Raw genomic sequence first — 113,392 nt, 5'->3', positions numbered from 1 at the left:
AGGTCGTCACGATGGGCGCACGCCGGCTGCTGCTGGTGCTGATCACCAGCAACGGCCGGGTCGAGCAGCGTATCGTCGAGCACCCGCACGACGTCGACGAGCAGCTGATCGCCGACCTCCGCTCGCGGCTCAACTCGGTCCTCGCCGGGCAGCGTCTGACCGACGCGACGACCTCGCTGGGCGGCGTACCGGAGCTGTTCGCGCCGGGCGACCGGGCGCTGGTCGCGTCGATCGTCACCACGCTGCTCGAAGCATTCACCGACGAGGTCGGCGAGCAGCGGATCGCGGTCGGCGGCGCGGCCAACCTGACCCGGTACGGCGACGACTTCGAGCGGAACGTCAAGCCGGTGCTGGAGGCGCTCGAGGAGCACGTGATCCTGCTCCGGCTGCTCGGCGAGGCGACGAACCCGCAGACGCTGACGGTCCGCATCGGCCACGAGAACCCGTTCGAGGAGCTGGCCACCACGTCGGTGGTCGCGACCGGATACGGGTCCAAGTCGGAGGCGCTGGCCACGCTCGGCATCGTCGGCCCGACCCATATGGACTACCCGAGCACAATGGGCGCGGTGCGAGCCGTCGCCCGCTACGTCAGCCAGATCCTGGCCGACTCCTAAATGATGACAACCCCCTGGTCTGGAGTATGAGCACCGATTACTACGCCGTCCTAGGTGTCAGCCGTGACGCTTCACCGGACGAGATCAAGAAGGCGTACCGCAAGCTGGCACGCCAGTACCACCCGGACGTGAACGACTCCGAGGACGCGCACCAGAAGTTCCAGGAGATCGGGCGCGCCTTCCAGGTGCTCAGCGACCCGCAGAAGCGGCAGATGCACGACCTCGGCGGTGACCCGTTCGCGACCGCGGGCGCCGGGCCGGGCGGTGCCGGCTTCGGGCAGGCGTTCACGTTCACCGACATCATGGACGCGTTCTTCGGCCAGACCGGCGGCGCGACCCGTGGGCCTCGGCCGCGGACGAGGCGTGGTCAGGATGCGCTGATCCCGCTGCGGATCGACCTGGCCGAGGCAGCCTTCGGTACGACGCGGGAGCTGAAGGTCGACACCGCCGTACTGTGTCCGACCTGTAGCGGGTCCGGCGCGGCGGCCGGGTCCGAGCCGGTCACGTGCGAGATCTGCCACGGGCGGGGCGAGGTGACGCACACGCAGCGGTCGTTCCTCGGCGAGGTGCGGACGATGCGCCCGTGCCCGAACTGCCGCGGCTACGGCACCACTATCCCGAGCCCGTGCGTCGAGTGCGCCGGCGACGGGCGGGTGCGCTCGCGGCGTACCGTCACGGTGAAGATCCCGGGCGGGGTCGACAGCGGGACCCGGGTGCAGCTGTCCGGTCAGGGCGAGGTCGGGCCTGGCGGCGGGCCGGCCGGCGATCTGTACGTCGAGATCGAGGTCGAGCCGCACGACATCTTCACCCGCAACGGCGACGATCTGCACTGCACGGTCACGCTGCCGATGACGGCGGCGGCGCTGGGCACGACGATCGATCTGCCGACGCTCGAGGGCGAGACGACGCCGCTGGAGATCCGGCCCGGCACGCAGTCCGGGACCGGGCTGACGTTGACGGCTCGCGGCGTACCGCGGCTGCGGCACGCGGGACGTGGTGACCTGATCGTCCAGGTCATCGTCGAGACCCCGACGAAGCTCGACGACGACCAGGCCGAGCTGCTCCGCCAACTCGCCGTCGCCCGCGACGAGGAACGCCCCCAGGGCCAGGTCCAAGCCACCCACAAAGGCGTCTTCGGCCGCCTCCGCGACGCCTTCGGCGCCCACTAGATGGGTGTCGCGGTCTTCCACCTGGAGGACCTGTCCGGTGCCGAGCTGATCCTCGGTGGTGATGAGGGTCGGCATGCGGCGGTCGTACGGCGGATCGGGCCGGACGAGCGGATCCGGCTGACGGACGGGCGCGGGATGTGGGCCGAAGGCCCGGTGGTTGCCGCCACGAAGAGCGGTGTGACCGTGGCTGTTGATGAGCGTGGGAGTGTGGCGGCGGCTGAGCCGCGGGTGGTTGTGGTGCAGGCTGTGCCCAAGGGGGAGCGGGCTGAGCTTGCGGTGGAGATGCTGACCGAGGTCGGCGCGGATGTGATCGTGCCGTGGAATGCGGAGCGGAGTCAGTTCCGGGCGAATCCGGAGCGGGTGGAGAAGACGCTCGCGAAGTGGCGGGCGTGGGCGTTCGAGGCGAGTAAGCAGTCGCGGCGTACGTGGTTCGCGGAGGTCGCGCCGATCGCATCCACCGCCGAGGTCGCGGACCGGCTCGCCCACGCGGCGCTTCCCGTCGTACTGCATGAAGAAGCGACCACCCCGCTGGCATCGCTCCAGGTCCCCGCGTCCGGCGACATCGTGCTCGTCATCGGCCCCGAAGGCGGCATCGCCCCGACCGAGCTGAAGACCTTCGACGTCGACCCGGTCCGCCTCGGCGACACCGTACTGCGGACCTCAACCGCAGGCGTCGCCGCCGCGGCCGCCCTCCTCGCCCGCTCCCGCTGGACCTAGCTAGACTGTTAGACAGGAACCGAACAACAAGGATCGAGCACGATGGCCGTCGAGACCGCGAGAGCACGCACGCTGAGCCACGTCGACCCGGCCGAGGTACCACTCCAGACGGCCCTCGACGCGCTCGCCGACCCGGTCCGCCGCTCGATCCTGCGCGACCTCGCCACCCACGCCGACTGGTCCCGCGCCTGCGGCACCTTCGACCTCCCGGTCAAGAAGGCGACCGCCAGCCACCACTTCGCCGTACTCCGCTCCGCCGGCCTGATCGAGCAACGCGACGAAGGCGCCCGCCGCCTCAACCGCCTCCGCCGGACCGAGTTCGAGAAGTCCTTCCCGGGCCTCCTGTCAGCGACGATCGACCGCGCGGACTGACAACTCTTACAAACCCCGAACACGGTCCCGAAGCTCCTCGAACGCCGGCCGGGCAGAGTCGTTCTCGTCAGCACAAAGGCACGAGAACGAGGAGCAGAACATGCGCAGGTCTGTGCGCGGTGCGATCGCGGCCGGTACGTCGGCGGTCGTCCTGGTCGGCGGACTCGTCGGGAGTACGACGATCGCCGCGGCCGATCCGACCCCGGCGCCGTCGCCGAGTACGTCGTACAAGCAGGTCACGCTGAGCCCGGAGGATTCGCAGAAACTCTGCGCCGACCGGCTGCCGAAGATGCTCGAGCGGCGCGACAAGCTGGCCCAGCGGATCGGCGGCGGCGCCGACGTGAAGGGCTCGGTCGCCTGGCTGAAGGCGCGGGCCGCCGAGCAGAAGACGAAGGGGCACACCAAGGTCGCGGACCGGTTGGAGAAGCGTGCCGAACGCCGCTCCGGGCGGCTCCAGGACCTCGGTGCGGCCAAGACGAAGCTCGAGGCGTTCAAGGCGAAGTACTGCCAGGCGGCCAAGTGATGCGCAAGGTCCTGGCCGTCGTGCTCGGTACGGCGTGTCTCGGACTCGGACTGACCGCCTGCGGCAGCTCCGGCAACGAGCCCGGTGGGCAGGGCACCGGTCCTGCTCCGGCGACCCGACAGGTGGGGTCGCCGGAGCAGGAGCTCGATCAGATCGGGTCTACCCTGGACGCGATCGATCGCGAGCTGGCCGGGGACGAGACACCCTGACCGAGGATTCCCGGGAGCACAGGATGGCCGACGCCGGTCGCGGGCTGGTCCTGGTGGTGGAGGACGAGGCGGCGATCGCCGAGGTGATCGAGCTGTACCTGCGCCGCGACGGATTCGCCGTCCGGATCGAGTCGGACGGCGAATCGGCGCTGGCTGCCTGGCGGCGGCTGCACCCGGTCGCGGTGATCCTCGACATCGGTCTGCCGGGCCGTGACGGCGCCGACGTCTGCCGGACGATGCGGGCCGCGGGCGACTGGACGCCGGTCCTGTTCGTCACCGCTCGCGACGACGAGCTCGATCGCCTGCTGGGACTCGAGCTCGGCGCGGACGACTACGTGACCAAGCCGTTCAGTCCGCGGGAGCTTGCCGCCCGCGTCCGGACCGTCCTCCGGCGCGCGTCCGGCGGCGTTCCGGCCGGAGCCTCGCCGGCCGGCGAAATACTCTCGGTCGGCCTGGTGCGGGTCGATGCCGGTCGCCGACGGGCCTGGGCGGGTGAGGCCGAGGTGAACCTGACGTCGACGGAGTTCGAGCTGCTGGCGCAGTTGCTGCGGCGCCCCGGCCGCGTGTTCGAGCGTGACGAGCTGCTCAGCTCGGTCTGGGGGTACCAGTCCGCCGCCGGCACGCGCACGGTCGACGTACACATCGCCCAGTTGCGTGCCAAGCTCGGCGCGGCCAGCCCGATCCGCACCGTCCGCGGCGTCGGCTACGCGGCCGAACACGACTGATGGCGGCCGAGGTCCGAACGCCGGACGAGGTGGGTCGCGGCTCGTTGGCCACCCGGATCGTGCTGACCTGTGTGGCTGTCGCCGGAGTCGCCGTACTGGTGGCCGGTCTGGTGATGGCGGGCCTGGCCAGACGTTCGGCGCAGAACGTGCTGCAGCAGTCGTTGGCCGCGCAGGCGGACGTGATCGCCGGGCAGGTGGACCAGCGCGGCCTGAGTTCACGTGCGGCCGGGCTCGGCCGGGTTGCGCAGGTCGTCCGCGGGCAGGGCATCGTCGTCGTACTGCTCCTGCCGCGGCGCGGCGTCCAGTCGACCGACGGATCCTCCACCCAGGCAGCGATCACGGCCGGGCTCGGCGAGATCGGCAGTACGCAACAGATCTCCACCGAGGTGCGGGTCGGCGGCACCGACTACCTGGTGGAGGCCCGCGGCCTCGGCGACAGCTCGGGATTCGCGTTGGTCGAGCCGGTCCGGTTGGCTGCCGACACCCGGCGAACCCTGGTTCGCAACATCTTGTTCGCACTCGGCGCCGGTCTGCTGGTCGCGGCCCTGGCCGGGACCCTGCTCGGGCGTCTGCTCGGGCGTCCGTTGCGCCGTACCGCGGATGTCGCCGCGGCGATGCGTCAGGGCCGGCGCGACCTCCGGGCACCGGTGGAAGGACCGACCGAGGTGGCCGAGGTGGCTGCCGCGGTCAACGAGCTCTCGATCGCGTTGCAGCACAGCGAGGCGCGGCAGCGCGAGTTCCTGCTCTCGGTCTCGCACGAGCTGCGTACGCCGCTGACCGCCGTGCACGGGTTCGCCGAGTCGCTCGCGGACGGGGTCGCGACCGATCCGCGGCATGCCGGTCACGTGATCCAGCAGGAGTCGCAGCGCCTCGAGCGGCTGGTCAGTGACCTGCTCGACCTGGCCCGGATCGGAGCGGATCAGTTCCAGCTCGACCTCGCCGAGGTGGATCTGCGGGAGACGCTGGTCGCGTGCGCCGAGGTCTGGCGCGTTCGTTGCGAGCGGCAAGGTGTTCGGTTCCGGCTCGACCTGCCGCCGGTGCCGGCGGTCACGACGACTGATCCGCGCCGGATCCGGCAGGTCCTGGACGGCCTGGCCGAGAACGCTCTGCGTGTCACTCCGCCGCAGGCACAGCTCACGATGTCGCTCGGCCACGCGCCCGGTGCCGTCACGATCCAGGTCCGCGACGGCGGTCCGGGGCTGGCTGTGGAGGACTACGCGGTCGCGTTCGAGCCCGGCGTACTCAATCAGAAGTACCGCGGCCGGCGGCCGGTCGGCTCCGGAATCGGCCTCGCACTGGCCCACGGGCTGGTCACGCGGCTCGGTGGCACGCTCACCGCAGGTCCTGCACCGGAAGGCGGCGCGGCGTTCACGCTCGTGCTGCCGGCTACTTGACGACGATCGTCTTCGAGTCCGTGTTCGTGATGCTGCCGTCGGCGTCGGAGATCAGGTAGGCGTCGATCTGCCACGGGCCCGGACTGAGCGAGACCGAGAACGTGAACGGCGAGAACTTCTGGCCTTCCTCGGTGGTGGTGAAGCTCTTCTTCGTCTCGCGGGTCTTCAGATTGGTCAGCTGGTAGTTCACGGTCGCTTCGAACGCGTTCGCGGTGCCCTGCACCGTGACCTTGCTGCCGGTCACCGCGCCCTCGCTCGGCGAGGTGATCCAGACCAGCGCCTGGACGTCCGCCGCCTGCGCCCGGCCGAGCGGCGCACTGGTGTCGACCTGGCCGAACAGCTTCTGACCGGCCCGGCCCTGCTGGGTGATCTGGACCGCGGACGTGTCGTCCGCCAGCGCGCCCTGCACCGTGTAGATCAGCTGCTGCGTCGCGACGTTCGCGAGGTCGGGGGCCAGGGTGGTCTTCGGCAGCTGCTTGAAGTCGACCGTCACGACCCCGTCCGAGCGGGTCACGGAGTTGACCGCGGCGCCGCGCCAGACCGAGTAGTAGTCCGGGTCCTCCGGCTGCTTGGTGGTCATGATCCGGACGGCTTCCTCGGCGGGATGACCGCTGACCTTGGACCAGGTGCGGTACAGGCGAGCCGTCGACTTCGCCTGCGCACCGACGTTCGCCCCGAGCCAATAGACCGGTACGACGGCACTCGACACGGACTGCTCCGGCTTCCCGCGGTCCGTCGGCTGCGATGTCTTCACGGCAGGTGACGTCGCCCGCGGCACCGTCGCCGGGGCAGGAGACGGCGTAACCCTCGTGGGCGTCTGACTGTGCGGTACTTCGGAAGCGCTGGTCGTCGTACCCGGGCCGGCCACCGCGTCGCCGTCGTTCGCGAGGTTGTTGTTCCCGTTGAACACTGTGAACGCGCCGATCGCCGCCGCGGTGCCGACCGTGGCCACGCCCGCGGTCAGGAGCCAGGGGCGGCGGGCGGGTCGGCGCTGGGCGTGCGCGCGGGCGCGGATCTCCGGCAGCGCGTCGGTCGGCTCGATCCGGTCGGCCTCGTCGTGCAGGGCCCGGCGCATCAGCTCGTCGAACGGCTCGTTCGGGTTCTGGTCGTTCATACGTTCTGCTCCAGGAGCTGGCGCAGCGACTTGGTCGCGCGCGCGGCGTGGCTCTTCACGGAGCCCCGGCTGATGCCCATCGTGTCGGCGATCTCGGCCTCCGACAGGTCGCCGTAGTACCGCAGCACCATCACGGTGCGCTGCTTCTCCGGCAGGGTCCGCATCGCCTCTATCACCCGGTCCGTCTCGGCGGTCCGCAGTACCGCCTGCTCGGCGCTGGGCTCGTCGGGGAGTGACTTCGGGGTGTGCTTGTCCACGACGACCAGGTGGCGCTGGCGGGACCGGCAGCGGTTCACCACCGCGGTCCGCAGGTACGCGAGCGCCTTGTGCGGGTCGCGCAGCCGGTGCCAGCGACCGTGCATCGCGACGAACGCGTCCTGCACGATCTCTTCGGCCGCACCGGTGTCGCGCAGTAGCAGCGAACCGAGGCGGACGAGCGAGGTGTAATGAGCGGTGTAGACAGCCGTCAGCGCCTCGTCGGCATCCCACGAGGACTCATGTGTCACGCACTCTTCGTACACCACGGCCGGTTGAGCCACGAAAAGACGACGCCAAGACCCTGTCCCAGGTTGACAACAGAGCTGACACCAAATGGCCCGATCTGATGGGAACCTGAGGAGATGAAGCAGCGCGGTGACGGCCGGTGGTCGGGCCATCACGACATCACGTACGCCGCGGTCACGCGGCTCTACCAGCACCTGGCCGAGCCGGACGCGACGATCCACGGCCTGCGACAGGACGACTACGCGGCGGCGCTCGACAAGGCCCAGGCGTACCAGGACCGCCCGCTCGGCGCCGGCCGGATCGACAACTACGCCGGCACCGGGATGTCCTTCCCGTATGCCGGTCCCGGCCCGACCACGCACTCGGCGTACGCGAATCCGAACGTGCAGCGCGAGCACTTCATGGCGGACCCGTTCCGCAAGGGCTGGGACAACTTCGCGACAAACACCGAGTACCTGTTCGAGCAGCTCGCGACCGCCCACGCGTCCGGTGATGCCGAGTTCAGGTACCTCGGCGCGGCCGCCCACGCCTTGCAGGACAGCTACTCCGGCGCACACGCCTGGCGCGACGACTCCGTGTACGACGGTGATCCGACCGCGCGGGTGGAGTCGCTGCACGTGTTCACGCCCGTCCATTCGGTGGGGATCGACGACGGGAAGAACACGCACTCCGACGAGTTCGACCGGCCGCCCGCGAGCTCCGGGTCGACGCGGGCCGCGGTCGAGGCGACGTACCGGATGCTGCGCAGCTACGAGCGCAACCGGAACAAGTCGCCGGACGTGGCCGACCGGTACCGCCGCCAGGACCTGGGCGAGATGCTGCGCCCGTCCCCGGGCGGGGTCACCGTCAACCTGCACCCGTCCCGCGAATGGGCCGCCGAACGGGACCGCCGGATGGGACTGGAACGGGCGCAGACCGAGCTGGACCGGCTGAGCGCCGTACTCGCCCCGAACGCCGCACCGGGCCGTGCGGCCAAGCCGCCGCCGGCCCCCGAGAAGCGCCCGGGGAGCGTGTCCCGGGGAATTACGAGTGAGGGTGTCGGACGGGGCGGCTAGCATGGGAGATCACACACCCAGTACTCAGGAGGAAGAGCCTGTCCAGGCCACGCAGTATCGAACCGGAGGCGCGCGCGAACGGCGCCGCCGCCAGCGCGCAGGCGTCGCACAAGATCGTCGTGCCGAACAGCATCGACATGGTGGCCCTGCTCGGAGCCCGGGACGAGTTCCTCCGCGTCGTCGAGAAGGAGTTCGCCGCCGACATCATGGTCCGCGGCAACGAGATCACGCTGAACGGTGAGCCGGCCGAACTGGCCCTGGCCGAGCGGCTGATCGACGAGCTGATCGCGGTGATCCGGACCGGGCACGGGCTGACCGCCGACTCGGTCGAGCGGAGTATCGCGATGATCAAGCAGGCCACCGCCGAGAGCCCGGCCGACGTGCTGACACAGAACATCCTGTCCAGCCGCGGCCGCACGATCCGCCCGAAGACGCTGAACCAGAAGCGGTACGTCGACGCGATCGACAAGAACACGATCGTCTTCGGCATCGGCCCGGCCGGTACCGGCAAGACCTATCTGGCCGTCGCCAAGGCGGTCCAGGCGCTGCAGGCCAAGGAGGTCAACCGGATCATCCTGACCCGGCCGGCCGTCGAGGCCGGTGAGCGGCTCGGGTTCCTGCCCGGCACGCTGTCGGAGAAGATCGACCCGTACCTGCGCCCGCTGTACGACGCCCTGCACGACATGCTCGACCCGGAGTCGATCCCACGGCTGATGACCGCCGGCACGATCGAGATCGCGCCGCTGGCCTACATGCGCGGCCGGACGCTGAACGACGCCTACATCATCCTGGACGAGGCGCAGAACACCTCGCCGGAGCAGATGAAGATGTTCCTCACCCGGCTCGGTTTCGGCTCGAAGATGGTCGTCACCGGCGACGTCACCCAGGTCGACCTGCCGACCGGGACGAATTCGGGGCTGCGTGTGGTCCAGGACATCCTCGAGGGTGTGCAGGACCTGACCTTCTGCCGGCTGACCTCGCACGACGTGGTCCGGCACAAGCTGGTCGGCCGGATCGTCTCGGCGTACGAAAACTATGAAGGTAGTGCTGACAACCACCGATGAACGTCGAGGTCAACAACGAGTCCGGGGTGGAGATCGACGCCCACGGACTGATGCGGCTCAGCCGGTTCGTGATGTCGTCCCTGCGGCTGCACCCGGAGTGTGAACTGTCGATCAAGCTGGTCGACGAGGACACCATGGCGCGGTATCACGTCGAGTTCCTGGACCTGCCGGGTCCGACCGACGTGATGTCGTGGCCGATGGACGAGCTGCGGCCCGGTCCGTCCGACGATGACGACGGCGACCTGCCGCTCGGTCATCTCGGCGACATCGCGCTCTGCCCGACCGTCGCGGCCGCGCAGGGCGCGAAGGCCGGCCACGGCACCTGGGCCGAGCTGGAACTGCTGACGGTGCACGGCATCCTGCACCTGCTCGGGTACGACCACGCGGAACCCGCCGAGAAAGCGGAGATGTGGGACATCCAGGGCCGCCTGCTGGAAGCATGGCGGGCACCTGGAAACCGGCTCGAGAGTGTCTGAGGCAGGAGTGACGTTGCGGTGACCTCCCACGACCTCGTTCTCCTGGTTGTGGCTGCGGTGCTCGTCCTGCTCGCCGGTCTGTTCGCCGGCGCCGAGGCAGCGCTGTCGTCGTACTCGAAGGTGCGCGCGAACGAGCAGGTCGAGCTGGGCAACCTGCGCGCCGTCCGGCTGCGGGACCTGCTGTCCGACGCCCCGCGCTACCTGAACTCGCTGCTGCTGCTCCGGCTGATCTGCGAGATCACCGCGATCGTGCTGGTCACCCAGGCGCTGTCCGGCGTCCTGTCGGTGACCTGGGAACACATCCTGATCACCGCTGTGGTGATGGTGCTGGTGTCGTACGTGATCATCGGGGTCGCGCCGCGGACGCTGGGCCGGCAGCACTCGGACCGGTTCGCGATCATCTCGGCCGGTCCGGTGATGGCGCTGACGAAGATCCTCGGTCCGCTGCCGAAGTTCCTGATCCTGATCGGCAACGCGCTGACCCCGGGCAAGGGGTTCGCCGAAGGCCCGTTCGCGACCGAGGCCGAGCTGCGCGCGCTGGTCGACTACGCGGAGAAGTCCGCGGTGATCGAGTCCGGCGAGCGGCAGATGATCCACTCGGTCTTCGAGCTCGGCGACACGATCGTCCGCGAGGTGATGGTGCCGCGGACCGACATGGTCTACATCGAGAAGCACAAGAAGCTCCGCCAGCTCACCTCGCTGGCGCTGCGGTCCGGCTACTCGCGGATCCCGGTCATCGGCGAGTCGCTCGACGACATCCTCGGCGTGGTCTACCTCAAGGACGTGATGCGCCGCGTCTACGACAATGCGCAGGCCGAGTCGACCGAGCGGGTCGAGTCGGTGATGCGGCCGTGCATGTACGTCCCGGACTCCAAGCCGGTCGACGAGCTGCTCCGCGAGATGCAGGCGGCCCGGATGCACCTGGCGATCGTCGTCGACGAGTACGGCGGTACGGCGGGACTCGTCGCGATCGAGGACATCCTCGAGGAGATCGTCGGCGAGATCACCGACGAGTACGACGAGGACCCGGACTCGGTGCAGGAGCTGTCCGACGGCTCGTACCGGGTGTCGAGCCGGTTGCCGATCGACGAGCTCGGCGAGCTGTTCGGCGTACCGCTGGACGACGACGATGTGGACACGGTCGGCGGTCTGATGGCCAAGCTGCTCGGCAAGGTGCCGATCCCCGGCGCCGAGGTCGCGATCGAGGGCCTGTCGCTGACGGCGGAGCGGCCGTCCGGTCGCCGCAACCAGGTAGGTACGGTTCTGGTACGACGCGAGGAGCCCACTCCCGCGCCCCAGGACCAGAACCACCAGCACGCCTGACCCAGGAGCCCACCCGCTCCTCATCATCGTCTTTGGAGTTTTGTTGTCAGATCTCTCGGCCGAGGACGCCAAACTCGTCACGCTCGCCCGCGCTGCCCGGGCCCGGACCCGGGCCGCTGAAGGAGCCGCCGTCCGCGACTCCGACGGACGCACGTACGCCGCCTGCACCGTCGCGCTCGACACCGTCGAGCTGACCGCACTGCAGCTGGCCGTGGCGATGGCGCTCGCGTCCGGGGTGAAGGGTCTGGAGGCGGCCGCGGTCGTCACCGACGCCGAGTCCGTCGATGTCGGGGTCGTCCGTCATTTCGCCGGCGCCAACATTCCCGTAGTACATGCCAATGGCACCGGAGAGGCCCGCGATGTCGTCCACACCTGAGGAATTCAAGGCAGGGTTCGCCTGCTTCGTGGGTCGGCCCAACGCCGGCAAGTCCACGCTGACCAACGCGCTGGTGGGTCAGAAGATCGTCATCACCTCGTCGAAGCCGCAGACCACGCGGCACGCCGTCCGCGGGATCGTGCACCGGCCGGACGCGCAGCTGATCCTGGTCGACACCCCCGGGCTGCACAAGCCGCGCACGCTGCTGGGTGAGCGGCTGAACGACCTGGTGAAGACCACCTGGGCCGAGGTCGACGTGATCGCGGTCTGCCTGCCGGCCAGCGACAAGATCGGCCCCGGCGACCGGTTCCTGGTCAGCGAGGCGGCGAAGGTCGCGAAGACGCCGAAGGTTGCCCTGGCCACCAAGGCCGACCTGGTCGAGCCGGACCGGATGGTCGAGCACCTGGCCGAGATCCAGGCCCTGGGGGAGTCCGCCGGGATCGAGTGGGCCGCGATCGTGCCGGTGTCCGCGACGTCCGGCTACCAGGTCGACGTGGTCGCCGACGAGCTCGTGAAGCTGCTGCCGAACGGATTCCCGTTGTACCCGGACGGCGACATCACCGACGAACCCGAGGAGACGCTCGTCGCCGAGCTGATCCGCGAGGCCGCGCTGGAAGGTGTCCGGGACGAGCTGCCGCACTCGATCGCGGTCACGATCGACGAGATGAACCTGCGCGAGGACCGTCCCGAGGACAAGCCGCTGCTGGACATCTACGCGAACATCTTCCTCGAGCGCGAGAGCCAGAAGGGCATCGTGATCGGCCACAAGGGCGCCCGGCTGCGTGAGGTCGGCGCGGCGGCCCGGAAGCAGATCGAGGCGTTGCTCGGTACGCCGGTGTACCTCGACCTGCACGTGAAGATCGCCAAAAACTGGCAGACAGACGCGAAGAACCTGCGCAAACTGGGATTCTGATGAATCTGCAGAATCCCGTGTACGCCGCCCTCACCGGCCGGCACGCCAACCTCGCCGAGGTCCGCGGCAACACCCGCCGCTACCCGTCGGCCGTCGCGCCGTTCCTCGCCCTGCCCGACGAGCCGACCGAGCAGGACTGGGCCGACGCGGCCGCGCTGCTCGGCCCGGGGACGACGGGAGCCCTGATGCGGCCGGGCCTGCCGATCCCCGACGTACTGAAGGTGGACCTGGCGATCCCGCTGGTCCAGTTCGTCGCTCCCGCGTCGCTTCCTGCCCCTGATCCCGAGACGGTGGTCCTCGGCGTCGACGACGTACCCGAGATGCTCAGCCTGGTAGCCCTCACCGACCCCGGCCCGTTCCGCAGCCGCACGATCGAGCTGGGCACCTACCTGGGCATCCGCCGCAACGGCGAGCTGATCGCCATGGCCGGCACCCGCTTCGCGCTACCGGACCACACCGAGATCAGCGCCGTCTGCACCCACCCGGATTACCAGGGCCAAGGCCTGGCCACCCGCCTCATCCGTGCGGTCGCCGACCACATCACGGCGACCGGCCGCACCCCGTTTCTGCACACCGGCGGCACCAACACCAACGCCATCCGCCTGTACAAATCGTTGGGTTTCACGCTCTCCAACGAGATGAAGGTCACAGTGGTCCAGGCGGTCTAGCCTGGAACCGTTGCAACAACGTGCAATCGCGGCGCGTTCGTCCCCCGCGCAGGTTATGCTCGCGCTCGATCTCGAGGCCCATCGAGGTTGTTCATGTCCTGAGGGGGACTCCCAGTATGAAATTGCAGCGCTTCGCGCTTGCCCTGGCCGGGGTCGGCATACTCGCCGGCACGGCTGCCGCTGTCCCTGCCACCGCGGCCGTCCGGTCAGAGCCGACGCCCGCGATCGCCCACGCAGCCAAGGGCAACCTGAAGACCACGCCGAACACCAAGCTCGCCTCCGGGGGATGCCTGCAGGATGTCGGCTTCAACACCCCGACGCCGGGGATCAACGACGCACTCGTCACGCCGGGCAAGCCGCCGCGTGGTGAGTTCTTCGCGGAGTTCCCGTTCGTCGGCACGCGGCTCAACACGACGTGGTACGGCGTGCAGACCGACACGCACTTCTACTACCACAGCCTGCTCGTGCAGAACGGCACGCTGTACCGCGGTGTCACGTACTTCGACACCGACAACGCACGGCCGACGTACGCGCGGATCGGCTCCGGCTGGACCAGCTTCACCCAGCTCGTGACCTCGAACTACGCGATCACGGCGCCGAACCGCTCGTACCTGTACGGGCTGAGCACCAACGGCAGCCTCTACCGCTACGCGGCGTCGGGCGCCACCTTCCGGGCACTCGGCCACTTCGCCGGCTTCAAGGGCTTCAAGGCGATGACCGTGATCTCCGAGACCCCGACCTACGACACGCTGCTGATGACCACCAAGGCGGGCGCGCTGTGGACGGTCCGGATCCCGGCCGCGGCCTCGACCAAGCCGGTCCTGAAGCTGGTCCGGAGCACGGGCTTCGCGGCGTACGAGTCGCTGGCCGCCAGGGAGTGCGGGGTCAAGGGCGGCACGCTGGTGACCGGCTTCGACAACGAGACCGACTCGGCGTACCAGTACGCGATGAGCAAGTTCAACGGCTCGGCGACGGCGGTCACGTCCTACGGCCGGGTCACCGGCGGCACCATCGCGGGTACCGGCATCTTCTCGATCACCGGCCACTGGAACCAGCTCGTCGGCGAGTGATCTGTTAGCAATAGAAGCCGGGGGCGCCGCTGGTTGCGGCGCCCCCGGTCTGTTGTCAGATCTTCTTCTGGTACGCGAGGATGCGCGCCACGATCTTGTAGTTGAGCTGCTCGTTGATGCTGATCATGTGGTTGTTGGACTCCGCGTTCCAGGTGTCCACCTGGGTCAGCGCGGGCTCGGCCTCGCGGAGCCAGAGCAGCATCGCGGACTTGACCAGGGCGCCGAGGCGGTGGCCGCGGTGGGCCCGGTCCACGGCGGTGTCGTGCTGTTCGCCGAGGTGGGGACGCTCGCGCTCGACGGAGATGACCGTGTGGCCGGCGAGGGCGCCGGTGGACTTCTCCCGGGCGATCACGCGGTACACGGTGTGCTCGCTCTTGGACTGCGCCTCTTCGTACGCGCGCAGCCGCCCGGGGCTGTAGACGTCGTCCTCCATGTCGAGGTCGTCCTTCGGGGCGTCGTTGATGGAGGCGGTCAGCGTGACCATGTCCTCCAGCAACTCCTCCGGCAGCGGCCCGGTCAGCTTGGTCAGCTCGTACGACGTGGACGCGGCGACCGCGTCGTCGTACAGCCGCTGCACCACATCCCAGTCCAGCCCGGTCAGGTCCTGCCGACGGTTCACCTCGATCGCCTTCTGGACGAACCCGTGCCGGCGGGCGAACGCATCCGCCTTCGGCAGGTCGATGCAGCCGTAGCCGACCGTGTCCCGTCCGAGCTCGCGGGCGAATCCCTCGGCGTACTCGACCAACGCCGACCCGACACCACGTCCACGATGATCGGGATGGACGTCCACGTCGATCCAGATCTGGTTCGTGTTGTCGTACGTGTTGACGCCCACGGCCAGCAGCCCGACCGCGGTCCCGTCGGCCTCCCGTGCGAGATAGGCGTATTCGGGCTCCATGTCCCACCCGTAGCGGAGCATGTTGGCATACCCACGCACCGTCGGCTCCACCATCTCCGGGCAGTCGAGCTTGAGGCCCGCGCTCTTGATGGCAACGGCTTCGGCGCACCCGGCTTCGTCGTCGGGGGACAGTTTTGTGATCTCCACAGGCACAGCGTCCACCGAGCGACCGGTTTACCGCGACTGGTTTATCCGCGGTCGAGAAGTTCCTCGCTGAGCTTCCACAGCCGCCGCGCGTTCTCCGGGTCGATCGCATACGGCAATACGCCGAACGCGCCCGGCGTCACCGCCAGCACGTCGGTGTCCGGTGCGTCGGACCGATGAACCGTCGCGATATCGACGTCCTCGCAGTACACCCCGCCGTACCCGTCGAGCTGGGGGCTGACCGCGCACCACACCTGTGTCGCCGCACCTTGCTCGGCCGTCTTCAGCCCGCGCTCCGGATCGATGATCGGCTCGTAGTTCTCGTCCAGGAACCCGCCCTCGCGCAACGTCTCGCGGTTCGAGTACCGGGTCAGATGCGTGATGATGCTGCCCGGATGTACGGCGAACGCGCGGATCCCGTTGGCCCGCTCCCGCGCGTCCAGTTCGACGGCGAACAACACGTTCGCGGTCTTCGACTGCCCGTACGCCGGGTAGGGCGTGTACTCGCGATGCTCGAAGTTCGGGTCGTCGAAATCGACGCCGCTGTACCGATGCCCGCGCGACGACACCGCCACCACCCGCGCACCACCGGCCTGTCGCAAAGCCGGAAGCAGTCGTGTCGTCAGCTGGAAATGCCCGAGATGATTCGTCGCGAACTGCGACTCGTACCCGCGGGCGTCCCGGGTCAGCGGGTTCGCCATGATGCCCGCACTGTTCACCAGGATGTGCAGCGCCCGTCCACTCGCCAGAAAACGATCGGCGAACGCATCGATGCTCGCCGGATCGAGCAGGTCCAGTTCCTCGACGACAACCCCGTCGATATCGGCCAACTCACCGGCCGCCCGGGCGACATCGCGCGCGGGCACAATCACGTCGGCACCGGCGGACCGGAAGGCGCGGACAGTCTCCTTGCCCAAACCGGAGTATCCGCCGGTGACGATCGCGACCTTGCCGTGCAGGTCGATGCCTTCCATCACGTCGTACGTCGTCGACGCGGCGGTGAATCCAGATCCCATTGGTGTTTGCATGCTTCAACGCTAGGGTCCGGGGGCCGGACGCAGAATGCTTGAGAGTGCCGATAACTTGCGCGATAGTACGGATATGGCTGACCCGCTCACCGACACCCTCGCTCTCACCGAGGCGCATTGCCACGTCTCGCGCGGCTTCGAGGCGATGGGCGAGTGGGCGCTGCGTTACCCGGCGACGAACCGGCTCAAGTTCACCGCGGCCGTCGAGGGCAGGTGCTGGATCGACTTCGACGACGAGCTGGCGACGGGTCGGATCGAGCTGGAGCCGGGAGACGTCGTGCTGTTCGACGGCCGGCACGAGTTCGTGAAGGGCAACTCCGACGCCGTACCGGTCGAGGACGCCGTCGCCGCGTTCGGCGCCACCGACGGCCCGATCGCCCGCTTCGGCAACGGCACGCTCACCGGCGTCGGTCCGCGGGTCGTCGGCGTCGGCGGCCATGTCAGCCTGAATCGCACCGGCGACGAACTGCTGATGCGCGCCCTTCCGCCGGTGATCCATCTCCGGGCCATCGACGAGCGGTCGGCGACCTTCCACTGGCTGCTGAACCGGTTGTTGCACGAGGCAACGACCTCCGAGCTCGGCGCGGGTCTGGCCGCCGACGACGTCGCGCACCTGCTCTTCCTCGAGGCCCTCCGTGCCTGCCTCGCGCAAGCAGACGATCTCCCGGTCGGTTGGCTGCGCGCGATCGCCGACGAGCGCATCGCGCCGGCCCTGCGCCTGATGCATGACCAGCCCGGCCGGGCGTGGCAGCTCGACGAGCTCGCCCGGGCCGCGGCGATGTCCCGTACGACGTTCGCCGAGCGCTTCCGCTCCGTGGCCGGCGTACCGCCGCTCACCTACCTGCTCAACTGGCGGATGCGCCTCGCCGAGCGAGCGCTGCGCGACGACGATCAGTCGCTGTCCGCTCTCGCGCATTCGCTCGGCTACACGTCCGACAGTGCGTTCAGCAACGCCTTCAAACGCGTCAACGGCGTCGCACCCCGGCGCTACCGCGAGGCCGCCCGCGCGACCCGGGTGGCGCCCGAGGCAGAGGAAGCTACGGCTTAGGCATCCCGTACGCGTGGTCGACCGTCATCGAGAACATCAGCCGCTTGTCCTCGACCATCACCGCGCGGTACTCGTCCCAGTCCGGGTGCTCGCCGGACGCGGTCCGGTAGTAGTCGACCAGGTCCTCGACGACCGCGTCGTACGGATCGGCGGCGACCGGGCTGAGCTCGGCCTTCCCTTCCAGTACGACGTACGTCCGCCCGCGCGGCCCGTCGACGTACAGGCTGGCGCGCGGGTCGCGGCGCAGGTTCTTGGTCTTCGCGCGGCCGTCGGTGAGTGAGACGCGCACCCGGGTGCCGTCGAAGACGTAGGTGACGTTGGACAGCTGTGGCCGCCCGTCGCGCTTGATGGTGACCAGGACGCCGAGCCCATGCGTGCCGATCCGGTCGAGGAGGGATTCCGTCATACCAACAGCTTAAAATTTCAAGCGCCCTTGAAGGCAAGGGCGGCCTCTAGAACGCGGGACCTGTGGATCGGCTGAGGAAAGGCTCCGGATCCTGGTCCGCCGGCCGCGACCTGGAAACCATCGGGGCATGACCGAGATCAGCGAGCGGGCCGTCGTACGGAGGCTGAACGACCGGTTCGGGTTCGGGCCGGCGCCGGGTGACCTGGACGCCGGCGTCGACGCGACCGTACGGCGACTGCTGGGTCCGGCGAAGGATGCCGCGGCCGCGGCGGTCGTGGTGCCGACCGGTCTGGAGCCGCCCGAGAGTGTGAAGAAGAAGGACCAGGACAAGGACGCGAAGAAGGCCGCCAACAAGCAGCGGGCCGCGCAGGAGCGGAAGCTGACGATCTGGTGGCTGGACCGGATGGTGGTCAGCCGGACCGCAGGGGAGCGGCTGACCTGGTTCTGGCACGGGCACTTCGCGACCAGCAACCAGAAGGTCCGCAACACGGCCTGGATGCTGGCGCAGAACCAGACCCAGCGCACCCTCGCCCTCGGCCGGTTCGGCGACCTCGCGCAGGCGATGATCGTGGACACCGCGATGATCCGCTGGCTCGACGGGCAGAAGAACCGCAAGGGTTCGCCGAACGAGAACCTGGCCCGCGAGTTCATGGAACTGTTCACGCTCGGCCTCGGTCACTACCAAGAGGCTGACGTCGCGCAAGGCGCTCGCTGCCTGACCGGTTGGGTGTTGCGCAAGGACGCTGCGACCTTCCAGCGCAGGCGGTTCGACACCGGCAGCAAGACGGTGCTCGGCAAGACCGGCGACTTCGATGCGAAGGGATTCGCGCGGCTCGCGCTTGCCCAGCCCGCGTCGGCCGGGTTCGTGATCGGGCGGCTGTGGTTCCGGCTGGTGTCGGCGACGCCGCCCGATGCGGCCACGGTCGCCCGGCTGACCACGGCGTACGGCGTCAACCGTGACATCAGGTCGTTGCTGACGGCAATGGTTGGCGAGGCGGCGTTCAAGGACCCGGCGTCGAGTCTGGTGAAGGAGCCGGTGGAGTGGGCGGTCGGACTGCTCCGCGCGCTGAAGCTCCGGCCGAGCAAGCTGGAGGAGAAGGAGCAGACCAAGCTGCTCGCCGGTCTGCGTGGCATGGGCCAGTTGCCGTACCGCCCGCCGAGCGTCGGCGGTTGGCCGGCCGGCGCGAGTTGGCTGACGACCTCGGCCGGTGTCACCCGGCTGCAACTCGCCCAGCAACTGGCGAAGAAGGCCGATCTCTCGGCCGTCAAGGACGCACAGGACGTCGCCGCACTGCTCGGCGTCGACGGCTGGTCCGAGCGGACGAAGACCGCGTTGGCCGGTGTGAAGGACCCTGCGCAGCTGACCGCGGTCGCGGCCTGCGCCCCCGAGTACGTCGTGAGCGGATAGGCGGAGGACATGGACAACCTGACGAGACGGCGCTTCCTGACGCTCAGTGGCGTGACTGCGGCCGGTGCGTTGGCCGCCGGAGCGACGCAGGTGAACTGGTCCGACCTGATGGCCGCGGCCGTCGACGATCCGTTGCCGAGCGACCAGTCGGTGCTCGTCGTCATCACGTTGTACGGCGGGAACGACGGATTGAACACGGTCGTGCCGGCGGCGGACCCGGCGTACCAGAAGGCTCGGCCGGATCTGGCGTACCAGACCAACGAGGTGCTCGATCTCGGCGACGGGCTCGGACTGAATCCGGGGATGAAGGGCCTGAAAGGCTTGTGGGACGACAAGCGGCTCGCGATCGTGCGCGGCGTCGGGTACCCGGACCCGGATCGCAGCCACTTCCGGTCGATGGCGATCTGGCAGACGGCATCGCCCAAGTCGCCGATCCCGACCGGCTGGCTCGGCCGCTGGCTCGACGCAACCGGCGCCGACCCGCTGCGGGCCGTCTCCGTCGAACCCACCCTGCCGCCACTCCTGGCCGGCGAGACCACGGCCGCCGCGTCCCTCCCGTTGCGCGGGCTGTCCTTGCCAGGTGGTGCATTAGGTACGGCGTACGCCGCACTGGGCAAGCCGAGTCCGGGCGACGGCCACTGGCAGGCGCGGGCGGCCAAGTCCGTGCTCGACCTGCAGAACGCGACGCAGGTGCTGGGCAAGGCGGTCAAGAGCGGCCACGTGCAGGAAGACGATGACGACGAGGAGCGTACGAAGGGCGCGTCCGCCGGCGGTACGTCGCAGCTGGGCGCGCAGCTCGAACTGATCGCCGGGCTGATCGAGGCCGGCGTACCGACCCGGGCGTACTCCGCCTCGCTGGGCGGATTCGACACGCACGCGGACGAGCGCGGTACGCAGCAGCGGCTGCTGACCGAGCTGGACGGCGCGCTGACGCCGTTCGTGCAGCGGCTGCAGAAGACGGACCGCGGGAAGAACGCGGTCGTGCTGGTGTACTCCGAGTTCGGCCGCCGGGTCCAGGCCAACGGCAGCGACGGCACCGACCACGGCACCGCCGGCCCGGTCTTCGTCCTCGGCGAGAAGGTCTCCGGCGGCTTCTTCGGCAACCAGCCCAGCCTGACCGACCTCGCCAACGGCGACCTCAAAGCCGGCACCGACTTCCGCGACGTCTACGCCACGATGTTGCAGCACGTCCTCGGCGAAGACCCCGGCAAGATCCTGGCCAACCACACCACCACCATCGACGGCCTATTGAGGGTGTGACAGTCGCAAGTAGAAGGCCGCGCCCGGTTTGCCATCGGCGCGGTCTCCTACGGTGAGGTCGCCGCCGTGGGCTCGGGCTACTCCACGGGCGATGGCCAGGCCGAGACCGGCGCCCTTGCTCTGCGGGCCGTGGACCAAGCGGTCGAAGATTCGGTCCCGGACCTCAGGAGGTACGCCGGGACCGTCGTCCTCGACCATGACGCCGGCCGGGGTGACGCTGATGTGGATCGCCTGGGCGCCGGCCTGGCGGGCGTTGTCGACGAGGTTGGCCAGGACCTGGGTCAACCGCTCCGGGTCGGCGGTGACGATGGCGATGCCGTCGACCTCGACGTCCAGGTCGGGCGCGACCAAGCGGAGGCGAGCGGCTTGCGACTCGGCCAGGTGATGGAGGTCGACCTGCGTGAGCTGCAGTTGCAGGCCGGCATCGATCCGGCTCAGCTCCAGCAGGTCGGAGACGAGCGTGCCTGCGCGCCGGGATTCCCGCACCAGCAGGAGTTCGAGCTGTCCCCGCTCGCTCGACGCCGCCCGCGGACCAAGCTGGATCAGCGTCTCCGCAGCGGTCTGCAAACCGGCGATCGGAGTACGCAACTCATGCGCCGCATCCGCGACGAACTCACGCATCCGGTCCTCCGACCGTCGCGCAGCACCCTCGGCGCCCTCGAGCGCATCGAGCATCTCGTCGAACGCGGCCGCCGTGCGACCGAGCTCGGTGTCCGCGCGCTCCGGCTGCAACCGCCCGCCCCGCCGCCCGGCCGCGATCGACCGCGCCAACCCGGTCATCGCATCGAGCGGCGCCAGCGCGAACCGCATGCCGATCACCAACGCGAGCGCCGTGATCAGGATCGCCGCAGCACCGGAGAGCAACAGCACCGTCCGAAGCCGCGAGCTGGCGTCGGCGAGCAGACTCGTGTCGGCGGACAGCATCAACGTCGCACCCTTCGTCTGCACGCCCGCCTGCAACGTCGCCTTCACCTGCCGCACGTTCCCGCCGGCCTCGATCGGCGGCGCACCCAGCTGCCGCCCGTTCCGCAGGATCAGCGTGACCCGCACGCCGTCCGCGTCCACCCGCCGCACCAAGTTGCCCGGAGCAACGTTCTGTCGCGCGAGCTGCTGGACCAGCTGCGCCCGCCCGGTCAGCAGCGAGTCGAGACTGCGCTCGGCCTGCGAATCGAACACCGCCTTCACGACCAGCCCGGTGATCGGCAGCACGATCAGCAGCACGGCGATAGCCGTCACCGTCACGCGAACCCGCAGCGACCCGCTCATGGGCGCAGCACGTACCCGGACCCGCGGACGGTATGCAGCAACCGCGGACCGTGCGCCTCCAGCTTCCGCCGGAGCCCGCTGACGTACACCTCGACCAGGTTGTCCGCGTAGTCGTCGTACCCCCAGACCGCGGTCAGCAGCTGCGTCTTGCCGACCACCTTCCCGTCGCGGCCGGCCAGGAACGTGAGCAGCTTGAACTCCGTCGCCGTCAACTCGATCGGCGTTCCGCCCCGCCGTACCGATCGCGCCTCGACATCTACTTCCAGATCGCCGACCTCGAGAACAGTCCGCAGCCGTCCCATCCGCCGCAGTACCGCCTCCGCCCGCGCGATCAACTCCGCCAGCACGAACGGCTTCACCACATAGTCGTCGGCGCCGGTCCGTAGCCCGTGCAGCCGATCGCCGACGGCGTCGCGCGCGGTCAACAGGATCACTCCGGCGTTCGACGTCTCCCGTGTGACCGTGAGCAGCTCGAACCCGTCCCGGCCGGGCAGCATCACATCGAGCAGCACGAGATCCGGCCGGTACTCCGCGAGGTCCCGTTCGAGGCCATCGCCGTCCGGCCGGGTGCGCACGGTGTGGCCGGCTTCGGTCAGCGCGATACCGACGGCGGTCCGGATCGGCTCCGCGTCCTCCACCACCAGCACCCGCGCAGTCATCGCGCCATCCTCGCACCGTCAACGGACCGCCAGCTGAACCCCGGAGGCAATCTTCAGCACATCCTCAGCGAGCCCGCCGTTACTCTTCGTGTCTCGTCCGTCGAGACCCCCGGTTCGACGGGCCGGGGGAGTTGTGCATAAAGTAGCTGTCATCATGCGGCACCAGCTTCTCCTCCTTCGCTGCCGCGGCGAGGCCTGTTAAGGCCGGTTCCCTCGCCGCGGAGTTCTGTCGTTCGCCGGTCGTCCTAGCGACCCCGCAGTAGACAGCTTCCCGAGGAGAACCCCCGTGGCACCGAAGAACCAGCCCAAGCCCGTCCAGCAGCCGTCCGGTATGCCGACCCACCGCTACCGCGCGTTCCCGCCGATCGAGCTGCCCGACCGCACCTGGCCGGCCAAGTCCGTCGACCGCACGCCGCGCTGGCTGTCGACCGATCTCCGCGACGGCAACCAGGCCCTGGTCGAGCCGATGTCGCCGGCCCGCAAGCGGCGGATGTTCGACCTGCTGGTGAAGATGGGCTACAAGGAGATCGAGGTCGGCTTCCCGAGCGCCAGCCAGTACGACTTCGACTTCGTCCGCAGCCTGATCGAGTCCGACGCGATCCCGGACGACGTGACGATCTCGGTGCTGACCCAGGCCCGTGAGGAGCTGATCGAGCGGACCGTGCAGTCGCTGCAGGGCTCGCCGAAGGCCACCATCCACCTGTACAACGCGACCGCGCCGCTGTTCCGCCGGGTCGTCTTCAACGTCGACAAGGCCGAGTGCCGCAACATCGCCGTCCGCGGCACCGAGACCGTGATGAAGTACGCCGACGAGATCCTCGGCGACTGCGAGTTCGGGTACCAGTACAGCCCGGAGATCTTCACCGGCACCGAGCTGGAGTTCGCGCTCGAGGTGTGCGAGGCGGTCAGCGACGTCTGGCAGCCCGCCGAGGGCCGCGAGATCATCCTGAACCTGCCGGCCACCGTCGAGATGTGCACCCCGAACGTCTACGCCGACCAGATCGAGTGGTTCGGCCGGCACCTGACCCGGCGCGAGCACAGCGCGATCAGCCTGCACCCGCACAACGACCGCGGTACGGCGGTGGCCGCGACCGAGCTCGCGCTGATGGCCGGCGCCGACCGGGTCGAGGGCTGCCTGTTCGGCCACGGTGAGCGCACCGGCAACGTCGACCTGGTCACGCTGGGGATGAACCTGTTCAGCCAGGGCATCGACCCGCAGATCGACTTCTCCGACATCGACGAGATCCGCCGTACGGTCGAGTACTGCACGCAGATGCGCGTTCCCGAGCGTCAGCCGTACTCCGGTGACCTGGTCTACACCGCTTTCTCCGGCTCGCACCAGGACGCGATCAAGAAGGGCCTGGAGGCGCTGGACAAGCAGGCCGCGGCCGAGGGCAAGCCGGTCGGCGACATCGCCTGGGAGGCGCCGTACCTGCCGATCGACCCGAAGGACGTCGGCCGCAGCTACGAGGCCGTGATCCGGGTCAACTCGCAGTCCGGCAAGGGCGGCGTCGCGTACATGATGAAGTCCGAGCACCGGCTCGACCTGCCGCGCCGGCTGCAGATCGAGTTCAGCCGGGTGATCCAGCAGCACACCGACAACGAGGGCGGCGAGGTCGGCCCGCAGCAGATGTGGGACATCTTCGCGGCCGAGTACCTCGCACCGGGCAAGCTGTCGCTGCTGAGCGTCAACTCGACGTCCGGCGAGGGCCAGGGCGACCAGCTCCGGGTTCAGGTCTATTCCAATGGCGTGCCGCACGAGCTGGTTGGCGAAGGCAACGGTCCGGTCTCGGCCTTCGTCGACGCGATCAAGCCGCTGAAGTACGACGTCCGCGTGCTCGACTACCACGAGCACGCGCTCTCGGCCGGCGGTGACGCGCTGGCCGCGGCGTACGTCGAATGCGAGGTCGGCGACGAGGTTTTCTGGGGTGTCGGGCGGGATGCGAACATTCTCACTGCCTCGCTGAAGGCCGTCGTCTCGGCTGTCAATCGCGCCACGCGCTGACTCCGTCACATTCTTCCGGCGAATCGCCCGTCTCTGTTTCAGAGGCGGGCGATTCCAGTACGCCCCGGTACCGTTGCGTCACGGACCGCAACGTTGTCTCAACGTTGCCTCAAGACGTTGACTCGATGACTGAGGTTGCGCACACTGTCGTCACTATGCGCAGATCCTTGCAAGACAGCGTTACTAAGTCGTGCTGTTGAGTGGTCTGCGCCACCGACTTTCCCTGGCAGTCGCGTGGAGGTGAGCAGTGAGCGGTGCGGTCGAGACACCCGCGTCGGAGCTGATCGAAGGGCCGGTTGTCGAACCGAAACCCTCGGCAGTTCGGCGCTTCTTCAGCGCCTGGCTTGTCCGAAGACTCTTCAAAGCCGTGCTGACCGTCTTCATCGTCACCACCGGCACGTTCTTCCTGGTCCGGCTGCTGCCGGGTAACCCGGTCGACACCTACATCCAGACCCAGATCGCGCAGACCGGTATCTCCTACGAGGCCGCCGCCGCGCAGGCGAAGAACCTCTTCTCCCTGGACCCGAACGCGCCGCTGATCCAGCAGTACCTGACGTACATGGGGAACCTGCTGCACGGCGACTTCGGCAACTCGGCGCTCTCGCCGGGCACGACGGTTGCCTCGGTGATCAAGACCTACCTGCCGTGGACGCTGTTCTCCGTCGGCGTGGCCACGGTGATCGCGTTCATCATCGGCATCGCGGCAGGCATGACCATGGCGTACCGCCGCGAGACCTGGCTGGATCATCTGCTCACCTCGGTCGGCGCGCTGCTGCACGCGATCCCGAACTACATCCTGGCGATCCTGATCGTGGTCTTCCTCGGGGTGAAACTGCAATGGTTCAACCTGACCGAAGCGCGCGGTTCGTACACGCCAGGCGTGCATCCGTCGTTCAGCCTCGCTTTTCTGAACGACATCTTCTACCACGCGACGCTGCCGATCCTGGCCTACACACTGACCACGGTCGGCTCCTGGGCGCTGGTGATGAAGTCGTCCACGGTGGAGACCCTCGGTGAGGACTACGTGACGGTGGCCCGGGCCCGCGGCCTGTCCGACTCCCGGATCAGGAACGGGTACGTCGGCCGCAACGCCGTCCTGCCGCTGTTCAGCCAGCTCGCGGTCTCGCTCGGATTCGTGGTCGGCGGATCGATCTTCGTGGAGAAGATCTTCGGCTACCAAGGCATCGGGTTCAGCCTCTTCAACGCGGTCAACGGCCGCGACTACGCCGTACTGCAGGGAATCTTCCTGGTGGTCACGATCTCGGTGGTCGCGGCCAACCTGCTCGCGGACATTCTCTACAGCCGGCTCGATCCGCGGATCCGCGTCCAGGGCAAGGGGTGACGAGATGACCGAAGCAACGATCCCCGTCTCCTCGATCGGAACCACCGGCGTCTCCCGCTTCGCCGGCATCATCAGGTCGTTGCGCCGCAGTCCGGCCGGGTTCATCGGTTTCGTGATCGTGGTCCTGCTGATCCTGATCAGCGCGATCGGGCCGTTCTTCACGCCGGAGGTCGCGCCGAACGTCAAGGAGATCCTGCTCCCGGCCGGCTCGCCCGGCCACCTGCTCGGCACCGACAACGAGGGCAAGGACGTCCTGGTCCAGATGATCGCCGGCGGCCGGACGGTGATCTTCGTCGGCTTCGTCGCCGCGGCGATCTCCACCGTGCTGGCGATCGTGCTCGGCTCGCTGGCCGCCTACCTCGGCGGCTGGGTCGACTCGGTCGTCGTCACGCTGGCCGACGTCTTCCTGACCGTCCCGCAGATCGTCCTGCTCGCGGTCCTCGGAGCGTTCTTCAAGCTCGACTCGCCGGTCCTGCTGGCGCTGCTGGTCGGCGGCCTGTCCTGGCCGGTGCTGACCCGGGCGGTCCGGGCCCAGGTGTTCTCGCTGAAGGAACGCGAGTTCGTCGAAGCCGCGCGACTCCTGGATCTCGGCACGCCCCGGGTGGTGTTCGTCGAGATCCTGCCGAACATGGCCAGCTTCATCCTGATGAACTTCATGATCGGCGTGACCAACGCGATCTACCAGTTGGTCGGCCTGTACCTGCTCGGTCTCGCGCCACTGACCGGGTCCAACTGGGGCATCATGCTCAACCGCGCCTGGATCGCCGGCGCGATCTTCAACGACAACAGTCTGGCCTGGATCCTCAGCCCGATTGTCGCGATCATCCTGCTGCTGCTCGGATTGGTGATGATGACTCGATCCCTCGAAGAGATCCTCAACCCGCGCCTCCGGGACCGGTGACGATGGTGACGACGACGACCTCGGGAGCCGCCCGCGCGGTGCGCGGCGGCGAAGGCAAGCCACTGCTGTCGATCCGCGACTTCAAGGTCGAGTACCGGACCGGCTCGGGCGCCACGGTCCAAGCGGTGCGCGGCGTCGACCTCGACCTCTACCCGGGCGAGAGCCTCGCCCTGGTGGGGGAGAGCGGCTGCGGCAAGACGACGTTTGGGCTCGGGCTGCTCCGGCTGCTGCCGCGGCTCGGCCACGCCAGCGGCAAGGTGATCTTCAACCGCGGCGACGGCACCGAGATCGACGTACTCGGGCTGGACGGTCGCGATCTGCGCCAGTTCCGCTGGCGGGACGCGGCGATGGTCTTCCAGGGTGCGATGAACGCGTTCAACCCGGTGCTGAAGATCCGCGCGCACATGCACGACACGATGCGTGCGCACACCAAGGCGACCCGGCAGGAGATCGAGGACCGGGCCGGTGATCTGCTCCGGCTGGTGCGGCTGGAGCCGGAGCGGGTGATGGACTGCTACCCGCACGAGCTGTCCGGCGGCATGCGGCAGCGCGTGCTGATCGCGATGAGCTTGCTGCTCGAGCCCGAGGTCCTGATCCTGGACGAGCCGACCACGGCGCTCGACATCCTTACGCAGCGGTCGATCGTCGACGTACTGCACGAGGTGCGGGAGCGGCTCGGCTTCTCGATGATCTTCATCTCGCACGACCTGTCGCTGGCCGCGGAGCTCGCCGACCGGGTCGCGACGATGTACGCCGGACGCCTGGTCGAGACCGGCGGCGTCCGCGACCTGTTCTACCGTCCGCGGCACCCGTACACGCTCGGCCTGATCAAGGCCGTGCCGCCGATTGTCGGCGACCTGCCCGACCTGGAGTCGATCCCCGGCGGTCCGCCGAGCTTGGCCGCACTGCCACCGGGCTGCACTTTCAACCCGCGGTGCAAGTTCGCCACCGACGAGTGCAGAGAAGCCGAGCCGGATCTGGTCCCTGTGACCGACCAGGACGGCAGCGCGCACGACGTCGCCTGCATCCACTGGAAGGACGTGCACCTCGACCGCGAGGCGCGCAACCAAGACCTCGGGACCGCATCATGAGCGCGCTGGAGCAGACCCCGGAGACCGTGAGCCGGACGCCGCTGATGACGCTGAGCGGCGTCAGCCAGGTGTTCGACACCAAGGCGGGGCCGATCCGCGCGGTCGACAACATCGATCTGTCGGTCAACCCCGGCGAGGTGCTCTGCCTGGTCGGTGAGAGCGGCTCGGGCAAGACCACCGCCGCCCGGATGGCGGCCGGTCTGGCCCGGCCGACCGACGGCCAGGTCCAGTTCGACGGCAACGACATCTGGTCGATGAACCGGCACGACTTCGGCGCCTTCCGGCGCAGTGTGCAGTACGTCCACCAGGACCCGTACGCATCGCTGAACCCGACCCGGACGATCCAGCAGACGATCACCGCGCCGTTGCTCAAGCACGGTGTTGTCAAGGGCAACAAAGCGGCCGCCGACAAGGCCGCGGAGCTGCTCCGCAAGGTCGACCTGACCCCGCCGGAGAACTACCTGCCGAAGTTCCCGCACCAGCTGTCCGGCGGTCAGCGGCAACGGGTCTCGGTCGCGCGGGCGCTGACCCTGGACCCGAAGCTGATCATCGCGGACGAGTCGACCTCGATGCTGGACGTGTCGATCCGGATCAGCGTGCTGGCGATGCTCGGCCGGCTGCGCGACGACCTCGGCGTGGGGTTCCTGTTCATCACCCACGACCTCGCGATCGCGAAGTACTTCGGCTGGCACGGTAAGACCGCGGTGATGTACCTCGGCCGGATCGTCGAGTTCGGTCCGACGCCGAAGATCATCAACGCGCCGACGCATCCCTACACCCGGGCGCTGATCGACGCGATCCCCGAGCCGGATCCGGACCTGACCAAGACCAAGGGCCGCGAATCCCTGCGCAGCCTGGAGATCCCGAGTCTGGCCCACCTGCCGAGCGGCTGCTCGTTCCACCCGCGCTGCCCGATGTTCGAGGACGGGCTGTGCGACGGCGAGGTTCCGCAGTTGGTCGAGATCCGGTCCGGTCAGTCCGCGGCCTGCCACGTGGTGGCCCGCGACGGCGCCGGGGAGGTCCGGCCCGATGAGCCGGTGGCCTGATGTCACCGCAGATCGGCCGGTTGGCGCTCGGCTGGGCGGCGTTCCTGATCCTGGCCAGCGGGGCGTTGCTGCTCACGCTGTCGCCGGGTACTCCGGAGTTCGTCGTCACCCTGTTCACCTTGTGTTTGGGCCTGCTACTGGGCCTGATCGTTGTCGTCGGGGTCGTGTGGACCCGGCGGCGGGAAAAACGCGAGGGCGGTTCGCAGTAACTCAAACCAGTAGTGGCTGACGCACACAGTCGTGCGCCAGATCAGAAAGGACGAAGGAATGAGTCCCACCGGCACCAACGATTCCGGCACCAACTCTCCGGGGCCGAGCCCCCGGACGAACGCGATCTCGCGCCGGCACGTGCTCCAGCTGTTCGGCATCGCCGGTGTCGGCGTGGCCGGCATCGGGTCGCTGGAGGCCTGCTCGCCGAGCTCTCCGAGCAGCAGCACCGACAGCAGCAAGTCGGCGAACAAGGAGTTCCACGGCGCGTACCCGTACCAGCTGCCGCCGAAGGGCCACTTCAACCTGGCCGCCGGCGTCACCGACGGCATCCAGCAGTCGAGCCCGTACCTCGACCTCGTCTACCCCAGCGGCGGCCTCTACTACTGGGCCGACAAGAAGTGGGAATGGATGATGGCCGAGTCCGGCACGCTGGACGAGGTAAACAAGACGTACACGATGAAGCTCCGGTCCGGGCTGACCTGGAGCGACGGCAAGCCGGTCACGGCGAAGGACGTCGTGTCGACGTTCAACCTGCAGTGGCTGATGCGCCAGCCACCGTGGACCTTCTTGTCCGACGTCACGGCGAAGGACGACACCACCGCCGTGTTCACCATCGGTACGCCGTCCACCGTGCTCGAGCGCTACATCCTCCGTGCCCCGATCCTGCCGGACTCGGTGTACGGCGAGTGGGCCACCAAGGCCGAGACGATGCGCAAGGCCAAGACCAGCCTGGACAGCGCCGAGGGCAAGCAGCTCAACGGCGACTTCCAGAAGTTCCGTCCGGAGAACCCGGTCGTGTCCGGTCCGTTCAACTTCGACGCGAAGAACATGACCAACGCGCAGATGAACCTGGTCAAGAACGACAAGGGCCTGTTCGCCGACAAGATCGGCTTCAGCAAGGTTCTCCTGTACAACGGTGAGACCTCCGACATCACCCCCGTCGTCCTCAACAAGGACGTCGACTACGCGACCCACGGCTTCGCGGTCGCGACCGAGAAGACGCTGGAAGGCAGCGGCTTCCGGATCCTCCGGCCGCCGGTGTACTCCGGCCCGGCGCTGGTGTTCAACTTCACCGCGCACCCGGAGCTGTCCGACCCGAAGGTACGGCAGGCGATCGCCTACGTGCTCGACCGCCAGGAGAACGGCACCGTCGCGCTCGGCGACTCGGGCAAGCCCTGCAAGTTCATGGCCGGCTTCTCCGACATCCTCGTGCCGGACTGGGTCTCCGACGCCGACCAGAAGAAGCTGCAGGCGTACGAGAAGGACGAGGCCAAGGCCACCCAGCTGCTGCAGTCGGCCGGGTGGAAGAAGACCGGCGGAAAGTGGACGCTGCCGAACGGCAAGCCGGCGGCGTACGACATCAAGTTCCCGACCGAGTTCGCCGACTGGAACCCGGCCGCCACCAACGCGGCCGACCAGCTGAACAAGTTCGGCTTCAACATCACCAAGCGGGGTATCACCTTCACCCAGCTGAACCCCGACGTGCTGGCCGGCAAGTTCGACATCGCCATCCAGAGCTGGGGTGCATCGAGCCACCCGCACCCGTACTTCTCGTTCGTCCAGGACCTGTACACGTTCAACTACGTGATCGCGGCGAACACGGGCGGCAAGGGCATGAACTTCCCGCTGAAGCAGACCACCTCGGCCGGTCCGATCGACCTGCAGTCCGTGGTGGACAAGTCCGCACAGGGCCTGAACATCGACGAGCAGAAGAAGAACGTCACCGCCGCGGCGATGGCCTTCAACGAACTGCTGCCGATCATCCCGCTCTGGGAGCGCTACGGTAACAACCCCGCGCTCGAGGGCACCCGGGTGGCGAAGTTCCCGGCCGACGACGACCCGATCCTGAAGAACGCGCCGTACGCGGACAACTTCGTGATCATGTACATGTACCAGGGCAAGGTCGCGCCGGTTTAACCTCTGGCTTTTTGACCTGTTTGTCTGATTGGGTCGGCCGGGTGATCCTCGTTCGCGAGATCGACCCGGCCGACCTGGCCTTGTTCGACGAGTGGTACGACGCCTTCCGGGCCGGTGCGGTCGCCGGCCGGGAGGCCGCGTTGATGACCGGCCGCGAGACGCTCGGCTACTCGCTGCGCAACCCCAGCCCGCTGAAGCAGCGGATCGCCGTGGGCGCGTTCGAGGACGACCGCGTGCTCGGCGGCATGCTGTTCGAGTACCGGCTGACCGACAACCTCGACACGGTCGAGGTCGAGATCGACGTACCGGCTGAGCATCGGCGGCGCGGGATCGGTACGGCGCTGTGGCAATGGGCGGTCACGCGGTCCGCGCAGCTCGAGCGGACCATCGTCCAGACCGAGCTCGCCGTGCCTTGTGAGCCTTGGCCGGGAGCCGCCTTCGCGGAACGGCTCGGCTTCGAGGTGGAGCACGTCGAGGAGCATCTCGTCGTACCGCTGCCGTACGACGACCTGCGGCTGGACGAGCTGCGGGAGTCGGCAGGGCGGCCGAACGGCTACCAGCTCACCTCGTGGGCGGGCGTGTGCCCGCCGGAACACCAGCAGGCGTACGCCGATCTGCACACCGCGATGGATCTGGACGTACCGACCGGCGGCATGACCCGCGAGCTCGTGCCGTGGACGGTCGACAAACTCGAGGCGAGCGAGGCGCGGATCGACCGCAACTACCTCGCCCTGGTGACGATGGCGCACACCGACGCGGGCGAGCCGGCCGGGTACACGCTGCTCTACCTGCCGCGGGCCGACGCCGAACACGCCCAGCAGGACGACACGCTCGTACTGCGGGAGCACCGCGGTCACCACCTCGGCACGTTCTTGAAGCTGGCGAACCTCGAGCAGCTGGCCAAGCACCGCACGACCCAACGCTTCCTGCACACCTGGACGGCGCTGTCGAACGCGCCGATGCGCAAGGTGAACGCCCGCTTCGGCTTCCGCGCGGTCGAGCAACATCGTGAGCTCGAGCTGCGCCTTCCTCGGCTGCGCCCCGCGGCGCGGGCGGTGATCGTGGACGAGGAGGAGCGCATCCTGCTGGTCCGCTTCGAGTTCTCCAGCGGCCCGGTGTGGGCGACACCCGGCGGTGGCGTCGAGGCCGGCGAGACCTTGATCGAAGGGCTCCGTCGTGAACTCGTCGAGGAAGTCGGGCTGAGCGACTTCCCCGACCCGCCGCATATCTGGCACCAGGAAGTCGTTGCCGAAGGCCACGCAACTGGCTACGACGGCGTCCTCAACGACTACTTCCTGATCCGTACGGCGGCCTTCGATCCCGCCGGCACCATGAATGAGGCCGAGCTCCGCGCGGAGAACGTGCACGGCATGAAGTGGTGGACGTTGTCGGAGTTGGCTGCTCATGACGGCCGCTTCGCGCCGCGCGACCTCCCGACCCTGGTCGACCGGTTGCTGCGGAACGGCCCACCGGTGGTGCCCACGCAGCTCGGCCTGTGAGAAACCCGTTCGAACTCTGCAAGAAAAAGAGTCCGGGGAAATCGGAACGTTAGCGTTGAAGTGTGAGCACTCGACATACCGTTGATTGGTTCGTCCCCGTTCGATCGGCCGGCGATATCGCCACCCTGCAGACCGGCCGGCTGCCCGACGGACTCCGCGTCGGCATCGCCTTCACCACCCTGGACCGGCTCCGCGCGGCAGCGGGCGTCCAGGAGTTCATGCGGGTCTCGGAAGACGCCCTGCACGACATGCTGACGCCGATCGGGATCGCGCGGATCCAGCTCGACCCGACGATGGTCGCCGTACCGGTCAGAGGCGCCGTAGCCAGCTGAGGTGGCCCTCGTCCATCACGGCGTGGCCGTCGGCGCTGTCCGCGACGTTGGGGTCGTGGGTGGCGATCACGACGGCTGCGCCGCGGCGGGCCTCCTCGTGCAGCAGGTCGAGGACGCGTTCGCGGTTGGTGCTGTCGAGCTCGCTGGTCGACTCGTCCGCAAGGATCACCCGGCCCTGCTGGGCGATCCCGCGAGCGACCGCGACCCGCTGCTGTTCGCCACCGGACAGCTCCTCGACCAGGTGGTCGCTGCTCTCCTCGAGCCCGACTCCCGCGAGCGCCTGCTCGATCGTCCGCTCCACCTCGGCACCCGGCTTTCGCTCGGCCAGCAAGGGGATCGACAGGTTCTCACGGGCGGTCAGCACCCGCGCGAGTCCGTTGCCCTGCGGGATCAGTACGACGCCGTGCGCGGCCGCCGTCGGCCGGTCGGTGATCACCAGCCCGTCGATCTCGACCTGGCCCTTGGCCACTGGCGCCGCGCCGGCGATTGCCCACAGCAACGAGCTCTTGCCGGCGCCGGACGGTCCGCTGACCGCGAGCACGAAGCCCGGCGGGACCGTGAAGGACACGTCGGACACCGCGGTCAACTCGCCGTACCGCACGGTCACCTGGCTGACGTTGATCACTGGTTCCCCTCCTGCTCCACGGGGGTGAGCCGGATGACGCCGTCGTCGGTGGTGACCTGGACGAGCGTTCCGGCCGGTAGGAGTTCGGCCACATGCGGTGGCAGCGGCAACGATCCGTCGACGGCGACCACGGCATACTCCTCGCCGGACCGGCCCTCGGAGGCGATCCGGCCGTCGCGGATGGTGATGGTGCGGGGGAGCGTCGCGGCGACTTCCGGGTCGTGGGTGACGAGCAGGACGGTCATCCCGGTTTCCGTGTTGATCGTGCGCAGCGCCGCGAGGACCTCGTCGCGGGCGTGGTGGTCGAGCTGGCTGGTCGGCTCGTCGGCCAGGAGCAGGCCGGGGAGCGTTGCGATGCCGACGGCAACGGCGCACAGCTGGACCTGCCCGGGTGTCAACTGGGACAGGGGTGTTGTCCCATGGTTGCCCAGGCCAACGAGTTCGAGGATCGTCTCCGGGGTGGGCAGGTCGCGGTCGTCAGGTGCGGCCTGCTGGGCGTAGCGGATGTTGTCGGCCGGCGTCAGGTACGGGATGAGGTTGCGTCCGGCACCTTGGAGGACGATGCCGACATCACCGGACCGCATCCGGTCCAGCTCGGCATCCGTCATCGTGGCGACGTTGTGCTCACCGACCTGCAGCCGGCCCGCGCTGGGCGTGAGCAGACCGCCGCACAGTTGCAGCAGCGTCGACTTCCCAGCACCCGATGGGCCGAGCAGCCCGACCAGTTCGCCAGGCCGGACGGTGATCCCGATACCGGACAGCGCCGCGACGTCGTGGCCGTGAGCACGGTAGATGTGCACGAGTCCCGTCGTACTGATGGCCAATCCGCTCACGTCAGCTCCTCCCGGATGCGGTTGTAGGTGGAGCGTCTGTTGACGCCGCTGCCGAGGAACAGCGTTGCGGCCGCGAGGATCGCCGTACCTCCGGCCCAGAGGATCAGTGCGACCGGCCAGCTGATGCCGAGGTCGAGCGGCACCGGCCCGCCGCTCGTTGCGAACAGCGGTATGAGCGGCAGCGCGACGTGCGCACCGACCAGCCCACAGATCGTCCCGAGCAGGACGGCCAGCGCGACCGGACCGGTCTGCTCCCAGCGCGCGGCCCGTCCGGTCGCGCTCGCCGGTACGCCGGTGATCTTCAGGCTCGCGTAGTCCTGCGCCCGCGACCGCCACGACGTGACGACGGTCAGCAGCAGTACGACGATCGCGAGCACCCACGCCGCGATTCCGACCACCGGTGTCAGCTGCAACGCGAGCGCGCTCGCCGACCGCCCGTACGCCGCGATCCGGTCGTCCCGGCGATCGATCAGCTCGGCGTTGTACCCGGCCTTGGTGAGCTTGTCGGTGATCGCGTCGACGTTCGCCAGACCGTCCTTGTTCAGCCAGAGCTCGAAATCGGTGCCTTCCTCGTCGACCACACCGCCGAGCCGCCGTACCGTCTCGAGATCGACCACGGCGGTGCGATCGCTGTACCGGTTGACCGGTCCGCGCAGCCGGTCGATCCGGCCGAGGGTCATCGGGCTGGCGTCGGCCGCCGGGCTCGTGGTGGCGTTGTCGACCCAGTGGTACTCCGGCGTGACCAGTGCGGGTACGACGGGCGGCACGGTCGCGTACTGCAGGAACAGGTCGGCACCGAAGCTCTTCATCGCGATCGTCAGCGCACCGCCGGGCGCGGCAGAGATCGAGCTCTGGTCGGAGCCCAGTTGCGGAACGGTCTGCCAGGCGTCCGCCTTGCCCAGGGCAATCGTCGGGTGGTCGTCACTGGAGATGTTGCTGATCACAACGTTGCCTTGGACACCGGCCGGGTCGAGCGGCTCGCGGCCGATGCCGAGACGCAGCAGGTCGCAGCCGCCGAGGCAGTCCACCGGCGCTCGCAGTACGACCGGCTTGGTCGACGGGAACCGGATCGGCGGGAACGAGACGAGGAAGCGGGACCCGTCGCGGTGGCTGACCACGTTCGCCCGCAGTACGACGGACTTCGGCGCACCGCCGTCGATCGCGTCACCATTCGCGGCGCGGCTGATGATCGGCTTGATCCCGTTCACCGAGACCGTGGCCGTCAGCTGCGAACTGCGGAACGCGAGCGGGGCGAGGTCGCTCGGCGCCTGCAACGCCTGCCAGCCCTGCGCGTCGGTGAGCTGGTCGCCCTGGAACGCGACCCGGCGGAAGCTGTCCGGCTCGATCATCTCGGTCTGCAGCGTGTCGGGGGAGGGCGGCCGGGAGATCACGACCGGGGTCAGCCAGTGCCGGTCCGGGTCGATCTGGTTGACCGTTTGCATGAATGCGCCTAGATACAGGGAATTCATCCGCAGTACACCCTCGGCGCCGGTCTCGTAGCCGGAGCGGGTCTCGCGGTTGGTGGCGGCGATCGACGAGGCCTGGCCGGCGAACGTGAGGAGCGCGGCGGCGACCGCGACGGCCGCGACGATCCGGGTCACGGCCGGGCGGCGCGAGATCTGCAGTGCGCCGAGCGCGAGGCCGAGTCGTCCGTTGCGCAGCGCTCGCCGGCTGATGAGCCCGGCGGTCGGCAGCAGCAGGTGCGCGAAGATCAGGCCGGCCGCGAGCCCGAGCAGCGCGGGCGTGAGTACCGGAAGCGGGCCGCGGCCGTCACCGGTCAGCGCCGCGATCAGACCGGCCACGGCGAACACGATGATGCACAGGTCGGCGACGCCGATCGTCCGGCCTCGGCGGAGCGGGAGGACGCGTCGTAGCAGGCTGGAGATCGACTGGCGGACGGTGCCTCGGACCTGGAGCACGACCACGATCAGCGCGAGTACGACGGCTACTGCCAGCGCGACCGGGACCGTCCAGGGCAGTTCGATCGGTGCGCCGTACCGCAGCCAGGTCGCGCGGACGACGAGCAGCAACGCGAAGCCGGCGAGACCGCCGAGCAGGGTGCCGACGAGTACGGGCAGGCCGAGTTCGATGCACAAGGCGCGCTGGGTCCGGCGCGCGGACGATCCACGCAAGCGGGACAGCGCGATCTCGGGCCGCCGCTGGTCGACCACAGCCGCCAGGGCAAGCGCCAGTACGACGACCGCGAACAACGCGACCTGCACCATCACCAGCGGGATGATCGTGGTCGCCTGCTTCCGCTCCGCCTGGATCTGGTCGACGAGCGTGGCCAGCGAGGACGTGTTCTGCGCGGCTACGCCGATCTCCCGGGCGTTGCCGTTGACGGTCTCGGTCGCCTCCTTCAGGCGATCCAGGTCGCCGAGCCGGGCCACGCCGGGGATCGGCCCGAAGTCCGACGTGACCCGCTGCGACCACGTGTCCCCGGTGAAGGTCGAGCTGTCGGTGAAGAACTCGTTGGCGGCGCCCGGGTCCTTGTCGGCCGGCTGATGCGAGTGGCCGGTCGGATAGTCGCCGTACCAGAAGTCGCCGCGCGCCTGCTTGGGCTGGTAGAAGCCGACGATCGTGAGACTGCCGCCGCCCTTGCCGACGTCGCTCGGCGTCGCGGCCACGGTGGTGCCGAGGCGGAAGTCCCAGGTGGTCTTGTCGACCGTGGAGGCGATCACCTCGTTCGCCGCCTGCGGACAGCGGCCCTCGGTGACGGTGAGTTGAGCGCAGTACCCGTCCCGCCAGCGCACGCGCGCAAGGGGCGACGGGTCGCCCGCGGTGGCCGGGATGCTCCAGCTGACGTCGTTGTAGATGCCGTGCAAGGGCGGGGTGAAGAGCGGCTTCAGGTCGTGGGGGAGGAGCTTGTCGAGGTCCTCCGGGCTGGTGCTGCCGCCGACCTGCCGGCTGGTCGAGGCCAGCAGCCAGGACGCGGGCAGACGCTGCCCGGACAGGGTCTCGGTCATCACGGTCTGCTCGACGGCGCGGGCGAACCACGGCCCGAAGACGGCGCAGGCGCCGATCAGCAGGCTGATGCCGGTCAGTACCAGGGCCTGTGCCCAGCGGTACCGCAGCGCCCGACGCAGGAACATGTCCACCCCTTTGTTGCTCACTTGTGCCAGCCGAAGATATGGAATGTTGCGGCTTTTGTGCTTCGCGGCGGCAAAATGTCACAGTAATGTTGTCTGGACAGGAATATGGCTCACCCCGTGCCCCTCGTGGTGCGGCCCGGCGGTAGGTTCGGGGCATGCGTGAATCCCAGCTCGGTGACCTGACCGTTTCCGCCCTCGGCCTCGGCTGTATGGGGATGTCCCAGTCGTACGGCGTCCGGGCCGACGACTCCGAGTCGATCGCGACGATCCATGCGGCGATCGACGCCGGCTGTACCTTCCTCGACACCGCCGACGTGTACGGCGACGGCGAGAACGAGGAGCTCGTCGGCCGCGCGCTGGCCGGGCGCCGCGACGAGGTCGTGCTCGCGACGAAGTTCGGTTTCAAGCGGCCCGCTTCGGGCACGGCGCTGCCGAGCGTCGTCGACGGCTCACCTGCGTACGCGCGGGAGGCCCTGGATGCGTCGCTGCGGCGGCTCGGTGTCGACCACGTCGACCTTTGGTACCTGCACCGGCGCGACCCGCAGGTGCCGATCGAGGAGACGGTCGGCGCGATGGCCTCGATGGTGGAGGCGGGAAAGGTGCGGTACATCGGGCTGTCCGAGGTGAACGGCGAGACGGTGCGGGCGGCGCACGCAGTACATCCGATCACCGCCGTACAGAGTGAGTGGTCGTTGTGGACGCGCGACCCGGAGACCGTCGTACTGCCGACGCTGCGTGAGCTGGGTGTCGGGTTCGTACCGTTCAGCCCGCTCGGGCGCGGGTTCCTGACCGGGCAGATCAAGTCGGAGGCGGACTTCCCCGAGGACGACATGCGGCGCGGGCTGCCGCGGTTCCAGGGGGAGAACTTCCAGCGGAACCTCGACCTGGTCGCGCAGGTGCAGGCGCTGGCTGCGTCGAAGGGGGTCACGCCCGGGCAGCTGGCGCTCGCGTGGCTGCTTGCGCAGGGCAACGATGTGGTGCCGATCCCGGGGACGAAGCGGCGTACGTACCTGGCCGAGAACCTGGGCGCCCTGGATGTGACGTTGTCTGCTGACGAGCTGGCCGCTTTGGAGGCGACCTTCCCGGCGGATGCGGTGGCGGGGCAGCGGTACACCGACAGCGGGATGGGCCTGGTGGGCAAGTGATCGGTCTCACCGGGTCGACCGGGCAGCTCGGTTCCCGGATCGCGGCGCGGTTGGCCGGCGTACCGCTGCGGTTGATCGTGCGGGATCCGGGGCGGGCTCCTTCGGTGCCCGGTGCGTCGGTGATGCAGGCGGCGTACGGCGAGCATGCGGCGCTGCTGAACGCGCTGGACGGGGTCGATGTGCTGATGTTGCTCAGCGCAACGGAGTCGGCGGATCGAGTGGCGTTGCACAAGGCAACGGTTGATGCGGCCGTGGCGGCCGGGGTGCAGCGGATCGTCTACACGTCGTTCGTCGGGGCGTCGCCGGGGGCGACGTTCACGTTTGCTCGGGATCACTGGCATACCGAGCAGCACATCCGGTCGACGGGCGTCGACTTCACATTCCTGCGAGACAACCTCTACCTCGACTTCGTCTCCGGCGGCGTGGGCGAGGACGGCGTAATCCGCGGCCCGGCGGGCGACGGTCGCGTCGCGGCCGTCTCCCGCGACGACGTAGCCGCCGTCGCGGCCACGGTGCTCCTCTCGACCATCCCCGCGCCCCAAACCACCCCGGCCGCCCCGCCCTCGGCCGCCCCGGCTCCGGGCACCTCGGTTCCGGGCGCCTCGGCGTCGGCCGCGCCGGCCCGGCCTGCGTCCGCCCCGATCGCATCCTCGGGGTCGGGCGCTCTCGGGACCTCGGACGGCCTGCCTCGGGTCGCATCCGATCACTCCGGCGCCACGTACGACCTCACCGGGCCGCGGGCGTTCACGCTCGCCGAGGCGGCCGCGGTGCTGACCGACGTGTGGGGCCGCAAGGTCCGCTACGAGCCGGAGACCCTCGACGAGGCGTACCGATCCCGCGAGTCCTACGGCGCGCCAGCGTGGGAGGTCGCCGGCTGGGTGACGTCGTACGCCGCCATCGCCAGCGGCGAGCTCAGCCAGGTGTCGACCGCCGTACGTGACATCACCGGCGTCGAGCCGACCGGCTTCGAGGAGTATGTCCGCGCTCAGTGAGAGACTGGTGCGGTGCCGCTCTACCGGGATCAGGCGATCGTGCTGCGCACCCAGAAGCTGGGTGAAGCGGACCGCATCGCCACGCTCCTGACCCGCGCCAACGGCAAGGTCCGCGCGGTCGCCAAGGGAGTCCGCCGTACGTCGTCCCGCTTCGGCGCGCGCCTCGAACCGTTCAGCCACGTCGACCTGCAACTCGCGACCGGCCGGACACTCGACGTAGTCACGCAGGCCGAGTCGATCGCGGCGTACGGCGAGGGCATCGTCGGCGACTACGCCCGGTACACCACCGGCACCGTCCTGCTCGAGACCGCCGACCGCCTCGTCGTCGAGGAGAAGGAACCCGCCACCCAGCAGCATCTCCTGCTGGCCGGCGCCCTCCGCGTCCTCTCCACCGGCGAACGCGAACCAGGCCTGGTCCTCGACTCCTTCCTCCTCCGCTCCCTGGCGATCTCCGGCTACGCCCCGTCCTTCGACGACTGCGCCCGCTGCGGCGAACCAGGCCCCCACCGAGCCTTCAACCCCGCCTCCGGCGGCATGGTCTGCACCTCCTGCCGCCCCCCGGCCTCAGCCATGCCCAGCCCCGCCACCGTCGCCCACCTGGCCGCCCTCCTCACCGGCGACTGGCCAAACGCCCTAAAAGCCGACCCCAGAACCCGCCGAGAATCCACCGGCCTGATAGCCGCCTTCTTCACCTACCACCAAGAAAACCAACTCCGCTCCCTCCCCCACCTGGACCTGACGTCGGGAGCCTCCTAACCGCCCAGGCCTTCTGACCGCCAACAGGCCATCACGTTTGCCTACCAGGCCACCCCGTAGATCCCGGCCGCGACGACCGCGGCCGCCCCTCCGGCAAACGCGCCGCAGGCAATCCCACTGGCATGCCCGTCCACCCGGTCGCCCCTGACCGCGTACCAGCGCTTTCCTGCGCCCCCCGACCCCGAGCCACCTCCGTAGGCCCCCGCGACGGCGCCCCAACAACAATCGCCCGCGAGGCCCGCAACGGCTGCTGCCCGTCCCACGCATGAGCAATAGCCCGCTTAGCATCCAACTCCGCCTGCCTGGACGCGACTCCGCCACTCAGGTCCTGCCAGTTGTCGAACCGGTCGAGGCCAGGCTGCCGGTCAGTCGGATGGCGACTCAGGCGAGCACAGACGTGCGCGTAGATGTTGTTCGGCCCGCGCCGAGGTTTGACCGCGAGCAGCTCCCGCCGAGGCAATCCGCCGGGCGTCGCACTCGCCATCTCTCGGAACACCAGGCGATAGTCGGCCGGCCGTTGCGGATCCGACCGGACGTACGCCGTCACGCAGTCGCGCAGGTCACTGTTCCCGGGCGAGTAGGTCAACGCATGATGACCGTTGGACTTGCCGCTCGCGAGATCCAGCATCGTCCGCAGGACCTGCCTTCGGAGGGCAGCCGCAGGACCGAAACGATCTCTGCTCGCCGCGAGATCGATCCGGCGATAGTCGACATCGAAGTTGGGCCCAGCCACCAACTGGTACCCGACCCCGGCGATCACGATCCCTCGCGGTCCTCACGACGCAACTCCTCCAACAACTCCTGCGTCTCCGGCCCCATCCGAGCAGCCCACTCATCCAAATCCAACGGCTTGCTGTCCGGCAGCGGTTCGGTCGCATACCTCCGCACCGTCGGGTCGTCCACCACACCGGCAGGCGGCTGAACATCCCCCCGCAACTCCCGATACTGCGCCGCCGACATCACCACCGCCTCCGGCTCCCCGTCCTCCCCCCAAACCACAGGCGCCCCCGTCCCCGCCCGCACCCCCTCCATCAACCGAGGCAACTCCCGACCCAACACCCCCAGCTCAACCACCTCATCCGGAACCGAGAACTTCCCTTCCCCACCCAGATCCTCAAACTCGTCATACGTCAACATCACCGCCTCAGGCCCCCCATCCCCAAAACTGAACGCCCACCCCCCACCCCGAAACCGCCCAAGCACCCCCACCAGGTCCACCCGAATCTCATCAACAGAGGCCCAAGTCGTCATACCCAAAACCTAGTACGCCTCGACGCACCCCCGCGGTACTTATCCACAGCAGGCGAAGCAATAGATCAGCGGACTATCGTCGTCTCCTCATCGACGAGAAGTCGACATGCCGCACTCTTCTCACAGCCAAGGCGCGATTCGAACCAACGAAGTCTTCGCAACACGCATAGCCGCGACCGGACCATGCTGGGCTTGCCGCCATTCCGGAGAGCGACAACACGCGGACGGCAAGCGATTGCGCCAAGAATCAGCTGGCGGCGCATCTGATCGGTTCCGTCCTAGCCCCTGCAGCTACAACGAGGGGTCGCCCTCCGCAGGTCACATGTTGCGTCAGCAGCCAGCCTCGGTAGGCGCAACCGCGTCCCCACCGTCCGGATCAACCAGCACCGGCACGGCTTCCCCGATCCGCAGCTGCGTAGCGGCCTGCTGCGTCAAGGAGATCTGGCCGGAGTCGCCCAAGGTGCTCTGCCAGGTCACGTCCCATTGAGCCGTGGCCGTCACCGGGTACTTGCAGTCCGGGAGCTCGTGTGAGGTCTTCTTGTAGCGATGCCCGCAGTCAGGCGAGTCCTTGATGCCCATCGACTTGTCGTACGGCGTACCCGGCCCGTCACACCGGATCGTGTTGCCGTCCCCCATCGACCAATTGATCGCCTTGACCTTCGCCGTCGCGGTGACCGTCAGCCCCGGCACACTTGCACTCCGCACGATTGGACCCCAAGTGTTCTCGGTCTTCGTCACCCACAGCCAAACGGGCATGTTCACCAGGCCGATCTGGTCCACGCTGGGGGCCGACTTGATGAGTGGCTTGCCCAAGTGCATCTCCGCGATGGCTTCATACGCGAGTGTCACAGGGTCAACCACCACGGTGTCGGGCTTGCCGGGCAACCACACCCATTTGGTCACAAGATGCTTGCCGTCGTCGTAGCCCTGCTCACGGACGCAAGCCCAGATCGCGCCATCCGTATGCCCTTGCCAGGCTGGATCGCTGTACGGAGGCTGCGGGTCAACGCTTTGCAGGTAGCACTGCTGACTGTTCGACCAGTTTCCAAGCTTAGAGGTGCACGCCTGCGCGGCACCGCCCAACTGGCAGACGCGCTTCGGCTGCTGCGTCGTCGTCTTGGCTGGTTTCTTGCCCGGCGTGGTGGTTTCCTGCAGGTGCTCTACGACGGAGCGTGGAGCCCACCAGCAGTGGCCATTGGGCAAGCACATCGGAACGTAATCGCCGTCGGGCTTGGGCGGCAGATTCTTGTTGTCCGCCGAAGCCGGCTCCACAAACGCGAGGACCATCAATGCAACCGCGGCCGCGACACAGCCGACGATGATCCGCTGTGCGGGCCTCAGCATGTCCCTGCATCTTTCTGCTCGACCAAGAACCAGATCTTCTCGGACTGGCCGTTGGGTGGGGCAAAGACGAGTTGAGCCTGCACTTTGCTTCGGCCGCTGTTTCCGGGGCCGACAGGTACCGGCTTGCGTGTTGCTAGGTAGTGCAACGAGGTCCTGGAGGAGTCCAGACAAGCGGTGAGACGTACTTCAGGTTGCTGTGCCTTGAGCTTGACCGATGCAACGGACATCGACTCCACGCGGACCCGGCCTTCCTGGTACCAGCCCCGCTCCTGGTTGAACTGCACACTCCCCAATATCTGGATGAGCCAGTTACCGCCTGTGCCGGCCTGCAGCAGCTTTTCCCGGGTTGCGGCTGGAGGGTTGTTGAGAGCTGCGTCAATGGCAGCCCACGCGGCCACGTACCGAGCCTTGGCTGCGGTTATCGCGGCTTGTTCTTCGGGGGTCCAGGTCGGGGTTGAGGGGGTGGTGGGGGTTGGGCTCGTGGTTGGTGAGGGGGGCGTGGGCGTGGTGTTGGGTCGGCCGGCTTCGGGGGAGCCTTGGCACGCGGTTAGCGCTGTGAGGGCGCAGAGGGCGGCTGTGGCGGTGGTGAGGGCCGGTCGGCGGGGCATGGGGTGGGGCTCCGTTCTTGGGTTGCTGGTGGTGTAAGGGTGGCATACGGAGGGTGTTCGGCGGGGTGGGTTATCCACAGGTTGCAGGTTGTTGCAGGGGTGGGTGGGAGGGGGTGGGAGGATGCGGGTATGTCGCCTATTGGTCGTCGTCGGGGTCGGGGGATTTTGGGGGGTTCGGGGGAGAAGAAGGTGGTGGTGCCGCCGGAGCCGCACCCGTCGGGGGCTCGGGCGCCGGGGGTTCCCAGGGAGCTGGTGCCGCGGCATGTGGCGATCGTGATGGACGGGAACGGGCGGTGGGCCAAGCAGCGGGGGCTGCCTAGGACCGAGGGGCACAAGGCGGGGGAGGCCTCGCTGCTCGATGTGATCAAGGGTGGGATCGAGATCGGGGTGAAGTACATCTCGGCGTACGCGTTCTCGACGGAGAACTGGGCGCGGTCGCCCGAGGAGGTGCGGTTCCTGATGGGGTTCAACCGGGAGGTGATCCATCGGCGCCGCGACGAGCTGGATGCGATGGGGGTCCGGGTGGTGTGGTCCGGGCGGCGGCCGCGGTTGTGGAAGTCGGTGATCGACGAGCTCGAGTACGCGCAGGAGCGGACCAAGGACAACGACACGATCACCCTGCAGTTCTGCGTGAACTACGGCGGTCAGGCGGAGATCGCCGACGCGATGAAGTCGATCGCGGCGGAAGTTGCCGCAGGCAAGCTCAAGCCGGACCGGATCACCGAGAAGACGATCGCGCGGCATCTCTACGCGCCGGACATCCCCGAGGTGGACCTGTTCGTCCGCTCGTCGGGGGAGCAGCGGACGAGCAACTTCCTGGTCTGGCAGCTCGCGTACGCCGAGATGGTGTTCCTGGACACACTCTGGCCGGACTTCGACCGCCGCGATCTGTGGCGGGCGATCGAGCTCTACGCGCAGCGCGACCGCAGGTACGGCGGCGCCGTACCGAACGAGGTCACCGCCGAGGGGTGACCCGCAGGCAGGGTGGTCGACCCGGCTGCGTCTAGGCTCGTTGTGCAAGGCATCGATCATGACGAGAGCGCGGCCCCGACCAGACTGCGCGGCGGACGAAGGACGAACTGATGGCGAACGAGGCGGAATTCGCCCACTACACCGACCAGATCGCGAAGGCGGTCATCGAGGTGAATGCGACGCTACGGTCGGTGACCTACGATCTCGGCGACGATCAGATCGGCCGGGTGCTGGGCAGCCGCTCGGACGATCTCGCGATGCTGAGACCGGGTGTCGACGGCCTGGCCGCGGCCGAGCTGACGGTCCAGCGGGCCGAAGGTGCCGCCGTTGATCCGGCCAAGGGGAACCTGGTCCACACGCTCGCGGCGTACCAGGGCGACGTCGAGGCGCAGTCGGCCCGCATCGGCGGCGTCCAGCGAACGCTGGGTGAGCAGCGCACCGGCACGAACCCGCAGGACCGCCACTGCCTGCAGGCCGGCTCGCAGGCGCTGGAGAGCGCGATGAAGGATCTGGACAGGATCGAGCAGCTGCCCGGTCGGGCGACGGCCGATGTGGCGAAGCTCCGGACCGGCGTCGAGTACCTGAAGAACGTCGTCGATGTCGTCGACAGCCGGGTAGATCAGATGACCGCCCAGCTGTCGGAGGGCCGGCAGGCGGCGTACAAGTTCCACACCGCCGCGCCCGGCGAGCTCGAGCCGTCTACCGACCTCGGGCGGACCATCGGCCGGATGCAGGACTCGATCGCCAAGACGCGCGACAACGCGCAACGTCTGCACGCAGACCTCGCGAAGAGCAGCGCCGGATTCCAGTCGGTTGCCGAGTTCTCCGTCGGCGTCGCCAACGGCGCGCATGCCGAGCAGCAGGACGCAGCCGAGGAAGCCGAACAGCTGGCCGATGCGGTGCGAGCCGGCGTGAACCCGACCGCACGCGCCGACCAGCACCCCGTGGCGCACCAGCCGGAGTCGGATCTGAGCCGCCGGCTCAACGGTCCCGCCCAGGAGGGCGGCCTGAAGCTCTAACGTCCGGGGGACGGCAGCAGACCGCGTTCGATGGCAACCGTCACGGCGCGCGTCCGGTCGTCGACGTCCAACTTGGCGAAGAGCCGCTGCAGGTGAGTCTTCACCGTGGCCTCACCGATGAACAGCTCACGCCCGATCTCCGCGTTGCTGAGCCCGCGAGCCACGGCGGCCAGCACCTCCAGCTCACGGGGCGACGGCGAAGCCGCGGCAGGAGCAGCCGGCGTACGAAGACGAGACATCAACCGCGCCGCAACAGGCGGCGCCAGGACGGTCTCACCACGAGCAGCCGCGCGGATCCCGTTGAGCAGTTCGGCGTGCGGGGTGTCCTTCAGCAGATACCCGGCCGCTCCCGCCTCGACCGCGTGCAGGATGTCCGTGTCGGTGTCGTACGTCGTCAACACCAGCACCCGCGTCGACGGGTATCCGGACACGATCGCCCCGGTCGCCGTCACGCCATCCATCCGCGGCATCCGCAGATCCATCAGTACGACGTCAGGCCGCGTCGACTCGACCAGCGCGACCGCCTCCGAGCCGTCCCCGGCCTCGCCGACCACGGAGATGTCCTCGGTCACCGACAACATCCCGGTCAGCCCCGACCGTACGACCGGATGATCGTCGACCACCAGAACCCGAATCACGCATCCTCCTGCACAGCCGGGATCAACACCTGCACGCGCGTACCGCGTCCCGGCGCACTCTCCACCTGGACCGAACCGCCCGACTCCTCGACCCGCCCGCGCATCGCGTTCAACCCGAACCCGCCGGACACGGTCGCCGGCGTGAACCCGGACCCGTCGTCCCGGATCTCGATCCACACCCCGTCGTCGGACAGCCCGAGCGTGATCAGCACCTGCGTCGCGCGCGCATGCTTGCGTACGTTGGCCAGCGCCTCCTGCGCCGACCGCAACAGTACGACCTGCTGCGCCTGCGGCAGCGCCGCGACCTCGTCATCAGGCAGGTCCAGCGAGACCTGTACGTCGACACCGGTCTCGGTCGCGAACCGCTCCGCCTGCCGCCGCAGTACTTCGGTCAACGTTGCCTCCGACAACGCAACCGGGGTGAACGCGGCAACCAACGCCCGCGCCTCCGCCAGGTTCTCCCGGGCAGTGTCCTCGATCGCCGCCAGCCGCGCCGAAGCATCGGCCCCGCGTGAAAGCTCGACCGCCGCCGCCTGCGCCAGCATCACGATGCTCGTCATCCCCTGCGCGAGCGTGTCGTGGATCTCCCGCGCCATCCGCTCCCGCTCGGCCATCACACCCGCACTGTGGTGTGCCTCGGCGAGCTCGTCCCGCGCGGCCTCGAGCTGCTCGATCAGCTCGGCGCGCTGCTGGCTCTGCGTGATGACCTTCTCGATCCAGATCCCGAACAGCAGGCTGACCACGAGGCTGACCAGCATCCACGGCAGGATCTCCCAGAACGCCTTCCAGCCCCACCCCGCGCTCCACAACTGCGCCGTACCCACGCCGAGTATCAGCAGGACACTGAGCCCGATCCCCTCACGGATGTCCTCGCACAGCAACCAGATCTGCGCCGACCCGATGAACATCAGGAACACCGACTGCGGATAGATCCCGATCAGCACCACCAGCGCCGCGATCAGTACCAGCCGATACGCGTACCGCGGAAGCCGCTCCCGCGACCGGATCGCGGGCAGCCCGATGAACTGGTACGCCGCTCCGAGCACCACGACCGTACCGGCGAACACCGACTGCCGGACCGTCCCGAGATGCCCCAGGAACGACAGCGCCAGCGTCATCCCGAGCAGCACCCAGAAAACGATGTGCCAACCGATCAAGGCCCGGGTCCACACGGGCTGTCCGGCGCCACCGCTCGAGCTCTGCACGGACCCCATCTTCCTCCACAACAGGATCCACACACGAGGTCCGGTCCAGGCAGGCTCCGGCGACAGCTCGGTACGACGCCGGTCCGGAAGGGCCGACGTCGTACCGGTGACCTCGTTCATCAGCCCGCGTCCCGGCGGGTCCAGCGGAACACCCGCTGGGCGAGGAACAGGCCGACGACCAGCCAGATCGACAGCACGATCGCGCCGGTGCCGAGCTGCCACGACTTGGCCGGCTCGGTCAGTTCGAACCCGTCCGGCAGGAACACCGACCGCATGCCCTGGGCCAGCCACTTCAGCGGGAAGATCGCGGCGACGTTGCGCATCCAGGCCGGCAGGCTGGTGTAGACGAAGTACACACCGGACATGAACTGCAGCAGCAGGACGATCGGCGTGATCACCGCGGACGCCGCCTTGCCGGACTTCGGTACGACGCTGAACGCGATCCCGAGCACCGATCCGGACGCCGTACCGAGGATGAAGATCCAGACGAAGTTCGCCCACTTGCCCGGCTCGGTCGGCAGGTCGACGCCGAGCAGCAGCCCGGAGATCGCCAGCAGCAGCGCGATCTGCGCGATCGAGGTGATCAGGACCTGGCCGATCTTGCCGATGAAGTAGGCCTGCGGCGGCATCGGCGTACCGCGGAGCCGCTTGAGCAGGCCTTCGTCGCGCTCCAGCGCGATGCTGATCGAGAGCGACTGGAAGCTGCTCAGGAAGATGCCGGAGGCGATCATCCCGGGGGTGAAGTAGGTCGCGGCGTTGACGCCGTCGAAGTCGGTGTTGCCGAAGACGGCGGAGAAGATGCCGAGGAAGATGATCGGGAAGAAGAACGTGAAGATCAGCGCTTCCCGCTCGCGGAAGAACTCACGGACCTCGAGCTTGGTCCGGGCGACGCCAACCGACAGTGTCGACGGCAACGCCTTCGAGGTCGGGCGCTGCGTGGTTGTCGTGTTCGCCATCAGAGTGCTCCAGCTTCCATCGCGAGTGCGGCGGTGTCGGCGGCGGTGGCCTTGCCGATCAGGTCCAGGTAGATGTCTTCGAGGCTCGGGCGGCGGACCTCGAGCTCGGGAACCTCGCCGCCGAAGCGGGCCATCAGTGCGGCGACCTCGGCGGTCGGCTGGTCGGTGCGCAGTTCGTGCTGTCCGTCGGCGTCGGTCCAGGAGACGCGCGCGGTCCGGGCGCCGCGGCCGCCGAGCGTTTCCGGCGTACCGATCTCGATCATCCGGCCGTCGGCGATCACGCCGACGCGGTCGGCCAGGTGCTCGGCCTCGTCGAGGTAGTGGGTGGTCAGCAGGATCGTGGTGCCCTCGGTACGGAGCTCCTCGATCAGCGTCCAGAACTGCCGGCGGGCTTCCGGGTCGAACCCGGTCGTCGGCTCGTCGAGGAACAGCAGCTCCGGGTTGCCGATGACGCCGAGCGCCACATCGAGCCGCCGGCGCTGACCGCCGGACAACTTGCGCGGGCGGGTCTTGCGCTTCTCCTCGAGCCCGACGGCGGCGATCACCTCGTCGGGGTCGCGCGGGTTCGGGTAGTAGCCGGCGTAGTGGTTGACCAGCTCGGAGACCGTCGACTCGGCCTCGTCGCGGGACGTCTGCAGGACGATGCCGAGCCGGCTGCGCCAGGCCCGGTCGCTGCGTGCCGGATCCGTCCCCAGCACGCTCACTTCACCCTCGTCGGCCCGGCGATACCCCTCCAGGATCTCCGTGGTCGTCGTTTTACCGGCCCCGTTCGGACCGAGCAGGGCGAAGACCTCGCCCCGGTGGATGTCCAGATCGACACCGTCGACCGCGACCTTGTCCGGGTACCGCTTGACCAGGCCGCGCACCCTCACTGCGTTGTCGTTCTCCATGCCTCAACTCTCGCGGCCCGGGGCGGGTCCGCGGGAGCACCGGCTGACGGACTGTGTGTCCACCGACCGGGGGACACGGCGACGTACACGCCGAGGGGGCTGACGGGAGTGGGGGCGGGCAGTTAGGTTCGGGGAATGGCTCAGACGGTGCGTGGCGTGGTGGCGGCGGGCAAGGGTGCTCCGGTGACGATCGAGGAGATCACGATCCCGGATCCGGGTTCGGGTGAGGCGGTGGTGAAGGTCCAGGCCTGCGGGGTCTGCCACACCGACCTGCACTACCGGGAGGGCGGGATCAACGACGACTTCCCGTTCCTGCTCGGGCACGAGGCGGCAGGGATCGTGGAGTCGGTCGGCGAGGGCGTGACCGACGTACAGCCGGGGGACTTCGTCGTACTGAACTGGCGGGCGGTGTGCGGGAATTGTCGCGCCTGCCTGCGCGGGCGGCCGTGGTACTGCTTCAACACCCACAACGCGAAGCAGAAGATGACGCTCAAGGACGGCACCGAGCTGAGCCCCGCGCTCGGGATCGGAGCGTTCGCGGACAAGACGCTGGTCGCGGCCGGTCAGTGCACGAAGGTGGACCCGGCCGCCAAGCCTGAGGTCGCGGGCCTGCTGGGCTGCGGCGTGATGGCCGGGCTCGGTGCCGCGATCAACACGGGCAACGTCGGGCGCGGTGACACGGTCGCGGTGATCGGTTCGGGCGGCGTCGGTACGGCGGCCATCGTCGGAGCCCGGCTCGCCGGGGCCGCGAAGGTCATTGCCATCGACATCGATGACCGCAAGCTGACCGTGGCGCAGGAGCTCGGCGCGACCCACGCGATCAACTCCAAGAACCTCGACCACGACGGAGTCGTCGAGGCGGTCCAGGAGCTGACCGGCGGATTCGGCGCGGACGTCGTGATCGACGCGGTCGGCCGCCCGGAGACGTGGAAGCAGGCGTTCTACGCGCGGGACCTGGCCGGGACGGTCGTGCTCGTCGGCGTACCCACACCTGACATGACCCTCGAGATGCCGCTGCTGGACTTCTTCGGTCGCGGCGGGTCGCTCAAGTCGAGCTGGTACGGCGACTGCCTGCCGACCCGCGACTTCCCGCTGCTGATCGACCTCCACCTGCAGGGCCGCTTGCCGCTGGACCGGTTCGTCTCCGAGACGATCGGGCTGGATGACGTGGAGGCAGCCTTCACCAAGATGCACCACGGCGACGTACTCCGCTCGGTGGTCGTCTTCTAGGCCTGGCGGACGCTGCGGGCGAGGAAGCTGCCCGCGACGATGCCGATCGCGGCGACAGCGGCGAGGTACCAACTCGTCGTGGTGAGCGAGCCTGTCGACAGGTACAGGGTTCCGAAGATCGTCACGCCGCCGACCTGGCTCAGTTGGATGGTCGTGGTCAGTACTCCGCTCGCATCGGCCGCTCTGCTCAGTGGGACGTGGACCAGGGCTTGGGTGACGAGCGGGCTGGCGGACAGCCCCATGCCGGCCCCGGCCAGTACCAACGCGGGCCACACGAATGAACCGGCGCCGGCGTACCCGAGCATGCACAGCGCGAGGCCGGTGGGAACGACCAGGTAATGCAGCCGGCCCGGGAGGGAACGCCAGAAGAACCCGACCAGACCGAAGGTGATGGCGAACGGCAGCCAGGTGAGCCCGGAGTGGAGGGCCGATTCGCCGAGACCGTCCTGCAGGTGCAGGGTGAAGCTGAACATGAACCCGCCGAGTGCCAACAGCGTGCAGGTGAGCGTCGCGATACCCGCCGCGAGGCCGCGGGCACGGAGTACGTCGAGATTCAGGAGCGGATCGTCGACCCGGCGCTCGACCCGGACGAAGACCACCGCGAGGACGAGCCCCGCGCCGAAGCAGACGAACGTCCACCGCGGCCAGCCGAGCTCGTGCCCGATCACCATCGGCAGCACCAGCAGGAGTACTGCGCAGGTCGAGATCGCCAGCCCGGTCAGGTCCAGACGACGCGCGGCCGTCGGACGGTCGGCCGGTACCAGCCGGGGAACCAGGACCGCGAGGAGGATGCCGACCGGGACGTTGATCAGGAAGATCGGGCGCCACTGAGCGCCGAGCAGGTTCGCGGCGAGGAGCAGACCGCCGACGACCAGGCCCGCCACCTGGCCGGCGGACAGCGTCGCACCGTAGGCGGACAGGGCCTTGGCGCGGGCGGGCCCGGTGAAGTGGGTCTGGATCACGCTGATGATCTGCGGCACCATCACGGCCGCGGCGATGCCTTGAGCGAAGCGGAACAGCACCAGCGGCAGGATGGCGGGTGCCAGGCCGCAGGCGAGCGACGCGAGCGTGAACAGCACGACGCCGACCAGGTACATCCGACGGCGGCCGTAGAGGTCGCCTAGCCGCGCACCGGTGATCAGGGTCATCGCGTACGCGACCATGTATCCGCCGACCACGAGTTGCAGCCAGGCGCCGGACGCATGGAAGTCGGTGCCGATGGTGGGCATCGCGACGTTGACGACGGATGTGTCCAGCAAGGCCATGAACTGGCCGAGCAGCAACACGGCGAGCATCAGTCCGCGCCGGGTGCCGACGTCAGCCGGGCGGTCGATCATCACAGCGGCCATCAGGTTTTCTCCCTCGTTGAGCCAGGACGTGGGTATGTACCTGGCGCACCTCGCGGATTCATCGGCCGCGCAGCGATGAATTCCGGCGGGCCGCGCGGTACGTACTCCCACAGACCCCGATCAGTGGGAGGCTCGCGCCGTGGACCGAGACGACTTCGACCAGCAGGTGGCGCCGTACCGGCGTGAACTGCTGGCGCACTGCTACCGGATGCTCGGTTCGGTGCACGACGCGGAGGATCTCGTCCAGGAGACCTTCCTCCGGGCCTGGCGCGCGATCGACACGTACGACGCGGAGCGGGCCTCGCTGCGCACCTGGCTCTACCGGATCGCGACCAACGCCTGCCTGACGGCGCTCAAGGGACGCGGACGGCGTGCTCTCCCGTCAGGTCTGGTCGCAGCGGCGACCGATGCCCAGGCGCCGATCGAGCTGGCCCTCGACGTGCCCTGGTTGCAGCCGTTCCCGACCAGTGGCGACCCTGCGGCGGCCCTGGCAGCCAAGGGGAGTCTGCGGCTCGCGCTGGTGGCCGCGATGCAGTATCTGCCCGCTCGGCAGCGGGCGGTGCTGGTACTGCGGGACGTCCTGGACTGGTCAGCCGCCGATGTCGCGGAGGCGTTGGAGACGACCCCGGCCTCGGTCAACAGTGCACTCCAGCGTGCCCGGGCCCGCCTGGCGGAGGTAGATGTCAGCGAGGACGACGTCGACGAGCCCACCGACAAGGAGATCAAGGCGATCGTCGACGACTACGTCCGCGCCTTCGAAGCCGCCGACGTACAAGAGCTGAGCCGGCTGCTCGCCGAGCGGGTCGTGCTCGAGATGCCGCCGGCGCCGCTGTGGTTCGTGGGGCGCGACGCGTACGGCGCGTTCATCGAGCGTGTCTACGCGATGCGTGGCCCGGCCTGGCGGATGGTGCCGACGACGGCGAACGGCCAGCCCGCCGTCGGCGCGTACGTGCGCACCGACGACGGGCGCTATCACCCGCACACCCTCCAGGTCTTCACCGTCACCAAGGCCGGGATCACGCACAACATCACGTTCTTCGACCAGGGCCTCTTCGAGTACTTCGGGCTGCCGTCACACCTTGAATGAGATCCACAGGTCCGGAGTCGCGTCGGGGTTGCCGGCGATCGGTCGGGCCTCCTGGGTCCAGGCGTCGCCGGATACCTCGGTCGCGACGCGATGCCAGAAGCGGACCGCCTTCTCGTTGTTGCCCTGGAACGCGACATCGCATGGCCCCGGGTGGTTCGACAGCACCTCCTGTACCGCCCGCAGTCCCAGACCGCTCCGGCGTACCGGGCGCACCATGAAGAACGCGTTCAGCACATGTACCGGCTGCTGCAGCGCGCGCATGAAGCAGAAGCCGACCGGGTTCTCGCCGACCGAGATCAGGTACCCGGCCCACTCCCGATCACCGGTGAGAACCTTCTCCAACCACTCGGTGCGGTAGCTGCCGTCGGGCCGCGGCAGCTGGCCCTGGAACTCGGACATGTCGTGGCGGAACATCAACCACAGCCGATGCATCAAATCACGGTCGGAAGGCTGGACCCGGCGCACCAACAGATCAGACATACATCTCCTCAGAACGTCATCAGAACGCAGAAAAGCCTCCCGCCGGAAGAGTCCGGTACGGAAGGCTTACTGTCGTCAGTTTATCAGTTCTGCGGGGCCGTCTCCCCGGCAACCCAGTTCATATCCGGGTAGCGCAGGCCGACCGGGGTCAGCTTCGACAGCCCGGCCACATCCTCCGCGGTCAACGACAGGGTGACCGCCGCCGCGTTCTCCTCCAGGTACTTGCGCCGCTTCGTCCCCGGGATCGGCGCGACATAGTTGCCCTGCGCAAGCACCCAGGCGAGTGCGACCTGGCCCGGCGTGGCGTCGTACCGAGCCGCCACCGAGCGGATCTCCTCGACCAGCGCCAGGTTCGCGTCGAGGTTGTCTCCGGAGAACCGCGGCAGGGTACGGCGGAAGTCGTCGGCCGGAAGCTCCGACGGCAGCGCGCCGGTGAGCATGCCGCGACCGAGCGGCGAGTACGGCACGACCCCGATGCCCAGCTCGCGACAGGTCGGCAGTACCGACTCCTCGATGTCCCGGCTGAACAGCGACCACTCGCTCTGCACGGCGGTGATCGGATGTACGGCGTGCGCCCGCCGGATCGTCTCCGCCGACGCCTCCGACAACCCGAGGTACCGAACCTTGCCCGCCTCGACCAGCGAAGCCATCGCCCCGACCGTCTCCTCGACCGGTACGGCGGGATCCATGCGGTGCTGGTAGTACAGGTCGACGTGGTCCACGCCCAGCCGCTGCAGCGACGCGTCGATCGCGGACCGAACGTACTCCGGCGTCCCGTTCACGCCGCGCTTCGACGGGTCGCGCCCGTCACCCGTGATCCCGAACTTCGTCGCCAGGAACACCTCGTCCCGGCGGTCGGCGATCGCCGCGCCGACCAGCTCCTCGTTCGCGCCGAAGCCGTACAGGTCGGCGGTGTCGAGGAACGTGATGCCGAGGTCGAGCGCGCGGTGCAGGGTGGCGACGGACTCGTTGTCGTCGGCTGCGCCGTACGCATAGCTCATTCCCATGCAGCCGAGTCCGAGCCGGCTGACCTCGGCGCCTTGACTACCCAGTTTCATCAGAATCTCCCAGAAGTTGGCATGGCTCCGCCCGGGTACCCCGAGGTGAGCGCGGAAAAGTTACGGAGTGGCAGTGCCGCCGTACACGTCGATCTTGTAGTCGGTCACTGCGAGGGCGAGCTGCAGATCACGCAGCTGCCGGTGGATCTTGGCGCGGTGCTCCTGCATCAGGGCGAGCCGCTGGGGTGCGGTGTGGTCGCCCTCCTGCACCAGCGCCAGGTAGTGGCTGAGTGTGCCGATCGGCATTCCGGAGGCACGCAGCCGGCTGATGAACACGATCCGCGCCATCGCCCGCCGGTCGTAGCTGCGGTAGCCGGCCGCGTCCCGGCCTACCTCGAGCAGACCGATCCGCTCGTAGTACCGCAGGGTGTGGGCGGTGAGGCCGGTGAGCTCGGCGGCCTCGGCGATCGACAGCTGCTCGGGCAGATCGTCCGGGAGCTCGAGCAGGCAGAGCAGGTCCGGGTCGATCGGTTCCAGCTCCGGGTGGTGTGCCGCGATGGCGGTACGGCGGTCCGTGAGCAGCTCGGTCGCGTTCATGTCTTCGACCGTACGCCTTAGAGCGCACTCAAAGGCAAACTCTCAACCGATCAAGTTGTGCAGCTGGTGCCGGCCGGAGATGCCGAGCTTGGGGTAGGCGCGGTAGAGGTGCGAGGCGATGGTTCGCGGGGAGAGGAAGAGGCGGTCGCCGATCTCGGCGTTGGTCAGGCCGCGGGCGGCGAGGAGGACGATCTCGCGCTGCTGTGCGGTGAGTTCGGCCAGGGCATCGGTGATGGTGGTCGGGGTGAGCGGCTCGGCCACGCCGCACGCGCGGAGTTCGGTCTCGGTACGGCGGGTCCAGGGGACCGCCCCGAGTCGGCGGAAGGTTTCCAGCGCGGCGGCGAGGACTGGCTTGGCGTCGTTGATGCGTCGTTGCCGCCGGAGCCACTCGCCGTAGTCGAGCCGGAGCAGCGCCCGCTCGAACGGCCACTGCTCGCCCGCGGGATCGGCCAGCGCTTGCTCGAACCACTCCGGTTGGCCGATGAGCGCCCGGGCTCGTGCGACCAACTGCTGTTGACGCGGGCCCATCGCCACTGCGTTCTCGACGAGAGCATGAACCTCGGGGGCGCGTTCGGCCCGGACGGCGGCCGCGGCCAGGTCGGCGATCGCCAGGTAGGACACGTGGTGATGCAATGGCTCACCGGCATCGGAGAAGAGCCGCCGCAGCTCGGTGTACGCCGAGCTGTAGTTGCCCGCACCGAATGCCGCCATCCCCGCCGCATGGAACGCCCGCGCGGCCACCGACCGGTACTCCCGCTGATCCGCGGCCTTCGTTGCCCTGGCCAACAACCGTCGCGCTTCGGCGGCCTCACCGCGGAACGCCAGCACCGTCGCCGTACTCAGATCGGCCGACGCGGCAACGGTCTCCATTTGGTATGCCAAAGCGGCGTCGTACGCCTCTCGGCCAGCCGCGAGCGCCTCGTCCCAGCGGCCGCTGTCGATACAGGCCCATTGCAACGCCGACAGCGCCGCGCCGCTTCCGCCCCGCATCCCGGGTTCGCGCAGCCGACTGAGTGCCTCGCGCAACAACTTCACCGCGAGTTCCGTTGCGTCGAGCAACCACGCGGCCGCGCCGGCCATGCCCGGATCACTGACCTTCCCGAGCCGATCCAGCTCACCGACGAGCTCCGCCGACGGCTCCACACAAGCCCACGCCCAGAGCCGAGGCACAACCTCACCGGGCGGCAACACCTTCAACCCGTCGAGTACGGCGGACCGATCGCCCGGATCACCCGACTGGTACGCAACCGTCGCAGCCAACGCGATCGCATCCCAGGCGATCGCCGGCTGCCGCGCCGCCGCCTCCGACGAGACCATGAGCAGCGTCGACAACGCGGCGCCGTGCTGGTTGGACCAGACCAACGCCCAGCCGATCAACTGCTGAGCAGCAATCCGCACCGACGGATCGGCGGTCAACGCGAGTGCTCGCGCAGCGAGGTCCTCGACCCAGTCCGCTTGGCCGCTCGACAACGCCAGCCCGGCCGCCGTCAACAGCCGCCGAGCCCGTTCGCCCTCCGACGGGCTCAGCTCGGCCGCCCGCTCCAACGCTCGCGCCGCCGCGGCAGCACCGCCACGCTGCTGTGTCTGCGCGGCAGTCGCCTCCAACAGCGCCGCGAGCTTCTCGTCCGGTTCGAGCGCCGCCGCCGCACGATGCCAGGCGTGCCGATCCGGCTGATCGACCAGCGCATCGGCGATCCGCGCATGAGCCGCGGCCCGCTCGGCAAAGGGCACCGAGTGATAGACGGCGGCACGCACCAGCGGGTGCGTGAACTGAGGCCCCGAGCCGTCCACCCGGATCAGCCCGGCCCGCTCAGCGGGAGCAAGAGCCTCCAGACCGGGCACCTGCAACGCCAGCTCCGGACTGTCGGCGACTGCGGCCAGCAGCAGCGCCGTACGCGTCGACTCAGGCAGTACGGCGACCTGTGCGGCGAGCACACTGCGCAGCCGGTCGGTCAGCGGCAACGGTTCGGCCGCCCAACGCCGGCCGGCACCTGGGTCGGCGGCGATCGCCTTCGACAGTTCGATCAGTGCGAGCGGATTGCCGGCGGCCTGGGCGAGGACCTGTTCTCGCGCCCGCTCGCGTGGTGGATGCGGCAGCTGATCGAGCAGCAGCCTGGCGTCCGCAGGACCCAACGGCTGCAGGCGGAGCTCTGCGAAGTCGAACCCTGGCGGAGCCGTCGCCCCGCGGGCGGCGATCAACATGACGAGCGGTTCGGAGTCCAGCCGACGTGCAGCGAACGAGAGACTGTCCAGCGACGCGCGATCCAGCCACTGAGCGTCGTCGACGGCGACAAGCAGCGGAGTGGTCTCGGCGACGAGCGACAACAACGTGAGTACGGCGATTCCTGTCAGCAGGCTGTCCGCCGGGACCGGTTCGTCGGTCAGCGCGAACGCACCGAGCAGCGCCTGTGCCTGGCGGTTCGGGAGCTTCGGGACGACGTCGAGCACCGGGCGGAGCAGCTGGTGCAGACCGGCGTACGCGAGATCTCGCTCCGACTCGCGGCCGACGACGCTGAGTACACGGCGGCCCGCCGTGTGCGCCCGCTCGGTCACGTCGGCCATGAGTGCTGTCTTGCCCAGGCCGGGATCGCCGAGCAGCACTTGTACGCGTGGCGCGGTGTGGGGTGCGGCAACGAGTTGCGCGAGCTGGGACAGCTCAGTGTCCCGTCCGATCACCCCGATGCGAGTGGGAGCCACTTGAGCAGTCTCCCACCGGGATCAGTCAACGTGCGGATACCCCTGATCGCGGCCGGCTCGCAAGCATGAACTCAAGACTGCGATGAAAGGACCTACCGAGATGGACAACCGACCGAACATCGTCCTCGTGCACGGCGCCTGGGCCGACGGCTCGTGCTGGAGCGGCGTCATCGAACGGCTGCAGGCGGACGGGTACCGGGTGACCGCTCCGCAGTTCCCGCTGACGTCACTCGCCGACGATGTCGCTCGACTGCGGCAAGTACTGGAACTCCAGGACGGTCCGACGATCGTCGCCGGGCACTCGTACGGCGGTCAGATCGTCACCGCGCTCGGCACCGAGGCGCCGAACGTGGTCGGCCTTGTCTACATCGCCGCGTTCGCCCTGGACAACGGCGAGGCGCTCGGCGCGCTGCTGTCCCAGGGGCCGACACCGGCGGCGCTCGTCCACCTGTTCACCGACCAGCAAGGGTTCAACTGGCTGTCCGAGGACGACTTCGTCGGCCATTTCGCCGGCGACCTTGAGCCCGCCAAGGCCAGGGTCCTGTACGCCGTGCAGCAGCCGCTCGCCGGGTCGACGTTCACCGACGTGATGGGCGTACCGGCGTGGAAATCGATGCCGACCTGGTACCTGGTCGCGAAGGGCGACGAGGCGATCCCGCCGGACGCCGAGCGCCAGTTCGCCGGCCGGATGGGCGCGACCACGGTCGAGGTCGAGTCGGGCCACGTCGCGATGGTCTCGCACCCCGACGAGGTCACCGACCTGATCCGCACCGCCGCGGAGGGCGTGCACTGATCAGCTGAGCGGCCGCCGGCCGAGCCTTGCCGGCGGCTCAGGCCCGGGGCCCGGCGGTCCAGGCTCAGGCCTGGCAGTCCTGGCAGGTGCCGAAGATCTCGAGGGTGTGGCTGATGTCGGCGTACCCGTGCTCGGCGGCGACCTTGTCGGCCCAGCGCTCCACGGCCGGTCCCTCGACCTCGACGGTCCGCCCGCAGTTGCGGCAGACCAGGTGGTGGTGATGACCCTTCGAGCAGCGCCGGTACGCCGTTTCGCCGTCGGCGTTGCGCAGTACGTCGACCTCGCTGGAGTCCGCGAGCGCCTGCAGGGTCCGGTAGACAGTGGTCAGACCGACGTTCTCACCGGCGGACCGGAGGTCCTGGTGGATCTCCTGGGCGGTCCGGAATTCGTCGAGCTTGTCAAGCGCTTGCGCGACCGCCGCGCGCTGACGGGTCGAGCGTGTTCCGATAGCCACCGTTCCTCCTGTCATCTCATCACCACGCCCAATTCTCTCAGAAGTCAGCAAGTGTCAGTGCTCATCCCAGTGATCCCCGTGTGCCGCGTGCAGGTGCCCGTCGTGCACATAGTCCACGTGGTCACCGTGTTCGACCTTCTTGTGACCGCAGACCTGGTTGTGTGCGTGCGGGTGCCCGGCACTCACCACATGCGGCTCAGGCGCTGGCACGCCGACCTCCGGCTCCTCGTCCGCGAGCGGACGCGCACGCCCGGACCGCCGGCGCAGCAGCGTCCCGACCGTGGCCGCCACCACGAACCCGGCCAGCGCCAGTACGACGATGGTCGCGCCCGGAGCCACATTCGCGTTGTACGACGTGACGATCCCGGCCAGACACGCCAGCACCCCGATGATGCACGCAGTGACGAACGTACTGCGGAACGAGCGCGTCACCTGCTGCGCTGTCGCCACCGGGACCACCATCAGCGCACTGACCAGCAGCAGGCCCACGGTCCGCATCGCCACGGTCACCGTCACCGCGGCCATCACTGCGATCACCAGGTTGAGCAGTTGCACCCGGAGTCCTGTCGTACGGGCGAACTCCTCGTCCTGGCATACCGCGAACAGCTGCGGTCCCAGGCCGATCGCCACGACCAGCACGGCCACGGCCAAGCCAACGACGACGTACAGGTCGCTCTGCGACACAGTGGTGAGTGAACCGAACAGATAGGTGTTCAGGGTGGCTGCACCTTGCCCAGCCAGCCCGATGAGCAGCACACCGCCGGCGATACCGCCGTAGAACAGCAGGGCGAGCGCCACGTCGCCAGTGGCCTTGCCGCGCGCCCGGACCAGCTCGATAGCGGTCGCACCGGCGATCGATACGAGTACGGCGGTCAGGACCGGCGCAGTCCCGGTGAGCAGACCGAGTGCGACCCCTGTGATCGCGATGTGGCCGATGCCGTCACCCATCAGCGACAGCCGCCGCTGCACCAGGTAGGTCCCGATGGCCGGGGCGGACAGTCCGGTCAGCAGGCCGGCGATCAGCGCCCGCTGCATGAACGCGAGCTCGAACATGCTCATGAAGGTGTCCACCCCGCTCCGTCGTCGATGTCGTCGGTGTGTGAGTGGTGGACGTGGGCGTGGGTCTGCGAGGCGTGCGGCGGCCCGTCGTACACGATGCGGCCGCGGCGCATCACGACCGAGCGGTCGATCAGCGCGCCCATCGGGCCGAGATCGTGGCTCACCATCACGACCGTCGTACCGCTGGCGACCCGGTCCCGGACCGCGTCGGCGAAGATCTGCTGACTGGCCAGATCCACGCCGGCGGTCGGCTCGTCGAGGATCAGCAGCTCCGGGTCGGACACCAGCGCCCGTGCGATCAGGACCCGCTGCTGCTGCCCGCCGGACAATTCAGCGACCGCATCCTTGCGCCGGTCGGCCATGTCGACGACCTCGAGCGCCTGCTCGATCGCCAGCTTGCCGTCCGCCCCGAGCGGGCTGAACAGTCGCCGCTTGGAGAGCAGGCCCGACGAGACCACCTCGTACACCGTCGCCGGTACGCCGCCTGCCGCGGTGATGCGCTGCGGTACGTACCCGACGCGGCGCCACTGGCGGAAGCGGGGGACCGGACTACCGAACAGTCGCACCTCGCCGCGAGCCGCCGGCAGCAGGCCGACGATGGTCTTGATCAGCGTGGACTTGCCGGACCCGTTGGTCCCGAGCACGGCGACGACCTCGCCCTGCCGGATCCGTAGATCGATACCCCGAAGCACGAGCCGACCGCCCAGATCCACCGAAAGATCGGAGACCTGGACGGCCTTGGGGGAGTCGTCAGGTGTCATTTGCAGCCGTTCGCCGTCCGCAGTTCCTGCAGGTTCTGCTGCATGAGGGTCAGGTACGTTTCCTTGGAGTTGGCGTCGGACAGGCCCTCGATCGGGCTGAGCACGGCGGTCTTGACGCCGACGTCGTTCGCGATCGTGTCGGCCACCTTCGGACTGACCAGCTCCTCGTAGAAGATCGTCGTCACGTTCTGGGCCTTCACGATGTCCTGGACCTCCTTGATCCGGCTCGGCGTCGGCTCGGCGTCCGGCGTGAACCCGGCGATCCCGACCATCGTCAGACCGTATCGCTTCGCCAGGTACGCGAACGCCTCGTGACTCGTCACGAACGTGTTCAGCTTGCAGTCGGTCAGACCGGTCTTGTACTGCGCGTCGAGCTTGCTGATCTGACCGAGCAGGGCCTGGGCGCGCTCGTGGTACCCGGCGGCGTTGGCGCCGTCGACGCTGACCAGCTTCTCCTCGACCGCCTTGACGACCTCGGCATACCGCACCGGGTCGAGCCAGAAGTGCGGGTCGAGCGCGTCCTCCTTGTGGGCGGCCGGCGCCGCGCCTTCGCCGTGCTCTTCGAAGTCGGCGCCCGTCGCCTCCAGTTGGGCGGCCGGCGAGACGTCGAAGCCGGCGTCCTGCGCGTTCTGGTCGACGGCCTCGTCGACGGCCGGCTGCAGCTTCTTCTCGTAGATCACGACCTTCGCCTCGACCATCGATCCGACCTGCTTGGGGGTCAGCTCCAGGTCGTGCGGCTCGACACCCGGTGCGGTCAGGGTGGTCACGTGCACGGCGTCGCCACCCACCGTGCGAGCGATGAACTCGAGCGGGTAGAACGAGGTCACGACGTCGAGCTTCCCGTCCGCGGCGCCGGTGGCCGACGGGCCACCGCATCCGGCCAGGGCGAGTGTCGCCGTGACGACGGCACCGGCGACAATAGCTCGAAGACCTGATCTCATGACAATCATTTTCATTTTATTGGAACTGGTTGTCAAAACAAGGAGTCACTTTGGCCAGCCGCAACGTCGGGCGTCGGCGCGCAGACCACCGGAGCAACCGGCGCCGGAAGCTGGAAATTCCCCAGGGCCACGGACACGGTCATGGGCACGGTCACGGCGACCACGTGGTCGACACCTCAGTAGTGAACGACGATGCGATCGTCGCCCGCCGGGTCCGCATCGTGGTCGCCGCGGTGCTGATCCCGCTGCTCCTCGCCGCCGTCGTCGGCATGATCGTCATGTGGCCCAACGGCGACGTGAAGGTCGCGTCGTACCAGACCCAGACAGCTCGCGGCGAGGTCACGGCGATCAAACCGTGCCCGGCCCCGAAAGCCGGAACCCCGGCCCAGTGCGACCAGGCGACGGTCAAGCTCACCAGCGGCCCCGACAAGGGCAAGGTGATCCCGGTCGAGGTCCCGCCGGCCAATCAGACGTCGATCCCGGTGAAGGTCGGCCAGTCGATCATGCTCGGGGTGCAGGACGCGCCGACGCTCGCCGAGCGGTACTCGTACGTCGACCACGACCGGACCAACTCGCTGTTGGTGCTGGCCGCGATCTTCGCCGTGGCAGTCGTCGCACTGTCACGTTGGCGAGGGTTCGCGGCGCTGATCGCGCTGGCAGTGACAGCGGTCATGCTGACTCAGTTCATCCTCCCGGCGATCCTCCATGGCGAGAACGCGCTGCTGGTCGCGGTCGTCGGCGGCACGGTGATCATGGCGATCGCGTTGTTCCTCACGCACGGGATCAATGCCGAGAGTTCGATCGCATTGTCCGGGACGGTGGTCGCACTCGGGCTGACGGTCTTGCTCGGCTGGTTCTTCACCAAGTTCTGCCAGCTGAGTGGACTGGCGTCCGAGGGCGCGTCGGGTGCCAAGTCCTTGGTGCCCGACATCGACCTCACCGGCCTGCTGGTCGCGGGCATGGTGATCGGCGCACTCGGCGTACTGGACGACGTCACCGTCACCCAGGCGGCGGCCGTCTGGGAGTTGTCGGCGGCGAACCCGACCGCCAACCGCCGTGAGCTCGTCGCCGCCGGCCTGCGCATCGGCCGCACGCACGTCGCCTCGGTGGTCAACACCCTCGTCCTCGCGTACGCCGGGGCAGCGTTGCCGGTGCTGCTGGTCTTCGCCATCCAGGACCTGCCCGGCCGTGCGGTCCTGTCCCAGGAGTCGGTCGCGATGGAGATCGTCCGCGGTCTCGTCGGCAGCCTCGGCATCATCGCCGCCGTACCGCTCACCACCGCGCTCGCCGCGATGGCCGTCGCGGACCGCTCTCGCGAACTGGTTGCCGAACCCGAACACATCACCAACTGAAAATCAGCCCTTCCGCCCAGGCCGTCAGACTCCTAGAGTGCTGATAGGTCACGGAGAGTCCGCCCGCAATTACCTTCGGTGGCCTAACGGGGTGAGGAGCGCTGATGAGATTCCGTCATCGGGATGGTTCGATCGTCCATCTGGGGTACTGCGCGACCGTGCATCCGGCCGGTGAGCTGGACGAGCTGATCGCCGGTCTCGACGACTGCGCCGGCCCGGTGCGCGCGGCCCTCGACGTACCTGTGCTCGGGGTCGGGCTGTGGTTCCCGCACCAGCTGGCCGATCGGCTCGCGAACTCGCCGGCTTCGCTCAGCAAGCTCCGCCGATCGCTGCAGCGCAATCGGCTCGAGGTCGTCACGCTGAACGGCACGCCGCACTCGCACTTCACCGACAAGATCGTCGGCACCAAGCTGTACTGCCCGGACTGGACCGACCCGGAGCGCCTTCGCTACACCCTCGACCTGGTCGACGTACTCGCCGAGCTGCTCCCCGCGGATGCGTCGTACGGCTCGATCTCGACCGTGCCGCTTGCCTGGCGCGTGCCGTGGTCGAAGGCACGCAATCGCGCCGCACGCGAGGCCTTCGACCGGGTCGAGCAGCACCTCGCCCGCACCGAGACGAGGACCGGCCGGACGATCCGGCTCTCCGTCGAGACCGAGCCCGGCTGCGTCCTCGAAATGGTCGGCCAGGCGGCTGCGTGGCTGGACCGCTACTCCAGCCCGTACGGCGGTACGTCGCGCATCGGGCTGGGATTGGATGCGTGCCATCTGGCCGTGCAGTTCGAGGAGCCGGCGGATGTGTTCCAGATGCTGTGGCGGGCGGGTGTCGATGTGGTCAAAGGGCAGTTGTCCGTCGCGCCGACGCTGGTGGACCCGTCTGATGCGGCGGCTCGGTACGTGCTCGGTCAGCTCGGCACACCGAAGTACCTGCGTCAGGTGCGCGAGTGGGGCGGGCCGGGCGTGGATGACGTGGCGCAGGCGTATGAGCTGTCCGGGCACGCGGCCTGGCGGATGCACACGCACCTTCCGGCCCACACTGCGCCGCCGGACGGGTTGAGCGTGACAACCGGAGTACTGGACGACTGTTTGACCAGACTGGTCGGTGGAGGTCATCCACTCACGCACCATCTGGAGTCCGAGGTGTACGCCTGGCCGCGTGGTCGACACTCCGTGGTCAAACGGATCACCAAGGAGTTGGCGTGTCTACGCGGCTGCCTGACCGACCTGGGGCTGGACGAGGTCCACTGAGCTGAGCGTCTTGCCCACAGCGTTCTGCGACCAGATGAGGCGCTGCACTCCTGTCGGCAGCTTCGCCAGCGATGCAGCGGCGAACGGCATCAGCCGCAGTGCCAGCAGGCTGCCCGGGATGATCGTGCCCATCAACTTCGGACCGATCCGCCGACTCTGGTCAACCAGCGGCCTGATGATCCGCTCGTAGCTCTTCAGCCCGGACGCCAGATCGTCGCGTGCCTTCGCCAGCTCGCCGGCCAGGACGTACGCCGTGATGACGGCCAGACTGGTCCCGCCGCCGACCGCTGGGCCGGGGCAATAGCCCGCGTCGCCGACCAGTCCGATACGGCCGGTGCTCCACGTGTCCAGGGTGATCTGTGCGATCGAGTCGAAGTAGAAGTCCTCGGCCGACTCCAGGTGCTCCAGCAGCTGAGGCACCTTCCAGCCGTAGTTGCTGAACTCCCTTACCAGCAAGGCCTTCTGCTCGTCCTTGTCGCGGTAGTCGTAGTGCAGCTCGTGCGGCGTACGGAACAGGAAGCCGCTGCGGGTCTGGCCGGTCTGGTGCACGCCATAGATGCCGACGAGCTTGTCGACCGACAGATGCGCGAGGGTGTGGTTGCCGACGTCGAAGATGTCCGGCATCGAGAAGACGGCGAGGTAACCACCGAGCCAGCGGCGCAGCGGTTCCTCCGGCCCGAATGCGAGCCGGCGCACGTTCGAGTGCAGGCCGTCGGCGCCGATGACCAGGTCGAAGCGGCGTTGCCTGCCGGACTCGAACGTGACGTCGACACCGAGGCCGTCGTCGTCCAGGCTAACGATCGAATCGCCGAAGATGTACTCCGCCGAGTCGCGCGAGGCGTCGTACAGGATCCTCGTCAGCTCGCCGCGCAGGATCTCCACGTGGCTGCTCGAGATCCCGGCGTACATCCGGCTGAGATCGACCTCGACAGGGCGCCGGCCGAACCGCTCCATGGTCATCGACTCGATCCGGGTGCGGGCCGCGTCGATCGCGTCCCAGCAGCCCATCCAGCGGGTCACCTCGGCGGCCGAGCTGAACAGGTCGACGGCGTGACCGCCGAGGCCGTGCCGCAGTTCGGGCGTGCGCTCGACGATCGTCGGCTCGAAACCGTAGCGGTGCAACCAGTGCGCGAGCACCGGACCGGCCACGCTGCCACCCGAGATCAGGACCTTCATCGCGAACCCCCTTTTGTTTACTTAACGGAAGGTAAGCAAACGCGCCCGGCGATGTCAATGGCTTACTTACCGGAAGGTCAGTTAATCTTCGGGGTATGCCGAGACAACGGACCGGGGACACCCGGGCGCGGATCCAGCAGGCCGCGCTGGACCTGTTCGCCGAGCAGGGCCTGCAGCAGACCAGCCTGCGCGACATCGCCGACAGGCTCGGGGTGACCAAGCCGGCGCTGTACTACCACTTCGCGTCCCGCGAGGATCTGCTGAACAGCCTGGTCGAGCCGTTGATCGCCGACTTCGAGGCGTACGCCGCCGCACAGCAGGCCGCCGCCCCGATCGCGCCGCGCGAGCTCCTCGGCTCGTACTTCGATCTCGCCTACCGGCACCGCGCGCTGATCCAGCTCGCGATCCGCGACCTCTCGGTGCTGCACGAGCTCAAACTGGCCGAACGCTTCATTGAATGGCGCGGCGCGCTGGCGGAGCTGCTGATCGGCACCAACCCGTCGCTGTCGGATGTGGTGCGCTGCATGGTCGCGCTGGGCGGCCTGTCGGACTGCGCGGTCATGCTCGACCACGATCCGGTGTCGGAGCTGCGTGAGGCCGCGGTCGAAGCGGCGTACGACAGCCTCGGCCGGCCTTGATCAGCCGTTTGCGATCCGCGACACCGCGAACAACAGAATGACGAGAATCGAGAACAGCCGCAGGAACTTCGGCCCGCCGGTCACCGCCGGCCACGACAGGAACGCCAGCCACCCCAGCAACAACGCCAGCAGCACCAGCGCCGGCACTCCGATCACCACCGGAGCGAACACTCCGGCCAGTGCGAGCACCAGGGTGATCCCCGGCAACGTCAACTTCGGCGCGGCGTGCAGCTTTGCCACATACGGATAACTGACCTTCGTGATCCGCTGCCGCAACGGACTGCTGGGGGTGCTCATACCTCTATTGTTCCAGGTCCTATGGTTGGGCCCGTGTTCGTGGTGATCAGGTTCCGGGTGGCGGAGTCCTCGCAGGCCGAGTTCGCGGAGCGGGTGAAGGCCGCGGTCGACGTGCTTTCGCAGCAGAAGGGGTTCGTCTCGGCCCGGGTCGGCCGGAACGTGGATGACCCGGAGTTGCTGGCGCTGGACCTGGAGTTCGTGAACGTCGGGAGTTACCGGCGGGCGTTGTCGCCGTACGACGTGAAAGTGGCAGCGGTGCCGCTGTTGTCGGAGGCGATCGACGAGCCGACGGCGTACGAGGACTGGCCCGGGGATTTGCTGACCTAGCACGGATTCGATGGCGGCCACCAAGGACCGATAGCCTGGACCTTTCCGTAGCTTCACCTGTGCCTGTTCTGGAGTCGAAAAGTGCCCGTGGAAACCGTCGATGCCGTCGTCAGCCTCAGCAAGCGGAGAGGCTTCGTGTATCCCTGCGGCGAGATCTACGGCGGTACCAAGTCGGCCTGGGACTACGGACCGCTCGGGGTCGAGCTGAAGAACAACGTCCGGACCCAGTGGTGGCGGACGATGGTGACCGGCCGCGACGACATCGTCGGCCTCGACTCCTCGGTGATCCTGCCGACGCAGGTCTGGGAGGCCTCCGGCCACCTGGCCGAGTTCGTCGACCCGCTGACCGAGTGCCAGTCCTGCCACAAGCGGTTCCGCGACGACCACCTCCGCGAGGACTTCGCCCGCCGGAAGAACAAGGACCTCGACGACGTCAAGCTGGCCGAGATCGCCTGCCCGAACTGCGGTAACAAGGGCACGTTCACCGAGCCGCGGATGTTCAACGGCCTGCTGAAGACCTACCTCGGCCCGGTCGAGTCCGAGGAGGGCCTGCACTACCTCCGCCCGGAGACCGCGCAGGGCATCTTCATCAACTTCGCGAACGTGATGGGCACCGCCCGGAAGAAGCCGCCGTTCGGTATCGCCCAGGTCGGCAAGAGCTTCCGCAACGAGATCACGCCGGGCAACTTCATCTTCCGGACCCGCGAGTTCGAGCAGATGGAGATGGAGTTCTTCGTCGAGCCCGGCACCGACGAGGACTGGCACGAGTACTGGCTGAAGGCCCGCTGGGACTGGTACACCGGCCTCGGTCTGAACCCGGACAACATGCGGTTCTACGAGCACCCGAAGGAGAAGCTCAGCCACTACTCGAAGCGCACCGTCGACATCGAGTACCGGTTCAACTTCGGCGGCAAGGAGTTCGACGAGCTCGAGGGCATCGCGAACCGCACCGACTTCGACCTGTCCACGCACTCCAAGCACTCCGGCGCCGACCTGTCGTACTTCGACCAGGAGAAGGGCGAGCGCTGGACGCCGTACGTGATCGAGCCCGCGGCCGGGCTGACCCGCAACGTGCTCGCGTTCCTGCTCGATGCGTACACCGAGGACGAGGCGCCGAACGCGAAGGGCGGGGTGGACAAGCGCACGGTACTGCGGTTCGACCCGCGGCTCGCGCCGGTCAAGGCCGCCGTGCTCCCGCTGTCCCGCAACGCCGACCTGTCCCCGAAGGCACGCGACCTGGCCGCCGAGCTGCGGAAGAGTTGGAACGTCGACTTCGACGACGCCGGCGCGATCGGCCGCCGGTACCGGCGGCAGGACGAGATCGGTACGCCGTACTGCATCACCGTCGACTTCGACACGCTCGAGGACCAGGCCGTGACGATCCGGGAGCGCGACTCGATGAAGCAGGAGCGGGTCGCGTTGACCGAGGTCACCGGGTACCTCGCGCAGCATCTGGTGGGTTGCTGAGGATGAGGCTGTCGCGGGATCGGGTTCGCTTCGGGCTGGCCGTCTTCGGGTTGTCTGCGCTGGCGGTGTTCTTGTTGTCTGCTTGCTCGGACAGCAAGCCTTCGGCCGGGAGCTCGCCGTCCGCGTCTTCCTCCGCCAGCGCGCCGTCCAGCGCCCCGATCCCGACCGCTTCAACGCCTTCGCTGACCCCGCTGCCGACGCCGTCGAAGCCGTGGCCGACGCCGAAGGTGACCGGCGAGCCGGCGAGCGATGCGCCGTTGGCCTCGCGGATCACGTTCGCGATCTCCAAGCAGGCGCAGATCGCGGCCGGCAAGGCAGCCACCACGACGGTGAAGTGCCCCGGCATCGACAAGGTCGAAACCGCGGGCCAGCACGAGCTCACCTGCACCGTGACGTACGCCGGGAAGTCGTACAGCGGCACGTTGACGGTCGACGCGAAGCAGTACTCGGCGTCGTACAAGTTCACGTCGGACTCGGTCGCGATCGTTCGCGCGAAGGTCGTCGACGCCGTGCAGCGGTCGGCCGCCGATGCCGCGAAGGTCACCTGCACGATGGATGATGTTGCCGTGGTCAAGCATTCCGACGCGGGGATCGCGTGCGACGTGACGACGACGGCGAACGCCGTACAGCCTTATAAAGCACAGGTTTCCGGCAACGGCCAGGTGCTGGTGGCGAAGGCCTGATGTTGCAGCTGGGCGGGCTCACGATCGACACGCCGGTGGTGCTGGCGCCGATGGCGGGCATCACGAACGCGGCGTACCGGCAGCTGTGCGCGGAGCAGGGTGCGGGCCTCTACGTCTGCGAGATGATCACGTCCCGCGGGATCGTCGAGGGTGACCAGAAGTCATTGGACATGCTGACGTTCGCCGACTCCGAGACGGTGCGGTCGGTGCAGCTCTACGGCGTTGACCCGGTGTTCATCGGGCGTGCTGTGCAGATCCTTTGTGATGCCTACCGTGTCGCGCACATCGATCTGAACTTCGGCTGCCCGGTGCCGAAGGTGACCCGCAAGGGTGGCGGTGCCGCGCTGCCGTGGAAGCGGAACCTGCTCGGCGCGATCCTCCGCTCCGCGGTCCACGCGGCGACGCCGTACGGCGTACCCGTGACGATGAAGACGCGGATCGGGATCGACCACTCGCACCAGACCTATTTGGATGCTGGGCAGATCGCGGAGGAGTCGGGCGCGGCCGCGATCGGTCTGCACGGGCGTACGGCGGCCCAGGCGTACTCCGGTCAGGCGGACTGGTCGACGATCGCCGCGCTGGTGGAGCACGTGTCGATTCCCGTGCTCGGCAACGGCGACATCTGGGAAGCCGGCGACGCCCTCCGGATGGTCGCAGAGACCGGCTGTGCCGGGGTGATTGTCGGGCGCGGGTGTTTGGGGCGCCCGTGGTTGTTCCGCGACCTGGCCGTCGCCTTCGCCGGCGGCGAGGCGCTGAACCTACCGACCCTCGGCGAAGTCGCCGTCGTGATGCGCCGCCACGCCGAACTGCTGGCCGAGCTGATGGGCGAGCAGCGCGGGCTACGCGACTTCCGCAAACACGTCCCCTGGTACCTGAAGGGCTTCCCGGCGGGCGGCGAACTCCGCGCCGCCCTGGGCATGGTCGACACCCTCACCCACCTGGACGAACTCCTAGCCCAACTAGACCCCACCGTCCCCTTCCCAGTAGCCGAACTAGGCGCCCCCCGAGGCCGCCAAGGCAGCCCCCGAGACCACGTCGTCCTACCCCAGGGTTGGCTAGACGACACCGACGGCCTGTCCACGGACCTAGCCGAAGCCGAGATCGGCGTCTCCGGCGGCTAACAGCTGAAGGACACCGGCCAAAGGACACCGCTTCGCGGCGACTGGTCGATTGGCCGCCTTCGGCGGCGCGGATCGTGCTCCGGCCGACCCATCTGGTGCAGATGATCGCCGGTTCGCCGGACCGCTCTCATCGGATGAGGACGAAGGCGATCGCCAGGGCGGATGTTGACTTCCCGCCCACCCACTCAAATGTGGTGAGGGACGATGTGATTGCCGGCGTGTGGTTGCCCGTCCGCCCACCCAAATGAGGTGGGGGAGCACGTCGTGTCTGGCGTGCGGGTGGTTGCCCGGCCGCCCACCACCATGTGGTTGGGATGATGAGGTGTCGTTCGAGTGAGCGTGGTTTCCTCCCGCGCTCGACCCTGGAACGCGCCAGGACTGTTGCCTCCGAGCCGCCGGCCAGTGGGGCTAAGCCATCGACGCCTGCCAGCATCTAGATGCTGAGGGCAACTACCTGTCGACTGGTCAGCTCATGCCGACCTTCTGGTGGTCGGGTTCTACGACGATGACGACCCGCTCGTGGTCGCGGGGGTACTTGATGTCTATGTACTTCGCGACCAATTGGTCGATGATCTCCCACGCCTTGTCGCCCTCGATCCACTCGATCACACGCCCGCGGATGGCGATCGGTTCGAAGGGGTTGTCGGCGGGGACGATCGACAGGGCGAGGCGGGGATCGCGGCGTAGGTTGCGGGCCTTCTGCATTCGGGGGCCGGTGAAGATGACGATCTGGTTGCCTCGGGTGCCGGCGTACACCGGGGTGCTGTGAGGGGAACCGTCGGGGAGGGTTGTTGCCAGGTGGGCGAAGGCGGGGCCGGCTAGGACGCGGCGGATGGTGGGGTCGAGCATGGGCGGGGCCTTTCAGCGGGGGTTGGTGGTTCGCCAGGTGATGTAGTGGGCGACGGCTTCGGGGAAGGTGAAGGTGGGGGTGAAGCCGGTTTCCGTTGTCAGGCGGGCGATGCCCAGGTGTGGACTGGTTTCGCCGCCGGGCTCGACGGAGAGCTGGTCGGCGGCGTCGGCGTACGTGAAGGGCGTGCCATTGGAGACGTTGTAGGTGGTGTGGTTGAGGGCCTCGGCGTTGACTAGAGACGCGATCGCGCGGCCCATGTCCGGCGCGTAGCACCAGTCGCCGCCGGCGTTGGCGGGTAGGGGAGTGGGGGTTTCGCCGCGGAGTACGGCGCTGACGTACGGCGGGATCGGGTTGAAGATCGACTCCGGGTCCATCAGCGGGCCCCACGTCGAGCCGATTCGGAGCACGATCGGGTGGATGCCGGTTCCGGCGAGGCTGTGGGTCGTCACGGGCTCGACGGCCTTCTTGAAGGCGACGATCAGGTGCGGGAGGTCGGCGGTCGGGAGCGGGAGGCCTTCGTGCCAGGGGTTTCGTCCTGCCCGAAGTAGACCCCGATGCTGCTGGCGACCGCAAACCGCCGTACGCCCCACGTCCGCGCCGCATCCAGCGCGTTGAACAACCCGACGGTGTCGTGGCGGAAGTACGCGACCGGATCCTCGGCAGGAATGCTTCCCGCGAGATGCACGATATCGCTGATGGCATACCGATCGCCGAGCTCGAGGAAGGCGGACCGGTCGGTGACGTCAAGCTGTTCCACGACGACCTTGCCGTCGAGGAACGAAGGGGCATCGGTACGCCGGTGCGACGTGATGACGACCTCATGCCCGAGGTCGAGGAGGGCGCGGGCGGTGTGGGCGCCGATCATGCCGAGCCCACCGGTGACGAGAATCATGCCCGCGACGCTAGGACCGCGAAGACGTCCACTGCTTGAACGAATCCCGCACGATCCCTTGACCCGACCCCCGAAACCAGGGGACGTTAGACGGCGTTGGATTTACGAATCACTTCCGAACCTGGTTCGTTGAAGGAGTGTCGTGGGCATCGTGATCGGCGTCGTCAGGCACGCGACCCACCACGACCTGTACCACGAAGCGGCCCGCACGCTCGGCGGTGTCGACCTGGAGTGGGTCAGCTACGACCACGAGGACGAGATCCGGGGCAAGGTCGCCGAGTTCCTCAGTACGACGCGACTCGACGGCTTCCTCGCCGGACCGGTGCCGTACGCCGCGAGCCGCGAACTGCTGCCGCCTGGACTCCCGGTCGGCGTGATCCGTTCGTCGGCGCTCGATCTGACGCTCGCGCTGTACCGCGCCCAAGAACGCGGTTGGGGTCCGACACCGGTCAGCATCGACACGTTCCCGGCCGAAGCGGTCGAAGCGGTGGCGAGTGCACTGGACCTCGACCGGGACCAGATCGATTGTTTGCCCTACGCACCGACCCAGACCGTGGACGAGATCGTCGACTTCCACCGTTCGGTATACCAAAAGTTCGGCGACCGCAGTTACGTGATCAGCGGCCGCGCTGCGGTCCGCGAGCGGCTCGACGGGCAGATCCGGATCATGAGCGGGATGCCGGTGCCAGCGACGATTCGCACCGAGCTGCACGAGCTCGCGCTGCGGATCGAATCCGAGCGTGCCAGCGCCCAGCGCTTCGCCGCCGGCGTCTTCCTCATCGACCGATCGGCGGACGTCGAACGCGCCCGGATCGGGCTGATGAACCACCTGCTCAACACCCCGGAGTTCGCCGGCGCGTGGATCGAGAACCGCGGGCGCCGCGGTGTCGTCGTCTTCGCCCACAAGGCGTTGTTCGAGCGCATCACGCGCAACTGGGTCGCCGTACCCGCGCTGGCCGAGGCCGCCGCGGCGCTCGGCGCGCAGATCTCGGCCGGCTTCGGTGTCGGCGTGTCCGCGCGCAACTGCGTCCTGCTCGCCGAGCAAGCGGCCGCGCGCGCCGAGCTGTCCGAAGAACCTTGCGCGTACCTCTTCGAGGACAGCGGTGTCGTCATCGGACCGATGGGCCCGGCCGGCGAAGCGCTCCGGTTCTCGTACCGCGAGCACGGCGAAGAGGTCGAACAGCTTGCGAAGTACGTCGGTCTGAGCGCGACCACCGTGTCACGGCTGGCCGCGCTGGACCACGAACTCCAAGGCGGCACGCTCTCGCCCGGAGAGCTTGCCGGTCATCTCGGCATCACCGATCAGAGCGGACGCCGACTCGTCCGCACCCTCGACGCAGGCGGCCTGGTGAGCGTCGAGGGCACCGCCCAGCACCACCCCAAAGGACGCCCGACGCGTCTCTATCGACTGCGCATCGTCCAAGCGCTGGAGAACCGAGAGGAACGCTCTTGAGAGACCCCGAGAATGCGACCGTCGAGGTCGAGCTGCCCGACGACTTCGACGAGTTCTGGGCGGCCGGTCTGGCGGACTGTGCGTCGTACCCGCTGGACCCCGTCTTCACCGAGATGCCGATGCTCTCGACCGACAAGGTGATCGTCTACGACCTGCGCTACACCAGCTACGGCGGCCTGCGGATCGCCGGCTGGTATACCATTCCGCGCGATCATCCGACGCCGTTGCCCGCGCTCGTCACGATCCCCGGCTACATCTCCGAGCCGACGATCCCGAAGGAATGGTCCGAGCTCGGGTACGCCGCACTCGCCGTCGCGCCGCGCGGCAAGCTCAGGTCGAACGAGACGTTCAACCCGGGCTACCCGGGACTGCTGACCCACAACATCGTCGACCCGAACACGTACGGGTACCGCGGGTTCTACCTGGACGTAGTCCGCGCAGTCGAGGTGTTGCTGGATCGACCCGACGTCGACAACGGGAGGATCGGGCTACAGGGATCGAGCCAGGGCGGTGGGCTCGGAATCTCGACGGCCGGACTGATGCCCGACGTGATCCGCTGCGTGGCGGCGGGAGCGCCGTACCTCTGCGGGATCATGACCGCGCCGACGCTGACCCGCTCGTACCCGTACGAGGAGATCAACGAGTACCTGCGGATCCACCCGAAGGACGTCGACCGCGTGCGCGAGACGGTCGCGTACTACGACGGCCTGAACTTCGCACCGAAGGTCCAAGCGCCAACGCTCCTGTACGTCGGGCTCGAGGACGACGTCTGCCCACCGGAGACCGGATTCGCACTCCATCGCGCGCTGACCTGCGAGACCACGCTGCGTACCTATCCACACTGCGCGCACCATGCCGGCCTGCCGGACGTGATGCGGGTCGTCGAGGACTTCCTCGCCGAGCACCTCACCCCGGGACGGTGAACGAATGAACTTCGACAGCTACTGGACCGCCGTCGACGACGAGCTGGCGGCGATCCCAGGCCGGCCGGTGCTCGACGTCGTACCGGCGCGGACGACCGACGAAGCCACGTTCTACACGCTGCGCATCACCAGCACCGGCCCGTACCGCGTGTACGGTAACCTCAGCATCCCGGCCGGCGACGGACCGTTCCCCGCACTCCTCATCACCCCGCGCTACGGCAGCGTCAACAACATCCCGCACCCGAACGACCGCGGCCGGTACGTCGTACTCAGCCTCATGCACCGCGGTCAGCGGCTCGCCGACGAGGGGTTCGCGGCGGCGTACCCGGGCTTGTTGACGATGGGCATCGACGACCCCGCGACGTACATCTACCGCGGCATCGCCGCCGACTGCCTGCGCGCGGCGGAGTTCCTGCACGGCCTGGCCGAAGTGGATCCGGAGAAGGTCGCGATCACCGGCGACGATCTGGCGATGCTGACGGCTGCACGGCGCCCCGGCTGCAGCTCGGTTCGCGTGACGGATCTCTTGTTCTACAGGGCGATGGAGTCACGCCTCAGGTCATCCCTCTATCCGCTGGAGGAGTTGAACGATCATCTCCGCGCAGGCTCCTCAGCCGAGACCCTCGCCACCACCCTGTCGTACTTCGATCCGGCGCGCCACGCGCCCGCGATCACCTGTCGGACGTTGTTTGCCATCGACAACGAAGACTGGTGCGAGTCGCTCATCTCTGCCACCCGGGATGCCGAGGTCTACACCGTGACCCACAGAGACGGCACCGACAACGACTTCCTCGATGCCTGGCTCGCGGAGCGATCCGGAGTACCTGCGATGTCAAAGTTCATCGCATGAGCACCCCGCTCGGCGTCCGCCAGGTCATCAACGCCAACGCCACGGTCACGTTCCTCGGCGGCTCGCTGATGCCGCCGCCTGTCATCCAGGCGATGGCCGACGCCGCGACCCGCTTCGTCGACCTCCCCGAGTTGCAGGTACGTGCGGGTGAGCGTCTCGCCGAACTGACCCACAACGAATCCGCCTACGTCACCTCCGGCGCCGCGGCAGCCATCACCCTCGCGATCGCGTCGTGCATCACCACCGAATCGCAAGCGTTCCCGACCGACGCCGAAGTCGTGATGTTCGCGAGCCAACGCAACGGCTACGACTACTCGGCCCGCTTCCTCGGCGTTCACATCCACGAGATCGGCCCGTCCGTCGAGGAGCTACAAGCAGCACTCGTACGACGGCCCGCCTGCGTGCTGTGGATGGCCGGCGCACACTATGCGACCGGCGCTCTCCCGATCGAGGAGGTAGTCCGGGTCGCGCAAGACGGCCCCGCGACGCCAGTGATCGTCGACGCTGCAGCCCAGATCCCACCTGTCTCGACGCTCTGGCGGTTCACCCGGGACATCGGCGCAGACGCCGTCATCGTCAGCGGCGGCAAAGGATTACGCGGGCCGCAGGCGAGCGGCCTCGTCCTGGGGAAAACCTGGCTGATCGACCGGATCCGCGCGCACTCGTCGCCCAACCACGAGATCGGCCGCGGGATGAAGGTCGGCAAGGAGGAGCTCCTCGGCCTGCTCGCCACGGTCGAGTGGACCCTTGAGCAGGACGAGGACGCGATGCTGGCGTCGTACGAGCGGATTGTCGATGACTGGATCACCGGATTGCAGGCGGTCCCCGGCCTGGCGGTCGAGCGCGGGTACCCGAGCGAGGCGGGCCAACCGCACAGCCGAGCGGTGCTCAGACTCCCTGGCACCCGCGACGAGGTGATCACGAAACTCTGGGACGGCAACCCCCGAATCGCCGTCGGAACCTTCGGCCTCCCGGACGACGCGATTGCCCTCAATCCCCAGACGCTCCAACCCGGCGAGGACAAAGTGGTTCTCGAAGCCCTGGTCAACCTCCTAAGCTCTGGGAATGGCGAGCAAGCCGGATGAGACGCGGGACGGCGTAGACCTGACCAACTTGGATCAGCCGTTGTTCGACGGGGCGGAGGCGACCAAGCGGGATCTGGTCGACTACCTGGACGCGGTGCACGAGCGGATCCTCCCGGAGCTGCGGGAGCGGCCGTTGTCGGTGATCCGGATCCGTCCGGGGCAGCCGAAGTTCATGCAGAAGAACGTTCCGAAGTACACGCCGGACTGGGTGAAGACCGTGCAGGTCTGGGCCGAGGCGTCGAAGCGCGAGGTGTCGTACGCGCTGTGCGACGACCGGCGGACGCTGCTGTGGTTCGCCAACCAGCGTGCCGTCGAGTACCACCCGACACTGATGCGGGCCGGTGCCTGGGACCACGTCACGCATCTCGTCCTCGACCTCGACCCGCCGGAGGGTGAGACATTCACGATGGCGGTCCAGGCGGCCTTGCTCGTACGCCAGGCGCTGACCGACTCCGGCCTGTCCGGCGCGGTCAAGACGAGCGGCGCGAAGGGTGTGCACGTGATCGTGCCGATCGTCGACACGGTGTCGATCGAGGACGCGGCGGCCGCAACCAGGGCGATCGCGGCGCGGGTGGAGAAGATCGATCCGGCGGTCGCGACCACGGCGTACATCAAGGACGATCGGCACGGGAAGGTGTTCGTCGACTCGACCCGTTCCGGCGGCGCGACGATCGTGGCCGCGTACAGCCCAAGGGTCCGGCCTGGTACGACGGTCTCGTACCCGGTGGGCTGGGACGACCTGGAGAGCGTCACCCCGCGCGACTTCACCGTCCGGAACGCGGTCCAGCTGCTGGGCGACCGCGACCCGTGGGCCGACGAGCTCCCGGCGCCGCAAGACCTCCCCGAGGACCTCCTGGAGGAAGGCCGCGCGATCCCGATCGCCCGAGTCGTCGCCATGCACGAAGGCAAACGCCGCAAACGCGCCCGCGAAGCCGCCGGCGAGGAATCCTAGACCTCGGTAGCCGTCTTCACACTGAGCGCTTCCTGCCGTACGTCGGGATGCGGATGCTTGCGCAACTCGGCCAGCAACTCGCGCCACACCGGAGCCCAACCGGTCCGGTGACCCGCCTCGGCGATCAGCGAACCGGCCAGCAATCCCGCCGCCAGCGTCTCGCCGCGAAGCAGGGCGCGGGCCGGCTCCTCAAGCAGCTCCGGTGTCCAACGCGAGGTGAGCACGCCCAGCCGCCCGCCGAGCCGGGACGACGCGTAGTGCGCTGCCAGCGGACGCCTTTCAACGGCCTCGACGAGAGCGCCGAGATCGGCCTGCAGGTTGTGCCAGTCGAGTGAATCGACGAGCAGATCCAACCGCAGCTGCAGCAGCTCCGGGCTGTCGAGTTCCGCGGCGACCGTCCTGAGGATCTGCCGGTCCGGCTTCGCATAGAACGTCTGGGTCAGGCGCTGCACCAGCACCTCGAGCCGCTGCCTGGCGGGATGATCGCGGTCGGGCGTCGCATCGGGCCGGCGTGGGTCGGCCTCGAGCCGGACCAAGAGACGGGCGGCCCGGACGAGCTCGTCGCCTACCAGCTCGGGGTCGATTGCGACCAGGGCTGTCGTCGCGTCGTTCCACACCATCGCTGTCGACAGATCCGTGATGAAGTCCACGCAGATCGGCGCCACCGCGGGATTCCACCGCGCCCACCGCGGCAACGACCGCACCGCACTCCGCACCACCTCCGGCTCAGGCCGGTTCGTCACCGCGACCAGCAGATCGGCATACCGAGCGCGGTACTTCGCCGCCATCCCGTACGCCGGCCGCTGCGTCAGCACCGTCGCTGTAGCCGCGCTGTCATGCACCGCCTGCTGCAGCAACGCCCAACTCGCCGGCTCATGCAGCAAGTACTGCGAAGCCGCGCTGGCAATCGCAGCCTTCACGTCGCGATGCGCCGAGGCCCACGCGTCCGCAAGAACGGCACTCGCGCCGGGAGCACGGAGCTTGCCCAGCAACCGCGCCGCCTCCTTGCGGGACGTGATCTTCACGCCCTTGCCGACCAGCACCGGATGCAACAACCCCGGCAACCGACTCGGACGCACAAACATCGCCGCCCGCGTCGCCGCATACATCGCAACCCGGGCGCGGTCGTCACCCGCGTGCGCGAGCAAAACCGGCAACGCCTCCTGTGGCGAATCCGTCCACGCCAACGCCCCGAGCGCAGCCTCCTGCAGCAGCACAGATTCATCCGTCAGGAACGGCTCGAGCGCAGCCCGTCCGGCGCTCGGCACATGCCCCAGCATCGACACCGCGTTCGCACGGGCCCAGTCCGGCATCCGCTCATCCGAGGCCGCGCCGGCCACGAGTTCGGCGTACCGCGCCTGCTGGCGGGGGAGCCAGCGGCGGATCGCGCGGTCCGAGACGTTCCAGGCCGGATGATCACGCTCGAACCGGCGGATCCGGTCGGGATGTGCGAGTACGACGTCCAGCAGATCGGTCCGTACCTCGGTCACCGCCTGCCAGACCGGATCCCAGCGCGCCATCCCGACATCGCGCCCGATGATCTGCGCGACCCGCTCGCCGCGCGTCGCGGACGGCCACAACCACAGCTCGGTCGCCTCGCCGACGGTGTACTCCTGGTTCGACCAGACCGCCTGTTCGAGCGCGGCCTGCAGGTGCTCGTTCGACCAGCCACGGTCGTCGAACGCTCGCGAGATCGCGAACGGCAGCCGGAACTCCTTCCGCGCCACCCCGTCGTCGACGTACTTCCGCAGTACGTCGTAGACAGCCGTCTCCCGGCCGCGCGGCAGCCCTTCGATCAGCCCGTACAGCGGGATCGACCCCTGGTTCTCCGTCATCCGCCCGTGCGCCTGCAACCCCCACTCCAGCAGGACCGGATCGTTGCGTCGGGCACCTTCCTGGACGGCGGTGGTCGCGAGCGTGCTGAGCGCTCGTTGGGTGCCCCAACTGGTGTCGCGCGCCTCCAATGCGCTCGTCAGCAAACTCTCGAGCGAGGCTGTCAGAGCGCCGCTCAGCATCGACGGCGGAAGGTTGCTGAGGGCACGCAGGACGGTCTGCCGAACGGTGTCGCGATCGTTGCGGGCTCGCGTCACCCAGGCGACCGCAGCCTCGACGGCGGCCGGCTCCCGCGAGTGGCCGGCCGACGCTACGACTAGCTGGTATACCAAAGCGCGATCGTCTGCGTCCGGCTGCGTGATCTCCGGCTCGAGCAGCGCGAACGCTTCGTCGTACGGCAGGAACGCGGTGGTGTGCCAGCGCGAGTGGTTGCCCTCAGCAATCGTCGGCAGGGCGAGCATCCGCCGGGCCTGCTCGAAGCGCACGGAACGGGGGAGGACAGCGAGCAGGTCCTCGCCGAGCACGTGCTGGCCGAGGTCGACCGTGCTGGTGATGCCGTTGAACACCGTCGCGCGGCGGGACGGCGGCAGGTCGCCGAGCAGCTCGGTCAGGTTCGGCCAGAGCAGCCGACCGAGCGCTATCAGTTCGTCGTCGGAGTAGCGGTAGAGCCGTCGGCGTACCGCGGGAGTAAGAGCCGCCCACCTCGGCCGCTCGGGCGTCAGCAGGATCTGCAGAACCGCTTCAGGATCCAGCCGGCCGAGGATCGAGGTGATTGCTGGAGGCAACTGATCCGGCAGCAGCGCCGAGGTCAGCAACTCGGTGACCTGGGCGCGATCGTGCTCGAGCGCCCCGACCACGCCGTACGCCGTGCCTTGCCACCACTCGTCGCGGTCCGGGCCGGACGGCAGCGTGCTGCGCGCGTACGCGAGAACGAGCTTCGGATGCCGCGCTCCGAGCCGCTCCCACTCGCCCGGACCGAGGATGTAGGCGAGCTCGGGCAGCAGCCGCTCGACGGTCTCACCGTCCGTGCTGGAGAGCAGGCTCGCGGCGGCACGGTCGCCCCAGCGCTCGCGGTGATCGTCGATCAAGCGGGCGGCGAGCGCGGATCGGCCGGTCTTGCGGATGACGTGCAGGAGCATCGTGCGCAGTACCGCGGGCGCGTCGTCGTACAGGATCCGCAGGTCGTCGTCCGAGACCGCGACACCCTTGCCGACCGCCGCGAGCGCGCGATGCTGCACCGCCGGCGTCGGGTCGTTGAGCAGCCGGGTCACATAGCCGACCTCACCCGTGACCTGCGCGATTGTGAGGCCGAGAGTCCGCTCGTACGGCGTTCCCCGCCCAAGCTCATCGAGCAGCTCGGCGGTCCCGCCCAACCGACGAGCTTCGAGCGCCACATGCCGCAACCGGTCGCCGTACGAAAGCTGGTCGATCGCCTGCAGCAGGTCCGTGGCTCGCATGACCCCATCCTGCCGAATGACCGGTCAACTCACCCGTTGCAGCTCCGCGAACGCCTCGGCGAGCTTCGGCAGCGTGTAGTGCGCGTTCAGGCCACTCGGGTTCGGGAGGACCCAGACGCGGGTCGTGCCGATCGTGCGGTCCTGCTTGCCTATGGCCGCCGTACGGTCGGCGAAGGCGTCGCGGTAGGCGGTGACGCCGAGGACTGCGAGCCACTCGGGCTGCACCTTGAGCACCTTGGCAACCAGATTCTCGCCGCCGGCGACGAGCTCCGGGCGGGTGAGCTCGTCGGCGCGGGCGCTCGGCTTGTCGACCACGTTGGTGATGCCGAGCCGATAGCTGAGCAACTCCTGCTGCTCGGCGGGCGCGAGTTGACGCGGAGTGAACCCACTCTGGTGAAGCGCCGGCCAGAACCGATTCCCCGGCCGGGCGAAGTGGTGCCCGGTCGCCGCTGACATCAGCCCCGGGTTGATCCCGCAGAACAGCACTCGCAGGCCGGGGCTGATGACATCGGGCAGAGCTTGCATGAGTGGAACGCTAACGTCAGTCGTTCTCGTTGTTCAGATTGCCTGGCAGTTGGGACGCGATACAGCTGCGCGCCACGAACAGCCAGATCGTCTCGCCCAGAGCGTCGACCCGGATCATCGCGGCGCCCAGGTCATTAGTGGAATACCGGTAGCCGCCGCTCGCCGGCAGGGTGAAGCCGACCGGATCGTGCAGGCTGCCGCCGGCGTAGGTGCTGTCGGTGAAGTAGTTGTAGTAACCGGTGCACGCCGACGGGTTGATGCTGACGATGATCGCCCCGTTCCCGGTGTGCGGCGCCGCGTCGAAGTCCCGGCCGAACGTACGGCGGTGGGACAACCGCTCACTCGTGTCGTCGCTACAGCTGGCCGCGACCGACGTCGAGTGCGAAGTGTCGAGGGCACCGGGCACCAGGAATGCGCAGAAGTTCGACCCGTCTCCGGCCCGCCAGCGGCCGAAGTGGAAGTTGTTCGACGTCGTCGTGTGTACGTCGAACCTCGTCCCCGCGATCGCCGTACCCATCACGTAGCCGCACGACTTGTTCGCGAGCCAACCGCCGGCCGGCATCACCCCGTGGTTGTTGCAGGCCGCCGGCTTCTGGACGTTGCCGATCGTCGTGTACTGGTTGACCGCGTGCGCCGGCTGGGCGAACGCCACCACGCCCAGCACCACCCCGCAGACTGCCGCGAGCAGTCGCCGCATCAGCAGAACCACCCGTCCTGGACCCAGCCGTCATGGTTGATGTCGCCGTACGCGAACCCCCAGGCCCACTCGCCGTGGATCTCCTTCACCAGGAAGGTCTGCGGCTTGTGCAGCGTGCCCATCCGGGCGCCGCCGGGCGCGACGCGCAGTTCGAGGTCCTGCGCGCAGACGGTCTCGCGGACGCCGACGTGACCGTTCGCGGCATTCGCGGGGACAGACGTGAGTACTGCGCCTGCGACTACCAGCGCACCGATCAGAGCGAGTCGTTTCATCACCACGACCCCCAGCCGCCGAGGCACTCGATCCGGACGAAGCCCCAGTCGTTCGGGCCGAAGTCCTGGATCGAGGCCCAGCCGTTGTAGACCGGGTGCTTGCCGCGGGTGTGGCCGACCTTGTCGCCGTACGTCAGGGTCCGCAGCGGGCGCACCGGACCGGGGATCGAGAAGTCGTAGTTCTCGTACATGGTCGCGTCCTGGCACACGATGATCGCGTGCTCGGGCACTTCGACCGCGTCTGCCGCAGGGGCGCCGGCAGTCAGTGCGGCACCGGTGACGGCGACCGCGGTGAGGAGGAGGGCGGGTTTCCGTGTCATCAGAACCTCCGTGTCGATGTCATCTGTGATGACGGTAGGACGTGTCTTCAGAGATGGCAAGAGCTGTCATCAGTGGATACAGTGAGCCCGTGAGCGAGCGGAAGGAGTATTACGGGCTCGCCGAGATCGCCGACGCGCTCGGCCTGAACCGGCAGCTCGTCACGGCCTGGCGCCGCCGTCGCAGTCACGGCATCCCGGAGCCGGACGGCGAGCTCTCGTCCGGCCCGATCTGGCGCGGTACGACGATCGAGCCGTGGATCGACGTGGTCCGTGAGCAGCGCGACGCACCGGCACAGCCGATCAGCCCGGAGCTCGCGTTGAAGGCCGGCCGGCGGATGCTCCGCGTCGCCGCGCTGCTGCTCGAGGAGCCGATCCGGTTGAAGCTGCTCAGCCAGGCGCTGGCCGAGGCCCGCGAGTTGCTGCCGGTCGTCGACGATGCCGCGGACGATCGGCTCGGCCGAGCGGTCCGGCAACTGCTGTCGCCGCTGCGTGCGACCGGTGACGATCCCGGCAATCTGCAGCGGTTCCGGCGCAAGGTCGTGGCCGAGTTGGCACAGCTGGAAACCCTGGTCGAACTGACAGCAGATTCCCTTCCGGAAGCGGACAGTGCCAGTTAGTGTGCGAGCCGTGATCGTCGACGTACCTGGCTACCGGCTGGCGGAGCCGCTGGGTGCGGGAGCGACAGGGGTGGTGTACGCCGCGAACCGGCTGGCGGACGGGGGCGCTGTCGCGATCAAGGTCGTGCATCCCGAGCTGGTCGACCCGCAGTACCGCGAACGGCTGCGGCGGGAGGCGCGGCTGGCCGCGGCCGTCGTCCATCCGGGCGTGGTGCGGGTGCACGAGGTCGGCGGTGAACGTGATCAGGCCTGGTTGGTGATGGACCGGCTGAGCGGCCCGGATCTCCAGCATTTACTGGACGCTGAAGGTCCGCTGCCGGTCGAGCGCGCGGTCGGGCTGATGACCGAGGTGGCCGATGCTGTCGACGCGATGCATCGCGCGGGTGTCATCCATCGCGACCTCAAGCCGGCCAACATCATCCTGAACGACGACCGCCCGATGGTCGGAGACTTCGGCGTCGCCCGTCAGCTCGCCAGCCTCGAATCCACCACCGGGCTGGACCTGAGCGGTGACGCCGCCTGGCTGCACACCGGCGCACCGTCCGGCCCAGCCCTCGGCACGATGGCCGGAACGATCGCGTACATGGCGCCCGAGCAGTGGCGCGGCGATCCGGTCACGCCCGCGACCGACGTCTACGCGCTCGGCGGCACGCTCTACAGCCTCCTCACCGGCAAGCGCCCGTACGAGCGTCGCACGCTCCCCGAGTTGGCGTATGCCGTCGCGATGCTGCCGCCGCCGATCACGGGCATCACGCAGTACGACGCCGTGATCCGGAAGGCGATGGCGAAGGATCCGGGGGAGCGCTTCGCGACGGCGGCCGACTTCGCGAAGGCGCTCGGCACGGGAGTTGTTCCGCGGCAACGCTCGACCAGACGGCTCCTGCTCGCCGGGGCCGGCGTCCTGGTGATCGCGGCGGTCGGCGGAGTGTTTGCCCTGCGCAACCATCAGGCGAATGACGATCAGCTGACGGTGTGCGCGCAGGACGCGACGGTCAGGGACGCGCCGCGGAGCCGGACGGTGGTCGCGACGGTGTACTACGGGGACCGCTTGACGCCGATCTCGCCGCGCGACGGCGACACCTGGGTGCATGTGCGACTGCCGGACGGGCGCACCGGGTGGTCGCTGACCGACTTCGTCCGGCACCACTGCTGATCGTCAACCCAGGGTTGACGCTGGAAGGTCGTCAACCTAAGGTTGACGCATGACTCCTGGACCTGATCTGCAGCAGCTCATCAACACGATCAAGACCGACGCCGGCAGCGACGACGAGCTCGAGCAGCTCGCGACCGCGGCCGCGACGATCAGCGAACTCACCACGACCGGCGACGCCGCGCTCGGGTTCTTCGTCGACCGGGCCCGCGGCTCGGGGAAGTCGTGGGTCGAGATCAGCGCGGTGCTCGGTGTCAGCAAGCAGGCCGCCCACAAGCGGTTCGCCGACTCCTGGACCGCGCGGCCGGCGTTCGAGCGCTACACCCAGCGGGCGCGTTCGGTGGTGCAGGCGGCCGCCGATATCGCCAGGGCCCGCAACCACGACTTCATCGGCACCGAGCACCTCCTGCTCGGGATGTACAAGGAGCCGGGCGCGATCGCCGCCAAGGTGCTCGTCAAGCACGGCATCACCGACGAATCGGTGCTCCGAGCTGTCGATGTCGAGAGCCCGGCCGCTGAGCCGTCGACCGAACCGAAGGAGCTCGACGCCGAGAACCCGCCGTACACCCGGCGGGCGGCGCATGTCCTGCAGGGCGCGGTCGGTGAGGCGCTCACCCTCGGCCACAACTACGTCGGCACCGAGCATCTCCTGCTCGCCTTCTACCGCGACCAGGCAGGTATCGCCACGAAGATCTTGCTCGACCAGGGCCTGGACGAGTCGGCGGCCTGGACCGATATTCGCGCGGCGCTGGAGGGATTCAAGAAGTAGGTTAGGCGCATGCCTGACTGGTCTGCGCGGTTGAACGAGTTGGCGGTAGCGGCTGAGGTGCCCGGTGCGGTGCTCGGCATCTGGCAGGACGGTGCGAGCACGATCACGCCGTACGGCGTGCTGAATGCCGCGACCGGGGTGGAGACCACCGGTGACTCGGTCTTCCAGATCGGATCGGTGAGCAAGCCGTGGACCGGGACGATGATCGTCCAGCTCGCCGCCGAGGGCTGGCTGCAGCTGGACGACCCGGTGATCAAACTGTTGCCCGAGGCACCTATCGATCCGCGGGTCACGGTCCGTCACCTGCTCACCCACACCAGCGGTATCGACGGCGACCTGTTCACCGACACCGGCCGCGGCGACGACTGCCTGGAGCGGTACGTCGCTCTGCTCGCCGACGTGGAGCAGCTGTTCGAGCCGGGTACGGCGTACTCGTACTGCAACGCGGGATTCGTCGTACTGGGCCGGCTGATCGAGGTCCTCGACGGCCGGACCTGGGACGAGTCGTTGCGGGCGCGTCTGGTCGAACCACTCGGTCTGACGCACACGGTGACGCTGCCCGAGGAAGCCATCCTGTACCGGGCCGCGCGTGGTCACACCGCCGAGGACGGCTCGCCGGTCAAGACGTGGCAGCTGCCGCGCAGCATCGGCCCGGCCGGGCTGATCACGGCGAGTGCCGCGGACCTGCTCGAGTTCGCCCGGATGCACCTGGACGACGAGAGGTATGCGGCGATGCAGGAGCCGCAGGTGCCGTTCGCCGGCGGCATCGGCGGCTTCATCGATCTCGGCCTGACCTGGCGGATCTACGACTGGGACGGCCGCCGGATCTTCGGCCACGACGGCTCGACGATCTCGCAGACCGCCTTCCTGCGGGTCGATCCCGACGCCCGGCTGATCATGTGCCTGCTGACGAACTCCGGCAACGGGACCAGGCTGTTCGAGCCGCTCGCCTCCGAGGTGTTCCAGCACTACGTGGGCGTCAGCCACCCCGCGGCGCCGCAACCGGTCGACGGTCCGGTTGACGACCGGCATGTCGGACGGTACGAGCGCGCCAGCGTGCGGCTGGACGTCGTACTGCGTGGTGACCGCCTCGTGCTGACCGAGGAGGCGACCGGGGACCGGCTGGCGTTCGCCGAGGAGCCGGTGCACGAGTACGACGTCCTGCCGACCGAGCCGCTCGACGGGGACCATTTCGTCGTTCGTTACTCTCCGGAGCACCCCTGGGTCCCGTTGACGTTCACACCGACTCACCTCTTCACCTCTGGACGCGTCACGCCCAGGCGGTGAGATAAACAAGGTGCAGTTTGGGCTGACCGAGCTAACGTCTTCAGCGTGACTAGTGCACCTGCTGAACTTCCCCGTAAGGCTGGTGACCTCCGGGCCGCCGGCTATCTGCCCCGGTCGATCAAGGCCGAAATCCGTGACAACCTGCTGAAACAGCTCCGGGCCGGACGTGATCCGTGGCCCGGCATCGTCGGATTCACCCGCACGGTGATTCCGCAGCTCGAGCGCGCGCTGCTCGCCGGGCACGACGTCGTACTGCTCGGTGAGCGCGGTCAGGGCAAGACCCGGCTGCTGCGCACGCTGGTCGGGCTGCTCGACGAGTGGACCCCGGTGATCGAGGGCGCCGAGCTACCCGAGCACCCGCTCGACCCGATCACCCCTGCCTCCAAGCGCCGCGCGGCTGAGCTCGGCGACGACCTGCCGGTCGCCTGGCTGCACCGCGACCTGCGGTACGCCGAGAAGCTGGCCACGCCGGACACCTCGGTCGGTGACCTGATCGGCGACGTGGACCCGGTGAAGGTTGCCGAGGGCCGCAGTCTCGGCGACCCCGAAACCATCCACTTCGGCCTGGTCCCGCGCTCGCATCGCGGCATCGTCGCGATCAACGAGCTGCCCGACCTCGCCGAGCGCATCCAGGTCGCGTTGCTGAACGTGATGGAGGAGCGCGACATCCAGGTCCGCGGCTACACATTGCGGCTGCCGCTCGACGTGTTGCTGGTGGCAACGGCCAACCCCGAGGACTACACCAACCGCGGCCGGATCATCACGCCGCTGAAGGACCGGTTCGGCGCCGAGGTCCGGACCCACTACCCGCTCGACATCGACGCCGAGGTCGACGTGATCCGGCAGGAGGCCGAGTTCACCGCCGAGGTCGGCGAGCCGCTGCTCGAGGTACTGGCGCGATTCGTCCGGCACCTGCGCGAGTCGACCGCGATCGACCAGCGGTCGGGTGTGTCCGCCCGGTTCGCGGTCGCCGCGGCCGAGACGATCGCCGCCGCCGCGTTGCGCCGGAGCGCGATCACCGGCGAGACGCCGGCCGTCGCGCGACCGGTCGACCTGGAGGCGGTGCCCGCAGTACTGCGGGGCAAGCTCGAGTTCGAGCCGGGTGAGGAAGGGCGCGAGATCGAGCTGCTCGAGTACCTGCTGCGTCGGTCGGTGGCCGACACGGCACGCGAGCGCTTCGCCGGTCTCGACCTGACCCCGCTCGCCCATGCTGTTGCCGACGGCAACCTTGTGACGACCGGCGAGCGGGTGCCCGGCCGGGACGTGCTGGCCGCGTTGCCCGAGCTGCCCGTCCTGCACGATGTTGCCGCCCGCGCCGGCGTCGAGCCGGACGACTCGTCCGGCCGGATCGCCGCCGCCGTCGAGCTCGCCCTGGAGATGCTCTACCTGTCCAAACGAGTCGCCAAGGACGCCGACGACGACACGACGGTTTACGGCGGCTGATCATGTCGTCGATTCCAGAGGGCTGGTCGTACGGGCCGTGGCACGACGGGCCTGATCCGCTCAAGGCGCCCGCGGATCTGCGGGACGCGCTGGACGAGATCGGCCGGGACGTGATGAACGGTTCGTCGCCGCGGTCCGCGCTGGAGGAGTTGCTCCGGCGCGGGACCCGGAACACTCAGGGTCTGGACGACCTGAGTCGCCGCTTGTGGGAGCGCCGTCGCGAGATCGAGCGGCGGCACAACCTCGACGGCACGCTGCGCGACGTACAGCGGCTGTTGAACGAGGCGCTGGAGGCGGAGCGGCACGAGCTGTTCCCGAACCCGTCCGACGACGCCCGGTTCCGGGAGGCTCAGCTCGACGCACTCCCGTCGGGTACGGCGGCCGCAGTACGGGAGCTGGCCAACTACGACTGGCAGTCGTCGGAGGGCCGGCAGAAGTACGAGGAGATCCGCGAACTGCTCGGGCGTGAGCTGCTCGGGTCGCGGTTCGAGGGCATGAAGGAGGCGCTGCAGCAGACCACGCCCGAGGACGTCGAGGCGATCAACGAGATGCTGACCGACCTCAACGCGTTGCTCGCGGCGCACGCGCAGGGCCGGCCCGAGGTGCCGGAGCTGTTCGAGGAGTTCATGGCCAAGCACGGCGAGTTCTTCCCGGAGAACCCGCAGAACGTCGAGGAGCTCATCGACGTACTCGCGCAACGGGCGGCCGCGGCGCAGCGGATGATGAACTCGATGACACCCGAGCAGCGGGCCGAGTTGATGGAGTTGTCGCAGCAGGCGTTCGGCAGTCCGCAGCTCGCGCAACAGTTGTCGCAGCTGGATGCTCAGCTGCAGGCGCTGCGACCGGGCGAGGACTGGTACGGGTCCGAGCAGATGAGCGGTGAGGATCCGCTCGGTCTCGCCGAGGGTGCGCGGGCGATGTCTGACCTCGCGGAGCTGGATGCGCTGGCCGAACAGCTGGCGCAGTCGTACCCGGGCGCACGGCTCGAGGACATCGACCTCGACGCGCTCACCCGGCAATTGGGTGATGAGGCAACGGTCGACGCGCGTCGGCTGAGCGAGCTGGAGCGGGAGCTGCGCGATCAGGGTCTGATCGAGCGGGCGCCGGACGGTTCGCTGCGGTTGTCGCCTAAGGCGTTGCGTCAGCTCGGCCAGACCGCGTTGGCCGACGTACTGCGGGCTGCTCGTGGGTCCGGTGAGCGGGACGCGGCGAACGCCGGCGCGGCCGGTGAGTTGAGCGGGTCGACGCGTCAGTGGGAGTTCGGCGACACCCAGCCGTGGGACGTGCCGCGGACGGTACGCAACGCCGTACTGCGGACCGCCCACACCGGTGGCGGCGGCGTGAAGCTCGACGTGGCGGATGTGGAGATCGCGGAGACCGAGCATCGCGCTCGCGCTGCGGTCGCGTTGCTGGTCGACACGTCGTGGTCGATGGTCCAGGAGGGCCGCTGGCTGCCGATGAAGCGTACGGCGCTCGCGCTGCACCAACTCATCTCGACGCGCTACCGCAACGACGCACTCCAGCTGATCACCTTCGGGCGGTATGCCGGCGTCGTCGAGCTGCCGCAGTTGATCGGGATGGAGGGCACCTGGGAGCAGGGCACCAACGCGCACCACGCGCTGCTCCTCGCCGGGCGCCACCTTCGTCGCCACCCGGACGCCCAGCCGGTCGTCCTCATGGTGACCGACGGCGAGCCGACCGCTCACCTGGAGCCCGACGGTACGGCCGAGTTCTCGTACCCACCCGAGCCGGCCACGCTTCGCAAGACGATCTTCGAGGTCGACCGCCTGGCCAAGCTGGGCGCCACGCTGACCGTCTTCCGTCTCGGTGACGACCCGCGGCTGAATGCGTTCGTCGACCTGCTCGCCCGGCGCAGTGGCGGCCGGGTCCTCGCGCCCGACCCCGACGGCCTCGGCGCCGCCGTCGTCGGCGACTACCTGAGGACGCGCCGCAAGCTCTAACGCACTCTGATCGCGTGATCCGGGGCCTCGCCTTGGAGGATGGCAGCCAGTACGTCGATGCCGTCCACCAAGCGAGGCCCCGGCCGCGCGAAGTACCCGTTCGCGTCGACCGCCCACACCTGCGCGTCCGCGGGCAACGGCAACTCCGCAGTCAGCTTCGCGGCACCGTCCAGATCAAACCCGCAGGGCGCCGACACAATCACCTCGGGTCGCGCGGCGCGTACGTCGTCCCAGGTGATCGAGACCGACCGCTGACCGGCTGTTCCCAGCACATTCGTCCCACCCGCAAGCTCCACCATCTCCGGCAACCAATGCCCCGGCGCAAACGGCGGATCCGTCCACTCGAGCAACGCGACCCGCGGCCCTGCAACCAGATGCTGGTGTTGCTTGAGCCTGTCGCGCAGTTCCTCAACGAGGGGCGTGCTGTCTCGACCGATCGCCTTTGCGACCGTCTCGATCGACGCCACCACCTCATCGAGGTTGTGCGGATCCGTGGTGACGACCTCGGCCCGGCAGCCCAGATAGCTGAGTGCTTCCTCGACATCGGTCACCTCGATCGCGCACACCGCACAAAGGTCCTGCGTGATCACCACATCCGGCGCGAGCTCCCGCAGTACACCAGCGTCCAGGTGATATAGATCCTCCCCGGCCGCCACCTTCCGCCGTACGACGGCGTCGATCTCACCCGGCGTCAGGCCCTCGGGCAACGCCGTGGTCGACACGATCCGCCGACCCCGTGCCGCAGCCGGATAGTCGCACTCGAACGTCACGCCGACGACGTCGTCTCCGGCACCGAGCGCGAAGCAGATCTCGGTCGCCGAGGGCAGCAGGGAAACGATGCGCACCCGCCGACTCTAGCTGCCGGCAACGACCGGTACCCCGACCAAACCGCGCTTACGCGTCCCGCCTGTGATTCATTTTGAGACAGCCCGATTGTCTCGCGTTGTCAACCAGGGAAGGGTTTTCCGGCCTTCGACCTGTGGGGAGCGTCACGTCAGCATCGTGAGACCAGTGTTCAACTGGACTGGTTTTTAGGCTTACCCTGAAAGCACGCCCCCGCCGCCGGAGTCGACGGGCCAGCGGGTTATCTGCCCGCGCCTGAAAGCACCCGCCTGCAACCCAGGGAGTGACCGTGCCGAAACTCGTCTACGACTTCGCCGAAGGCAACAAGGACATGAAACAGCTGCTCGGCGGGAAGGGGGCGAACCTGGCCGAGATGACCAATCTCGGCCTGCCGGTACCACCCGGCTTCACCATCACCGCCGACGCCTGCCGTGCCTACCTGGAGACCGGCGCGGTGCCGGCCGACCTCGCCGACGAGATCGACAAGCACGTCGATCTGCTGCAGCAGAAGATGGGCAAGAAGCTCGGCCAGGCCGACGACCCGCTGCTGGTCTCGGTCCGCTCCGGCGCCGCTGTATCGATGCCAGGCATGATGGAAACCGTCCTGAACGTCGGCCTCAACGACGACTCGGTGAACGGTCTCGCGCACCAGTCGGGCAACCCGCGATTCGCCTGGGATGCGTACCGGCGACTGATCCAGATGTTCGGCAAGACCGTGCTCGGGATGGAAGGCGACGTCTTCGAGGACGCGATCGAGGCGGCGAAGGAAGCCAAAGGCACCCGCAACGACCTCGACCTGGACGCCGACGACCTGAAGGCTCTGGTCGAGACCTTCAAGCGAGCCGTCCACGACCACACCGGCCGCGAGTTCCCGCAGGACCCGCGGACCCAGATGGACCTGGCGACCGAGGCCGTGTTCCGCTCGTGGAACTCCGACCGCGCAATCCTCTACCGCCGCCAGGAGCGGATCCCGACCGACCTCGGCACGGCGGTCAACATCTGCTCGATGGTCTTCGGCAACCTCGGTATGGACTCCGGCACCGGCGTCGCCTTCACCCGCGACCCCTCGACCGGTCAGCACGGCGTGTACGGCGACTACCTGCAGAACGCGCAAGGCGAGGACGTCGTCGCAGGCATCCGCAACACCGTCCCGCTCGCCGATCTCGAGCAGCTCGACAAGACGTCGTACGACGACTTGATGCAGATCATGGCGACGCTCGAAGGGCACTACAAGGACCTGTGCGACATCGAGTTCACCGTCGAGCGCGGCAAGCTGTGGATGCTGCAGACCCGCGTCGGCAAGCGGACCGCCGCGGCCGCGTTCCGGATCGCGACCAGCCTGGTCGACGAAGGCGTGATCGATACCGACGAGGCGCTCCGGCGGGTGAAGGGTGCGCAGCTCGCGCAGCTGATGTTCCCGCGGTTCGACGCCGACGCCGAGAAGGACCTGATCACCAAGGCGATCGGGGCCTCGCCGGGCGCGGCATCGGGCAAGGTCGTGTTCACCTCGGCCGCGGCGGTCGAGGCCGCGGACCGCGGCGAGAAGGTCATCCTGGTACGGCGTGAGACGAACCCGGACGACCTGCACGGCATGATCGCGGCGCAGGGCATCCTGACCAGCCGCGGCGGCAAGACCTCGCACGCGGCGGTTGTTGCCCGCGGCATGGGCAAGACCTGTGTCTGCGGCGCCGAGGACCTCGACGTGAATGTTGCCCAAGGCACCATCAAGGTCAACGGCACGATCATGGAAGCCGGTGAGCTGATCTCGATCGACGGCACCACCGGCGAGGTCTTCCGCGGCGAGGTCCCGGTCGTCCCGTCACCGGTCGTGCAGTACTTCGAGGGCACGCTCGCCCCGGAAGCCGGCGACGAACTCGTCGCGTCGGTGCACCGGTTGATGACCCACGCGGACGAGGTACGGCGTCTCGGCGTACGGACCAACGCGGATACCGCGGACGACGCGGCGCGGGCGCGGCGGTTCGGGGCCGAGGGCATCGGGTTGTGCCGGACCGAGCACATGTTCCTGGGGGAGCGGCGCGAGTCCGTCGAGCGGTTGATCCTCGCGGAGAGCGACGCCGAGCTCGAGGCGGCGCTGGCCGAGCTGGAGCCCTTGCAGCGTGGGGATTTCCTGGAGTTGCTGACCGCGATGGACGGCCTGCCGGTGACGATCCGGTTGATCGACCCGCCGCTGCACGAGTTCCTTCCGTCAATGGAGGAGCTCGCGGTGAAGGTCGCCGTGGCGCGTGAGCGCGGCGAGGACCCGGGTCGCAACGCGGCGCTGCTGGCGGCGGTCCAGCGGCTGCACGAGCAGAACCCCATGCTCGGTCTGCGCGGCGTGCGGCTCGGGCTGGTCATTCCGGGGCTGTTCGCGATGCAGGTACGGGCGATCGCGTCCGCGGCTGTCGAGCTGCGGGGCCGGGGCAAGGATCCGCGGCCGGAGATCATGATCCCGCTGGTCGGCGCCGTACAGGAGCTGCACCTGGCCCGCGACGAGGTGGAACGCGTGCTCGCCGAGGTCGGCGTCGCGGGGGAGATCCCGATCGGCACGATGATCGAGTTGCCGCGGGCCGCGGTGATCGCGGACCAGATCGCGGAAGCGGCCGACTTCTTCTCGTTCGGTACCAACGACCTGACCCAGACCACGTGGGGCTTCAGCCGCGACGACGTCGAGAGTGCGTTCTTCTCGCGGTACCTGGAGAAGGGGATCTTCGCGGTGTCGCCGTTCGAGTCGATCGACCGCGAGGGCGTCGGCGCGTTGGTGCGGACCGGAGTGGATCGCGGTCGCGCGACCAAGCCCGATCTCAAGCTCGGCATCTGCGGCGAACACGGCGGCGACCCGGACAGCATCCACTTCTTCCACGACGTCGGCCTCGACTACGTCTCCTGCTCGCCGTTCCGTATTCCGGTGGCGCGGTTGGAAGCCGGGCGGGCAGCATTGGCGGGTGAGTAGAGAGAGTCTCAGGCAGACCTTCGGGGAGGACGCGGAGTTGTACGACCGCGTCCGCCCCACCTATCCAGCCGAACTCTTCGACGACCTGGCCGGGATCGTGGGCGACCATCCACGTGTCCTCGAGATCGGCCCCGGCACCGGCCAGGCAACGTCCGCCATGGTGGACCGCGGCTGGCCGGTCACCGCCGTTGAACTCAGTCCCGACCTCGCCGGCGTGCTGAAGCGCAGGGTTCCAAGCGTCGACGTAGTCGTCGCGGACTTCGACACCTGGGACCTGCCGGCGCAGACCTTCGACCTCGTCGTCTCGGCGACCGCGTTCCACTGGCTCGACCCGGCAACGCGCATGCAGCGATGTGTGGACGTCCTGCGGCCGGGTGGCGCGCTGGCGGTCGTGTCGACACATCACGTCGCGGGCGGAAGCCAGCAGTTGTTCGCCGACGTGCAGTCCTGCTACGACCGATTCACCGACGACGCCACCACGGACGGATTACCCGCGGCCGACGACGTACCTAATGATCCTGAAGGGCTCGAACGAAGTGGGCTTTTCGGGTCCGTCGAGTTTCGCAGATATGTCTGGGATGTGGACTATTCGGCCGCGCAGTACCTCGAACTTTTGTCCTCATACTCGGGTCATCGGGCCTTGACAATCGAGCGGCGTGACCGACTGTACGACTGCATCGGCGCTCACATCGAGGCAGCCGGGGGCTCGATCACGAAGCGTTATTTGAATCAACTGTCTGTAGGAATTTCTCTTAACCAACCCCTTGCGTAGCGGGTCATGGACTGGTCAGAATAACCGGGCGGGAAGGGAGATCACTCGTCGACTTTCGGGTCTGACCTGAACCAGCCGCTGTGGCGGCTCGTGACTCCCTTTCCCGCACCAAATCCCTTTGTTTCTTCGGTCGTTGTAGGGTTTCGGCATGGCCCTTTATGTCGTGCAGCTGCGCTTCGACCCCGCCGACACCGACCGCCGTCTCGAGGTCCGTCCGGCCCACCGCGAGTACCTGACCGAGCTGAAGGAAGCCGGCAAGCTCGTCACCGCCGGACCGTTCCCCGACCAGACCGGCGCCCTGCTCATCTACGACGTGGCCGACGAGGCCGAGCTCCGCGACATCCTCGCCAAGGACCCGTACACCCCGGCCGACGTCTACGAGATCGCCACGCTCTCGGAGTGGCAGCCCCTGTTCCCGATCAGCTGAGCGACCCCAGCAACGCAAGCGTCTTCGCCCAGCCCTGCAGGAGCGCTGATTCGTTCGCAGGGCGGGTGCCACCGAGCGCGGTCGGCCCGATGATCGGGTGGTCGAGGATCGTGCCGTGCGGTAGGTACGGTGTGCCGCCGACGCCGTGACCCGCGCCGGTGACGATCACCGCCTCGTGCGGGAACTCGGCATGTGCTGTGTCGAGTTCCTGCATGATCAGCTCCGCGGACTGCCTCGAACCCCACTGCGCGTCGGCGGAGCCGGCCACGGCGAGGACCGGACCGTCCACGCCGTCGACTGGGATCTGATCCTCCGGCGCCAACGGCTTGCCCTGATAAGTCCACGCCGCGCCGCCTTGACGGGGGAAGGAGCCCGTCAGGTGGGCGCCCGGCGCGAACAGCACGGTCCCGTCGATGAGATCCGGGAAGTGATCGGCCACCAGCAATGCCGCCTCGGTGCCGAACGACGTACCCATCACGACGAGGCGCCCCGGATCGACCCCGGGTTGCCTCGCGAGCCAGGCGGCCGCCGACGCGAAGTACTCGAGCGGGATGTTGTTCAGGTCGTCCGGCACGCCGGACGCGTGGAAGTACGCCAGCGCCAGCACCGGATATCCGTGCGACGCCAACAGGTTCGGGCTCGACTGCGGAGGTATGCCGCCTTCCGAGCCACCGAGGAGGAGGACAGCGGGATGCTTCGCGCCGTCCGGCTTCGGGGCGACGTAGATCCCGGTGAGCTTGTCCTTCGCCATCGTGAGCGACCGGCTTGTCACGCCGGCGGACGTCCACTGCCGGGTGAGCGCCGTACTCCCGAGCCGTTTCCCGTCGCGGGTCACGAAGACGTCGAGGTGCTCGACGAATCGTCCGTTGTCCGTCGGCGGGATGTATGACTGCTTGTCAGGATCGCCGTCAGGCGGGTTCATCGACCAGAACAGACCCATCCCGTCGACGTTCTGGTAGCTCCCGCTCGTGGGCTTCGCGGTGTCGAGGTCGACGGTGCCGTGGGCGTCGGCGGTGAACGTCGCTTCGCCGTGCCACTTCTTTCCGTCCCGGTCTACCGCGTCGGCGCCGACGGTTGCCGACTTGTTCGCGGGTAGGTCGGTCACCTTCAGGTGGACCGGTTGGTCGGCCAGCGTCACCGCCTGGTCGACGGTGAGGGCAGCGTGATCGGATCCGCCCGAGGAACATCCCGCCACCATCAGGCAACAGGCGAGCGCAGCCGGCAACGATCGGTTCACCGATCCAGATTGACACCCGGGGGAGTCATTTCGAGCAGCGTCGAAATCAGGCTTCGGCGGCTTCGAGGTCCAGGTGGTCGACGTACGCCCAGAGCCAGACGAGCGGGGCAAGGACGAGTTCGGGTTCGTTGTCCTCGTCGGCGATGAACAGCATCGAGGCCTCGCCGTTGCTGATGTCCTCGATCACCGCTTCGCACATCTCGAGCGCGAGCTCGAACGGCAGCAGTCGCGGCCCGTTCTCCCAGCGCGGCTCGGGCAGCGGCAGCACGGGCGCCTCGTCGGTCCCGTCCAGCTCGACCGATACCTTCTGCAGTTCCTCGTACAGGTCGTACGAGATCAGTCCCGCGAACGGTCGCCCGTCCAGCCCGATCAGGTACGGGTCGTCGGCGCCCTCGCGGAACGTGTCGCGGATGTCCGGCAGCGCGGCCTTGAGGTCGGTCGCCTCCAGGTACGGCGCTTCGTCCGGCTCCTCGTCGACGTCCACCTCGACCAGCCCGCTCCGCATCTGGTCGAACTGATGCAGCAGCTGGTTCAACTCGTCGTACGCCCCGGCGCCAGGCGCCTGCTGCGCCCGCGCCTCCAGGTCGCGCAGGTGGTCGACCAGGTCGTCCTCGAAGTGCAGCTCGTACCGCGGCAGGCCCGGCTCGCGACCTGCGTTGATCTGCGCGACGAGCTGCGTCGACACCGGCCCGATCCGCTCGGCCAGCACCTCGAGCGGCGTGGTCGGCTTCTCCTCGTCGTCGTGCGCGCAGGAGTCGTCCTCGCCCTTGCCGTCGCCCTCCATCGCCAGCAGCACCTGGAACGCCTGGAACGAGAGCAGCGCGGCGGTCGCCATCGTCCCGTCGCCGATCAGCATCAGCGGATTCCCGCCGGCCTCGGTACGGCGTACGTGGTCGGACATCAGCGTCGCGGCCTGCTCGACGTTCACCTGGCTGGCCAGTGACGACAGCCCGTGGTCCGTGTCCACGCCGAGCAGCTCGACCAGCCGCTCCGAGCTCATGTCGAAGTTCGAACGCAGGTAGTACCGCAGCCAGCCGGCGTCGACCGGGTTGCCGAGCAGCTCGGCGATCCGAGCGCGGAAGTCGGCCAGGTCGGCGATCGCCAGCACCACCAGAACCGGCTGGTCCCCGTCGCCGATCACCAGCGGCCGGGTGTCACCGTTGTGGAATCCTTCGATTACCTGGTGCAGGCTGTCGGCGGCTGCCTCGAGCGGCCACGACTCCGCCTCGAACTCGTTGACCACCGCGGCGGAGGTGTCGTCGGGCATCTGCTGATCCTCTCCGGGGTGCGGCGGGAGTTGGGGGTAACTGTAGGCTGCGGGCGTTTCACCAGGTCGCACGGGTCCTCAGGACCCTCGGGCTTCGGCTGCACGTGACATTGGATACGCTGGCACCGGCGGGTCGGTGCAGAGGTATCTCACATGTGAGATAAGGTCCGGCGCATGACCGATGACTACCTGAGCCGGATCGGAAACCTCATCCGGGACGCCCGCAAGCATCGCGGCTGGACGCAGACGCAGCTCGCGGAAGTACTGAACACCAGCCAGAGTGCGGTGAACAGGATCGAGAAGGGTCATCAGAACCTCACCCTCGAGATGCTCGCCCGGATCGGCGAGGCGCTCGACTCGGAAATTGTCTCTCTCGGCGGCGGCCCGGTCCACCTTCGCGTCGCCGGTGGCCGGCGACTTTCCGGATCCATCGACGTCAAGTCGAGCAAGAACGCCGGTGTCGCGCTGCTCTGCGCATCGCTGCTGAACAAGGGCCGTACGACGCTGCGCAAGGTCGCCCGGATCGAAGAGGTCAACCGTCTCCTCGAGGTGCTGAACTCGATCGGCGTCCGCACCACCTGGCTGAACGACGCCGGTGACCTGGAGATCGTCCCGCCGGCACACCTCGACCTGAGCTCGATGGACGCCGAGGCGGCCCGTCGTACCCGCTCGATCATCATGTTCCTCGGCCCGCTGCTGCACCGCGAGGACGCGTTCGAGCTGCCGTACGCCGGTGGCTGCGACCTCGGCACGCGCACCGTCGAGCCGCACCTGACCGCGCTCCGCCCGTTCGGCCTCGAGGTGAAGGCGACCGGCGGGCAGTACCACGCCCTCGTCAACCGGGCGATCACGCCGGGCAAGCCGATCGTGCTGACCGAGCGCGGCGACACCGTGACCGAGAACGCGATCATGGCCGCCGCCCGGTACGACGGCGTGACCGTGATCCGCAACGCCAGCCCGAACTACATGGTCCAGGACCTGTGCTTCTACCTCGACCTGCTCGGCGTGAAGATCGACGGCATCGGTACGACGACGCTCACCGTGCACGGCCGCGCCGACATCGACGTCGACGTCGACTACGCGCCGTCCGAGGACCCGATCGAGGCGATGAGCCTGCTCACCGCGGCGATCGTGACCAAGTCCGAGATCACCATCCGGCGCGCGCCGGTGGAGTTCCTCGAGATCGAGCTCGCGCTGCTCGAGGAGATGGGGCTCGACTACGACCGCAGTACGGAGTACCTGGCCGAGAACGGCCGGACCCGGCTGGTCGACCTGACCACCCGGCCGTCGAAGCTGCACGCGCCGATCGACAAGGTCCACCCGATGCCGTTCCCGGGGCTGAACATCGACAACCTGCCGTTCTTCGCGGTCATCGCGGCGATCGCGACCGGGCAGACACTGATCCACGACTGGGTCTACGAGAACCGCGCGATCTACCTGACCGACCTGAACAAGCTCGGCGGCCGGGTCAAACTGCTCGACCCGCACCGCGTCATGGTCGAAGGCCCGACGCACTTCTCCGGCACCGAGATGATGTGCCCGCCGGCTCTTCGTCCGGCCGTGGTCACGCTGATCGCGATGATGGCCGCGAAGGGTACGTCGGTACTGCGCAGCGTCTACGTGATCAACCGCGGCTACGAGGACCTCGCCACCCGGCTCAACTCGCTAGGCGCTCAGATCGAGACCTTCCGGGACATCTGAGTCCTGCAAGAAGGCAACGGCTTCGGCGATCACAGCCGGGTCCTGCAGGATCCGGCTGTGGCCGAGGCCGGTGGTGGGCAGGAAATGCGCCCGCTCGCCGTAACTCCTCAGCAAGACTTGCGCCTGCTCGGGGTGCACGACATCGTCCTCGTCGTTGTGGATCACCAGTAGTTCGGCCTTGCCTGCCGCGACCGAGAACCGGCTCCAGATCTGCTGGTCGCCGTCGAAGTACCCGCGCTCGATCGACCGGCGCAGGTGCTTGTTGATCTTCGGGCCCAGTCCGAGCGCCGCGCAGAACGTATCGGCCAGGTAGCCGAAGTCCGCGACGCCGCTGATCGTCACCATCCGCCGCGCCGCCACGCCCTCACGGACCGCGTACAACGCGAACGGCACGCCGAGCGAATGTGCGATCACGCCCTCGAACGGTCCATGCCGTTCTTCGAGCTGCTGGATGATCCGCTGATGCCCGAGGATCGACACGATCGGGCCGGGGGAGTCGCCATGCCCGGGCGCGTCGTACGACACCGGGCTGTACCCGAGCTCGAGCAGTCGCGTGATGAATCCGGCGTACCGCGATGCCCGTGACCGCCAGCCGTGCACGAGCAGCACCGGCCGCTTGCCGTCACCCCACGCGTAGGTGAGCACGTCGTCGAGGTCTTCGACCCGTGCCGCGTCGTGGACCTGACGCTCGCTGTCGCGGACCTGACCGCGGGCGAGCGGGCGGCGCCACAGCCCGAACGCGAGCCGGCCGCCGAGCCGCGGCGACACCGCTCCGATGGTCCGCAGACCCGTGCCGATCAGCTGCTGCATGAACGTCCTCCCCTAACTATACGAACGGTCGTACTATTACTTTTGCACGAGATCATCGTCAAGGGCAACTAGGATCGGGAGCCGTGGAGAAGGTCGACGGACGGTTGGTGCGGGGTGACCAGACCCGCCGCGCCGTGCTGCGCCGGTCGGTCGACATCGCGTCGGTCGACGGGCTCGAGGGTTTGTCGATCGGGCGGCTCGCGACGGAGCTCGGGATCAGCAAGAGCGGGCTGTTCGCGCACTTCGGCTCCAAGGAGGAGCTGCAGCTGTCGACGATCCGGGCCGCGCGGCGGATCTACGCCGACAATGTGGTGATCCCTGCGTACGAGGTCGAGCCTGGTCTCGGGCGCGTGTGGGCGTTGAGCAAGCACTGGCTCGACTACTCGCAGCGCCGGGTGTTCCCGGGTGGCTGCTTCTTCCAGAAGGTTTCGCACGAGTACGCCGCCCGAAGCGGGGCCGTCCACGACGCCCTCCTCACGGTCCACTGGGAGTGGATGGGACTGCTCGAGGAGGCCGTCCAGGCTGCCGTCGACAACGGTGAGCTGGAGGCCGACGCCAAGCAGTTGGCGTTCGAGCTCAACGCGTACTACGAGGCCGCCAACCTCGCGTCGATCCTGCACGACGACGGCGGCGCGGCGTACGAGCTGGCGCGTCAGGCCATCCGCTCGCGGCTGGAGTCGACCGCCACCGCGGGCACGACGCTGCCCCGCTGAGTCGGGAGGTCGCGGCGCCGGCGGATCGGTGAGGCGAGCAGGACGAGACCGGCCAGCGGTACGCCGGCTGTCGTGATCCAGAGGGCTGGTGTGAGGCCGAGGGTCTGTCCGAGTACGCCGCCGAGCAGTGCGCCGAGCGGGATCGTGCCGTAGTTGACGAAGGCCGTCGTTGCGGTGAGGCGGCCGAAGAGGTCGGGCGGGCAGTAGGACTGGAGGAACGTTGCCTTCACGACGTTTCCACCGACGACGCCGAGACTCACGCCGAACGCGCCGACCAGGTAGAACCACGGGCTCGCGCCGCTCAGCGGGATCAGCAGTGCGAGCGTCGGCAGCCCGAGTTCGCACAGCAGCAGCGCCCTCGCCGTACCAAACCGTATGGTATGCCGTCCGACGAAGGCGCCGAGGACTCCGCCGCTTGATGCAGCCGCGATCAGAGTCCCGACTGTGCCTGCGGTGAGGCCCGCTTCACGGACGAGGAAGACGACGATGATCGCCTGGTATCCCATCAGTGCGAGGTTGGAGACGGCGCCGAAGATCGTGAGGGTGCGCAGCCAGACGTCCTGCGCGACCAGCCTGATGCCGGCGCGGATCGCACCGGGCTGTCGCGGGGTCGTCGTACGGCGTTCTCGATAGCGGATCGCGGCGAGACAAGCGAGGGCGACCAGGAAGCTGGCCGCGTCGACGAGGACAGCGTCGGCGGCACCAATCAGTTGCACCATGAGCCCGCCGGAGCCCAGCCCGGCGATCTGCGCTGCCGAGGCGCTGCCGTGCAGTTTCGCGTTGCCCTCGGCGTGATCGGCCGAGGCCAGAAGCGTCGGCAGATAAGCGGTGTATGCCGTTTGGAACACGACCGATGCCGCGCCGGCGAGCACCGCGACGACGAGCAGCAGCAGGATGGTCAGTCGGCTGCCGGACAGCGGAACCAACGCGAAGAGGCCGGCGGAGGCAACGCAGGAGACAAGCATGACCGGTCGGCGGCGTACCCGATCGATCCAGGCGCCGGTCGGGAGTCCGATCAGCAACCACGGTGCCCAGGCGGCCGCGGTGAGCAGACCGACCTCGAAGGTTGTTGCATCGAGCATCGAAATGGCGACGAGGGGGAGTGCTACCGAGGAGGTCGCGCTGCCGAAGCGGTTGATCGTCTCGCCGGTCCAGAACAGGCGGAAGTCTCGATTGCTCAGCAGGAGGCTCATGAGCGGCGAGGGAACGACTGCAACTGGACGATCACACGCTCGGCGCCTTCCGCAGGCTTGTCATCGGTATAGCGGTCGATGACGGCGGCGATCTCTTCGTTGAGGTTGTGCAGCTGCTCCGGCGTGAGGTGCAGGTCGCGCCAATCGGACAGGCCCGCCGCGTGCTGCCACTCACCTGGCCAGTCCTCGTCGAGGTACGTGCGGACGCGGTTGTAGTACCGCTCGACCAGATCGCGGAGATACACGTCGAGCGCGCGCCGCGTCTCGGGATCGTCGAGGAACTCGGACGGGTCCAGAACGGTCTGCCGATCGGGGAGCCGCCACCAGCGCTCGCGCTTGGTGCCGCGATCGGGATCCTCCTCGAGGTACCCGTGCTCGGCGAGCAGTCGCAGGTGCCAGCTGATCGTCCCGGTGTTCTCGCCGAGTCGCGTCGCCAGCGTGCTCGACGTGGCCGGTCCGTCGAGCTCGATCGCCTCCAGGATGCGCATCCGGAGCGGGTGGGCGAGTCCGCGCAGACTTCGGGCATCGATCCGTCGCATTGTTGCAGAGTAATCTCTGCAGAGAAGTCTCTGCAACTAGGTTTGTCGGTGGGCGTCCCTAGGTTTGGCGGTATGCACGTGGTGGCTCAGCTGGCGGTCTCGCTGGACGGGGTGGCGTCGGGGTTCGACGTCGACCTCGCCCGGTTCTATGCGCTCGCCTCGCTCTGGCAGGAGGAGGTGACGCTGATCGGCGCGGACACGATCCTCGCCCAGGAGTCCGACGTACTCGCTGCTCCCCGGCGCGGCCCGCGACCGGAGGGCCCGCTGCTGGCGGTCGTCGACAGCCGAGCCCGCGTCCACAGCTGGACCTCACTCCGCGACCTCGGCTACTGGTCCGACGTCCTTGCTTTGTACGCCGACCAGACGCCGGCCCGACCACCCGACTCGACCACCCGCGAACTCATCACCGGCTACGACCAGGTCGACCTCGCCGAAGTCCTCGACGCGCTTGACCGCAGAGGTGTGCACACCGTCCGAGTCGATTCGTCCGGTGCGCTGTTGCGGGCATGCCTGGAGCTCGAGCTGATCGACGAGTTGGCTCTTCTTGTCCACCCGATCCTGGTCGGCTCCGGCGAACGGTGGTACGACACCCGCCGGCTCAACCTGCACCACGTCGGCACCGAGGTCTTCAAGGACGGCGTGCTCTGGATGCGTTACTGCGTGGCCATCTGAACGTCGCGAAACTGTCGGTGCTCGCGGCTACTGTGTGCAGTAATGAGGAAGCAGCATGAGGGGTACGACGAGCACGACGCGGAGCGCTGGGTTGCCGAGCCGGTCAAGCGACCGGGCCGGACCGCGTTCGCGCGAGATCGCGCGCGCGTGCTGCACAGTGCGGCGTTGCGGCGCCTGGCGGCCAAGACGCAGGTCGTGACGGCCGGCAGCGACGACTTCACCCGGAACCGGCTGACCCACAGCCTCGAGGTCGCCCAGATCGGCCGCGAGCTAGCGGCGACGCTCGGCTGCGATCCGGACATCGTCGACGCGGCCTGTTTGTCGCATGATCTCGGGCATCCGCCGTTCGGGCACAACGGCGAGCGTGCGCTCGACCAGGTCGCGGCGGACATCGGCGGCTTCGAGGGCAACGCGCAGACGCTGCGACTGTTGACCCGGCTGGAGTCGAAGACCTTCGACGCCGAGGGACGCAGCGTCGGGCTGAATCTGAGTCGCGCCACGCTCGACGCCGCGACGAAGTACCCATGGCCGCGCCGCCCCGGCGAGCGCAAGTTCGGGGTGTACGACGACGATCTCGCCGTCTTCACCTGGCTGCGTCCGGGCGTGGGGGAGCGCCGCTGCCTGGAGGCGCAGGTGATGGACTTCGCCGACGACGTCGCGTACTCCGTGCACGATGTCGAGGACGCGATCGTCGCGCATCATCTCGACCTCGCCGCGGTCGATGCGGACCGAGCGCCGTACTGGCAGACGGTCCGGCAGATGTATTTGCCCGAGGCAACCGATGCGGAGCTCGACGAGGGCTGGGCCCGGCTGACCTCGCTGAACTACTGGCCCGGCTCGACCTTCGACGACAGCCGACGTGCGCTCGGCGGTCTCAAGGATCTCACCAGTCAGCTGATCGGCCGCTTCGCTACAGCCGCCGAGCAGGCCACGCATGCCGTCTTCGGCCGCTCCCGCTTGATCCGCTACGAGGCTGACCTCATCGTCCCCGACGGCATCCGCACCGAGATCGGTCTGCTGAAGGGCGTGGGCATGTTCCACGTCCTCGACTCACGCGAACGCCAGGCCCGCCGCGCCACCCAGCGCGAGCTCCTCACCGAGCTCGTCGAGGCGCTGTGGAAGACAGCTCCACGCAACCTCGACCTCCCGTTCCAGTCCGACTTCGCGGACGCGGTCGACGACAACGCCCGCCTGCGCGTCGTCGTCGACCAGGTCGCGTCCCTCACCGACCCTTCAGCTCTGGCCTGGCATGCCCACCTGGTCGAGGGGAAGATCCAGCCCTAGCTGCGAGCGGATGGGGTTGTTGGTGTCGCGGATCTGCTGCAGTTCCGCATCCGACAGGGCACGCCGGTAAACGCGGACCTCATCGAGCGTCCCCACGAAACGGTTGGCGCCGTCGACCCGCTGGCCGACATGAATGCCCTGTACGCCGAACTCCTTGCCCGCCGTCACCGAACCAGCCGGCGCCGTCGCAGAGCCGACCTCAACACCATCGACCAGCAACCGGAGCTTCCCCTTCACCCGCTGGAGTACGACGTGATGCCACTGATCGTCGTTGTACGCCGACGCAGACTGCACCGTCACGTTGTAGCGGTCCACCGCCAGCAACGCGCGGATGCGGTTGCTCTCCGGCTCCGCCCGCAACCAGATCTGCGGTGTCGTACCGGAGCCGGTGCGATAGGCCCACAGGATCGCGTGCGACCCCGTCGTCGCGCCGTACTTGATCCACGTCATCAGCGTGAAGTCGTCCGCGCCGAGATCGATCGACCGGTCGAACGGCACCTCGACGTAATCGTCCACGCCGTCCATCGCCAACCCGTTCCCGAACTTGCCCGCGGCAACAGTCGCCCCACCACGCACGTACGCCGGATTGTGGGCCGGACCGACGTCAGCGGTCCGCGGCCCAGGCGCCGGCGGGCCCGGGATCCCCGGCGGCGTACCGTTCGGCGTCGACAGGTACGCCTCGTTGAACCGCGCCCACCGGATCGTCTCGTACGGGCTCGCGACGCCGGCCTCGTACAACAGCCCGGCCTGATCGCCGTCCAGCCGCACCATGTCGGAGTACGCCGACGGTCCCCAGTAGAAGACCTTCCCCTGCTGCCACGTGCCGAACGACCGCGCCTCGTCGTACGACGATCGCACCGTCATCACCTCGCGCGCGGCCGGATGCGCCGGCGCCGAGAACAGGATCCGGTTCTGCCGATCGCCTTCGTTGCGCGCGCTGAACCGCAGCAGCGAGCCTTGTACGTCGGGCATCACCAGCTGCGGGATCGTCTTGAACGGCGCGTCGAACGTCGCCCCGCCGTCGCTGCTGATCGCGTACGCACGGTTGCCCGGATCGGTACCGCGTTCACGTGCCAGCGCGTAGATCCGCCCGTCGGTCAGCTCGACGACGGTGATCTCGCCGACGATCACCTTGCCGTCGTCGCGGGCCATCGTCGCGCCGATATGCCAGGTCTCGCCGGAGTCGTCGCTGTAGATGAGATGGCCGCCGTAGACGTGCGGGCCGACGCCGTCGTACGTCTCGTAGGTCGCGCCGACGATCAGCCGGCCGGCGTGCGGTCCGTGCTGGAGCTGGATCCCGTGCATCGGGCCGGTCGCGTACCAGAAGTTCCAGCTCGGCAGCTTCGCGTCGGTCAGCTCGCGAGGCGCGGTCCATGTGGCGCCGAAGTCGTCGCTGGTCTGCACGTACGGATCGCGGTCGCAGCCGTTCGTGCACGGCTGCGGACCGTTGTGCGTGGTGACGAGCACGATCCGGCCGGTCTTCTGGTCGACGATCGGTACGGGGTTGCCGTGCGTACTGCCGTTGCCGTCGGAGACGACCTGCAGCGGACCCCAGGTCTTGCCGCCGTCCGAGGACCGCTTGAGCACGATGTCGATGTCGCCGTCGTCGCCGCAGTCCGCGACCCGGCCTTCGGCGAACGCGAGCACTTCACCGTCGGTCGCATGGACGACGGCGGGGATCCGGAAGCACGAATATCCCTCGGTCTTCTGCTGGAACAGCACGCTGTCGTCGACGAACGGCGCTTCGGCGGTGGCGTGTGCTGGTGAGGTTATGAAGGTGCTGATCATCAGTAGGGCGGTGAGAACGCGCATGACTCTCCAAGGAGGACATAGGACGTCTGATGTCCTCGACAAATTAGTCATCGTTGTCGCGCGCGGCAAGGGTTCGCCGAGGACTAAGGTCCTCTTATGGCTGATGCAGAGCAGATCGTCATCGTCGGTGCGAGCCTCGCGGGAGCGACCGCCGCCGAGGCCCTTCGGACGGAAGGCTGGACCGGTGGTGTGGTCCTGATCGGCAGCGAGCAGTCCCTGCCGTACGAGCGACCTCCGCTGTCGAAGGACGTGCTGCTCGCCAAGAAGGGGACCGAGTCCGCGCAGTTGCACGACCAGCAGTGGTACGACGACAACAAGATCGACCTGCGCCTGGGGACCACGGTCACCGCGATCGACCCGGCCGCGCACACCGTCACGCTCGACGACGGCTCACAGGTGTCGTACGGCAAGCTGCTCATCTCGACGGGCAGCCGCGTCCGGACTCTCGACGTACCGGGTGGCGATCTGCCGGGTGTGCACTACCTGCGGACGGCGGAGGAGTCGCAGGCACTGACCGACGCGTACGCCGCGAAGCCGCGCGTTGTCGTCGTCGGCGCGGGTTGGATCGGGCTCGAGGCGGCGTCGGCCGCGCGCGAGCGGGGGAGTGAGGTGACGGTCGTCGAGCCGCAGTCGACCGCGCTGGCGTCCGTGATGGGTGAGGAGGTCGGCGAGGTGTTCGCCGACTTCCAACGGCAGCACGGCGTGCAGTTCCGGTTCGGGATCGGGGTCGAGGGCTTCGAGGGAACCGACAAGGTGACCGGTGTTCGCCTGGCCGGCGGCGAGGTGCTTCCGGCGGACCTGGTGGTCGTCGGCGTCGGCGTGCGGCCGAACACCGAGCTCGCCGAGGAGGCCGGGATCGAGGTCGCGACGCCGGACAACGGCTCCGGCATCGTGACCGGCCCAGACCTGCGGACGTCCGCGGCCGACGTATACGCCGCCGGTGACGTGGCGCGCTGGGAGCACCCGCAGTACGGGCGCCCGGTTCGCGTCGAGCACTGGCAGAACGCGAAGGACAGCGGCAAGGCGGCGGCGAAGGCGATGCTCGGCGAGGACGTGGCGTACGACTCGATCCCGTACTTCTTCACCGACCAGTTCGACCTCGGCATGGAGTACGCCGGCGACATCCCGCGCGGCACGTCGTACCAGGTCCTGTTCCGTGGCGACCCGAAGTCCGGCGCCTACATGGTCTTCTGGCTCGACGACGACCACCACGTCCTGGCCGGCATGCACGTCAACCTGTGGGACACCGGACTCGACGCGGTCCGCGAGCTGATCCGCTCCGGCAAGGCGGTCGACCCCGCCCGTCTCGCCGACACCTCGATCGAGCTGTCGGACGTCTAGATCGGGTAGGTGACGTAGGCGAACTGCGCGCTGTTCGGCGACCAGCTCGGGACGTTCATCGTGCCCTGGCCGCCGAACAGCGTCGTGAGTTCGCGGACGCCGTCGTTGGTCAGCAGACGCAGTCGTACGTCGTCGATGTCGGCGGGATGCCCCTCGGTGCCGGGCGGGAAGCTCACGTACGCGATCGCCGAGCCGTCCGGCGCGGGATGCGGGAACCAGTTGACGCGCTCGTCGTCCGTCAACTGCTCGACCTCACCGCTGCCGACCGCGATCCGGAACAGCTGCGCCTGGCCTGCCCGCTCCGAGTTGAAGTAGATCCACTTGCCGTCCGGGCTGTACTCCGAGCCGTCGTCGGCGAACTCGTCGTCCGTCACCTGGACGTCGGCGCCGCCGGCGCTGGGAATCGTCCACACGTTGGTGATCCGCCGGCCGTCCCGGTTCTCGAGCCCGATGTACGCCAGGGTCTTCCCGTCCGGCGAGACCCCGTGCAGGTAGTGGTGGAAGCCCGGGCCGCGATCGTTCGTCACCCGGCGCCCGGGCCCGCCTTCGATCGGTACGGCGTACAGGTGGCCGTCGTCCGCTGACACGTAGACCGTCTGCCCGTCCGGGCTGACCACGTGGTCGTTGTTGATTTCCGGCACTCCGCCGAGCTCGATCTCCTCGAGCCCGTCGTTCACCCGGAACAGGTGGCCGTTGCCGTTGACGATCAGAACGTCGTCCGGTGTCCAGTTCGGTGCCTCGAAGAGGATGTCCGACGAGCTGAACACCAGGCGGTGGTCGCCGCTGGTGACGCCGACGACGTACAACTCGGACCGCTGACCAGGGCGAAGAGTTCGTGGCATACCCGCAAACCTATGTGATCGGTCCAGCTAGACTCACGGGGTGGCTGGCCGGATCAAGGAAGAGGACATCGCGCTGGTGCGCGAGCGGGCCCGGATCGACGACGTCGTGGGTTCGTATGTGACCTTGAAGAACGCCGGCGGTGGCAACCTCAAGGGGCTGTGCCCGTTCCACGACGAGAAGTCGCCGTCGTTCAACGTCACCCCCTCCCGCGGGTTCTTCTACTGCTTCGGCTGCCAAGAGGGCGGCGACGTCATCGACTTCATCCAGAAGATCGACCAGATCACGTTCTCCGAGGCGGTCGAGACGCTGGCCTCGAAGGTCGGGATCCAGCTGCGGTACGAGGACTCCGGCGCGCCGGTGCCGCGCGGTCCGGGGAACCAGCGGCCGCGGTTGGTCGAGGCGCACAAGGTCGCGGCCGAGTTCTATGTCGACCAGCTCTTCGGTGCGGCCGAGGCGGCGCCCGGGCGGCAGTTCCTGGACAAGCGTGGGTTCGACAAGGACGCCGCTGTTCACTTCGGGGTGGGGTTCTCGCCGCGCGGTGGCGACGTACTGACGAACCACCTGCGCGGGCGCGGTTTCACGAACGCCGAGCTGGTCGCGTCGGGGCTGTCCGCTGATGGGCAGCGCGGGCTGTACGACCGGTTCCGCGGCCGGCTGATGTGGCCGATCCGGGACGCGTCGTCGGACGTGATCGGGTTCGGCGCGCGGCGGCTGTTCGACGACGACCGCATCGAGGCGAAGTACCTGAACACGCCTGAGACGCCTATCTACAAGAAGTCGAAGGTCCTGTACGGCGTGGACCTCGCGCGGCGGGAGATCGCGAAGGGGCGGCAGGCGGTTGTCGTCGAGGGCTATACCGACGTTATGGCTTGTCATCTGGCTGGTGTGCAGACCGCGGTTGCGACGTGCGGTACGGCGTTCGGTGATGATCACGCCCGGGTGTTGCGGCAGTTGCTGCTGGATCACGATCAGTTCCGTGGCGAGGTGATCTTCACCTTCGACGGTGACGAGGCGGGGCAGCGGGCGGCGTTGAAGGCGTTCGCGGGGGACCAGGCGTTTGCGGCGCAGACGTACGTCGCGGTCGAGCCGGACGGGCTCGACCCTTGTGACCTGCGGCTCGAGAAGGGCGACGCGGCGGTCCGCGAGCTGATCGGGCGGCGGGTGCCGCTGTATCGGTTCGTGCTGGGGAACGTGTTGTCGAAGTACGACTTGGATCGGGCGGACACGCGGGTCGATGCGCTGCGGGATGCGGCGCGGCTGGTGATCAGCATCCGCGACCGGTCGAAGGTGGACGCTTTCACCCGGGAGCTTGCCGGGCACCTGGGGATGGATGAGGACCAGGTGCGCTCGGAGGTTTATCGCGCCGCCGCTCGGCAGGGGTCGACGTCTGCGTCTGGGCAGTCTGGTCGGTCAGGTCCTGGGCAGCCCGGACAGCCCGGCCTTGGTCAACCCGGCCATGGACAGTCTGGACAGTCTGGGCGGCCGGGACCCGGACAGCCTGGCCAGCCTGGGAGCTCGGCTGCCGCCCAGCATGGGCAGCCGGTTGGTGCGCCGCAGCAGCCTCGCCGCGCAGACGTACCCTCTCCGCGCGACCAGCGGTACGTGATCGAGTGGGACGCCCTCAAGGTCGCGATGCAGCACCCGAACCTGGTCGGCGTAGCCTTCGACGAACTCGACGACCACGACTTCACCCACCCCTGGCTAGCGGCGATCCGCACCGCAATGGCAAAGGCAGGCGGGCCCGCCGCGGCACCTGCCGCCGAGGCCTGGGTGGTCGCCGTACGCGATGCCATCGGCAACGATCCGGCGGCCGCAGTCGTCGGCGCACTCGCCGTCGATCCGCTACGCCTCGGCCGCGAGCCCGACGAGCAGTATGCACAGGCGTTGCTGGCCCGCTTGCAGGAACTGACCTGCGCCCGCCGTATCCAGGACCTGAAGTCCAAGCTCCAGCGAACGAACCCGATCGACCGCCCAGACGAGTACAACCGCATGTTCGGCGAACTCATCGCCCTTGAAGCCTACAAAGCCGAACTCCGCAACCGAGCAATCTCCGGCGCGATCTAGTCCTCCTTCAGGTGCTCCACGAGCCGCGCCGTCTCCTCGGCGTACTTCGCCGCGAACTCCTCACTGTCCGGATCAAGACCAAGCGCCCTGGCGATCTGCGGAAACACCACCGGCGCCGCAGCCAGCCCGAACAGCGCGAGCCCCGTGTACGCCGCATCGAGGTTGGCGGCAAGCTCGCCGTCCGTCTGCCGCTGCCGAAAGTCGTCGAGCATGCTCTGGAACCTGGCCCGCTGCCCCTCCGGATCGAGCGCGCTGGTGTCCCGATCGACAGCTTCACGCACGAGTAAGCGCAGCAGGTCAGGCTGCGCGATCGACGTACGGGCGTAGGCCGCGACCACCTCACCGAGTGATTCCGCGTCCGCGGCAATATCCGGCTCGCCCGCCCGCCACCGATCGGCGACCGCTTTATAGAGCCCTTCTTTGCCGCCGAAGTAGTACGAGATCAGCTGCTTGTTCACGCCTGCCCTAGCAGCGATCTCGCTCACCCGCGCACCACCGAACCCGTGCGCGCCGAACTCGATCACCGCCGCATCCAGCAACTGCTGCCTGGTGCGCTCGGCATCCCGCTGCCGCTCGTCGGGTCCCGGTGATCTCCGCACGAAATCATCCTAGCGGACAGCCATCCGCCGTGCTAACTTAATCAACCACACGGATGATAAAGTTTGATACACGGATGATTGGAGACGACGATGAAGGTAGCGATCGTGGGCGCCGGTATCGGCGGCCTGGCTCTGGCACAAGGTCTGCACAAGGCAGGCGTCGACGTGAAGGTCTTCGAGCGCGACCCCTCACCCCGCCACCGCAACCAGGGCTACCGCATCCATATCAGCCCGGTGGGGGAGGAGGCCCTAGCCGCCGTCCTGCCCGACTCTGTCCGCCGTCGAGTCATCGCGACCGCGACACGACCAGGCGATCTGGTCGCCGGCTTCGACACCCAGCTCCAGGTGCAGTTCGAGCAGCAGTTCCCGGTAGCCGGCCCGGACGCGGTGACGTCAGTGGACCGCTACGCCTTCCGCCGCGCGCTGATGACCGGCCTGGACGACGTACTCGAATTCGGCAAACAGTTCGACTCATACGTCGAGACTTCCGAAGGCGTGGAGATCTCCTTCACAGACGGCACGTCCACGTTTGCCGACGTACTCGTCGGCGCCGACGGCGTCGGCTCGCGGGTCCGCGCGCAGCTCCTACCAGAACAAGACGTACTCGACATCGGCGTCCGCTGCATCTACGGAAAGGTGCCCATGACAACAAACGTCCGCGAGCTTGCACCACCGCCCTTCCTCCGCGGCTTCTGCTTCGCCAGCGATGGCGCCGGTGCCGGCCTGGCCTTCGGCCCAGTCGTCTTCCGCGAGCCCCCTGAGGAGTACGGCGACTACCTGATGGCAGTCCTCACCGGCACCAACGAAGTACTAGGCGCCTCCGACGACGAACTGTTCACCATGCCCGCCGCCGACCTCTGGTCAATCGTCACCCGCTCGGTGACCAACTGGCACCCATCAATCCGTACCTTGGTCGCCGCCGCCGACCCGACCGCCGCCTTCCCCATCACCCTGCGAACCTGCATCGAAGTTCCGTCCTGGTCCTCAAACCACGTAACCCTCCTAGGCGACGCCGTCCACCCCATGACGCCGGCCGCCGGCGCCGGCGCCAACACCGCCCTCTGGGACGCCGCAAGACTTGCCCGGGCGCTGACCTCCGGCGAGGATCTCGCGTCCTACCAACAGGACATGCTCCCCAATGCCCAAGCTGTGGTCACCGAGTCCCTGCACAACGCCGAACGCCTCTTCCACATCTCAATCCCCGTTTAGCTCAGCGACTCGCGCAAGGTCTCCTGCACTTCGTCGAGCCGTTCGAGCATCATCAGCGCGGTCTCGTGCCGTGCGCGAGCGTAGAGCTCGAGCGACGGCGTGACCGCTTCCTGCGGCTCGGCCAACGGAAACGTCGAGCCCAGCGTGTAGGCACATCCGACGGCGACCGTGGACACGAGATCGTCAGGGCGCGCCGCTGGGTGCTCCTCGCGATAAGCAGCCAGCAGCTCACCCAATCCGTCAAGCCACCCATCGCCGAGCACGAGCGTCCGCGGGTCGCACCCGATCCGCGCGATCTCCCACGCCATGAAGCGTGGACCAGGCGGCTGGAAGTCAATGACAGCTGCAACATCGTCCCCGCACATCATCAAGTTCGGAGCCGCCAAATCCCCGTGCACCACCTGCACCGTCAGGTCGGGCAACTCATTCAGAACGGCCTGCGCCCTCCCCAACAACGCACGCCGCTCCTTAGCGGCCTCCAACGCCCAACTCTCGAACGGGCTGCGCGCCGCCCGACTCGCGTAGTCGTCAACCACCCGATCGAACTGCCGCCGTGACCGCACAACATCCCGCACTCCAAGGCCTGCACACACCCTCGGAGCCGCCGCCGGATGCTCCGCCAACCGCCGATGCAGCCTCCCCAACACACTCCCGACCGCCGCCCACCTCGCCTCGACCAGCCCACCCTCCGCCGTCTCCCCATCCACGAACTCCCACAACGACATCGGCACCAGCTCGTCGATCACCCGACCATCAAGCGTCCGCCGCACCTCAGGCACCGGCACGCCACCCCGCCGAGCAAACTCCGCCAGCCCGATCGCCGCCCGTTCCCGCCCCACCTCCCCGCGATAAACCTTCGCAAACCACCGCCGCCCGCCCTCGTCGACGACGCGATAGTTCCTGGTCGCCGTACCCGCCAGGATCTCCGTCACCTGAACAGCACGCACGCCGTACGACGCCCCCAACGCCTCTACGACCCTCTCCGCCTCAGTCAGGATCGTTCCCCGTCACACCATCAACCGCCTCACGCAACACGTCCGCATGCCCCGTGTGCTTCAAATACTCCTCAAGCAGATCGACAAGAATCCGCCGCCGATTGCACGACCACTGAGGATCCGGATCCGCAATCACCACATCAAGCCCGCCATCCGCAGATAGCTCCTGCCACGCAGCCCGCGACCGCGCAGCAGCCCCATACCAAAGCCCGTAAAGCTCCTCCGGCGAATCACTAACCGCGGACTCCCAACCCCACCGATCATTCTCAACCCACCCCCGCCCATCCCACGGCGCCCCCAACCCCCGCCCCGCCGCCCGAGCCGTAAACCCATCCTCCACAAACGCCATGTGCTTCACGAGCCCCGCCAACGTCATCGCCGAAGGCGCATGCCGCCACCGCAAGTCCTCCGCCCCAAGCCCACCCGTCTTCCAACCAAACTGCCTCCGCACCCGATCCAGCGCAAACTGCAACATCTCCACCTCACCCCCACACAAACACTCACCCACCGACAACCCTCTCCAGTCCAAAACCCCTCCTCCACAAGTCACCCCCACCCTCCCGCACCACCCGTCCATCCCAGCCAACCAATCCGCCCCTCCACCCACCAACCTGCGTCCCCAACGCCCGCTACCCACCCACCAACCTGCGTCCCCAACGCCCGCTACCCACCCACCCCAGCCCTAGCTCACCCCAGCACCGCTCCACGTGAGCTCGCGCGCACGCCAGCCCCGCGCACGGCCGACACCGCTCCGCGCCGACTCTGCGCACGCAAGCCCCGCCGCACGCCGACATCGCTCCGCGCCGGCCCCCCGCGCACGCCAGTTCCCAGTCGCACCGACACCGCACCACGTGAGCCAGCCCTCGCGTACGGCGACACCGTTCCGCAGCACACGCGCACGCCAGCTCTAGCCCACCCCAGCACCGCTGCACGTGAGCTCTCGCGAACGCCAGCCCCCC

At 68.4% G+C, this 113,392-nt stretch carries 111 protein-coding genes (1 of these 111 running past the window's edge); 64 read left to right on the top strand and 47 right to left on the bottom strand.

The window, feature by feature from the left end:
- From hrcA to ACFWUU_RS03480, 8 genes are all read left to right on the top strand, one after another.
- On the top strand, positions 1-614 hold the 3' portion of the coding sequence (gene hrcA, locus ACFWUU_RS03515; protein WP_170989656.1) for a heat-inducible transcriptional repressor HrcA. 415 nt of this gene lie to the left of the window's left edge; only the last 614 of its 1,029 coding nucleotides appear in the window; its start codon lies off the left edge, out of view; the stop codon is at positions 612-614.
- A 26-nt stretch (positions 615-640) separates the two neighbouring features.
- Complete coding sequence (gene dnaJ, locus ACFWUU_RS03510) at positions 641-1,783, top strand: molecular chaperone DnaJ (RefSeq protein ID WP_137253798.1); 1,143 nt, start codon at positions 641-643, stop codon at positions 1,781-1,783.
- Positions 1,784-2,500 (top strand): 16S rRNA (uracil(1498)-N(3))-methyltransferase, encoded by a 717-nt coding sequence (locus ACFWUU_RS03505; protein WP_380172337.1) that lies wholly within the window; start codon positions 1,784-1,786, stop codon positions 2,498-2,500.
- Positions 2,501-2,542: 42 nt separating this feature from the next.
- Positions 2,543-2,872 (top strand): helix-turn-helix transcriptional regulator, encoded by a 330-nt coding sequence (locus tag ACFWUU_RS03500; RefSeq protein ID WP_137253800.1) that lies wholly within the window; start codon positions 2,543-2,545, stop codon positions 2,870-2,872.
- 100 nt (positions 2,873-2,972) lie between these two features.
- Complete coding sequence (locus ACFWUU_RS03495; protein ID WP_137253801.1) at positions 2,973-3,395, top strand: hypothetical protein; 423 nt, start codon at positions 2,973-2,975, stop codon at positions 3,393-3,395.
- Positions 3,395-3,604, top strand: a complete 210-nt coding sequence (locus tag ACFWUU_RS03490; protein ID WP_380172334.1) for a hypothetical protein — start codon at positions 3,395-3,397, stop codon at positions 3,602-3,604. The genes ACFWUU_RS03495 and ACFWUU_RS03490 overlap by 1 nt, the downstream gene beginning before the upstream one ends.
- Before the next feature lie 23 nt (positions 3,605-3,627).
- Entirely contained in the window at positions 3,628-4,329 is a 702-nt protein-coding gene (locus ACFWUU_RS03485) for a response regulator transcription factor (RefSeq protein ID WP_137253803.1), read from the top strand.
- Positions 4,329-5,723 (top strand): sensor histidine kinase, encoded by a 1,395-nt coding sequence (locus ACFWUU_RS03480; RefSeq protein ID WP_380172332.1) that lies wholly within the window; start codon positions 4,329-4,331, stop codon positions 5,721-5,723. The genes ACFWUU_RS03485 and ACFWUU_RS03480 overlap by 1 nt, the downstream gene beginning before the upstream one ends.
- Here ACFWUU_RS03480 and ACFWUU_RS03475 read toward each other — a convergent pair.
- Together ACFWUU_RS03475 and ACFWUU_RS03470 are read right to left on the bottom strand one after the other, a co-directional pair.
- On the bottom strand, positions 5,716-6,837 hold the full coding sequence (locus tag ACFWUU_RS03475) for a Gmad2 immunoglobulin-like domain-containing protein (protein WP_380172330.1): 1,122 nt from the start codon (positions 6,835-6,837) through the stop codon (positions 5,716-5,718). The two genes, ACFWUU_RS03480 and ACFWUU_RS03475, sit on opposite strands and share 8 nt — an antisense overlap.
- Positions 6,834-7,343, bottom strand: a complete 510-nt coding sequence (locus ACFWUU_RS03470; RefSeq protein ID WP_233714626.1) for a SigE family RNA polymerase sigma factor — start codon at positions 7,341-7,343, stop codon at positions 6,834-6,836. The genes ACFWUU_RS03475 and ACFWUU_RS03470 overlap by 4 nt, the downstream gene beginning before the upstream one ends.
- A gap of 114 nt (positions 7,344-7,457) precedes the next feature.
- Between ACFWUU_RS03470 and ACFWUU_RS03465 the strand changes: the two genes are divergently transcribed.
- From ACFWUU_RS03465 to ACFWUU_RS03430, 8 genes are all read left to right on the top strand, one after another.
- Entirely contained in the window at positions 7,458-8,396 is a 939-nt protein-coding gene (locus tag ACFWUU_RS03465) for a hypothetical protein (protein WP_380172328.1), read from the top strand.
- Positions 8,397-8,533: 137 nt separating this feature from the next.
- Positions 8,534-9,460: a PhoH family protein gene (locus ACFWUU_RS03460; protein WP_380174261.1), complete on the top strand. Its 927-nt coding sequence runs from the start codon at positions 8,534-8,536 to the stop codon at positions 9,458-9,460.
- Entirely contained in the window at positions 9,457-9,936 is a 480-nt protein-coding gene (ybeY, locus tag ACFWUU_RS03455; RefSeq protein ID WP_137253808.1) for an rRNA maturation RNase YbeY, read from the top strand. The genes ACFWUU_RS03460 and ybeY overlap by 4 nt, the downstream gene beginning before the upstream one ends.
- A gap of 18 nt (positions 9,937-9,954) precedes the next feature.
- Complete coding sequence (locus ACFWUU_RS03450) at positions 9,955-11,259, top strand: hemolysin family protein (RefSeq protein WP_137253809.1); 1,305 nt, start codon at positions 9,955-9,957, stop codon at positions 11,257-11,259.
- A gap of 40 nt (positions 11,260-11,299) precedes the next feature.
- Entirely contained in the window at positions 11,300-11,635 is a 336-nt protein-coding gene (locus ACFWUU_RS03445) for a cytidine deaminase (protein WP_380172326.1), read from the top strand.
- Positions 11,619-12,548 (top strand): GTPase Era, encoded by a 930-nt coding sequence (gene era / locus ACFWUU_RS03440; protein ID WP_137253811.1) that lies wholly within the window; start codon positions 11,619-11,621, stop codon positions 12,546-12,548. The genes ACFWUU_RS03445 and era overlap by 17 nt, the downstream gene beginning before the upstream one ends.
- Positions 12,548-13,216 carry a GNAT family N-acetyltransferase gene (locus tag ACFWUU_RS03435; protein WP_380172324.1) on the top strand — a complete coding sequence of 223 codons (669 nt, stop codon included), beginning with the start codon at positions 12,548-12,550 and terminating at the stop codon, positions 13,214-13,216. The genes era and ACFWUU_RS03435 overlap by 1 nt, the downstream gene beginning before the upstream one ends.
- A 116-nt stretch (positions 13,217-13,332) precedes the next feature.
- Positions 13,333-14,286 carry a hypothetical protein gene (locus ACFWUU_RS03430; protein ID WP_380172322.1) on the top strand — a complete coding sequence of 318 codons (954 nt, stop codon included), beginning with the start codon at positions 13,333-13,335 and terminating at the stop codon, positions 14,284-14,286.
- 55 nt (positions 14,287-14,341) lie between these two features.
- Here the strand turns inward: ACFWUU_RS03430 and ACFWUU_RS03425 are convergent, their stop codons facing one another.
- Both ACFWUU_RS03425 and ACFWUU_RS03420 read right to left on the bottom strand, forming a co-directional pair.
- Positions 14,342-15,331 carry a GNAT family N-acetyltransferase gene (locus tag ACFWUU_RS03425; RefSeq protein WP_380172320.1) on the bottom strand — a complete coding sequence of 330 codons (990 nt, stop codon included), beginning with the start codon at positions 15,329-15,331 and terminating at the stop codon, positions 14,342-14,344.
- Between the two features lie 41 nt (positions 15,332-15,372).
- The gene (locus tag ACFWUU_RS03420) at positions 15,373-16,356 is read right to left on the bottom strand and encodes an oxidoreductase (protein WP_380172318.1); all 984 of its coding nucleotides are present in this window, start codon (positions 16,354-16,356) and stop codon (positions 15,373-15,375) included.
- Positions 16,357-16,429: 73 nt separating this feature from the next.
- On the opposite strand from ACFWUU_RS03420, the gene ACFWUU_RS03415 reads away from it, so the two are divergent.
- A complete protein-coding gene (locus ACFWUU_RS03415) occupies positions 16,430-17,404 on the top strand; it encodes a cupin domain-containing protein (protein WP_380172316.1) in 975 nt (324 codons plus the stop codon).
- Here ACFWUU_RS03415 and ACFWUU_RS03410 read toward each other — a convergent pair.
- Positions 17,394-17,810 carry a PPOX class F420-dependent oxidoreductase gene (locus ACFWUU_RS03410; protein ID WP_137253816.1) on the bottom strand — a complete coding sequence of 139 codons (417 nt, stop codon included), beginning with the start codon at positions 17,808-17,810 and terminating at the stop codon, positions 17,394-17,396. The two genes, ACFWUU_RS03415 and ACFWUU_RS03410, sit on opposite strands and share 11 nt — an antisense overlap.
- Before the next feature lie 127 nt (positions 17,811-17,937).
- Between ACFWUU_RS03410 and ACFWUU_RS03405 the strand changes: the two genes are divergently transcribed.
- Entirely contained in the window at positions 17,938-19,218 is a 1,281-nt protein-coding gene (locus ACFWUU_RS03405) for a DUF1800 family protein (protein ID WP_380172314.1), read from the top strand.
- A gap of 9 nt (positions 19,219-19,227) precedes the next feature.
- On the top strand, positions 19,228-20,478 hold the full coding sequence (locus ACFWUU_RS03400) for a DUF1501 domain-containing protein (protein ID WP_380172312.1): 1,251 nt from the start codon (positions 19,228-19,230) through the stop codon (positions 20,476-20,478).
- Here the strand turns inward: ACFWUU_RS03400 and ACFWUU_RS03395 are convergent.
- Both ACFWUU_RS03395 and ACFWUU_RS03390 read right to left on the bottom strand, forming a co-directional pair.
- Positions 20,464-21,744, bottom strand: coding sequence for an ATP-binding protein (locus ACFWUU_RS03395; RefSeq protein ID WP_380172310.1), 1,281 nt, complete (start codon positions 21,742-21,744; stop codon positions 20,464-20,466). The two genes, ACFWUU_RS03400 and ACFWUU_RS03395, sit on opposite strands and share 15 nt — an antisense overlap.
- Positions 21,741-22,403, bottom strand: a complete 663-nt coding sequence (locus tag ACFWUU_RS03390) for a response regulator transcription factor (protein WP_380172308.1) — start codon at positions 22,401-22,403, stop codon at positions 21,741-21,743. Before ACFWUU_RS03390 ends, ACFWUU_RS03395 begins: the two co-directional genes overlap by 4 nt.
- A 331-nt stretch (positions 22,404-22,734) precedes the next feature.
- On the opposite strand from ACFWUU_RS03390, the gene leuA reads away from it, so the two are divergent.
- The 9 genes from leuA to ACFWUU_RS03345 all read left to right on the top strand — a co-directional run bounded on the left by leuA (position 22,735) and on the right by ACFWUU_RS03345 (position 32,746).
- Positions 22,735-24,408 carry a 2-isopropylmalate synthase gene (gene leuA / locus ACFWUU_RS03385; RefSeq protein ID WP_202877658.1) on the top strand — a complete coding sequence of 558 codons (1,674 nt, stop codon included), beginning with the start codon at positions 22,735-22,737 and terminating at the stop codon, positions 24,406-24,408.
- 247 nt (positions 24,409-24,655) lie between these two features.
- Entirely contained in the window at positions 24,656-25,750 is a 1,095-nt protein-coding gene (locus ACFWUU_RS03380) for an ABC transporter permease (protein WP_233714628.1), read from the top strand.
- A 4-nt stretch (positions 25,751-25,754) separates the two neighbouring features.
- Positions 25,755-26,651, top strand: coding sequence for an ABC transporter permease (locus ACFWUU_RS03375; protein ID WP_137253822.1), 897 nt, complete (start codon positions 25,755-25,757; stop codon positions 26,649-26,651).
- Positions 26,652-26,656: 5 nt separating this feature from the next.
- Entirely contained in the window at positions 26,657-27,742 is a 1,086-nt protein-coding gene (locus ACFWUU_RS03370; RefSeq protein ID WP_233714629.1) for an ABC transporter ATP-binding protein, read from the top strand.
- Positions 27,739-28,788, top strand: coding sequence for an ABC transporter ATP-binding protein (locus tag ACFWUU_RS03365; RefSeq protein WP_137253824.1), 1,050 nt, complete (start codon positions 27,739-27,741; stop codon positions 28,786-28,788). Before ACFWUU_RS03370 ends, ACFWUU_RS03365 begins: the two co-directional genes overlap by 4 nt.
- A complete protein-coding gene (locus ACFWUU_RS03360) occupies positions 28,788-28,997 on the top strand; it encodes a hypothetical protein (RefSeq protein ID WP_137253825.1) in 210 nt (69 codons plus the stop codon). Before ACFWUU_RS03365 ends, ACFWUU_RS03360 begins: the two co-directional genes overlap by 1 nt.
- A gap of 58 nt (positions 28,998-29,055) precedes the next feature.
- A complete protein-coding gene (locus ACFWUU_RS03355) occupies positions 29,056-30,915 on the top strand; it encodes an ABC transporter substrate-binding protein (RefSeq protein WP_380172306.1) in 1,860 nt (619 codons plus the stop codon).
- A 41-nt stretch (positions 30,916-30,956) separates the two neighbouring features.
- Complete coding sequence (locus ACFWUU_RS03350; RefSeq protein ID WP_137253827.1) at positions 30,957-32,414, top strand: bifunctional GNAT family N-acetyltransferase/NUDIX hydrolase; 1,458 nt, start codon at positions 30,957-30,959, stop codon at positions 32,412-32,414.
- Positions 32,415-32,476: 62 nt separating this feature from the next.
- A complete protein-coding gene (locus ACFWUU_RS03345) occupies positions 32,477-32,746 on the top strand; it encodes an SAV_915 family protein (RefSeq protein WP_137253828.1) in 270 nt (89 codons plus the stop codon).
- Here ACFWUU_RS03345 and ACFWUU_RS03340 read toward each other — a convergent pair.
- The 3 genes from ACFWUU_RS03340 to ACFWUU_RS03330 are packed head-to-tail and all read right to left on the bottom strand — an operon-like array spanning position 32,724 to position 37,317.
- Positions 32,724-33,371: an ATP-binding cassette domain-containing protein gene (locus ACFWUU_RS03340; RefSeq protein ID WP_380172304.1), complete on the bottom strand. Its 648-nt coding sequence runs from the start codon at positions 33,369-33,371 to the stop codon at positions 32,724-32,726. The two genes, ACFWUU_RS03345 and ACFWUU_RS03340, sit on opposite strands and share 23 nt — an antisense overlap.
- Entirely contained in the window at positions 33,368-34,204 is an 837-nt protein-coding gene (locus ACFWUU_RS03335; protein ID WP_380172302.1) for an ABC transporter ATP-binding protein, read from the bottom strand. Before ACFWUU_RS03335 ends, ACFWUU_RS03340 begins: the two co-directional genes overlap by 4 nt.
- Positions 34,201-37,317 carry an FtsX-like permease family protein gene (locus tag ACFWUU_RS03330; RefSeq protein ID WP_380172300.1) on the bottom strand — a complete coding sequence of 1,039 codons (3,117 nt, stop codon included), beginning with the start codon at positions 37,315-37,317 and terminating at the stop codon, positions 34,201-34,203. Before ACFWUU_RS03330 ends, ACFWUU_RS03335 begins: the two co-directional genes overlap by 4 nt.
- Positions 37,318-37,451: 134 nt before the next feature.
- Here ACFWUU_RS03330 and ACFWUU_RS03325 point away from each other — a divergent pair, with 134 nt between their 5' ends.
- The 3 genes from ACFWUU_RS03325 to recO are packed head-to-tail and all read left to right on the top strand — an operon-like array spanning position 37,452 to position 40,189.
- Positions 37,452-38,441, top strand: coding sequence for an aldo/keto reductase (locus tag ACFWUU_RS03325; protein ID WP_137253831.1), 990 nt, complete (start codon positions 37,452-37,454; stop codon positions 38,439-38,441).
- A complete protein-coding gene (locus ACFWUU_RS03320; RefSeq protein WP_380172298.1) occupies positions 38,438-39,433 on the top strand; it encodes an SDR family oxidoreductase in 996 nt (331 codons plus the stop codon). The genes ACFWUU_RS03325 and ACFWUU_RS03320 overlap by 4 nt, the downstream gene beginning before the upstream one ends.
- A gap of 12 nt (positions 39,434-39,445) precedes the next feature.
- Positions 39,446-40,189: a DNA repair protein RecO gene (gene recO / locus ACFWUU_RS03315; protein WP_380172296.1), complete on the top strand. Its 744-nt coding sequence runs from the start codon at positions 39,446-39,448 to the stop codon at positions 40,187-40,189.
- 756 nt (positions 40,190-40,945) lie between these two features.
- Here recO and ACFWUU_RS03310 read toward each other — a convergent pair.
- The 3 genes from ACFWUU_RS03310 to ACFWUU_RS03300 form a co-directional block, all read right to left on the bottom strand.
- Complete coding sequence (locus tag ACFWUU_RS03310) at positions 40,946-41,440, bottom strand: hypothetical protein (RefSeq protein ID WP_380172294.1); 495 nt, start codon at positions 41,438-41,440, stop codon at positions 40,946-40,948.
- Positions 41,441-41,770: 330 nt separating this feature from the next.
- The gene (locus tag ACFWUU_RS03305) at positions 41,771-42,784 is read right to left on the bottom strand and encodes a hypothetical protein (RefSeq protein ID WP_380172292.1); all 1,014 of its coding nucleotides are present in this window, start codon (positions 42,782-42,784) and stop codon (positions 41,771-41,773) included.
- A complete protein-coding gene (locus tag ACFWUU_RS03300) occupies positions 42,778-43,182 on the bottom strand; it encodes a hypothetical protein (RefSeq protein ID WP_380172290.1) in 405 nt (134 codons plus the stop codon). The genes ACFWUU_RS03305 and ACFWUU_RS03300 overlap by 7 nt, the downstream gene beginning before the upstream one ends.
- A 402-nt stretch (positions 43,183-43,584) precedes the next feature.
- Between ACFWUU_RS03300 and ACFWUU_RS03295 the strand changes: the two genes are divergently transcribed.
- Both ACFWUU_RS03295 and ACFWUU_RS03290 read left to right on the top strand, forming a co-directional pair.
- A complete protein-coding gene (locus ACFWUU_RS03295) occupies positions 43,585-44,364 on the top strand; it encodes an isoprenyl transferase (RefSeq protein ID WP_380174259.1) in 780 nt (259 codons plus the stop codon).
- Between the two features lie 110 nt (positions 44,365-44,474).
- Positions 44,475-45,383, top strand: coding sequence for a hypothetical protein (locus tag ACFWUU_RS03290; protein WP_380172288.1), 909 nt, complete (start codon positions 44,475-44,477; stop codon positions 45,381-45,383).
- Here ACFWUU_RS03290 and ACFWUU_RS03285 read toward each other — a convergent pair.
- Genes ACFWUU_RS03285 through ACFWUU_RS03270 form a run of 4 tightly spaced genes read right to left on the bottom strand, consistent with a single transcriptional unit; the run spans position 45,380 to position 49,072 of the window.
- Positions 45,380-46,021, bottom strand: a complete 642-nt coding sequence (locus tag ACFWUU_RS03285) for a response regulator transcription factor (RefSeq protein ID WP_137253840.1) — start codon at positions 46,019-46,021, stop codon at positions 45,380-45,382. The genes ACFWUU_RS03290 and ACFWUU_RS03285 overlap by 4 nt on opposite strands.
- Entirely contained in the window at positions 46,018-47,346 is a 1,329-nt protein-coding gene (locus ACFWUU_RS03280) for a sensor histidine kinase (RefSeq protein ID WP_380172286.1), read from the bottom strand. Before ACFWUU_RS03280 ends, ACFWUU_RS03285 begins: the two co-directional genes overlap by 4 nt.
- Positions 47,346-48,182, bottom strand: a complete 837-nt coding sequence (locus ACFWUU_RS03275; protein ID WP_380172284.1) for an ABC transporter permease — start codon at positions 48,180-48,182, stop codon at positions 47,346-47,348. Before ACFWUU_RS03275 ends, ACFWUU_RS03280 begins: the two co-directional genes overlap by 1 nt.
- A complete protein-coding gene (locus ACFWUU_RS03270) occupies positions 48,182-49,072 on the bottom strand; it encodes an ABC transporter ATP-binding protein (protein ID WP_380172281.1) in 891 nt (296 codons plus the stop codon). The genes ACFWUU_RS03275 and ACFWUU_RS03270 overlap by 1 nt, the downstream gene beginning before the upstream one ends.
- Positions 49,073-49,207: 135 nt before the next feature.
- Between ACFWUU_RS03270 and ACFWUU_RS03265 the strand changes: the two genes are divergently transcribed.
- Positions 49,208-50,302, top strand: coding sequence for an S-(hydroxymethyl)mycothiol dehydrogenase (locus ACFWUU_RS03265; RefSeq protein WP_380172279.1), 1,095 nt, complete (start codon positions 49,208-49,210; stop codon positions 50,300-50,302).
- Here ACFWUU_RS03265 and ACFWUU_RS03260 read toward each other — a convergent pair.
- The gene (locus ACFWUU_RS03260; RefSeq protein WP_380172277.1) at positions 50,299-51,651 is read right to left on the bottom strand and encodes an MFS transporter; all 1,353 of its coding nucleotides are present in this window, start codon (positions 51,649-51,651) and stop codon (positions 50,299-50,301) included. The two genes, ACFWUU_RS03265 and ACFWUU_RS03260, sit on opposite strands and share 4 nt — an antisense overlap.
- A gap of 139 nt (positions 51,652-51,790) precedes the next feature.
- Between ACFWUU_RS03260 and ACFWUU_RS03255 the strand changes: the two genes are divergently transcribed.
- Complete coding sequence (locus ACFWUU_RS03255; RefSeq protein WP_380172275.1) at positions 51,791-52,738, top strand: sigma-70 family RNA polymerase sigma factor; 948 nt, start codon at positions 51,791-51,793, stop codon at positions 52,736-52,738.
- Here ACFWUU_RS03255 and ACFWUU_RS03250 read toward each other — a convergent pair.
- The 4 genes from ACFWUU_RS03250 to ACFWUU_RS03235 all read right to left on the bottom strand — a co-directional run bounded on the left by ACFWUU_RS03250 (position 52,724) and on the right by ACFWUU_RS03235 (position 57,510).
- Positions 52,724-53,218, bottom strand: coding sequence for a GNAT family N-acetyltransferase (locus tag ACFWUU_RS03250; protein WP_380172273.1), 495 nt, complete (start codon positions 53,216-53,218; stop codon positions 52,724-52,726). The two genes, ACFWUU_RS03255 and ACFWUU_RS03250, sit on opposite strands and share 15 nt — an antisense overlap.
- Positions 53,219-53,301: 83 nt before the next feature.
- A complete protein-coding gene (locus ACFWUU_RS03245) occupies positions 53,302-54,276 on the bottom strand; it encodes an aldo/keto reductase (protein ID WP_380172271.1) in 975 nt (324 codons plus the stop codon).
- A gap of 60 nt (positions 54,277-54,336) precedes the next feature.
- Complete coding sequence (locus ACFWUU_RS03240; RefSeq protein ID WP_380172269.1) at positions 54,337-54,813, bottom strand: MerR family transcriptional regulator; 477 nt, start codon at positions 54,811-54,813, stop codon at positions 54,337-54,339.
- Between the two features lie 42 nt (positions 54,814-54,855).
- Positions 54,856-57,510, bottom strand: coding sequence for an AAA family ATPase (locus tag ACFWUU_RS03235; protein ID WP_380172267.1), 2,655 nt, complete (start codon positions 57,508-57,510; stop codon positions 54,856-54,858).
- A 100-nt stretch (positions 57,511-57,610) separates the two neighbouring features.
- Here ACFWUU_RS03235 and ACFWUU_RS03230 point away from each other — a divergent pair, with 100 nt between their 5' ends.
- On the top strand, positions 57,611-58,303 hold the full coding sequence (locus ACFWUU_RS03230) for an alpha/beta fold hydrolase (RefSeq protein ID WP_380172265.1): 693 nt from the start codon (positions 57,611-57,613) through the stop codon (positions 58,301-58,303).
- A 64-nt stretch (positions 58,304-58,367) separates the two neighbouring features.
- On the opposite strand, the gene ACFWUU_RS03225 is transcribed toward ACFWUU_RS03230, so the two are convergent.
- From ACFWUU_RS03225 to ACFWUU_RS03210, 4 genes are read right to left on the bottom strand one after another with little or no spacing between them, the layout of a single operon-like run.
- On the bottom strand, positions 58,368-58,757 hold the full coding sequence (locus ACFWUU_RS03225; protein ID WP_233714633.1) for a Fur family transcriptional regulator: 390 nt from the start codon (positions 58,755-58,757) through the stop codon (positions 58,368-58,370).
- Between the two features lie 54 nt (positions 58,758-58,811).
- Complete coding sequence (locus ACFWUU_RS03220; RefSeq protein ID WP_380172263.1) at positions 58,812-59,816, bottom strand: metal ABC transporter permease; 1,005 nt, start codon at positions 59,814-59,816, stop codon at positions 58,812-58,814.
- Positions 59,813-60,577 carry a metal ABC transporter ATP-binding protein gene (locus ACFWUU_RS03215; protein ID WP_380172261.1) on the bottom strand — a complete coding sequence of 255 codons (765 nt, stop codon included), beginning with the start codon at positions 60,575-60,577 and terminating at the stop codon, positions 59,813-59,815. The genes ACFWUU_RS03220 and ACFWUU_RS03215 overlap by 4 nt, the downstream gene beginning before the upstream one ends.
- Positions 60,574-61,518: a metal ABC transporter substrate-binding protein gene (locus ACFWUU_RS03210; RefSeq protein WP_380172259.1), complete on the bottom strand. Its 945-nt coding sequence runs from the start codon at positions 61,516-61,518 to the stop codon at positions 60,574-60,576. Before ACFWUU_RS03210 ends, ACFWUU_RS03215 begins: the two co-directional genes overlap by 4 nt.
- Before the next feature lie 182 nt (positions 61,519-61,700).
- Between ACFWUU_RS03210 and ACFWUU_RS03205 the strand changes: the two genes are divergently transcribed.
- Complete coding sequence (locus ACFWUU_RS03205; protein WP_380172257.1) at positions 61,701-62,870, top strand: YibE/F family protein; 1,170 nt, start codon at positions 61,701-61,703, stop codon at positions 62,868-62,870.
- A 104-nt stretch (positions 62,871-62,974) separates the two neighbouring features.
- Positions 62,975-64,117, top strand: a complete 1,143-nt coding sequence (eboE, locus tag ACFWUU_RS03200) for a metabolite traffic protein EboE (RefSeq protein ID WP_380172255.1) — start codon at positions 62,975-62,977, stop codon at positions 64,115-64,117.
- Here the strand turns inward: eboE and ACFWUU_RS03195 are convergent.
- Complete coding sequence (locus tag ACFWUU_RS03195) at positions 64,073-65,293, bottom strand: FAD-dependent monooxygenase (protein WP_380172253.1); 1,221 nt, start codon at positions 65,291-65,293, stop codon at positions 64,073-64,075. The genes eboE and ACFWUU_RS03195 overlap by 45 nt on opposite strands.
- Before the next feature lie 95 nt (positions 65,294-65,388).
- On the opposite strand from ACFWUU_RS03195, the gene ACFWUU_RS03190 reads away from it, so the two are divergent.
- The gene (locus tag ACFWUU_RS03190) at positions 65,389-65,931 is read left to right on the top strand and encodes a TetR/AcrR family transcriptional regulator (protein WP_137253857.1); all 543 of its coding nucleotides are present in this window, start codon (positions 65,389-65,391) and stop codon (positions 65,929-65,931) included.
- On the opposite strand, the gene ACFWUU_RS03185 is transcribed toward ACFWUU_RS03190, so the two are convergent.
- On the bottom strand, positions 65,932-66,228 hold the full coding sequence (locus ACFWUU_RS03185; protein WP_137253858.1) for a DUF6703 family protein: 297 nt from the start codon (positions 66,226-66,228) through the stop codon (positions 65,932-65,934).
- A 33-nt stretch (positions 66,229-66,261) separates the two neighbouring features.
- Here ACFWUU_RS03185 and ACFWUU_RS03180 point away from each other — a divergent pair, with 33 nt between their 5' ends.
- The 4 genes from ACFWUU_RS03180 to dusB all read left to right on the top strand — a co-directional run bounded on the left by ACFWUU_RS03180 (position 66,262) and on the right by dusB (position 69,826).
- Positions 66,262-66,555 carry an antibiotic biosynthesis monooxygenase family protein gene (locus ACFWUU_RS03180; RefSeq protein WP_380172251.1) on the top strand — a complete coding sequence of 98 codons (294 nt, stop codon included), beginning with the start codon at positions 66,262-66,264 and terminating at the stop codon, positions 66,553-66,555.
- A gap of 81 nt (positions 66,556-66,636) precedes the next feature.
- Complete coding sequence (locus tag ACFWUU_RS03175) at positions 66,637-68,022, top strand: glycine--tRNA ligase (RefSeq protein WP_380172249.1); 1,386 nt, start codon at positions 66,637-66,639, stop codon at positions 68,020-68,022.
- A 2-nt stretch (positions 68,023-68,024) separates the two neighbouring features.
- The gene (locus ACFWUU_RS03170; protein WP_380172247.1) at positions 68,025-68,705 is read left to right on the top strand and encodes a hypothetical protein; all 681 of its coding nucleotides are present in this window, start codon (positions 68,025-68,027) and stop codon (positions 68,703-68,705) included.
- Complete coding sequence (gene dusB, locus ACFWUU_RS03165; RefSeq protein ID WP_380172245.1) at positions 68,705-69,826, top strand: tRNA dihydrouridine synthase DusB; 1,122 nt, start codon at positions 68,705-68,707, stop codon at positions 69,824-69,826. The genes ACFWUU_RS03170 and dusB overlap by 1 nt, the downstream gene beginning before the upstream one ends.
- 465 nt (positions 69,827-70,291) lie before the next feature.
- Here the strand turns inward: dusB and ACFWUU_RS03160 are convergent, their stop codons facing one another.
- Genes ACFWUU_RS03160 through ACFWUU_RS03150 form a run of 3 tightly spaced genes read right to left on the bottom strand, consistent with a single transcriptional unit; the run spans position 70,292 to position 71,568 of the window.
- Positions 70,292-70,675 carry a TIGR03618 family F420-dependent PPOX class oxidoreductase gene (locus tag ACFWUU_RS03160; protein WP_380172243.1) on the bottom strand — a complete coding sequence of 128 codons (384 nt, stop codon included), beginning with the start codon at positions 70,673-70,675 and terminating at the stop codon, positions 70,292-70,294.
- A gap of 12 nt (positions 70,676-70,687) precedes the next feature.
- Positions 70,688-71,125: an NAD-dependent epimerase/dehydratase family protein gene (locus tag ACFWUU_RS03155; protein ID WP_380172241.1), complete on the bottom strand. Its 438-nt coding sequence runs from the start codon at positions 71,123-71,125 to the stop codon at positions 70,688-70,690.
- Positions 71,126-71,154: 29 nt separating this feature from the next.
- On the bottom strand, positions 71,155-71,568 hold the full coding sequence (locus tag ACFWUU_RS03150; protein WP_380172239.1) for an NAD-dependent epimerase/dehydratase family protein: 414 nt from the start codon (positions 71,566-71,568) through the stop codon (positions 71,155-71,157).
- A 142-nt stretch (positions 71,569-71,710) separates the two neighbouring features.
- Here ACFWUU_RS03150 and ACFWUU_RS03145 point away from each other — a divergent pair, with 142 nt between their 5' ends.
- Genes ACFWUU_RS03145 through ligD form a run of 5 tightly spaced genes read left to right on the top strand, consistent with a single transcriptional unit; the run spans position 71,711 to position 76,831 of the window.
- Positions 71,711-73,021: a hypothetical protein gene (locus ACFWUU_RS03145; protein ID WP_380172237.1), complete on the top strand. Its 1,311-nt coding sequence runs from the start codon at positions 71,711-71,713 to the stop codon at positions 73,019-73,021.
- Complete coding sequence (locus ACFWUU_RS03140; protein WP_380172235.1) at positions 73,018-73,944, top strand: acetylxylan esterase; 927 nt, start codon at positions 73,018-73,020, stop codon at positions 73,942-73,944. Before ACFWUU_RS03145 ends, ACFWUU_RS03140 begins: the two co-directional genes overlap by 4 nt.
- Before the next feature lie 4 nt (positions 73,945-73,948).
- Entirely contained in the window at positions 73,949-74,794 is an 846-nt protein-coding gene (locus ACFWUU_RS03135; RefSeq protein WP_380172233.1) for an acetylxylan esterase, read from the top strand.
- Positions 74,791-75,879, top strand: coding sequence for a hypothetical protein (locus ACFWUU_RS03130; RefSeq protein WP_380172231.1), 1,089 nt, complete (start codon positions 74,791-74,793; stop codon positions 75,877-75,879). The genes ACFWUU_RS03135 and ACFWUU_RS03130 overlap by 4 nt, the downstream gene beginning before the upstream one ends.
- On the top strand, positions 75,860-76,831 hold the full coding sequence (gene ligD / locus ACFWUU_RS03125; RefSeq protein ID WP_380172229.1) for a non-homologous end-joining DNA ligase: 972 nt from the start codon (positions 75,860-75,862) through the stop codon (positions 76,829-76,831). The genes ACFWUU_RS03130 and ligD overlap by 20 nt, the downstream gene beginning before the upstream one ends.
- On the opposite strand, the gene ACFWUU_RS03120 is transcribed toward ligD, so the two are convergent.
- Genes ACFWUU_RS03120 through ACFWUU_RS03100 form a run of 5 tightly spaced genes read right to left on the bottom strand, consistent with a single transcriptional unit; the run spans position 76,828 to position 81,935 of the window.
- Entirely contained in the window at positions 76,828-80,121 is a 3,294-nt protein-coding gene (locus tag ACFWUU_RS03120) for a HEAT repeat domain-containing protein (protein WP_380172227.1), read from the bottom strand. The two genes, ligD and ACFWUU_RS03120, sit on opposite strands and share 4 nt — an antisense overlap.
- A gap of 24 nt (positions 80,122-80,145) precedes the next feature.
- Positions 80,146-80,646: a G/U mismatch-specific DNA glycosylase gene (gene mug / locus ACFWUU_RS03115; RefSeq protein WP_380172225.1), complete on the bottom strand. Its 501-nt coding sequence runs from the start codon at positions 80,644-80,646 to the stop codon at positions 80,146-80,148.
- Between the two features lie 16 nt (positions 80,647-80,662).
- Positions 80,663-81,343, bottom strand: coding sequence for a hypothetical protein (locus ACFWUU_RS03110; protein ID WP_380172223.1), 681 nt, complete (start codon positions 81,341-81,343; stop codon positions 80,663-80,665).
- Positions 81,343-81,615 (bottom strand): hypothetical protein, encoded by a 273-nt coding sequence (locus tag ACFWUU_RS03105; protein WP_137253872.1) that lies wholly within the window; start codon positions 81,613-81,615, stop codon positions 81,343-81,345. The genes ACFWUU_RS03110 and ACFWUU_RS03105 overlap by 1 nt, the downstream gene beginning before the upstream one ends.
- Positions 81,615-81,935: a hypothetical protein gene (locus tag ACFWUU_RS03100; RefSeq protein WP_380172221.1), complete on the bottom strand. Its 321-nt coding sequence runs from the start codon at positions 81,933-81,935 to the stop codon at positions 81,615-81,617. Before ACFWUU_RS03100 ends, ACFWUU_RS03105 begins: the two co-directional genes overlap by 1 nt.
- Before the next feature lie 89 nt (positions 81,936-82,024).
- Here ACFWUU_RS03100 and ACFWUU_RS03095 point away from each other — a divergent pair, with 89 nt between their 5' ends.
- Genes ACFWUU_RS03095 through ACFWUU_RS03070 form a run of 6 tightly spaced genes read left to right on the top strand, consistent with a single transcriptional unit; the run spans position 82,025 to position 89,162 of the window.
- Positions 82,025-82,552, top strand: a complete 528-nt coding sequence (locus tag ACFWUU_RS03095; RefSeq protein WP_380172219.1) for a hypothetical protein — start codon at positions 82,025-82,027, stop codon at positions 82,550-82,552.
- A 10-nt stretch (positions 82,553-82,562) separates the two neighbouring features.
- Positions 82,563-83,705 carry a serine/threonine protein kinase gene (locus ACFWUU_RS03090; RefSeq protein WP_380172217.1) on the top strand — a complete coding sequence of 381 codons (1,143 nt, stop codon included), beginning with the start codon at positions 82,563-82,565 and terminating at the stop codon, positions 83,703-83,705.
- 49 nt (positions 83,706-83,754) lie between these two features.
- Complete coding sequence (locus tag ACFWUU_RS03085; RefSeq protein WP_380172215.1) at positions 83,755-84,471, top strand: Clp protease N-terminal domain-containing protein; 717 nt, start codon at positions 83,755-83,757, stop codon at positions 84,469-84,471.
- 9 nt (positions 84,472-84,480) lie between these two features.
- Positions 84,481-85,758 carry a serine hydrolase domain-containing protein gene (locus ACFWUU_RS03080; RefSeq protein ID WP_380172213.1) on the top strand — a complete coding sequence of 426 codons (1,278 nt, stop codon included), beginning with the start codon at positions 84,481-84,483 and terminating at the stop codon, positions 85,756-85,758.
- Positions 85,759-85,803: 45 nt separating this feature from the next.
- Positions 85,804-87,201 (top strand): sigma 54-interacting transcriptional regulator, encoded by a 1,398-nt coding sequence (locus ACFWUU_RS03075; protein ID WP_137253878.1) that lies wholly within the window; start codon positions 85,804-85,806, stop codon positions 87,199-87,201.
- 2 nt (positions 87,202-87,203) lie between these two features.
- Entirely contained in the window at positions 87,204-89,162 is a 1,959-nt protein-coding gene (locus ACFWUU_RS03070; RefSeq protein ID WP_380172211.1) for a VWA domain-containing protein, read from the top strand.
- Here ACFWUU_RS03070 and ACFWUU_RS03065 read toward each other — a convergent pair.
- The gene (locus tag ACFWUU_RS03065) at positions 89,159-90,007 is read right to left on the bottom strand and encodes a cobalamin-binding protein (RefSeq protein WP_380172209.1); all 849 of its coding nucleotides are present in this window, start codon (positions 90,005-90,007) and stop codon (positions 89,159-89,161) included. The two genes, ACFWUU_RS03070 and ACFWUU_RS03065, sit on opposite strands and share 4 nt — an antisense overlap.
- Before the next feature lie 287 nt (positions 90,008-90,294).
- Here ACFWUU_RS03065 and ppdK point away from each other — a divergent pair, with 287 nt between their 5' ends.
- The 3 genes from ppdK (at position 90,295) to ACFWUU_RS03050 (ending at position 94,154) form a co-directional block, all read left to right on the top strand.
- A complete protein-coding gene (ppdK, locus tag ACFWUU_RS03060) occupies positions 90,295-92,955 on the top strand; it encodes a pyruvate, phosphate dikinase (RefSeq protein WP_380172207.1) in 2,661 nt (886 codons plus the stop codon).
- Between the two features lie 37 nt (positions 92,956-92,992).
- Positions 92,993-93,727, top strand: a complete 735-nt coding sequence (locus ACFWUU_RS03055) for a class I SAM-dependent methyltransferase (protein ID WP_380172205.1) — start codon at positions 92,993-92,995, stop codon at positions 93,725-93,727.
- 148 nt (positions 93,728-93,875) lie between these two features.
- Entirely contained in the window at positions 93,876-94,154 is a 279-nt protein-coding gene (locus ACFWUU_RS03050; protein ID WP_380172203.1) for a YciI family protein, read from the top strand.
- Here the strand turns inward: ACFWUU_RS03050 and ACFWUU_RS03045 are convergent.
- Positions 94,147-95,391 carry an acyl-CoA thioesterase/BAAT N-terminal domain-containing protein gene (locus ACFWUU_RS03045; protein WP_380172201.1) on the bottom strand — a complete coding sequence of 415 codons (1,245 nt, stop codon included), beginning with the start codon at positions 95,389-95,391 and terminating at the stop codon, positions 94,147-94,149. The two genes, ACFWUU_RS03050 and ACFWUU_RS03045, sit on opposite strands and share 8 nt — an antisense overlap.
- Before the next feature lie 46 nt (positions 95,392-95,437).
- Positions 95,438-96,658 carry a hypothetical protein gene (locus ACFWUU_RS03040; RefSeq protein ID WP_380172199.1) on the bottom strand — a complete coding sequence of 407 codons (1,221 nt, stop codon included), beginning with the start codon at positions 96,656-96,658 and terminating at the stop codon, positions 95,438-95,440.
- Between the two features lie 174 nt (positions 96,659-96,832).
- Here ACFWUU_RS03040 and ACFWUU_RS03035 point away from each other — a divergent pair, with 174 nt between their 5' ends.
- Positions 96,833-98,359: a UDP-N-acetylglucosamine 1-carboxyvinyltransferase gene (locus tag ACFWUU_RS03035; protein ID WP_137253885.1), complete on the top strand. Its 1,527-nt coding sequence runs from the start codon at positions 96,833-96,835 to the stop codon at positions 98,357-98,359.
- Here ACFWUU_RS03035 and ACFWUU_RS03030 read toward each other — a convergent pair.
- Entirely contained in the window at positions 98,324-99,169 is an 846-nt protein-coding gene (locus ACFWUU_RS03030; RefSeq protein WP_380172197.1) for an alpha/beta hydrolase, read from the bottom strand. The two genes, ACFWUU_RS03035 and ACFWUU_RS03030, sit on opposite strands and share 36 nt — an antisense overlap.
- An 83-nt stretch (positions 99,170-99,252) precedes the next feature.
- Here ACFWUU_RS03030 and ACFWUU_RS03025 point away from each other — a divergent pair, with 83 nt between their 5' ends.
- Positions 99,253-99,882: a TetR/AcrR family transcriptional regulator gene (locus ACFWUU_RS03025; RefSeq protein WP_137253887.1), complete on the top strand. Its 630-nt coding sequence runs from the start codon at positions 99,253-99,255 to the stop codon at positions 99,880-99,882.
- Here ACFWUU_RS03025 and ACFWUU_RS03020 read toward each other — a convergent pair.
- Both ACFWUU_RS03020 and ACFWUU_RS03015 read right to left on the bottom strand, forming a co-directional pair.
- Positions 99,822-101,075 (bottom strand): MFS transporter, encoded by a 1,254-nt coding sequence (locus tag ACFWUU_RS03020; RefSeq protein WP_380172195.1) that lies wholly within the window; start codon positions 101,073-101,075, stop codon positions 99,822-99,824. The genes ACFWUU_RS03025 and ACFWUU_RS03020 overlap by 61 nt on opposite strands.
- Positions 101,072-101,614, bottom strand: coding sequence for a helix-turn-helix domain-containing protein (locus tag ACFWUU_RS03015; RefSeq protein WP_380172193.1), 543 nt, complete (start codon positions 101,612-101,614; stop codon positions 101,072-101,074). The genes ACFWUU_RS03020 and ACFWUU_RS03015 overlap by 4 nt, the downstream gene beginning before the upstream one ends.
- A gap of 72 nt (positions 101,615-101,686) precedes the next feature.
- On the opposite strand from ACFWUU_RS03015, the gene ACFWUU_RS03010 reads away from it, so the two are divergent.
- Together ACFWUU_RS03010 and ACFWUU_RS03005 are read left to right on the top strand one after the other, a co-directional pair.
- Complete coding sequence (locus ACFWUU_RS03010; protein WP_380172191.1) at positions 101,687-102,286, top strand: dihydrofolate reductase family protein; 600 nt, start codon at positions 101,687-101,689, stop codon at positions 102,284-102,286.
- Between the two features lie 42 nt (positions 102,287-102,328).
- Complete coding sequence (locus ACFWUU_RS03005) at positions 102,329-103,570, top strand: deoxyguanosinetriphosphate triphosphohydrolase (RefSeq protein ID WP_380172189.1); 1,242 nt, start codon at positions 102,329-102,331, stop codon at positions 103,568-103,570.
- On the opposite strand, the gene ACFWUU_RS03000 is transcribed toward ACFWUU_RS03005, so the two are convergent.
- A complete protein-coding gene (locus tag ACFWUU_RS03000; protein WP_380172187.1) occupies positions 103,520-105,382 on the bottom strand; it encodes an exo-alpha-sialidase in 1,863 nt (620 codons plus the stop codon). The genes ACFWUU_RS03005 and ACFWUU_RS03000 overlap by 51 nt on opposite strands.
- Before the next feature lie 96 nt (positions 105,383-105,478).
- On the opposite strand from ACFWUU_RS03000, the gene ACFWUU_RS02995 reads away from it, so the two are divergent.
- Positions 105,479-106,723, top strand: coding sequence for an NAD(P)/FAD-dependent oxidoreductase (locus tag ACFWUU_RS02995; RefSeq protein ID WP_380172185.1), 1,245 nt, complete (start codon positions 105,479-105,481; stop codon positions 106,721-106,723).
- Here the strand turns inward: ACFWUU_RS02995 and ACFWUU_RS02990 are convergent.
- Positions 106,720-107,565 (bottom strand): TolB family protein, encoded by an 846-nt coding sequence (locus ACFWUU_RS02990; RefSeq protein WP_380172183.1) that lies wholly within the window; start codon positions 107,563-107,565, stop codon positions 106,720-106,722. The genes ACFWUU_RS02995 and ACFWUU_RS02990 overlap by 4 nt on opposite strands.
- A 40-nt stretch (positions 107,566-107,605) precedes the next feature.
- Here ACFWUU_RS02990 and dnaG point away from each other — a divergent pair, with 40 nt between their 5' ends.
- Positions 107,606-109,630 carry a DNA primase gene (gene dnaG, locus ACFWUU_RS02985; RefSeq protein WP_380172181.1) on the top strand — a complete coding sequence of 675 codons (2,025 nt, stop codon included), beginning with the start codon at positions 107,606-107,608 and terminating at the stop codon, positions 109,628-109,630.
- Here dnaG and ACFWUU_RS02980 read toward each other — a convergent pair.
- Entirely contained in the window at positions 109,627-110,229 is a 603-nt protein-coding gene (locus ACFWUU_RS02980) for a TetR/AcrR family transcriptional regulator (RefSeq protein ID WP_137253896.1), read from the bottom strand. The genes dnaG and ACFWUU_RS02980 overlap by 4 nt on opposite strands.
- 90 nt (positions 110,230-110,319) lie before the next feature.
- Here ACFWUU_RS02980 and ACFWUU_RS02975 point away from each other — a divergent pair, with 90 nt between their 5' ends.
- Complete coding sequence (locus ACFWUU_RS02975; RefSeq protein WP_380172179.1) at positions 110,320-111,438, top strand: FAD-dependent oxidoreductase; 1,119 nt, start codon at positions 110,320-110,322, stop codon at positions 111,436-111,438.
- Here ACFWUU_RS02975 and ACFWUU_RS02970 read toward each other — a convergent pair.
- Positions 111,435-112,370: a phosphotransferase enzyme family protein gene (locus tag ACFWUU_RS02970; RefSeq protein WP_380172177.1), complete on the bottom strand. Its 936-nt coding sequence runs from the start codon at positions 112,368-112,370 to the stop codon at positions 111,435-111,437. The genes ACFWUU_RS02975 and ACFWUU_RS02970 overlap by 4 nt on opposite strands.
- 55 nt (positions 112,371-112,425) lie before the next feature.
- Complete coding sequence (locus ACFWUU_RS02965; RefSeq protein ID WP_380174257.1) at positions 112,426-112,908, bottom strand: DUF664 domain-containing protein; 483 nt, start codon at positions 112,906-112,908, stop codon at positions 112,426-112,428.
- Positions 112,909-113,392: the final 484 nt, after the last annotated feature.

Source organism: Kribbella sp. NPDC058693 (assembly GCF_042715335.1).
Taxonomy (GTDB): Bacteria; Actinomycetota; Actinomycetes; order Propionibacteriales; family Kribbellaceae; genus Kribbella; species Kribbella jiaozuonensis.
Note: the sequence above shows the minus strand (reverse complement) of the source record. Positions and strands in the feature narration are given on the sequence as shown.

Coding starts and splice junctions, on each gene's coding strand:
- ACFWUU_RS03230 (WP_380172265.1), top strand. CDS start 57,611: ATGGACAACCGACCGAACATCGTCCTCGTGCACGGCGCCTGGGCCGAC.
- ACFWUU_RS03150 (WP_380172239.1), bottom strand. CDS start 71,568: ATGATTCTCGTCACCGGTGGGCTCGGCATGATCGGCGCCCACACCGCC.
- ACFWUU_RS03190 (WP_137253857.1), top strand. CDS start 65,389: ATGCCGAGACAACGGACCGGGGACACCCGGGCGCGGATCCAGCAGGCC.
- ACFWUU_RS03220 (WP_380172263.1), bottom strand. CDS start 59,816: ATGAGCATGTTCGAGCTCGCGTTCATGCAGCGGGCGCTGATCGCCGGC.
- ACFWUU_RS03415 (WP_380172316.1), top strand. CDS start 16,430: ATGGCTGACCCGCTCACCGACACCCTCGCTCTCACCGAGGCGCATTGC.
- ACFWUU_RS03215 (WP_380172261.1), bottom strand. CDS start 60,577: ATGACACCTGACGACTCCCCCAAGGCCGTCCAGGTCTCCGATCTTTCG.
- ACFWUU_RS03030 (WP_380172197.1), bottom strand. CDS start 99,169: ATGCAGCAGCTGATCGGCACGGGTCTGCGGACCATCGGAGCGGTGTCG.
- ACFWUU_RS03475 (WP_380172330.1), bottom strand. CDS start 6,837: ATGAACGACCAGAACCCGAACGAGCCGTTCGACGAGCTGATGCGCCGG.
- ACFWUU_RS03435 (WP_380172324.1), top strand. CDS start 12,548: ATGAATCTGCAGAATCCCGTGTACGCCGCCCTCACCGGCCGGCACGCC.
- ACFWUU_RS03070 (WP_380172211.1), top strand. CDS start 87,204: ATGTCGTCGATTCCAGAGGGCTGGTCGTACGGGCCGTGGCACGACGGG.
- dnaJ (WP_137253798.1), top strand. CDS start 641: ATGAGCACCGATTACTACGCCGTCCTAGGTGTCAGCCGTGACGCTTCA.
- ACFWUU_RS03020 (WP_380172195.1), bottom strand. CDS start 101,075: ATGAGCCTCCTGCTGAGCAATCGAGACTTCCGCCTGTTCTGGACCGGC.
- ACFWUU_RS03105 (WP_137253872.1), bottom strand. CDS start 81,615: ATGAAACGACTCGCTCTGATCGGTGCGCTGGTAGTCGCAGGCGCAGTA.
- ACFWUU_RS03120 (WP_380172227.1), bottom strand. CDS start 80,121: ATGCGAGCCACGGACCTGCTGCAGGCGATCGACCAGCTTTCGTACGGC.
- eboE (WP_380172255.1), top strand. CDS start 62,975: ATGAGATTCCGTCATCGGGATGGTTCGATCGTCCATCTGGGGTACTGC.
- ACFWUU_RS03280 (WP_380172286.1), bottom strand. CDS start 47,346: ATGAACGAGGTCACCGGTACGACGTCGGCCCTTCCGGACCGGCGTCGT.
- ACFWUU_RS03355 (WP_380172306.1), top strand. CDS start 29,056: ATGAGTCCCACCGGCACCAACGATTCCGGCACCAACTCTCCGGGGCCG.
- ACFWUU_RS03050 (WP_380172203.1), top strand. CDS start 93,876: ATGGCCCTTTATGTCGTGCAGCTGCGCTTCGACCCCGCCGACACCGAC.
- ACFWUU_RS03410 (WP_137253816.1), bottom strand. CDS start 17,810: ATGACGGAATCCCTCCTCGACCGGATCGGCACGCATGGGCTCGGCGTC.
- ACFWUU_RS03395 (WP_380172310.1), bottom strand. CDS start 21,744: ATGAGCGGGTCGCTGCGGGTTCGCGTGACGGTGACGGCTATCGCCGTG.
- ACFWUU_RS03390 (WP_380172308.1), bottom strand. CDS start 22,403: ATGACTGCGCGGGTGCTGGTGGTGGAGGACGCGGAGCCGATCCGGACC.
- dusB (WP_380172245.1), top strand. CDS start 68,705: ATGTTGCAGCTGGGCGGGCTCACGATCGACACGCCGGTGGTGCTGGCG.
- ligD (WP_380172229.1), top strand. CDS start 75,860: ATGGCGAGCAAGCCGGATGAGACGCGGGACGGCGTAGACCTGACCAAC.
- ACFWUU_RS03505 (WP_380172337.1), top strand. CDS start 1,784: ATGGGTGTCGCGGTCTTCCACCTGGAGGACCTGTCCGGTGCCGAGCTG.
- ACFWUU_RS02990 (WP_380172183.1), bottom strand. CDS start 107,565: ATGCCACGAACTCTTCGCCCTGGTCAGCGGTCCGAGTTGTACGTCGTC.
- ACFWUU_RS02975 (WP_380172179.1), top strand. CDS start 110,320: ATGAAGGTAGCGATCGTGGGCGCCGGTATCGGCGGCCTGGCTCTGGCA.
- ACFWUU_RS03270 (WP_380172281.1), bottom strand. CDS start 49,072: ATGGAGAACGACAACGCAGTGAGGGTGCGCGGCCTGGTCAAGCGGTAC.
- ACFWUU_RS03375 (WP_137253822.1), top strand. CDS start 25,755: ATGACCGAAGCAACGATCCCCGTCTCCTCGATCGGAACCACCGGCGTC.
- ACFWUU_RS03245 (WP_380172271.1), bottom strand. CDS start 54,276: ATGAAACTGGGTAGTCAAGGCGCCGAGGTCAGCCGGCTCGGACTCGGC.
- ACFWUU_RS03085 (WP_380172215.1), top strand. CDS start 83,755: ATGACTCCTGGACCTGATCTGCAGCAGCTCATCAACACGATCAAGACC.
- ACFWUU_RS03360 (WP_137253825.1), top strand. CDS start 28,788: ATGTCACCGCAGATCGGCCGGTTGGCGCTCGGCTGGGCGGCGTTCCTG.
- ACFWUU_RS03265 (WP_380172279.1), top strand. CDS start 49,208: ATGGCTCAGACGGTGCGTGGCGTGGTGGCGGCGGGCAAGGGTGCTCCG.
- ACFWUU_RS03210 (WP_380172259.1), bottom strand. CDS start 61,518: ATGAGATCAGGTCTTCGAGCTATTGTCGCCGGTGCCGTCGTCACGGCG.
- ACFWUU_RS03010 (WP_380172191.1), top strand. CDS start 101,687: ATGCACGTGGTGGCTCAGCTGGCGGTCTCGCTGGACGGGGTGGCGTCG.
- ACFWUU_RS03005 (WP_380172189.1), top strand. CDS start 102,329: ATGAGGAAGCAGCATGAGGGGTACGACGAGCACGACGCGGAGCGCTGG.
- ybeY (WP_137253808.1), top strand. CDS start 9,457: ATGAACGTCGAGGTCAACAACGAGTCCGGGGTGGAGATCGACGCCCAC.
- ACFWUU_RS02965 (WP_380174257.1), bottom strand. CDS start 112,908: ATGTTGCAGTTTGCGCTGGATCGGGTGCGGAGGCAGTTTGGTTGGAAG.
- ACFWUU_RS03040 (WP_380172199.1), bottom strand. CDS start 96,658: ATGCCCGACGACACCTCCGCCGCGGTGGTCAACGAGTTCGAGGCGGAG.
- ACFWUU_RS03430 (WP_380172322.1), top strand. CDS start 13,333: ATGAAATTGCAGCGCTTCGCGCTTGCCCTGGCCGGGGTCGGCATACTC.
- ACFWUU_RS03110 (WP_380172223.1), bottom strand. CDS start 81,343: ATGCGGCGACTGCTCGCGGCAGTCTGCGGGGTGGTGCTGGGCGTGGTG.
- ACFWUU_RS03015 (WP_380172193.1), bottom strand. CDS start 101,614: ATGCGACGGATCGATGCCCGAAGTCTGCGCGGACTCGCCCACCCGCTC.
- ACFWUU_RS03480 (WP_380172332.1), top strand. CDS start 4,329: ATGGCGGCCGAGGTCCGAACGCCGGACGAGGTGGGTCGCGGCTCGTTG.
- leuA (WP_202877658.1), top strand. CDS start 22,735: ATGCCGACCCACCGCTACCGCGCGTTCCCGCCGATCGAGCTGCCCGAC.
- ACFWUU_RS03485 (WP_137253803.1), top strand. CDS start 3,628: ATGGCCGACGCCGGTCGCGGGCTGGTCCTGGTGGTGGAGGACGAGGCG.
- ACFWUU_RS03195 (WP_380172253.1), bottom strand. CDS start 65,293: ATGAAGGTCCTGATCTCGGGTGGCAGCGTGGCCGGTCCGGTGCTCGCG.
- ACFWUU_RS03035 (WP_137253885.1), top strand. CDS start 96,833: ATGACCGATGACTACCTGAGCCGGATCGGAAACCTCATCCGGGACGCC.
- ACFWUU_RS02995 (WP_380172185.1), top strand. CDS start 105,479: ATGGCTGATGCAGAGCAGATCGTCATCGTCGGTGCGAGCCTCGCGGGA.
- ACFWUU_RS03405 (WP_380172314.1), top strand. CDS start 17,938: ATGACCGAGATCAGCGAGCGGGCCGTCGTACGGAGGCTGAACGACCGG.
- ACFWUU_RS03275 (WP_380172284.1), bottom strand. CDS start 48,182: ATGGCGAACACGACAACCACGCAGCGCCCGACCTCGAAGGCGTTGCCG.
- ACFWUU_RS03365 (WP_137253824.1), top strand. CDS start 27,739: ATGAGCGCGCTGGAGCAGACCCCGGAGACCGTGAGCCGGACGCCGCTG.
- ACFWUU_RS03500 (WP_137253800.1), top strand. CDS start 2,543: ATGGCCGTCGAGACCGCGAGAGCACGCACGCTGAGCCACGTCGACCCG.
- ACFWUU_RS03305 (WP_380172292.1), bottom strand. CDS start 42,784: ATGCTGAGGCCCGCACAGCGGATCATCGTCGGCTGTGTCGCGGCCGCG.
- ACFWUU_RS03490 (WP_380172334.1), top strand. CDS start 3,395: ATGCGCAAGGTCCTGGCCGTCGTGCTCGGTACGGCGTGTCTCGGACTC.
- ACFWUU_RS03170 (WP_380172247.1), top strand. CDS start 68,025: ATGAGGCTGTCGCGGGATCGGGTTCGCTTCGGGCTGGCCGTCTTCGGG.
- ACFWUU_RS03185 (WP_137253858.1), bottom strand. CDS start 66,228: ATGAGCACCCCCAGCAGTCCGTTGCGGCAGCGGATCACGAAGGTCAGT.
- mug (WP_380172225.1), bottom strand. CDS start 80,646: ATGCAAGCTCTGCCCGATGTCATCAGCCCCGGCCTGCGAGTGCTGTTC.
- ACFWUU_RS03495 (WP_137253801.1), top strand. CDS start 2,973: ATGCGCAGGTCTGTGCGCGGTGCGATCGCGGCCGGTACGTCGGCGGTC.
- ACFWUU_RS03325 (WP_137253831.1), top strand. CDS start 37,452: ATGCGTGAATCCCAGCTCGGTGACCTGACCGTTTCCGCCCTCGGCCTC.
- ACFWUU_RS03100 (WP_380172221.1), bottom strand. CDS start 81,935: ATGACACGGAAACCCGCCCTCCTCCTCACCGCGGTCGCCGTCACCGGT.
- ACFWUU_RS03240 (WP_380172269.1), bottom strand. CDS start 54,813: ATGAACGCGACCGAGCTGCTCACGGACCGCCGTACCGCCATCGCGGCA.
- ACFWUU_RS03310 (WP_380172294.1), bottom strand. CDS start 41,440: ATGACGACTTGGGCCTCTGTTGATGAGATTCGGGTGGACCTGGTGGGG.
- ACFWUU_RS03465 (WP_380172328.1), top strand. CDS start 7,458: ATGAAGCAGCGCGGTGACGGCCGGTGGTCGGGCCATCACGACATCACG.
- ACFWUU_RS03420 (WP_380172318.1), bottom strand. CDS start 16,356: ATGCAAACACCAATGGGATCTGGATTCACCGCCGCGTCGACGACGTAC.
- ACFWUU_RS03130 (WP_380172231.1), top strand. CDS start 74,791: ATGAGCACCCCGCTCGGCGTCCGCCAGGTCATCAACGCCAACGCCACG.
- ACFWUU_RS03260 (WP_380172277.1), bottom strand. CDS start 51,651: ATGGCCGCTGTGATGATCGACCGCCCGGCTGACGTCGGCACCCGGCGC.
- ACFWUU_RS03460 (WP_380174261.1), top strand. CDS start 8,534: ATGGTGGCCCTGCTCGGAGCCCGGGACGAGTTCCTCCGCGTCGTCGAG.
- ACFWUU_RS03000 (WP_380172187.1), bottom strand. CDS start 105,382: ATGCGCGTTCTCACCGCCCTACTGATGATCAGCACCTTCATAACCTCA.
- ACFWUU_RS03160 (WP_380172243.1), bottom strand. CDS start 70,675: ATGCTCGACCCCACCATCCGCCGCGTCCTAGCCGGCCCCGCCTTCGCC.
- ACFWUU_RS03250 (WP_380172273.1), bottom strand. CDS start 53,218: ATGTCTGATCTGTTGGTGCGCCGGGTCCAGCCTTCCGACCGTGATTTG.
- ACFWUU_RS03080 (WP_380172213.1), top strand. CDS start 84,481: ATGCCTGACTGGTCTGCGCGGTTGAACGAGTTGGCGGTAGCGGCTGAG.
- ACFWUU_RS03135 (WP_380172233.1), top strand. CDS start 73,949: ATGAACTTCGACAGCTACTGGACCGCCGTCGACGACGAGCTGGCGGCG.
- ACFWUU_RS03290 (WP_380172288.1), top strand. CDS start 44,475: ATGGCGAACGAGGCGGAATTCGCCCACTACACCGACCAGATCGCGAAG.
- ACFWUU_RS03400 (WP_380172312.1), top strand. CDS start 19,228: ATGGACAACCTGACGAGACGGCGCTTCCTGACGCTCAGTGGCGTGACT.
- era (WP_137253811.1), top strand. CDS start 11,619: ATGTCGTCCACACCTGAGGAATTCAAGGCAGGGTTCGCCTGCTTCGTG.